This window comes from Aminobacter sp. DSM 101952, assembly GCF_001424795.1.
In the GTDB taxonomy this organism is placed as follows: domain Bacteria; phylum Pseudomonadota; class Alphaproteobacteria; order Rhizobiales; family Rhizobiaceae; genus Aminobacter; species Aminobacter aganoensis.
Genome location: NZ_LMCL01000023.1, coordinates 55632 through 169755, shown reverse-complemented (window position 1 = coordinate 169755; position 114124 = coordinate 55632). Strand labels below are relative to the sequence as shown.

The window sequence follows — 114124 nt, the reverse complement described above, 5'->3', positions numbered from 1 at the left end:
GCTTGGGCCAGGGCGGCGCGCTTGCCCGCAAGGTCAGGGGCGGGCGATCGGGGCATCGACGGCGGCTGGTCTCCTTCCCGCACGGCCCGCTTGCCAAATCGAGCCAAACGCTATAGAACAAAATAGGAACAAAAATGACTTGTGGACTGCACGAGGAATTCCGCCCACAGGGGGCGCGGGCGGACGGTGCAATGGGCTAGTGTGCGCCCTCACATTTTCCTGGAATTTGGTTTCGGACGAGCGCGGAGCGGTGTCATGGCAGGTAGCGTCAACAAGGTCATTCTGGTCGGCAATCTGGGTGCGGACCCTGAAATCCGTCGGCTCAATTCGGGCGAGCCGGTCGTCAACCTGCGCATCGCGACCTCGGAAAGCTGGCGCGACAAGAACTCGGGCGAGCGTAAGGAAAAGACCGAGTGGCACCAGGTCGTCATCTTCAACGACAACCTGGCCAAGGTCGCCGAGCAATATCTGAAGAAGGGCATGAAGGTTTACATCGAGGGCCAGCTCCAGACCCGCAAATGGGAAAAGGACGGCATCGAGCGCTACACCACCGAAATCGTGCTGCAGAAATTCCGTGGCGAGCTGCAGATGCTCGACGCACGCGGCCAGGGCGGTGATGCAGGCTATGGTGGCGGCCAGGTCGGCTATGGCGGCGGCCAGGGTGGCGGCGGCTACGGTGGCGGCGGACGCGGTTCCGACTTCGGCCAGTCGAGCCCGACCGACAGCTATGGCGGCGGTCGTGGCGGCTCGGGCGGTGGTGGCCGCGGTGGCCAGGGCGGCGGTGGAGCGGGCGGTGGCGGCTCGCGCGACCTCGACGACGAAATTCCGTTCTGATCCCTGTGTGAAGCGGGTGATGGACTTTGCGTTGCTTGAACGCGCCGACGTGCATGCCGCCTATGCAGACAACAAGGTCGGCGTGATCCTCGGAACGCAAAACTCACTTATGGTGGAGGGTGATGTCGCGCTTCTCGGAGCAGCGTCATAACCAGGAAGTCTTCGCACGCAGAAGCAGGACGATGAACAGTGGCGCGCCGATGACGCTCGTGACGATGCCGAGCGGCGGTTCCATCGAGCTGGCGGCCCTGGCGATATCGTCGACCATGAGCACGAACAGGGCTCCCGCGACCATCTTCACGGGGAGCATGCGATCAAAGCTGGGGCCAACGAGCATACGGGCCATGTCGGAAATGACGAGCCCGACCCAGCCGACAATGCCTGAGATGCTGACCGCCGCTCCGGTCATCAACGTCGCCGACAACACCAGCGGCATGCCGACGCTCACGACATTGATGCCGAGATCGCCAACGATGCCTCTTCAGCTTCGTTGCTTTCTCCCTTAGCGACCCCAACCGTGTTGATGCACCGGATCAAGTCGCGGTTTCGGGTTCGTACGTCCAGTCGACATCGGCGCCACGCGTCGAACGGTTGAGGCCGATTCGTCGGTAGTTGGCCCGCGATGCGAGCAGATGCGACGCCATCGCCGCCTTGGCCCATTCCGCGTCACGCACGCCGAAGGCGTCCAGTACCTCGCCGTGCTGGCGGTTGCTGCGGATCAGTTCTTCCCGCGTCCAGTTGTTGAAGGTCGGGCTGACCACGGGCTTTCGGGCTACCAGGTTTACCAGTTCGGCAAAGACCGCACTGTCGCCCTGCGCCCAGATGACCCGATGAAATCTCGCGTTCAGGTCGCGGTAGCGTCGCCGGTCGGGTTCCGAGGAGTGGACGACCTCGTCCATTTCCCCATGCAGTTGGGCGAGGTTGTCGAGGAAGGCCTGGGTCATCCGCTCCATCGCCATGCCGACGGCGATCGGCTCGAGTGCGGCGCGTGCCGTGAAGATGTGTATGACCTCGTTGGGGTCGAGATCGACCACCACCGCCCTGCGGTAGGCCTCGCGGCGTATCACGCCCTCCGCTTGCAGGCGGCGCATCGCTTCCCGGATCGGCGTGCGGCTGACGCCCAGGCGGACGGCCAACTCGCTTTCGGGCAGGACGTCGCCGCCCAGATAGGCGCCCTCTGCGATCAGCGCCCGGATCTTGCCGTAGATGTCTTCAGCCATGAACTGCACCACCTCGACAGGAACTTATCCCAGCCCTTTGGCCCGCACCCAGTCGGATACAATCCTGGTCGCCGAAGCAAGTTCTGCAGGCTGGTTTACGAAATAGTGGTTCGCACCTTCAACCATTTTTTGTTCGCGATCGCTGGAGCCGACGGCGGCGAAGATGCGTGTGGTATGCGGCTGCGGTACGGCGTCGTCGGCGCCGCATTCCAGCGCCAGGAAAGGCACTGTCACGCCGCGCGCCGTCACGAGGGAGTCGGCGCGGCTGTGATGCGGCGACCATTGCGACAGCCAACTCCGCAATGTCGACACCCGGCCCAAGCCTACCGGTCCCGAATTCACGGTTTCAGGATTGCCAAGATAGGTCCATCCAGGCTTGCGGCCGTTCGGATCGATCGTGGGGTCGAGAAAGCGGGGATCGGCCATGGTACGATGGGTGACGAAGACCCGCTCGACCTCCCCGCCGCCACGCCGGCGCAAGGTATCGAGCGTCTCCAGCACCCTGTCGGTGATGCGCGCCATGCGCGCCCGCTGGGCGGCGCGATACCGGGCGACGAACTCGCCGGGAAAAGGCTCGTCACGGCTCTTCATCGCCGGAGCATAGAGATCAAGTCCGGTGTCCCTGTCGTCGGGGTTGTCCTCATTGCGCACCGAGCCGTCCAGCCACTCGGTCAGCAGCAGGGCGCGCGATGAATGGGCGGCGAGACTGACGACGCCGTCGGCCGCAATCAGCCCGGCGCCCTTCACGTCCACCGGATCACCGGCCGGGGTCTCGGTGATCGTCGGTCTCTCGGCCTGCGACTGGTAGAGCATGGTCAGCGAGCCGCCACCGCTCCAACCGCAGAGCACGATCTTCTCGTATCCCCATTCCTCCTTCGCGGCCCGTATCCACGCGCCAAGGTCGAGCAGTACGTTCTCCATGATGAGGGCGGTATCGTTGCGCTGGTAGCGGCTGCCGGCGCACAGCACGTGGTGCCCCGCACCAGCCAAGGCCCGCGGCAGCGGAAGGAGTTGCAGGGTGGAAGCCGGATGCATGAAGATCAGCAACGTCCTGGATGGGGAGCCGGGGCGGATCAATATCCCTTCCAGATGCGTCAACCCCTGCGAACCGCTGAAGCCATAGGTCTCGGTGAAGGCCCGGTTCGCTGCGAAGGCGACATGTTTCCAGTCGAAAATCAGTTCGGTCATCGGGGTCTCAACTGCTTGCTTGTGCGAGGGTGCCGGCATCGGTCACCTCGGTGATGCGGCCCCATTCCGGGCGTTGAAGGTCGGGAAACCGTTTTGCACCTTCACTTCCGTAGATGTGGCAACGGACCCGCTGGCCAGCCGGATGTTGTCCCAGCTCGGGTTCGACCGCGCGGCAGAGATCGGCGACATACGGGCAACGCGACGAAAACCGGCAGCCTTGGGGTACGTTCATTGGTGAAGGGACGTCGCCCCGAATTTCAGCGCGCCCTGCCGTGTCGCCCGGGTCCATCCGCGGGATCGCCGCCATCAACCTTTGCGTATATGGATGCAGTGGCGCGGAGAGGATGTCTTCGGCCTTGCCCTCTTCCACGATGCGGCCGAGATACATCACCGCGACATGGTCGCAGATATAGCCCACCGTCGCGATGTCATGGGAAATGTACAGGATCGCCAATCCAAGCTTGCGCGAGAGCTCGTCCAGCAGTTCCAGCACGGATGCCTGGATGGACACGTCGAGCATGGACACCGGTTCGTCCGCGACGATGAAGGTCGGCTCGAGCACCAGGGCGCGCGCAATGGCAACGCGCTGTCGCTGTCCGCCGGACAGGTCGGAAGGGTATCTGTCGATGTTGTCCACCGCCGGGATGCGTACGAGATCGAGCGCGCGCACGACGCGTTCACGGCGTTCGGCTGCATTGCCGATGCCGTGGATCACCAGGGGCTCCTCGATGACCTGGCCAATGGTCAGGCGTGGGTTCAGCGAGGAGTAGGGGTCCTGGAAGATGATCTGCGCCTGACGGCGGTAGTCCTTCAGCCTGCGCCCTTCCGCCCTGGTGATGTCGTCGTCGAGATAGAGAATTCGGCCGTCGGTCGGCTGGTACATGCGTACCAATGACATGCCGAGCGTGGACTTGCCGCAGCCGGATTCGCCAACGAGCCCGACGATTTCGCCTTTCCGAATGCGAAGATCGACGCCGTCGAGCGCCTTCGCGGTGGGCGGCTTCACGCCGGCCAGCGCGCTGAAGATGCCGCTCCGGCCCTGAAAATGGGTCTTCAGGTCGCGTGCCTCGACGATGGGCCTGGCATCGGGGTCGATGGCCGGGCGACTGGTGTGAAGATCGCTCATGCGCCGGCTCCCAAGTTGCGCCAGGTTTCAGGTCGCGCCGCGGCCTCGCGGAATTCGGGCGCACGATCGATGTAGTGGCAGGCGGCCGACTGTGCGCCGACAGTGGTGACGGCGGGCGCTTCGATGTGGCAGCGCTCGGTCGCGAAAGGGCAACGCCCCGCAAAGCGGCACCCCGGCGGCGGCCGCAGCAGGTTGGGCACGATCCCCGGTATCGAGATCAGCGCCTGGCGCGGCTGCCCCTTGACGGGCAAGCGGGGAAAGGCGTTCTGCAGACCCATGGTGTAGGGGTGCAACGGGCGGGCCAGCACGTCCGTCGTCGGTCCCTTCTCGGCCACCTTGCCGGCATACATGACCACCGTGTTCTCGCAGGTTTCCGCCACCACGGCGATGTCGTGCGTGACGAGGATCATGGAGCGGCGCATATGCTCGTGAATGCCGCGGATACGCGACATGATCTGCGACTGCATGATCGGGTCGAGCGCCGTCGTCGGCTCGTCGGCCAACAGCATTCCGGCGTTCAGCGCCAGCGCCATGGCGATGACGGTGCGTTGCCGCATGCCGCCCGAGAACTGGTGCGGAAAATCGTGGAGCCGCGAGGCAGGCAGGCCGACGAGTGCGAACATTTCCTCGGCACGGGCCCAGGCCGTCGCCCTCGATACGCTCTCATGTGCCTGGATCGCCTCGCAAATCTGGTCGCCGATGCAATAGACGGGGTCGAGCGAGTTCATGGCGCTTTGCGTTATCAGCGAGATCTTTGTCCAGCGGACGTCCTGAAGCGCGCGTTCGGACAGCCCGAGAATTTCCTGTCCGTCGAGCAACGCCTGTCCCGAGACCTTCGTGCCATCCGGCTGCAGTCCGATCAAAGCCTTGATCACCGTGCTCTTGCCGCAACCGGACTCGCCGACAAGGCCGAGATTGGTCCCGGGCTTCACCTCGAAACTGACGTCGTCGACGGCGTGGAAGGGGCCGCGCGCAGTCGAGTAAGCGATGGACAGGTTCTCGACGCGAAGGTGCGCCGCCGGCTTGGCGGCGAGCCTGTCGTTCAGCGTCGCCAATGCCTGCATCGTTGCGGGCGAAGCGGTCCGGTTTTCCGGCGTTGCGAGGGATGTCGAAGTCATCAGCGCCTCCGGAGCCGGGGATTGGTCTGTTCCTCATAGGCGCGGCCGATGAGGTACAGCGAGGAAACCAGCAGCACCAATGCCAAGGACGGGGGAATGACCCACCACCATGCGGTCCGCAGATTGCCGGACGAAAAGGCGGTGTTGAGCATCTGGCCCCAACTGATGACGGTTGGATCGCCAAGGCCGAGGAAAGACAGGCTGGCTTCCGTCAGCACGGCGAAGGCAACCGACATCGTCACCCAGAGGAAGATGACGCGGACGATGTTCGGCAAGATGTGGCGCATTATGATGTGAAGGTGCGAGGCCCCGGCCGCCCGCGCCCATTTCACGTACACGCGCTCACGCTCTGTGAGCACCGCCGAGCGGATGATGCGCGCACCGTTGCGCCAGAAAAGTATGGTGATGACGAGGATGATGTTCTCGACGCTGGGGCCGAGCAACGCCACCGCGACGATCGAGAAGGGAAGGGTGGGGATCGACAGGGCGACATCGGTGATGCGCATCAGCACGTCATCGACATAGCCGCCGAAGTAGCCCGAAACGACGCCAAAGATCGTCGAGATCAGACCGACCGCCACTGCCGCAACCAGCCCCACCAGCAGCGCCACGCGAAAGCCGTGGAGGAACTGGCTGAGCACGTCGTTGCCGAACGACGTGGTTCCGAGCAGGTGCGCGGACGAGGGTGGCGCAAGCCGATTGAGGCGGCCGCTTTCGGTCATCATCGCCTTGAAGGGCTCGTATGGCGAGATCCATGGCGCGCTGATCGCGATGACGACGAAAAGCAGCAGCACCGCGAGTCCGACCACGGCGAAGCTGTCGGTGGTGAGAAGGCGCAGCGACTGGCCCATTGCGCCCAACAGGCTGCGCCCCCTGATTGCCGCGGCGTCGGGGGAAGAAGGCTGGTTCATTTGTAGACCACGCGCGGATCGAGTTTGCCATAGACGAGGTCGGCAGCGAGATTCGCCAGCACGATCATCACGGCCAGCAGGAAGAAGGCGGCCTGAGCCACCGGGTAATCCTGCCGGGTGACGGCCAGCACCAGTTCGCGCCCCACACCCGGCCATGAGAAGACGATCTCGATGACCACGATCCCGGCGATGGTTTCGGCGAGTGCGGGAAAAAGCCATGTGATGAGGGGCAGCATCGAATTGCGCGCCGCGTGCCACGCTACGCGGCCCTGCGACACGCCCTTGGCGCGGACCAGTTCGATGTAGTCTTCGGTACGGTTCTCCACCACGCCTGAGCGCATGAGAAGCAGGTTCTCGGGCATGAAATAGATGATGACGGCGATCAGCGGCAGGGCCAGGTGATGCAGGAAGTCGAGCGTGAAGTAGCGGGCAAAGCCCACGTTCTGTCCTGGGTCGCCCATGCCGAATCCGGGGAACCAGCCGAGCGTACTGGAGAAGACGGTCAGGAGCGCGATGCCGATGACGAAGTTGGGCACGCCGCGGATTACGGTGGCCAGAAAAATGCCGGTCCGCTCAAGCTTGCCGCCGCGCCTGGCCCAGCCGACCGCCGTGCCGATCGCCGCGCCGAGGGCTGCCCCGAGAAGGAGCCCGGGAACCGCGATCCAAAGCGTGTTGATGATCAGCGGGGTCAGCACTTCCCACACCGGCTTGCGGTAGAGGAACGACGAGCCGAAGTCGCCCACCAGAAGGTTGCCGAGATAGGCGACGTACTGGTCCCAAAGCGAGCCGGTCAGGCCCCACTGCTCCAGAAGTGCGTTGCGGGCCTCATCGGACAGTCCGCGTTCCAGCAGGATGGCCGTGGGATCGGCGGGCATCACGCGGAACATGAAGAACATGATGGTGGTGACGGCCCAGATGACCAACACGCTTTGGGCAAGTCGGCGGAGAATATAGGCGCGCATGGCAGGCTCCAGTCGCTTCGGGCTGGCAGGTCTCGGCTAAGCAAGGCAGTGGTGGTTGCCCCGCCCATCCTAACGTGAGGGCGGCGGGGCAGGCCGCCGACATCGTCGGCGACCTGTTTCCTCGGTTACTTCTTCGGGTAGTGCAGGCGGCCCTGCGCATCCCAGCCGTAACCGGCCTGTTCCAGTGCCGCCCTGGCAGCCTCGATGTCGAAGGTGATCTCGGGAAGGTCGGCGTTGTACCACATGCCCAATTGCTTCGGCACGGGACCTTCGCCTGCCGGGACCGCGAAGCCCAGCCAACCTTCGACGGCGGCGCGCTCTTTTGACGTTGCCACACGCATCGCCTTGCGGAACGCGGGATCGGTGAACGGTGCCTTCTGGTTGTTCAGCCAGACCAGCATCGATCCGTGCGAGGGAATCTCGAGGAAATCGAGATGGTTGTTCTGCGTCGCCAGGTCGCTCATCGCTGCGACAGGCAGCACCATCGTTGCGATATCGCCGGTGCCCGACAGCATCGCCGAGCGGATCGCATCCGCCTGGCCGAGGGCGAGACGACGGACCCCGTCATATCCCGGTGCCTGGAAATGCTCCTTGAACGTTTCCAGTTCGTGTATCTCGTTGATGCGCCACGTCTTGAACCTGAACGGACCACTGCCGATGGCGACGCCGTCGGCGACGACGTCACGCGCTACCATGTCGCCTTCGTAATTGGCCCAAAGGTGCTCGGGCAGGATGAAGGCGTAGGGCAGGACCGTGGTGACGAAGGACGCGTCAGGCGTCTTGAGCTTGATGTTGAAGGTCAGGTCGTCGACTTTCTCAGCCCCTGCCAGATTGGCTATGCGCGACGACATCGCCGGCGGCTGCAATTCGACCACCTTGTTGATGGTGAAGACCGCATCGTCGGCGGTGACAGCCTCGCCGTCGTGGAAGGTCATGCCTTGGCGCAGCGTGATCTTGACATTGGTCGGTTCGGTGAACTCCCAGGAAGCCGCGGCCCACGGAATGGTCTCGCCCTTGGAATTGTTCTTTGCGAACGTGTCGTAGACGAACCGCAGCCAGCCGACAGCACCTTCTTCCGCCAACGGATTGTAGGTGGTCACATCTTCGTAATGGGCCCAGTCGAACCAGCGGTCGTCGGTCTTCGGCTTCGCCGACAGCCACGGATCGATCAGACCTTCATGTGCCGCCACTGGCGCCGGCGACGTGACGTTTTCCCATTTGTCGCTGTTCCAGACCATGCCGTAGACCGTATTGGTGGCCGGCCACCACGGCATCGTGTCGTAGAAATGCTGCTGGGCCTGCTTCACCGCGGCGATGCGCTGGGTCTGATCGACCATCTCGCGCTGTTCGCGAACCTTGGCGGTGTAGGCTTCGTCGCACCACTTGGCACCGTTGCGCCGCGCGCCGCAGGCGCCCAGGTCGTGTAGCCAGTAGGTCGGATCCACGCGATCCGGGTCTGCCCCCACGGTGAACACGGCCATGTCCTCCAAGCCGCCGCCGACCATGATATTCGAGATGAAGGTGCTGAACTGCACCGGCTGCATGCGGAACGTCAGGCCAAGCTTGCTCCACTCTTCGCTGAGAACGCGAGCAGACTGCTCGTACATCGGCCCCATGTCGGCCGCATAATAGGCGATCTGCAGATCGGGCACGCGCTCGCCCAGTTCCTGGGCTGCGGCAACATTGCCGAACGCGGCAATTCCGACTGGCAGCCACGCAGGCAGTGCCAGCCTCCTGAAGGCATTTTTCATAACGTCTCTCTCCTCCCGAGCATCAGTCTTCCGCGCTCCACAGTCCTTCCCTCAAAAATACCTGACAGTGCAAAAGAGACGGAGCCGGTCATCTGTGCGACGTCAAAAGTGTATACGTTTAATCTGGCTGTCAATCAGTTTTCGCTTGATTTTGGAGATGTATTGGGAAAAGTGAATGCAATATGGGTGGGGCGTGCGGTGGAGAAGACAGCGGCGTGCACGTGTCGTCCTTCGGAATGCTGGGGAGGAATTTGGCTTGAGACGATCCTGGGTTGCTGGTGCGAACGAGCCGTCAGGGGATTTCCCCCTCGCCAATCTGCCTTACGGTGTGTTCAGCGAAGAGGGGCGCGGTCCCCGCTGCGGCATTGCAATCGGCACGATGATCCTGGATCTCGCCGAGGCGGAGGAGGCCGGCCTCCTCGGCAGCGGCGGACATGGCTTTGACCAGCCTGCGATCAACCGCTTCATGGCGAGCGGGCCGGAAGCCTGGGCGCGGGTGCGGGCGCGGCTCACGGAATTGCTCGCCGAGGACGGCGTCGCCGACCTTAGGGAGAATGCGTCCCTTCGGGAGCGACTGCTGATCCCGCAGGAACTGGCCCGAATGCATCTGCCGATCGAGGTCGCCGGCTATACCGATTTCTTTGCCGGGAGACAGCACGCGTTCAATTCCGGATCGATCCTGCGCGGCCCGCAGAATGCCTTGACGCCGAACTGGCCGCACATGCCCATCGGCTACAACGGGCGGAGCTCGACGGTCGTCGTCTCCGGAACACCGGTGCGCCGCCCGCTTGGGCAGACCCGGCCCGACGGAGTCGACATGCCCCTGTTCGGGCCATCGAAGCGCATGGACATCGAGGTCGAGTTTGGCGCGATCGTCGCCACCGGGACCGAATTGGGCGACACCCTGACCGTTGCGCAGGCATGGGAGCATATATTCGGCTTCGTGCTGCTCAACGACTGGTCGGCTCGCGACATCCAGCGCTGGGAAGGCCAACCACTCGGCCCGTTCCAGGCCAAGGCCTTCGCCACCTCGATCAGTCCGTGGGTCGTGACCCGTGCGGCGCTTGAGCCCTTCCGCTGCTCGGGTCCGGAGCGCGACCAGCCGCTGCTTCCCTATCTCCACGAGCCGGCCGAATATTTCTTTGACTTGACCCTGGAGGCGCATCTGACGCCGCCCGCAGGGCTTGCAAGCCGGATCGTGCGGACGAACACCAAGTATCTCTATTACTCCGCCCCGCAGCTCCTGGCGCACCACGCCATCGGCGGATGCCGGATGGAGACGGGCGATCTTCTCGGGTCGGGTACTATCTCCGGCCCCGAGCGTGGCAGTTTCGGCTGCCTGATGGAACAGACATGGGGCGGCCGCGACGAGGTCGCGCTCGACAATGGTGGCGTTCGCAAGTTCCTCGAGGACGGCGACAGCGTCACCCTGACAGGGTGGGGCGAGGTCGATGGCCTGCGGATCGGTTTCGGCCGGTGCGAGGGACAGATCCTGCCGGCTCCGACCACAATAGGAAAGGCATCCTGATGCGTATTTGCCGTTTCAACGACAACCGTCTTGGCCTCGTGCGGGGCGCGTCGGTGTACGACGTTTCCCCCGTGCTCGACAGCCTGGCACAGCACCGCTACCCGCTGCCCGACCACGATCCGCTGGTGGCCGCGCTGCCCGAGTTGCGGCCGAGGATGGAGGAACTGGCCGGCCAGGCCGCGCCCCTGGCGCTCGACAGCGTTCGTCTGTTGCCGCCGGTGGCGTCGCCGCGCAAGATCGTGGCCGCGCCGGTGAACTACCGCCTGCATCACGACGAGGCGCTCGCCGACGCGACCATCCATCACGGCACCAACATCCTGCCCATCGACAAGGCAGGGCTCTTCCTGAAAGCCACCAGTTCGCTCATCGGCGCTTCCGATGACGTGGTCATCCGCTTTCCCGAGGCCCGCAACGACCATGAGATCGAGCTGGTGGCGGTCATCGGCCGCCGCGCCGACCGCGTTGCTCGGAAGGACGCGCTGTCATACGTGGCAGGCTATTCCATCGGCCTCGACATGACGGTACGCGGCACCGAGGAGCGCAGCATGCGCAAGTCCTGCGACACCTATTCGGTGCTGGGGCCGTGGATGGTCACCTCCGACGAGATCCCCGATCCTTCCGCGCTGGAAATGGAACTGACGGTCAATGGCGAGATCCGGCAAAAGACCTCGACGTCCAATCTCCTTCGCGATGTCGCGGCGCTGATCGAACGCGCCTCGTCCTTCTACACGCTGATGCCCGGCGACCTGCTCTATACCGGTACGCCGGAAGGGGTTGGTCCGGTGAAGGCCGGTGACACGATGGTTGCCCAGATCGCCGGCATCGGGAGCATGGAGATCAGCGTTCGTTGAGCGTGCGGCGAGGCTGCCGCTCGATTCGGCTGAATTTCCGCAACTTGGTGCCGAAGAGCGTTCCTGAATGGAAGCCTCGCGAATCCTCCCCGTTGTCGCTATTAAGCGAGAATGGGATTCGGGGTCTTTATTCACAGGTCGGATTCGATCTACGATGACAGTCCTGCTGAGCGTTACCAATTCCCGGCCCAGTACTTGGGCAGGGTTCAGCGGTGTGTTGGCGACTGGATCGTTTACTACGAACCGCGCAAAGTTGTGGGTACCAGGGGCTATTTTGCCGTAGCCAAGGTGCAGCAGGCCATTCCAGATCCGGGTGCGCGCGGTATGTTCGTCGCCATCATAGAGCCTGGCACCTATCTTGATTTTGCGAATCCTGTCCCGTTCAGCGGCGCCGACGGTGTCGTTGAGCGCGGGCTTCTGAATGACGCAGGCGCAATTTCCGGCCGCGCGCAGTCGGCGGTGCGGCCGCTTGTTCCTGCTGATTTCAGCCGGATCGTGTCTTTGGGGATCGATCAAGCGGAATCTCTGCTTCCGCGTGTCGACCTCGCCGATACAGGGCTGTCTGAAGAGCAGACGCCGTTCATTTTCGAGGAGACCCGGGAGCGTGTTCAATTCTTGACGTCCCGGATCGTACGCGACCGCGTTTTCCGACAGATCGTCCTGCGGGCCTATGATGAACGCTGCGCGATCACCGGACTGAAGCTGATCAACGGTGGTGGGCGAGCGGAGGTAGCAGCGGCCCACATTCGCCCTGTCGAGGCAGGCGGGCCAGATGTCATCAATAACGGCATTGCATTGTCAGGGACGGCGCACTGGATGTTTGACCGGGGCCTGATCAGTCTGGCCGACGACCTCGAAATCTTGATCTCACGCCAGGCGAACGATCCAGAAGGCATCCAGGGTGTCGTCAATCGTACTGGCCGGGCGATCGGCCCGCAGCGTTTGTCCGACCGGCCGCACCCACACTTCCTGCAATGGCATCGCGAGCACTGCTTCAAGCACTAAGAAAAGCGGCGTCCGGCCGCTCACTGCGGATGCAAGATGCTCCCGAGCCACCGCATCGGTCGGATCTACAACATCCCGGCCCATTCATGCCCGGGATGGCTTGTGTCGAGGCACGTCTTCAGCCATTCACGCTCTGGCTTTTCCAGTTTCGGCAAAGCCTGCTCGAAGTCGAATTCATCCTTGGGGCGTCGGTATCTGGCCTTGAACAGCAGGATCGCTGCCGGCTTCAGATAGGGGATGGCGTCGGGTGTCATGCCGACGATCCCGGTCCGCTGCCTGACGATCGCCGGATCCCGCTTGTAGACCCACCGGCCCGGCGTTCCGTCCTCGATCATCATGTCCACCCGCCAGCAGCGTTCAGCGACGTCCTCGCACCAGATCTGCGAGATCGCCGGCGGCGCATCCTCGTTTGCAGGCAAGCGTTCGACGATGCCGTTGCCGGCCGAGTGGAACTCCATGCCTTTCAACGCCTGGCGGAAGATGTGCTGGTCGTGGCGCAGCACGGTGAATTCGAGGTCCTCGTGTTCGCGGGTCTGCCGCCCATGCCACAGGTCGAGCGCCCAGCCGCCGACGATGCACCAGGGCTGCGAGATGCCGGCGAGGCGCTGCGCCAGTTCGGCCGGATGCCAGGGACACCATGCATCGTGGTCAAGCATCGCTCGTTCGGTCATGCCGGGGTGATGTCAGGTTGCGCGCCCAAGCGCAATTCACATCGCGATCAATGCCTTGATGCCGTCGGCGACGAACTGGACGGCCAGCGCTGCGAGGATGACGCCGAGCAGGCGGGTGAGGATCGAGCGGCCGGTCTGGCCGAGGAACTGGTCGATGCGCTCGGCCAGGATGAACACCAGATAGGTCAGCGCCAGGCAGGCGAGGATGATCAGCACCAGCGCCAGCTGGCCAGCCCAGCCCTGGAACGAGCCGGACAGCAGCACCGTGGCCGAGATGGCGCCGGGGCCGGCGATCAGGGGGATGGCGAGCGGGAAGGCGGCGATGTTGTGGATGTGGTCGCGGGTGATGGCGACGTCCGATATCTTCTCCTTGCGGTCCTGCCGCTTCTCGAAAACCATCTCGAAGGCGATGAAGAACAGCAGGAAGCCGCCGGCGACGCGGAAGGCCGGCAGGGTGATGCCGAAGACGGTGAGGATGGCGGCGCCCGCGATGGCGAAGACGGCCAGCACGATGAAGGCGATGATGCTGGCGCGCATCGATACCTGGAGGCGCTGCTCGCGGTTCATGCCGCGGGTGACGGCCAGGAACAGCGGTGCCAGGCCCGGTGGGTCGATGGTCACGAGAATGGTGACGAAGGCATTGAAAACACTGTCGAAAAACGGCATCCGATGTCTCCCCCGGCGGATGCAGGCTAACCCGGGGCGGCCGGCAATGCCAGAGCCCTTGCGCAGGATTGGCGCGCGATGCGCGGACAAAGCCCTAGGATGCTGCCGGACAGACTGTCGCGGATCGGGTCGCGGTGCCTATCCTTTTGATTTCTAGTGCAAAATCAGCGTTGGAAAAGCGCGCCTGGAATTGGTCAATTGCGGGCCGTTCCTATATAAGGGGCAAATGATTCCCAACATGCGTGATCAGAGTTGACCGACCAGAAATCACCGCGCGGACCTGACGGTCCCTCCGGCATCGAGCCGATTTCCATCATCGAGGAGATGCAGCGCTCCTATCTCGACTACGCCATGAGCGTGATCGTAAGCCGCGCGCTGCCCGACGTGCGCGACGGCATGAAGCCTGTGCATCGCCGCATTCTCTACGCCTCGCATGAGAGCGGCTACCACTGGAACCGCAAATATGTGAAGTCGGCGCGTCCCGTCGCCGACGTGATGGGTAAGTACCACCCGCACGGCGACGCCTCGATCTATGACGCCCTGGTGCGCATGGCGCAGGACTGGTCGATGAGCGTCACGCTGATCGACGGGCAGGGCAATTTCGGCTCGATCGACGGCGATCCGCCCGCGGCGATGCGCTACACCGAAGCGCGCCTGACCAAGGTTGCCCACGAACTGCTCGAGGACATCGACAAGGATACCGTCGATTTCCAGGACACCTATGACGCCTCGGGCCGGGAGCCGCGCGTGCTGCCGGCACGCTTCCCGGCGCTGCTGGTCAATGGTGCCGGCGGCATCGCCGTCGGCATGGCGACCAACATCCCGCCGCACAATCTGGTCGAGGTCTGCAACGGCGCCATCGCCGTCATGGAGAACCCTGCGATTGATCTGCCCGATCTGATGGAGATCATTCCCGGTCCTGATTTCCCGACCAGTGGCCTTATCCTGGGCCGCTCGGGCATCTACAACGCCTATTCGACGGGGCGTGGCTCCGTCGTCATGCGCGGCAGGGTCAATATCGAGCAGATCCGCAACGATCGCGAAGCCATCATCATCACCGAGGTTCCCTATCAGGTGAACAAGGCGTCGATGATCGAGAAGATGGCCGAGCTGGTGCGCGACAAGCGCATCGAGGGCATCTCCGACATCCGCGACGAGTCCGATCGCCAAGGCTACCGCGTCGTCATCGAGCTGAAGCGCGATGCCAATGCCGAGGTGATCCTCAACCAGCTCTACCGCTTCACGCCGCTGCAGACGTCGTTCGGCGCCAACATGGTGGCGCTCAACGGCGGCAAGCCGGAAGTGCTGACGCTGCTCGACATGCTGCGGGCGTTCGTCGCCTTCCGCGAAGAGGTGATCAGCCGGCGCACCAAGTTCCTGCTCAAGAAGGTGCGCGACCGTGCGCATGTCTTGGTCGGCCTGGCGATCGCGGTTGCCAATATCGACGAAGTCATCAAGCTCATCCGCACCGCGCCCGATCCGCAGACGGCGCGCGACCAGCTGATGACGCGGCGCTGGCCGGCTTCCGACGTCGAGTCGCTGATCCGCCTGATCGACGATCCGCGCCATCGCATCAACGATGACGGCACCTACAATTTGTCGGAAGAACAGGCGCGCGCGATCCTCGAACTGCGCCTGCAGCGCCTGACCGCGCTCGGCCGCGACGAAATCGCCGACGAGCTGAACAAGATCGGCGCCGAGATCACCGATTATCTCGACATCCTGTCGTCGCGGGCCCGAATCCAGCAGATCGTCAAGGACGAGCTGCTTGCCGTGCGTGACGAGTTCGGCGTGCCGCGCCGCACCGAGATCACCGACGCCGGCTCGGACATGGAAGACGAGGACCTGATCCCGCGCGAGGACATGGTCGTGACCGTCAGCCATTCCGGCTACATCAAGCGCGTGCCGCTGTCGCTCTACCGGGCGCAGCGCCGCGGCGGCAAGGGCCGCTCGGGCATGTCGACCAAGGACGAGGATTTCGTTACCCGCCTGTTCGTGGTCAACACGCACACGCCGGTGCTGTTCTTCTCGTCGCGCGGCATCGTCTACAAGGAAAAGGTCTGGCGTCTGCCGATCGGCAATCCGCAGTCGCGCGGCAAGGCGCTGATCAACCTGCTGCCGCTGCAGCAGGGAGAGCGCATCACCACGATCATGCCGCTGCCCGAGGACGAGGCAAGCTGGGGCGAGCTCGACGTGATGTTCGCGACGACGCGCGGCACCGTGCGCCGCAACAAGCTCAGCGACTTCGTCCAGGTCAACCGCAACGGCAAGATCGCCATGAAGCTGGAGGAGGAAGGCGACGAGATCCTCGGCGTCGAAACCTGCACCGACAATGACGATGTGCTTTTGACCGCCGATTCCGGCCAGTGCATCCGCTTCCGCGTCGACGACGTGCGCGTGTTCCAGAGCCGCAACTCGGTCGGCGTGCGCGGCATCAGCATGGGCGATGGCGACCGCGTCATTTCGATGGCCGTCATTGAGCATGTCGAAGCGAGCCCGGCGGAGCGTGCCGCCTATCTCAAGCGTTCGGTCGCCGAACGCAGGCTGGCTGCCGGGATTGCGGCTGGCGAGGACGAGGACATCGCGCTGACCAACGAGGAGGTCGGCGAGGAGGCTGACATCTCTGAGGAGCGCTACCAGTTCCTGACCCAGCACGAACAGTTCGTGCTGACGGTCACCGAATATGGCTATGGCAAGCGCTCGTCGTCCTACGATTTCCGCCTGACCAACCGCGGCGGCAAGGGCATCCGCGCCACCGACGTGTCGAAGACGACGGAGATCGGCAAGCTGGTGGCGACCTTCCCGGTCGGCAACGAGGACCAGATCATGCTGGTGTCGGACGGCGGCCAGGTGATCCGCGTGCCGGTCGACGGCATCCGCTTCGCCAGCCGCGCGACCAAGGGCGTTACCATCTTCAATACGGCCGAGGGCGAGAAGGTGGTTTCGGTCGAACGCATCTCCGAGCCGTCGGGCGACGAAGATGGCGACGACGCGCCAAATGGCGACGATGCCGTGAGCGAGGAAGGCTGAGAGCTACGCTGAAAGTGCTTAAAAGCCTGTCAATTCAGGGTGTAGGCTCAATATTTGAAGAGAAGAAAGCGGCGCCGAAGCGCCGCTTTTTGCCTGGAGGGGCAGAAACTTTCTAGCGCGGGACGCGCGGATTGCGCCAGCCGGGAAGCTGGACGCGGGCCGTCTGCACCTTGGTGCGGACGCGATGCGCCTCATGATGGAGGCTGAAGGCGGTGGCGACAAGCATGGCCAGAGTCATGGCCGCGGCGAGCATGTAGATCATCATGGCGCTGTTCTCCTGCTTGAAACAACGGACGAACCTGCATTTGGTTTCATCTGATATACACAGGGTTTATTCACATCCGCTTGAACGGATCCTGAGATTGCCATTCATCGGGCATTCATCTCGTAAACCATTCGGCCTAAGGCGCCGCGCACCGCCGATGTGCGCTTCCACCTTTGGCGCCGATGTTCTAGAAGCAGCGCATGACTGATCGCATCGCCATCTATGCCGGGTCGTTCGACCCGCTGACCAACGGCCATCTCGACGTGCTCAAGGCGTCGCTGGCCGTGGCCGACGTCGTCTATGCCGCCATCGGCATCCATCCTGGCAAGAAGCCGCTGTTCTCGTTCGAGGAGCGGGTGGCGCTGATCGAGGAAGCGACGAAGGCCGAGTTCGGCAAGGACGGAGCTCGCATCAAGGTCGTCGCCTTCGACGGGCTGGTGATCGACGCGGCGCGCAAGGAAGGCGCCTCGATCATGATCCGCGGCCTGCGCGACGGCACCGATCTCGACTATGAGATGCAGATGGCGGGCATGAACGAGACCATGGCACCGGAGCTGCAGACGGTTTTCCTGCCGGCAAGCCCTTCGGTCCGCACGATTACCGCCACACTTGTCCGCCAGATAGCCTCGATGGGCGGCGACATCCGCCCGTTCGTGCCGGCGGCGGTCGCTGGCGCGCTCACGGCAAAATTCGCGAAATAATTCCGGAGTATCGAACCATGCAGCTCAAAAAGCTTGCCTCGTCCTTCGTCGTCCTCGCCGGCCTGCTTGCAGGCTCGGCCGCTGCACTGGCCGCCGAGCCCGAGAACACGATGATCATCACGCTGAAGGGCGGCGACGTGACGGTGGCGCTGCGCCCCGACCTCGCACCCAAGCATGTCGAGCAGATCAAGAAGCTGGTGCGCGAAGGCGCCTATGACAATGTCGCGTTCCACCGTGTCATCGACGGCTTCATGGCGCAGACCGGCGACGTCGAGTTCGGCGACACGAAGGACGGCTACAGCGGCGACCGCGCCGGCACCGGCGGCTCGAAGCTGCCCGACCTGCCGGCCGAATTCTCCAAGGAGAACTTCAAGCGCGGCGTCGTCGGCATGGCGCGTGCGCAGGATCCGAATTCGGCGAATTCGCAGTTCTTCATCATGTTCGACACCGCCTCCTCGCTGGACGGCCAGTACACCATCGTCGGCGATGTCGAGAGCGGCATGGAACTGGTCGACGGCATCAAGAAGGGCGATGCCGCCGCAAACGGCGTCGTCAGCGACCCCGACAGCATGATCAAGGTCCGCATCGCTGCGGACGCCAAGTAATCCAAAACGCAAAGAAGGAATTTCACCATGGCCGAGATCAAGGATCGCGAAAACGCGCTGATCATGGAAACCACCAAGGGCAACGTGGTCATCGAACTGTTCCCTGACCTTGCTCCCGGCCATGTCGGCCGGATCAAGGAACTGGCGCGCGAAGGCGCCTATGACGGCGTCGTGTTCCACCGCGTCATCGACGGCTTCATGGCCCAGACCGGCGACGTCAAGTTCGGCAAGTCGGGCGGCAAGGACTTCAATCCCGGCCGCGCCGGCATGGGCGGCTCGGACAAGCCGGACCTGAAGGCCGAGTTCTCCAACATGAACCACGGCCGCGGCACCTGCTCGATGGCGCGTTCGCAGAACCCGAACTCGGCCAATTCGCAGTTCTTCATCTGCTTCGAGGACGCCGGCTTCCTCAACCGCCAGTACACGGTGTGGGGCCAGGTCATCGAAGGCATGGACAATGTCGACAAGATCAAGCGCGGCGAGCCGGTGCAGGATCCCGACAAGATCGTGTCGCTGAAGGTTGCCGCGGACGTCGCGGAATAACAGGCAATGGCTGGCGTTCTCTGGTCGCTTCTCGGCGTTCTGGCGGGCGCCTTCGTTGCCATTCAGGCACCTGTGAATGCGCAGCTGGCGCGCGGGCTGGGAATGCCCGTGGCGGCGGCTGCCATTTCGTTCCTGGTCGGAGCGATCGTGCTGGGCGCGATCGCGCTCCTTGTGGCGCGTGCCGAGGGCGTGGCCGTGGACTGGCGCGCTCCGGCACCCTGGCTGTTCATCGCCGGTGGCTGCCTCGGGGCGTTCTACGTCACCAGTTCGGTGCTGCTGGTCCCCAGGATCGGCACGGCGGCGCTGATGGCTTTCCTTGTCGCCGGCCAGCTGCTTGCCGGCATGCTGGTCGACCGGGCCGGCTATCTCGGCGTCGCGGTCCGCGAAATCTCCATGGGCCGCATCGTCGGCGCCATGCTGCTGCTCGCCGGGGCAATGATGATCCGTATCTACTGATGTCGGAGGATTGGCGGACCGCAATCGAACAAGCGTTCGAATGCGAAGCGCTAATTCTTGATGAAATTCAAGTTCTTATCCTGAGGTTCAATCAACGCCGCGCTTACGCGCTTGCTGATCATTTGAACTCGGAATTTCGTGGCCTAGCCTTTGCTTCTGCAGCCTGCGTTTCATTGCATGAAACGATTCTGGCGCGGGTAGATAGAAGGCAACCGTCGGATCAAGAACGTCGACTTAGCTACCCGTTCTACACCGACGCACTGATGGCGGCCTACAACATCCGAAAATTCCTGGGCTGCTTGGAGATGAAAGCGGTGGTTGGGGCTAAAACCAGTGATCGGATGATCGAGGCTTTCGACCAGCATCTTCCGGCGACTGTTGCTGCGGCGGATGCCATCAGACACAACCATGACCGTGCGTTCGGACGCGTGAGAGATGTGGTTATGTCAGAACGGGGGCAGTTGGTTGCGGTGTGGGGGGCGGCAATCAAACTGACGGACCACCAGCTCAATGACTTTTAGTATGAATTTCAGCCAACGTCAGTTAGGGCAATGATCAACTCACTGACGACGACAATGGCTGACTAACTTGCGTGTAGATCTTTTCGATTTCGAGCTGCCCGAAGAGCGGATCGCGCTGCGCCCGGCCGAACCGCGCGATTCCGCGCGCATGCTGGTCGTTCGCCCAAGCGAGGAATTCGCCGGCCTCAGGGTTGGCGACCTGCCGTCGCTGCTCGAGCCGGGCGATGTGCTGGTGCTCAACGACACGCGCGTCATCCCGGCGCAGCTGAAGGGCCGCAGGGTGCGCGGCGAGGCGGTGGCGCATGTCGATGCGACGCTGCACATGCGCACCGCGCCCGACCGCTGGCTCGCCTTCATGCGCCCGGGCAAGCGGGTCGCCGTCGGCGACCGCATCCAGTTCGGCCACGATGCCGAGACCTGCATGCTGGGCCAGCTTGACGCGACGGTGATCGAGAAGGGCGAGGCGGGCGAGGCGCTGCTGGCGTTCGACGTGTCGGGCCCGGCGCTGGATGAGGCGCTGCATGCGGTCGGCCACATTCCGTTGCCGCCCTACATCGCCTCCAAGCGCGCCGACGACGAGCGCGACCGGCGCGACTACCAGACGGTCTATGCCCGGGAGGAGGGCGCGGTTGCAGCCCCTACCGCCGGGCTGCATTTCACGCCGGATCTGTTTGCGGCACTCGCGGCCAAGGGCATCGAACAGCAATTCGTGACGCTGCATGTCGGTGCCGGCACCTTCCTGCCGGTGAAGGCCGACGACACGGCCGAGCACAAGATGCACTCCGAGATCGGCCATGTATCGGGCGAGACCGCAGCCGCGCTGAATGCCGCAAGGGCGCGCGGTAGCCGCATCGTTGCAGTCGGCACCACTTCGCTTAGGCTGATGGAAAGTGCGGCGCGCGCGGACGGCACGATCGCCGCATGGTCCGGGCCGACCGACATCTTCATCACGCCCGGCTACCGCTTCAAGTTCGTCGACGCGCTGATGACCAATTTCCACCTGCCGCGCTCGACTTTGTTCATGCTGGTTTCGGCCTTTTGCGGGCTCGACAGGATGCAGGGCGTCTACGCGCATGCGATCGCGGACGGCTACCGCTTCTATTCCTATGGCGACGCCAGCCTGCTGTTCAGGGACGACCGATGAGTTCAGAGTTCACCTTCAAGCTGCTTGCGACCGACGGCAAGGCGCGCCGCGGCGAGATCACCATGCCGCGCGGCACGATCCGCACGCCGGCCTTCATGCCTGTCGGCACCGGCGGCACGGTCAAGGCGATGTACATGGACCAGGTGCGCGGCGTCGGCGCCGACATCATCCTGGGCAATACCTATCATCTGATGCTCAGGCCCGGTGCCGAGCGCGTGGCCAGGCTCGGCGGCCTGCACGATTTCGCCCGCTGGCCGCATCCGATCCTGACCGATTCCGGCGGTTTCCAGGTGATGTCGCTGTCGAAGCTGCGCAAGCTCAGCGAGAAGGGCGTGACCTTCCGCTCGCATATCGACGGTGCGCCCTACGAGATGTCGCCGGAGCGCTCGATCGAGATCCAGGGCCTGCTCGATTCCGACATCCAGATGCAGCTCGACGAATGCACGGCGCTGCCGTCGACGCCGAAGGAAATCCAGCGCGCCATGGAACTGTCGCTGCGCTGGGCCGAGCGCTGCAAGACGGCGTTCGGCGACCAGCCGGGCAAGGCGATGTTCGGCATCGTGCAGGGTGGCGACATTCCCGACATGCGGGTGCGCTCGGCGCAGGCGTTGAAGGCGCTCGACCTCAAGGGCTACGCTGTGGGCGGACTTGCCGTCGGCGAGCCGCAGGAAGTGATGCTCGACATGCTCGACATCACCTGTCCGGAGCTGCCGCAGGACAAGCCGCGCTACCTGATGGGCGTCGGAACGCCCGACGATATCGTCAAGTCGGTGGCGCGCGGCATAGACATGTTCGACTGCGTGATGCCGACCCGCGCCGGCCGCCATGGCCTCGCCTATACCCGCCGCGGCAAGGTCAATTTGCGCAACGCCCGGCACGCCGACGACCCGCGCCCGCTGGACGAGGAAAGCGATTGCCCGGCCGCGCGCGACTACAGCCGCGCCTATCTGCATCATCTCATCAAGTCGGGCGAGTCGCTCGGCGCGATGCTGCTGACCTGGAACAATTTGTCCTACTACCAGCAGCTGATGAGCGAGATCCGCGCCTCGATCGAAGCCGGTCGCTTAGCCGACCGCACCGCCGAGATCAGCGAGGGCTGGGCGCGGGGCGACCTGCCGGTGCACCCGGCACGGTGACGCCAGCCGCCACGCCGAGTCAGGCGGCGAACGGCTCCATCAGGATGAAGGTCGGCTCCTGGCGCTGATGCCGGTTGATCAGGGGCACCAGGCGGACAAAGTGCTCGGACCGGCAATGGGCGTCCAGCGCCGCACGATCGGGCCATTCCTCGACGAAGACGAAATGTCCGAAGTCCTTCTGGTCGATGAAGAGGTCGTAGGCGATGCACAGCTCCTCCTGCCGGGTTTTCTCCACCAGCTCGGCATAGAGCGGCATGACGGCGTCGATGAATTCCGCCTTGATGAAGTCCTGGGCGATGACCTTGAGCATGGCTGCAGCCTGATCCGATTCTGTTGGTGCAGCGCCTGGTTTCCATCGTTCGTCCGCAGCCGGCAAGGCGCGCCCGCAGGTCTGCTGACAATGGTACCCAGCCTGTGGCCGCTGAACCTTCGGCGGACGGAAATCGCCGCGCCGTTTTTTGCCGGCGCGAGCCGTCAGACGCCGTAGGTACGCGGCGTGACCTCGGTGCCACAGGCCCGGGGCAAAGCTCCCAACGGGAAGAATTGGAGACTGGACGCGTCGAGCCAGTCCGTCCTATGGCGCTCTGATGCCTGACCCTGGGAAGGTCGCGGTGACTCTCAAAGATCAGCCAGGTACCTGCATGAACAACAGATACGGTACGCTTGCCTCCTGGGTCTACAATCTCGACAAGCCGGTCGGTCGTTCTTTCGGTGACGTTGAGTATTATCTCGAACGTCTTGCCGGTTCGGGGCCGGTGCTGGAGCCAGCCGTCGGCAATGGCCGGTTCTTCGTGCCGATGCTCGAGGCTGGTTTCGATATCTGGGGCTTCGATCCCTCCGAGGAAATGCTCGACTATTGCCGCGCGGTTTGCGCGGAGCGCTCGCTCGACGTCGCGCGTGTGAGCCGCGGGACATTCGAGGATTTCTCGCATGAACGACGTTTTGCCGCGATCGTCGTGCCGCTGGGGTCGTTCCAGCTGATTACCGACATGGCAGCGGCAAGGTCTGCCCTGCGGCGGTTCTTCGAGCATCTCGAACCCGAGGGCAGGCTGATGATCGACCTCGACGTGATCGAAGGTTTCTTGGGCGAGGGCGGCCGGGTGCGCAGTTGGACAACCGGCGACGGCGACCTGCTGACGCTGACGGACACGCGTGGCTCCACCGACTACGTCGCGCAGACGACGGTGACGCATCTGCGCTACGAGCTGTGGAAGGGCACCAAGCTCGCCGACACGGAGATGGAGCTGTTCAGCCTGCGCTGGTGGGGCGTCGAGGAGTTCGCCATGGCGCTGCGCGAGGCGGGTTTCACCGATGTCGTTGCCTCGGCCGACTATCGCTACGGACAGGCGCCGACCAAGGGCTGCGGCTCGATCAGCTTCGAGGCGCGCCGGCCGAAATGATGCGGATGCGGCGCCGGCAAGCCGGTACTGCTGCTTCCGATGGCCGGTTCTCTCCGGTCCAGAGGCCGGCAAGGTGTAATTGCTTGAGTCAGGTGCTCAGCGAGTTCGCCGCGCGAAGGCTGACGCCGGTGATGCGCCAGACGCCGTCGGGCTGCAGTTCAAGCGTGTAGACGGCCTCGTAGTCCTTGCCGTCGGGCCCGACGATGAGCACTTGCTGGGCGATGGCGCTCGAACTCATTTCCCGGGATTTGCCGAAATCGAAGCTCTGCGGCCTGTGGACCGGCTTGTAGCCACCCGTCACCATGCCCATGAAGGCATCGAGGGTAGGGAAGATGCGCTTCACGTTCGGGGCGGCGTAGCCGTAGGCCGTGGCATTGTCGCCGGCGCGGAAGGCCTGGAGCTGGCCCGAAATGCTGCCCTGTGCCGCCTTGACCTCGGCATCGCCGGCAAGCGCGGGAATGGCGCAGAGCCAAGCGGCGAAGACGATGGCGGCATGGCGCATGGTGGCCTCTCCCGTTCGGTGGCGGCATTGGCCAGCGCCACGATGACATTGTATCATACGCAGGCGCGCCCTATGCGGTTTCAGACAGCCGGCCAGAGATTTTGCAGAGATAGGACGCCCAGGCACCGGCTTGAAAGCGCAGGCCCGTTCTGCGACAAGACCGGCAACGATGGCAGGCCGAAACGGACGGTGCGATGAAGACCTTTTTCGTGCAGATCAAATGCGAACTCGGCAAGGCCTACGAGGTGGCGAGCGCGCTCGCCGACGCCGAGATCGCCTCGGAGGTCTATTCGACGGCCGGCAACTACGACCTGCTGGTGAAGTTCTATGTCGATGACGAGGAAGACATCGGCCACTTCGTCAACGAGCGGGTCCATGCCATCGGCAACATCAAGGACACGTTCACGACGGTGACCTTCCGCGCGTTCTGAGCGCTCGCACAGCGGCCCGCAAATCGGAATCGATTTCCGCAAGCCACGATGCGCAAACTGAATTGCGAGAGCGTTCTTTGTGCGTCCGATTGGGCGCACGGCGCACAAGCGGGCAGGGATGCGCCCAAATTCCCTGCATCTTGCCAAAATGATGGGCAATCTCCCGAATATGAAGCCGGCTGCGCCTGAAACCGGCGATTGCGCTTGATTTTCTCCCCCGAGGTCATTTCACTGATCGCAGAGGGGAGTTTGCCATTGGTCGCCTTCGACGAAATGCTCCCGGCAGAAGCCGGTTTGCGAAGACCCTACGAAGCCTATGACGGCTGGCTGAAAAACCAGGATCCTGCACGACTGACCGAGAAGATGCGCGATGCCGAGCGGGTGTTCCGCAAGACCGGCATCACCTTCGCCGTCTATGGCGAGCAGGAAGCCTCCGAGCGGCTGATCCCGTTCGACATCGTGCCGCGCATCATTTCAGGCAATGAGTGGCGCAGGCTGACGCAGGGCATCGAGCAGCGCGTCCAGGCGCTCAACGCCTTCCTCGACGACATCTACCACCGCCAGGAGATCCTGCGCGCAGGCCGTGTGCCGCGCGAACTGATCGCCACCAACGAAGCCTTCCTGCCGGAGATGATCGGGGTCAGGCCGCCGGCCGGCGTCTACACCCACATCATCGGCGTCGACATCGTGCGCATCTCCGAGAACGAGTTCTACGTGCTCGAGGACAATGCGCGCACGCCGTCGGGGGTCTCCTACATGCTGGAGAACCGCGAGACGATGCTGCAGCTCTTTCCCGAGCTGTTCCAGCGCATCAAGGTGCACCCGGTCGAGAACTATCCGCAGTTGCTCAGGCAGTCGCTGGCCGCGGTGCGGCCCAACGGGGTGAGCGGCGCGCCGACGATCGCCGTGCTGACGCCGGGCAGCTTCAACTCGGCCTATTTCGAGCACGCTTTCCTGGCAGACCAGATGGGCGTGCAGCTTGTCGAGGGGCAGGATCTGCGCGTCGTCGACGGGCGCGTGGCGATGCGCACGACCGAGGGCTACAAGCAGATCGACGTGCTTTATCGCCGGGTCGACGACGCCTATCTCGATCCGCTGACCTTCAAGCCGGATTCGGCGCTCGGCGTGCCGGGCATCATGGACGTCTATCGTGCCGGCAACATCACCATTGCCAATGCGCCGGGCACCGGCATCGCCGACGACAAGGCGATCTATTCCTACATGCCCGAGATCATCGAGTTCTACACCGGCCGCAAGCCGATCCTCGGCAACATCCCCACCTGGCGCTGCTCGGAGCCAGACAGCCTGAAATACGTCCAGGAGCATCTTGCCGAACTGGTGGTCAAGGAAGTGCACGGCTCCGGCGGCTACGGCATGCTGGTCGGCCCGGCCGCGAGCAAGAAGGAACGCGAGGACTTTTCCAAGAAGCTCGCGGCCAGGCCGTCGAACTACATCGCCCAGCCGACGCTGTCGCTGTCGACCTGCCCGATCCTGACCGAAAAAGGGCTGGCGCCGCGCCATGTCGACCTCAGGCCGTTCGTGCTGGTGTCGGACCGGATCCGCATCGTGCCGGGCGGTTTGACGCGGGTTGCGCTGAAGGAGGGATCGCTGGTTGTGAACTCCTCTCAAGGCGGGGGAACGAAGGATACGTGGGTGCTGGATGATTGAGGAAGCGAATAGCGAATAGCGAATAGGGAGTAGCGAATAGGGGGAAATGCTGGCGACGATCAACTCGTACAAGGATCTGCTTGTTTGGAGAGCGTCGGTTGAGCTGGCGGTGGATTGCTATTCTGCCACCAAGGCGTTTCCGACCAGCGAAGCTTACGGGATGACCTCGCAAATCAGGCGATCCGCTACCTCGATTGCAGCGAATATTGCGGAAGGACATGGTCGAGAGAGCACAGGATCGTTCGTCCAGTTTCTTAGGGTGGCCCAAGGCTCGCTCAAAGAGTTGGAAACACATCTGATCTTGAGCGGCCGAGTTGGATTGATGCGCGAAGTCGAGGCTACGAAGTTGCTCGAACAAACTGACGAAATAGGCAGGATGGTGCGTTCCATGATCAGGAGCCTGCAGCAAAAATCATGATGAACGCTCACTATTCGCTATTCGCCATTCCCTATTCGCTCAGGTCACTCTGACATGCTCCTCGGACGCACCGCCAACGGCCTCTACTGGATGAACCGCTATATCGAGCGGACCGAGAACATGGCGCGGCTGATCGATGCCGGGTTGCGCATAGCGCTGACCCGCAGCCAGGACGCGTCGGAGGAGTGGAAGTCGGTGCTGCTGTCGGCGGGAGCAGCTACGTCGTTCGCCGCCAAGCACAGCGACTATACGGCGGAGAACGTCGCCGACTTCCTGTTACGCGACATGTCGAACCCGTCGAGTGCTGTGGCGGCGATCGAGACGGCGCGCAACAATGCCCGCATGGTGCGCACGGCGCTGACGCGCGAAACCTGGGAGAGCATCAACGAAGCCTGGATGTCGCTGAAGCGCATGCTGGCGCAGCCTATCGACCAGCGCGAATTGCCCGGCGTGCTCGACGCCATCAAGCGCGAAACCGCGCTGATCCGCGGATCGTTCTACGGCACGATGCTGCGCAACGAGATCTTCGATTTCGCCCAGCTCGGCACCTATGTCGAGCGCGCCGACAACACGGCGCGCATCCTCGACGTCAAATATTACGTTCTGCTGCCATCGGTTTCGTGGGTGGGCTCGTCGCTCGACAACTACCAGTGGGAATCGATCCTGCGTTCGGTGGCGGCGCACCGGTCGTACCGCTGGGTCTATGAAGCGGAATACAAGCCGACCAACATCGCCGAATACCTGATCCTCAACGTGCGCATGCCGCGCTCACTGACTTTCAGCTATCGTTTCCTGGCCGAGCATCTGAAATTTCTCGGCGAGGATTATGGCGCGCGCCACCCGGCGCAGGACATAGCAGAACGGATTTATGCCAGGCTGCGCGGCACCGAGATCAAGGACATCTTCGAAACCGGCCTGCACGAATTCCTGGCCGATTTCATCACCGACAACAACCGGCTGGGCGACCAGGTTGCCCAGGATTTCGGCTTCTACTGAGCGGACACGCCAATGCGGCTCAAGGTCACCCACCGCACGGAATACAACTACGACGAGCCGATCCGCTATGGCTTGCAGCGGTTGCGGCTGTGGCCGGTCAGCGGGCCGGCGCAGACCGTGCTGACCTGGTCGGTGCGCGTCGAGGGCGCGCGCGAGGAGGTGCGGTTCCTCGACCAGTTCGGCAACGACACGCGGCTGCTCAGCATCGACGGTGAACCGCATACGATCCGTGTCGTCGCCGAAGGCGAGGTCGACACCAACGATGTGGCAGGCGTGTCCGGGCCGCACCGCGGTTTTGCGCCGCTGTGGCTTTTCCAGCATGAGACGCCGCTGACGGCGCCGGGCGCGTCGATCCGCCAGCTTGCCGCCGGCATGGGCGAGGGCGGCGACCTGGAGCGGCTGCACCGGCTGATGGCCGAGATCCAGATGCGTATCGCCTACGTGCCGGGCACGACCGACACGCAGACCACCGGCGAGCAGGCGCTGAACAAGGGTACCGGAGTCTGCCAGGACCATGCGCATGTGTTTGCCGCCTGCGCCCGGCTGGCCGGTTTCCCGGCGCGCTATGTCAGCGGCTACCTGATGATGAACGACACCGTCGAACAGGTGGCGAGCCATGCCTGGGCGGAGGCCTTCGTCGACGGGCTCGGCTGGGTCGGCTTCGATGCCGCCAACGGTATTTCGCCCGACGAGCGTTATGTGCGCGTCGCGGTGGGGCGGGACTATCGCGAGGCGATGCCGATTTCGGGCATCCTGATCGGCCAGGCGCAGGAACGGCTTGCAGTCCACATCACTGTAGAGCAGTAATCCGGCGTGCAAGCGGACCGGAATCGATGACTTATTGCGTTGGCCTGAAGATTGATCGCGGACTGGTGTTCATGTCGGACACGCGCACCAATGCGGGCGTCGACAGCATATCGACCTTCCGCAAGATGCGCATCTGGGAGCAGCCGGGCGAGCGCGTGGTCGTGCTGATGTCTGCCGGCAACCTGGCCACCACACAAGCCGTGGTCAGCCTGCTTGACGAGCGGACCAAGGCGGTGGCCGATCGCGCCCCGACGCTGCTCGAAGCGCCGTCGATGTTCCAGATCGCGCGGCTGGTCGGCGACACGGTCAAGGAGGTGATCGCCCAGTCGGCACCTGCCGGGCAGACGGCGGATTCGGCGTTCAACGCCTCGTTCATCCTCGGCGGCCAGATCAAGGGCAGCGAACCCAGGCTGTTCATGATCTATCCGGAAGGCAACTTCATCGAATGCAGCGACGACACGCCGTTTTTCCAGATCGGCGAGACCAAATACGGCAAGCCGATCATCGTGCGCGCCTACGACCGCAAGATGAGCTTTGCCGAGACGGTGAAGCTCCTGATGGTGTCGTTCGATTCGACGCTCAAATCCAATCTCTCGGTCGGCTTGCCGCTCGATCTCGCCTTCTATGAGACGGACAGCCTCAAGATCGGCCTGAAAAGGCGGATCGGCGCCGACGATCCCTACTACAGGAGCGTTTCGGACGGCTGGTCCGACGCGCTGAAGGCGGCATTCCAGAGCCTGCCCGATTTCACCGAATAGCCGGCCAGCACTGCCATTGCCATCGGAGGACGACCATGGAGAGCAACGAGTTTCATCACTGGTCGGTGAAGGCGGCGGAGTGGGGCGTGGACTATCGCGCCGGCTTGCGCGATCGCCCGGTGCGGCCGGATGTCGAGCCGGGCAGCATCTTCGGCGCGGTGGCGGCCAGTCCGCCCGAGCAAGCCGAACCGATGGAGGCCATCTTCGCCGATTTCGAGGCGACCATCCTTCCCGGCATGACGCACTGGCAGCATCCGCGCTTCTTCGCCTATTTCCCGGCCAACGCCGCGCCCGTTTCGGTGGTGGCGGAATACCTGGTCAGCGCCATGGCGGCGCAATGCATGCTCTGGCAGACCTCGCCGGCGGCGACCGAGCTGGAGACCCGCGTGGTCGACTGGATGCGCCAGGCGCTTGGCCTGCCCGATGGTTTCGCCGGGGTGATCCAGGATTCCGCATCGCAGGCAACGCTTGGCGCCGTGCTGACGATGCGCGAACGGGCGCTCGCCTGGCAGGGCAACAAGGCAGGGCTTTCCGGCCAGCCGAGGTTGCGCATCTACAGCTCCGACCAGGTGCATACCTCGATCGATCGCGCCATCTGGGTTTCGGGCATTGGCGAGGACAACCTGGTGCGCATTCCGACCGCCGGCCGCAACCGCGGCATGGCGGCGGAAGCGCTCGAACGGGCGATTGCCGAGGACCGCGCCGCGGGCATGCTGCCGGCGGGGATCATCGCCTGCGTCGGCGGCACCAGTGTCGGCGCCACCGACGATATCGCAGCGGTCGCCAGGATTGCCGAGCGTGAGGGTCTCTACCTCCATGTCGATGCGGCCTGGGCCGGTTCGGCGATGATCTGTCCCGAGTTCCGCCATTTCTGGGCGGGCGTCGAAGGCGCCGATTCGATCGTCTTCAACCCGCACAAATGGCTCGGCGCGCAGTTCGACTGCTCGATCCAGTTCATCCGCGACCCCGAAAGCCTGGTCAGGACGCTGGCCATACGGCCGGACTATCTCAAGACGCACGGCCATGACGGCATCATCAACTATTCCGAATGGTCGGTGCCGCTCGGCCGCCGTTTCCGGGCGCTGAAACTGTGGTTCCTGCTGCGTGCGCATGGGCTGGAAGGCCTGCGGACGATGATCCGCAACCATGTCGCCTGGAGCGAAAAGCTGGCCGAACGGCTGCGGCGCGAGCCCGGTTTCGAGATCAGCAGCGAGCCGATGTTGTCGCTGTTCTCGTTCCGCCACATTCCAGCCGGTGCAGCCGATCTCGACCAGCACAATCTCGATCTTGTCGAGCGCATCAATCGCGACGGCCGTATCTACCTGACCCAGACGCGCCTCGACGGACGCGCGGTCATCCGCTTCCAGGCCGGGCAGTTCGAGGCACTTGAGGCCGATGTCGACTGCGCATTCGAGGTGATCACCGAGATTGCCCGCGCAAGCATCTGAATACGTCATCGACCGGCGCGGGCGCTTCGCTTCTGCTTTCAAAGCGCCTTTTCACTGCTTTCGTTTTCCCCTATCCTTCGTCAAAACGAACTGAGGGGAATGCCGAAATGTATCTTTCGCCGCGCCAGTCGGAAATCATCCAGCTTGCCAAGGACAATGGCCGCGTGCTGGTCGACGATCTCGCGGCCCATTTCCAGGTCACGCCGCAGACCATCCGAAAGGATCTGAACGACCTCTGCGACCAGCGCCTGTTGAGCCGTATCCATGGCGGGGCGCTGTTTCCCTCGGGTATCGAAAACCTGGAATACGAGGCGCGGCGCAAGATCGCGGCCGACGAAAAGGACGCGATCGGCCAGGCGGCGGCGCGCATCATTCCCGACAACGCCTCGCTGTTCGTCAACATCGGCACCACCACCGAAGCCGTGGGCAAGGCCCTGCTCGACCACAAGGGCCTGATGGTAATCACCAACAACATCAACGTTGCCAACAGGATGCGCGTATATCCCGACATGGAGGTGGTGATCGCGGGCGGGGTGGTACGCGGTTCGGACGGCGGTATCGTCGGCGAAGCCGCGGTCGATTTCATCCGCCAGTTCAAGGTCGACTACGCAGTCATCGGCGCTTCGGCGATCGACCATGACGGCGCGCTGCTGGACTTCGATTTCCGCGAGGTGAAGGTGGCGCAGGCCATCATCGCCAATGCCCGCCACGTCATCCTGGTGTCCGACCGGACGAAGTTCGAGCGCACGGCGCCGGTGCGCATTGCGCACCTGTCGCAGATGGACACGTTCATCACCGACCATTGCGACATTCCGAGCATTCGCAAGATCTGCGCGGAATCCGACGTCCAGCTCGTCGAAACGAAAAAACCCGCGCCCTTGTGAGCGCGGGTTCCATTCGCGTGAAACGCCTCGATCAGTAAGGCGAATAGCACTGCTGGCGCGGCCCATTGTAGGGCTGGAACGTGTTGTCCGAAGCGCGATAGGAGCGGTAGCGGTCGTAGCACCACTGGACGTGCGCGTTGCCGTAGCGGCTCGGCTGGACGTAGCGGGGGCGCGGCTGGTTGGCGATGGCGCCACCGATGATCGCTCCGGCGATGAAGGCACCGGCCGGGAACCAGAAGTCGTTGTGGCGACGATAGCCCGGCCTGTAGTCGCGGTAGCCGCGATGGCCGTTGAAATAGACGACATCGCCACGGTCCCTGTAGAAACCGCGACGCGGCGTACGGAAGTGGCTGCCGCTGTCGCTGCGTTCGACGCGCATGGCGCGACGCTTCTTCCAGTAGTTGTCGTACTGGACCTGCTGGATGGCGGTGTCGGCCAGCGGCGCCTTGGGATAGTAGGCGGGAGCGGCGGCAACCGGCATCGCCGAGGCGATCGCAAATGACGCGGCAATGGCCGTCGCCATCAAGCCTGACATAACTTTCTTCATGATGGTCTCCTCGTAGGTGGCGTCCGCTTGTAGGGGTAAACGGCGCCAACGGGCAAATGTTCCTCGGCAGACATCTGGCCGCCAGCAGCGCCCGGTGCCGCGCATCATCTGGAAATAGTGACCGTTTGCCGGTGATTTGCCGCTACAGCAGGCCAATATCGGCACGGAATCATGCTTGCCGGCTGCAATCGCACTGTAGTGGGGAGGCTGCCTATGCTACCTTGGCTTTGCGGCTTGAGGAGGCCCGGAGAGCGAGAGGGGGTCCGGCATGATGCTGGACAACCGCATCGAACGCGACATCGATGCCTGCTACGAAGCAGTGTTCGACCCCACGAGGTGGACCGACACGCTGCACGGCCTCGCGCGCTCGTTGAACGCTGCCTGCATGATGTTCTACCCCGGAAATCCGGACGCAAGCAGCAACGACCCGCGCAACCCTGCCCGTGAATTCGGGGCGATGCCGAGTTCCCGCGACTATGGCGACTTGCTTTGCGAATACGTCAAAAATCACTGGTATCTCGGGCATTACCGGGCCGAGCGCGGCATGCCGCTGCTGCGCGCCGGCCGCACCGTCGTCACCGAGCATGACCTGGCCACCGACGAGGAACGTCGCCGGCTTCGCCACTACAACGAACTCTACATGGCGTTCGGCTTCCCGGGCTTCGCCATGGTGGGCCTCAAGGTGCATGGCGGCCTGTGGGCGGTGCCGATGCTGCGTGCCAAGGGGCAGGGCCACTTCACGACCGAGGATTCGAAGGCCCTTGCCCGGATCGCCCCGCATTTTCGCCGGATGATATCGCTGTCGGAAACCATGGCGCTGGCGCAGGGGCGAACCGCGCTGGCGACCCTGGACGCACTGTCTTGCGCAGCCTTCCTGCTGGACAGCGTCGGCAATGTTCTCAGCCACAACAGCATCGCGGAGCGGATTCTCGGTGACGGCTTGCATCTTTCCGGGCGCCGGCTGAGGGCGGCCGACCATGCGAGCGAACTGGAACTGCGCAAGCTGGTGCACCAGGCGATCACCAATCGCCGTCCTTCGAGCCTTGATGCAAGCCATGCCGTGGCCGTCAGGCGCGATACGCGGCGGCCGTTGCTGGTGGAGGCATTGCCGACGGCGGGGATCATCGGCGATGTGTTCCAGTCGACCAGCGCCATCGTCATCGTCAAGAATTTCGAGGATCGCCCGCGCACGACTTCGGATCAGCTGCGCGGCGCATTCAGCCTGACGCCGGCAGAGACGCGGGTCGCGGTGCTGCTGGCAACCGGCGCCGGGCCGGGAGCGATCGCCGACAGTCTCCATCTTTCCAAGGAGACTGTGCGTGCGCACATGAAGATGATCTTCGCCAAGACCGGAACGCACCGGCAGGGCGAGCTGGTGGCATTGACAGCCAACATGGCCGGTACCTCGCCTATGACGTAACCCATTCGGGTGTTTCAGATGCCGCTGCGGTGGTCGATCCTTGGGGCCTTCACAGGAGGTTCCCATGAGCAGGACCATCATCGGACTGTCTGCCTTCGTGGTTGCGCTGATGCCTCTCGTCGGCTGGGCGGAGGAACTGCCCAAGGACGCGGTCCCGCTGACCGCTTCGGAGGTGCGCCAACTCTATTCGGGCAAGTCGGCCAATTGGAGCAGGGCCCGTGCCTATTTCGCTCCGGACAGCACCTTTCTCATACATGGCAAGGACACGAGCTGGTTTGGAGAGGGCAAATGGACCGTCAACGGCAACGAGGTATGCGGCAAGCTCAAGCGGACATCGGTCAAGGACGGAACCTCCAATACTGGTGGGGATTGCTGGGCCTGGTATCGGGTCGGCAAGAAATACATGACATTCTGGAGCGGCGAAAAAGACAAGAAATACGGATATTATGACACCGAGCTCAAGAAAATGAGTTCCGGGGACAAGGTATCGAGGACCGTTGCCGAACTGAAAAAGAAATCTGGAAGCTGACGCGCAACCGACACATCAACCAGGATCGCCTCTCGGGCCAGGCCGGTCCGAGGGGCCATTCCATGCGTAGGAGTGGAGCTTGTGGGCGCATTGCTTGCCAGACTGACTGCGGTTCTCGCCGCCTCGGCGTGTCCTGCCTATGCCACCAATGTCGATACGGCCATCGTCTTCGCCGTCGATGTGTCGGCATCGATCGATGCTGCGACGGCGGACATGCAACGCCAGGGCCATGCAGACGCCCTGGTCGCGCCGGAGGTGATCGCGGCCATTGCAAGAGGCGGTTCCCTGGGATGCATCGCCATCACCTATTTCGAATGGGCCGGGCCGGGCCACGTCCGCACCGTCCTGCCGTGGACGGCGATCTGCAGCCACGGTGACGCGCAGGCTGCGGCTGCGATCATCCGTCGCGACGGCGACAGCGGCCGCGGCTGCATCAGGAACTGCAGCACCTCGATTTCGTTCGCCATCGACCTGAGCGGCATTCTTTTCGAGCGCTATCCCGGGCATGCCGAGAGGAAAGTCATCGACATCTCCGCCAACGGCACCAACAACGATGGCCTACCGGTCGCTTTCAGCCGATTGCGGGCGCTCCGGAACGGCTACACCATCAATGCCATCGCCATGCCCGCTCATACGCGTGGCGTGGCCGAGGACCTCACCGACTATTTTGCGAAGAATGTCATCGGCGGGCCCGGCGCCTTCGTGGTCAGCCCCGATTCCGTCGGCGACTACGCCGACGCGCTTCGGCGCAAGCTGGTGGTGGAGATCAGCAGCCTTGCGGTGGCCGAATGATTGACGCGTTGAGGTGGGGAGGGATGGCCTCCGTCGATCGTAAGGGCGCGGCGACGGCCAGCGTGGCTACGTGCGAAACACCAATATGTCTGGGTCGGAAGTTGGTGAGCGCGCAGGGATTCGAACCCTGGACCTACTGATTAAAAGTCAGTTGCTCTACCGGCTGAGCTACGCGCTCCCGAAGGCCGCGTGGCGACCCGGAAATTGCGGCGGAACATAGGGAGAGTGCCGGGGCGGGTCAACCGGAAAAACAGCGCTGCAAACAGCCTGTCAAATGTGCCGCCCGGGACAGGCGCCGGCGGTCGGCCTGGCGGGGGAATATTACCCGGCGATGATGTTGCTGGCGGCATATGCCGCTGCTAGACCGTGGCGCCCAATACCGGGCACGCATCTATATGGAAATACATAATGCATACCGTTTTGAAACTCGTCTTTGCGTCAGTCCTGGCAGTGTCGGCCCTTCCTGCCGCGGCACAGGCGGAGGATCTTGTTTTCACGCTCAAGAATGGCACGTCGTCGGTCCTGACGAATTTCTATGCTTCGCCGGTGGGCGTCGACCAGTGGGAAGACGACATTTTCGGCCGTGACACGCTGGCGCCCGGCGAGTCGATGCAGATCACCATCGCCGACGGCCGCCGCACCTGCGAATACGACATGCGCTTCGAGTTCGAGGAAAGCTCGGATCTCGACACCACCGAAGACAAGCAGAATCTCTGCGAACTCGGCGAATACACCATCCACGAGTAATCGACGGTCGGCGCCGGGGCGGCTTCGGCACGCCCCGGCGCAGCCACGGAATGGTGATTGGTGCGGAGCACATGGGCCCGCTATATGCGGCGCCGGAAGATCCGCGGAGCAGCATGGCATGGTACTGGACATCGGTTATCTCAGCGCATTGGGGGCAGGCGCCCTGTCGTTCCTGTCGCCCTGTGTCCTGCCGCTGGTGCCGCCCTACCTCTGCTACATGGCCGGCGTTTCGGTCGACGATTTCAAGGCCGACGGCGGCGTCGCCACGGTTTCCAGGGCGCGCGGCGCCTTGATGGCGGCTTCCGGTTCCTTTGTGCTCGGCTTCACCACAGTGTTCGTGGCGCTCGGCGCGGGTGCCTCGACCATCGGCCAGCTGCTGCGCACCTGGCAGGAGCCGCTGGCCATGGCCGCCGGCGTGCTGATCATCCTGATGGGCCTCAACTTCCTCGGCTTGCTGCGCATTCCCATGCTGTCGCGCGAGGCGCGCTTCCAGTCGCAGGGCAAGCCGGCAAGCCATCTGGCCGCCTATCTCATGGGCCTCGCCTTCGCCTTTGGCTGGACGCCCTGCATCGGGCCGGTGCTGGGGCCGATCCTGACCCTGGCCGGCGGCCGCGAAACAGTGGGCGAGGGCGCATTGCTGCTCGCCGTCTATTCGCTCGGGCTCGGCATTCCGTTCCTGATCGCGGCGATGTTCTCCGGCGCCTTCATGCGCTTCCTCTCCAAGTTCCGTGTCCATCTCGGCAAGGTCGAGAAGGTGATCGGCGGTTTGCTGGTCGTGGCCGGCGTGCTGTTTTTGACCGGCGGCATCCAGACGGCATCCTACTGGCTACTGGAACGCTTTCCGGTGCTCGGCCAACTCGGCTGATCCTTCAAAACGTCGAAATCGGTGTGCATTGGAGGCGATTGCCAGCAATGCTAGAAAGGTGGCCGATTCCAGCCGCCTTCTTCCAATCCGGACGACGCCATGACCTCGAGAACCTGCCTGTCGATCATCCTTGCCGCCGGCGAGGGTACCCGGATGAAGAGCACCATGCCCAAGGTGCTGCACCAGATTGCCGGCCTGGCGATGGTGGCGCATGTGGCGCGCACCGCCGAGGCCGCCGGCGCTGACGGCGTGGCACTGGTCGTCGGCCATGGAGGCGATCAGGTGAAGGCGGCGGCGGAGCGGTTTGCGCCCGGCGCCGAGGTTTTCGTCCAGACCGAACGCCTGGGCACCGCGCATGCTGTGCTGGCGGCGCGGCAGGCGATCGCGAGCGGCCATGACGATGTGCTGGTGATGTTCGGCGACACGCCGCTGGTCGAGGCCGAATCGCTTGCGCTGGCGCGGCAGAAGCTTGCCGACGGGGCCGCGGTCGTGGTCATCGGCTTCCGGCCGCCGAACCCGGCCGGCTATGGCCGGCTGATCGAGAAGGACGGCAGGCTGGTGGCGATCCGCGAGGACAAGGACTGCACCGACGAGGAGCGCAAGATTGGCTTCTGCAATGCGGGCCTGATGGCGGTTGCCGGCAAGCACGCGCTCGACCTGCTCGACAAGGTGGGCAATGCCAACGCCAAGGGCGAGTACTACCTCACCGACATCGTCGAGATTGCCGATCGGGCAGGGCTGACCGTCATGGCCACCGAAGCGAGCTTCGAGAGCGTGCTCGGCATCAACAACCGCGCCGAGCTGGCCGAGGCGGAGGCGATCTGGCAGAAGCGGCGGCGCCGACGTGCAATGCTGGAGGGGGCGACGCTGATTGCACCCGAAACGGTCCATTTTTCGCATGATACCGAGATCGGCGCGGATGTGCTGGTCGAGCCGAACGTCTGGTTCGGACCGGGCGTGAAGATCGCCGACGGGGCCACCATCCACGCCTTCAGCCACCTTGAGGGCACCAATGTCGGCCCGCGCGCCGAGGTCGGGCCGTTCGCACGGCTGCGGCCGGGCGCCGACCTGCATGAAAAGGCCAAGGTCGGCAATTTCTGCGAGGTCAAGAAGGCGACGGTGGAGAAGGGCGCCAAGGTCAACCACCTGACCTATATCGGCGATGCGCGGGTCGGCGCGGGCGCCAATATCGGCGCGGGTACGATCACCTGCAACTATGACGGCTATTCCAAGTTCTTCACCGACATCGGCGCGGGCGCCTTCATCGGCTCGAATTCGTCGCTGGTCGCCCCGATCGTCATCGGTGACGGCGCCTATGTCGCCTCGGGCAGCGTGATTACCGAGGAAATCCCCGCAGATGCGCTGGCCTTCGGCCGCGCACGCCAGAAGACGCTACCGGGCAAGGGCAAGGAATTGCGCGAGCGGTTTGCTTCGGCGGCGGCGGCGAAGAAGGCGGGCGCGAAGTAACCGCATTTCAATTCTGCCGTGCGACGATGGCATGTCCTGAAGGGCCGAATGGCTGATACGTTGCGACACGGAATGTGACTTCCGCTTGGCTGTCGTGCTGCCTAAAAGGCCGACAGGGTTTTGAGGGATTGGACGGGGCAAGATCATGTGCGGAATCGTTGGTATCGTCGGCCAGGCGCCGGTTGCGCCGCTGATCGTCGATGCGCTGAAGCGCCTCGAATATCGCGGCTATGACTCGGCCGGTGTTGCCACCATCGAGAATGGCGAACTGGCGCGCCGCCGCGCCGAGGGCAAGCTGGTCAATCTCGAGCGCCGGCTGAAGGCCGAACCGCTGGACGGCAATATCGGCATCGGCCACACCCGCTGGGCCACTCATGGCGTGCCCAACGAGACCAATGCGCACCCGCATTTCTCGAACGGCGTGGCGATCGTGCACAACGGCATCATCGAGAATTTTGCCGAGCTGCGCCAGGAGCTTACGGCCGACGGCTACGCATTCACATCGCAGACCGACACCGAGGTGGTGGCGCATCTCATCGCGCGCGAGCTGGCGCGTGGCGTGGCACCCGTGGAGGCGGCCCACGCCTCGCTCAAGCGCCTGCACGGCGCCTTTGCGCTGGCCATCATGTTCCAGGGCGACGAAGACCTGATCGTCGGTGCCCGCAATGGCCCGCCGCTGGCCGTCGGCCATGGCGAGGGCGAGATGTTCCTGGGCTCGGACGCGATCGCGCTGGCGCCCTTCACCAATTCGGTGACCTATCTCGAGGACGGCGACTGGGCCGTGGTACGCCGCAGCGCGTTCCAGATCTACGACATGGACGGCACTCCGGTGGAGCGCCAGCGGCGGCAGTCGGTCGGCACCAGCTATCTCGTCGACAAGGGCAACCACAGGCACTTCATGGAGAAGGAAATCCATGAGCAGCCGGAGGTGATCTCGCATACGCTGGCGCATTATCTCGACTTCACCCAGGGCACCTCGAAGCCGCTCGACCTGCCGTTCAGCTTTGCCGACATCGACCGCATTGCCGTTTCGGCCTGCGGCACCGCTTATCTGGCGGGTCTGGTAGGCAAATACTGGTTCGAGCGCCATGCGCGGCTGCCGGTCGACATCGATGTCGCCTCGGAGTTCCGCTATCGCGAGATGCCGATCTCGAAGAAGAGTGCCGCGTTCTTCGTGTCGCAGTCGGGCGAGACCGCCGACACGCTGGCCTCGCTGCGCTACTGCCGCAAGGCCGGGGTGCCGATCGGCGCCATCGTCAATGTCCGCGAATCGACGATCGCGCGCGAATCCGACGTGACGATGCCGACACTGGCCGGGCCGGAGATCGGCGTCGCCTCGACCAAGGCCTTTACCTGCCAGCTGTCGGTGCTGGCGGCCCTGACCATACGCGCCGCCTCGCAGCGCGGCACGATCACCGCGGATGAAGAAAAGGCGCTGGTGCGCAGTCTTTCGGAGACGCCGCGCTATGCCGCCCAGGTTCTCAAGCTCGACAAGCAGATCGAGAAGGTGGCGCGCGAGCTGTCGTCGTACAAGCACGTGCTCTATCTCGGCCGCGACACCAACTTCCCGCTCGCCATGGAAGGCGCGCTGAAGCTCAAGGAAATCTCCTACATCCATGCCGAAGGGTATGCCGCAGGCGAGCTCAAGCACGGCCCGATCGCGCTGATCGACGAGAACATGCCGGTCATCGTGATCGCCCCGCATGACCGCATCTTCGAAAAGACTGTGTCGAACATGCAGGAAGTGGCGGCGCGCGGCGGCAAGATCATCCTGATCACCGACAAGAAGGGCGCGGCGCAGGCGACGGTGAACACGCTGGAAACCATCGTCCTGCCCGACGTGCCGGAATTCATCGCACCGATCATCTATGCGCTGCCGATCCAGATGCTGGCCTATTTCACCGCCGTGTTCATGGGCACAGACGTCGACCAGCCGCGCAACCTGGCCAAGTCGGTGACGGTGGAATAATCTCCCTTCGGTTGTGAGATTTGTGCAATACATCTCACGGTTGCATATCGGTTGGCTTGGAGTATAGTTCCCCCAGGATCGTTTTTGGGGGGTACGCATGGCTACGTCCTTCGAAAGGAAGCTTGCCTCGCTGGCAGAGGCGGAATTCGACCAGTTCCACGGCTTCCACGAGACAACGCCCAAGATGGCTGCGAGGATCAAGGGGTACTGGACGAGCCTGGGGCTGCATTTTCCTGGCGTCGGGACGCCCTGGTCGGCCGTGTTCGTCTCGTCCTTCGTCAAGCGGGCAGGTGCATCGGCGTCGGAATTCAAGTTCTCGCCGAGGCATTCCGAATTCGTCCATCGGGCCATCGCCAACATGAAGAGCGGCACCGGGGTGTTCCATGGGCATCCGGTATCGGCATATGCACCGCATATCGGCGACATCATCCAGAACAACCGCAACGGCAACACGTTCGACTTCAACTTCGCGGCGGGCAACATGGCCTACGAATCCCATTCGGCCATAGTGGTCGAGGAGGGGACGGACGGAAACGGCCGCTACGTCAGGACCGTTGGCGGCAATGAAGCCGACACGGTTGGCGAGCGGGTCGTTCGCCTGACGTCGAGCGGCCTGATCAAGCAACCTGCAGCCGATCCGAGCCGGTTCATCTGCGTCATCGAGACGTTGAAATAGAGGCCGTGCCGGCGGAACCAAAGAGCCCCGTTATATCGGTTGTCGAGAGACTGGCTTGATGCTCTAAGGTGAGTGCAGCGCACAATGCATCGAGCTGCCCATGTCGGATGCCCACAAGACCTCGGCCATGACCCGATTGAGGAACTACTTCCTCACCGGCTTCGTCGTTTGCGCGCCGCTGGTGCTGACGATCTACATCGTCTGGTCGTTTGTCGGCTGGGTCGATTCCTGGGTGAAGCCGTACATTCCCGGGCGGTACAATCCAGACAACTATCTTTCGATCCAGTTGCCGGGCTTCGGCCTGATCGTCGCCCTGGTGCTGATCACGCTGATCGGCTTCCTGACCGCCAATTTCATCGGCCGCGCCATCGTAACCTTCGGCGAGCGGCTGCTTAACCGCATGCCGCTGGTGCGCGGGCTCTACAAGGCGCTGAAGCAATTGTTCGAGACCGCACTTTCCGACAAGAACGAGATGTTCCGCACCGTCGGCATGGTCGAATATCCGCGCAAGGGCGTGTGGTCGATCGTCTTCATCGCCGCCGACAAGCGCAGCGAGATCAACGAGAAGCTGGACCAGGAAGGCGATCCGCTGATGGCGGTCTTCATGCCGTGTACGCCGAACCCGACGACGGGATTCCTCATGTACGTCCCCCGGTCGGAGGTCGTGCTGCTCGACATGAGCATCGAGGACGGTGCCAAGCTGATCGTTTCGGCGGGGCTGGTGACGCCGGAGACGAAGGGCAGGATCACGGCGAACGGCGTGCCGATCGAAGGACCGATGGGCAACCCGCCTGTCGGCACGTTGCCTCAGCCGGCCCTCAGCAGCCTGACCGCCTCGTCGCGCCCGAACAAATAGAGCAGCAGCCGGAGCGTCTCGCCGCGTGGCGACACCAGTTCGGGGTCGCGGGCGAGGATCAGCCGGGCGTCGTCGCGGGCGATTTCGAGAAGATCGGCATGCGCCTCGATGCGGGCGACCTGGAAGCCTGGCGTGCCCGACTGGCGGGTGCCCAAGAGCTCGCCTTCGCCACGCAGCTTGAGGTCTTCCTCGGCGATGAGGAAGCCGTCCTCGGTGTCGCGCATGACCGACAGGCGGCGCTTGGCGGTTTCGCCGAGCGGGTCCTTGTAGAGCAGCACGCAGGATGACGGCTTCGAGCCGCGGCCGACGCGACCGCGCAGCTGGTGCAACTGGGCGAGGCCGAAGCGCTCGGCATGCTCGATGACGATGATGGTGGCGTCGGGCACGTCGACGCCGACCTCGATGACGGTGGTGGCGATCAGCACGCGTGTCTCGCCTTTCTTGAAGGCGCGCATCGCCTCGTCCTTCTCGGCGCCTTTCATGCGGCCGTGGACGAGGCCGATGCGGTCGCCGAAGACCGGCTGCAGCGAGGCAAAGCGATCCTCCGCCGACATCAGCTTGATCTCCTCGGATTCCTCGACCAGCGGGCAGATCCAGTAGACCTTCTGGCCCTCGGCGACGGCGTCGCGCATGCGGCCGACGAGGTCGTCGAGGCGTTCGAGCGGCATGGTGACCGTCTTGATCGGCTGGCGCCCGGCAGGTTTTTCGATCAGGCGCGAGACATCCATGTCGCCGAAAGCGGTCAGCACCAACGTGCGCGGGATGGGGGTGGCGGTCATCACCAGCATGTCGGGCGCCTGGCCCTTGGCGTTCATTGCCAGGCGCTGGTGCACGCCGAAACGGTGCTGCTCGTCGATGACGGCGAGCGCCATGTCGCGGAACACCACGGTCTCCTGGAACAACGCGTGCGTGCCGATGACGATGTCGATGTCGCCGCTTTCGAGGCCGGCGAGGATGTGGCTGCGCTCGCGGCCCTTTTCGCGACCGGTGAGCACGGCAACTGTCATGCCGACGCGCTCCGCCAGCGGGGCGATGGTGGCGAGGTGCTGTCGCGCAAGGATTTCGGTCGGCGCCATCAACGCCGCTTGGCCGCCGGCCTCGACGGCGCGGGCCATGGCAAGCAGCGCGACCACCGTCTTGCCGGAACCGACATCGCCCTGGAGCAGGCGCAACATGCGTTCGGGCTTGGCCAGGTCCTCGTTGATCTCGACAAGCGCCTGTTCCTGCGAGCCGGTCAGCGCGTATGGCAGGGCCTTGCGCAGCGCCTCGACGAGGCGGCCGTCGCCGGTGAGCGGCCGGCCATGCAGCTTGCGCACCCTGGCGCGGACAAGCGCCAGCGACACCTGCCCAGCGAGGAATTCGTCATAGGCGAGCCGGCGCCAGGCGGCGTTTTCGGGCGAGGCGTCGATCGGATCGGCGGGGTTATGGACGCGATGGAGCGCTGCCGCGAAGGGCGGAAAGCTCTGCTTGCGCATCACGTCCGCATCCAGCCATTCCGGGAAAGCAGGCACCCGCTCCAGCGACTGGCCGATGGCGCGGCGCAGCACCTTGGCCGAAAGCCCGGCGGTCAGCGGATAGACCGGCTCGACCAGCGGCAGCTTGGCGGCCTCGCTGGCAAGCGCGATGTGGTCGGGATGGACCATCGAGGGTCGGCCGTTGAACCACTCCATGCGGCCCGAAACGATGACCATCTCGCCCTCGGGCATCGCCTTTTCGAGATAAGCGGCATGGGCGTGGAAGAAAGTGAGAGCGATCTCGCCGGTGTCGTCATGGGCAAAGACGCGGTAGGGCGCCGAGCGATTGCCGCGCGGCGCAGGGTGGTGGCGGTCGATGCGCACCTCCAGCGTGACGATGGCGCCTTCGGCGGCGAGCGCTATGCCGGGCCGGTTGCGCCGGTCGATGATGCTGTTGGGCAGCACGAACAGCAGGTCGCCGGTTCGCGCCGAGCGGTCGCCGAGATCGGCCGGCACGACCTTCTCGATCAGCACGGCGACCTTGGGCCCGATGCCGGCAAGCGAGGTGATGGGCGAGAACAGGGGGTCGAGCAGTGATGGGCGCATGATGTCAGCTTATGCGCTGGAGTTGTCCGGGCAAAGGCTGACAGGGACGGCTATCCACGCTATATGCGCCCGGCATAAGAGGATTTTGGACATGACCGGAACGACACGCTCGAGCGAAGGGCTTGATCCGCGCAGGCGCAAGCTTTTGTTTCGGTCCTGGCATCGCGGCATGCGCGAGATGGACCTGGTCCTCGGCAGCTTCGCCGATGCCAACATCGACAGATTAAGCGAGACGGAGCTCGACCTCTACGAGGCGCTGCTCGACATTGCCGACAGGGAGTTGCTGTCGTGGATCGTCGGCGAGGCGCCGGTGCCCGAGGCCGTCGACCACGACGTCTACCGCCAGATCGTGGCATCGCGCAGCGCCTTCACAATCTGAGTGAAATCATGAGCTTGCTGAAACCAATCGGCCTGCCCAAGGGCCGCGCCGGACAGTTCATCGTCGATGGCGTGGCCGACGGCTACGAGGCGTTCGCGATTGCCGTGGCGGCTGCCGAGATGGCGCACGACCGGCCGATGCTGTTTGTCGCGCGCGACGGCCAGAGGCTTCCGCAGATCGTCGAGGCGCTGGCATTCGTGGCGCCTGACCTGCCGGTGCTCGAACTGCCGGCCTGGGACTGCCTGCCATACGACCGCGTTTCGCCCGGCTCGGATGCGGCGGCGCGCCGGCTCGATGCGCTGGCAGCGATGATCGCGCTCCGGAAGGAGCCGCACCGCGCCATCGTGCTGACCACGGCCAACGCGCTGCTGCAGCGGGTGCCGCCTTCGGCTGCCATCGAAGCGCAGGAGTTCCGCGCCAGGCCGGGCAATCAGGTCGAGATGAACGGGCTGGTGGCGCGGCTGGAGCGCGCCGGCTTCGAGCGCGTGCCGACAGTGCGCGGCGTCGGCGAGTTTGCCGTGCGCGGCGGCATCCTCGACCTCTATGCGCCGGGCGCGGCGGATGCGCTGCGGCTCGATTTCTTCGGTGACACGCTGGAAACGATCCGTGCCTTCGACGTGGCCAGCCAGCGCACGACCGGCAGCCGCAATTCGGTCGTGCTGCAGGCGATGAGCGAAGTCGCGCTGACGCCGGAGACGATCAGCAAGTTCCGCCGCAGCTATATCGAGGCCTTCGGTGCGCCGTCGCGCGACGACGCGCTCTACACCGCGATCAGCGAGGGCCGGCGTTTTGCCGGCATGGAGCACTGGCTGCCGTTCTTCTATCCGCACATGGAGACGGTGTTCGAATACCTGCCCGAGGCGCCGGTGGTGTTCGACCACCTGGCGCGCGAGGCGCTGGGCGAACGCCATGCGCTGATCCTCGATCACTACGAGGCGCGTCGCAAGCAGGCCGAAGGCAAGGGACTCAAGGACGCGGTGCCCTACAAGCCGGTGGCGCCGGAGCAGATGTACCTGTCGCCGGACGAGGTCGCCTCGGCGCTCGCCGACCAGGCCAATGCCGAGCTTACGCCGTTCGACACGCCGGATGCCGGCGGGCGCAAGGTGCTGCACGCGGGCTCGCATGCCGGGCGGAGCTTTGCCGAGGAACGCGCCGATCCGAACGCCAACGTCTTCGACGTCGTGGCGCGTCACATTGCCGACCAGCGCGCGGCCAAGCGCCGTGTCGTCGTCGCCGGCTGGACCGAGGGCTCGCTCGACAGGCTTTCGCAAATTCTCGACGAGCATCAGCTCGGCAACCTCAAGCGGGTCGCGACGCTTTCGGAAGTCGAGGCGCTGAAGGCCGGCGAAGCAGGGCTCGCGGTGTTGCCGATCGAAGCCGGCTTCGAGGCCGGCGACCTGGTGGTCGTCGCCGAGCAGGACATCCTGGGCGACCGGCTGATCCGGCGCTCGAAAAAGCGCAAGCGCGCAGCGGACTTCATCGCCGAAGCATCATCGCTGTCGGCGGGCGACATCGTGGTGCATGCCGACCACGGCATCGGCCGATTCGTGGGGCTGAAGACCATCGAGGCAGCGGGTGCGCCGCATGATTGCCTGGAAATCCACTATGCCTCCGACGGCCGGCTGTTCCTGCCGGTCGAAAACATCGAGCTTTTGTCGCGCTACGGCTCGGATTCGGCCGAAGCCCAGCTCGACAAGCTCGGCGGCGGCGCATGGCAGTCGCGCAAGGCCAAGCTCAAGCGGCGCCTGCTGGAGATGGCCGGACAGCTGATCAAGCTCGCTGCCGAACGGCACATGCGCGAAGCACCGGCAATGAACCCGCCCGACGGTGTCTATGGCGAGTTCGCGGCGCGGTTCCCGTATGAAGAGACCGACGACCAGCAGAGCGCCATCGACGCGGTGATGGAAGACCTTGGCGCCGGCAAGCCGATGGACCGCCTGATCTGCGGGGACGTCGGCTTCGGAAAAACGGAGGTTGCCCTCCGCGCGGCCTTCATCGCCGCCATGGAAGGTTTCCAGGTCGCGGTGGTGGTGCCGACGACGCTGTTGTCGCGCCAGCACTTCAAGACATTCTCGCAGCGTTTCGCCGGCCTGCCGATCAAGGTGCGCCAGGCGTCGCGGCTGGTTGGCACCAAGGAACTGGCCGAGACCAAGCAAGGCATCAGCGAGGGGACGGTGGACATCGTCGTCGGTACGCATGCGCTGCTCGGTTCGTCGATCACGTTCAAGAACCTCGGCCTCTTGATCATCGACGAGGAGCAGCATTTCGGCGTCAAGCACAAGGAGCGGCTGAAGGAGCTGAAGAGCGACGTGCACGTGCTGACGCTGTCGGCGACGCCGATCCCGCGCACGCTGCAACTGGCGTTGACGGGCGTGCGCGAGCTGTCGCTGATCGCCACGCCGCCTGTCGACCGCATGGCGGTGCGCAGCTTCATTTCGCCCTTCGATCCGCTGGTCATTCGCGAGACGCTGCTGCGCGAGCGCTATCGCGGCGGCCACAGCTTCTATGTCGTGCCGCGCATCGCCGATCTCGGCGAGATCCACCAGTTCCTGCAGGAATCGGTGCCCGAACTCAAGGTGGCCGTGGCGCATGGCCAAATGCCGCCCGGCGAACTCGACGACATCATGAACGCCTTCTACGATGGCCAGTATGACGTGCTTTTGTCGACGACCATCGTCGAATCCGGCCTCGACATTCCGACGGCCAACACGCTGATCGTGCACCGCGCCGACATGTTCGGGCTGGCCCAGCTCTACCAGCTGCGCGGTCGCGTCGGTCGCTCCAAGGTGCGCGCCTATGCGCTGTTCACCCTGCCGGCCAACCGGACGCTGACCACCACCGCCGACCGCAGGCTCAAGGTGCTGCAGTCGCTCGACACGCTGGGCGCCGGCTTCCAGCTCGCCAGCCACGATCTCGACATCCGCGGCGCCGGCAACCTGCTTGGCGAAGAGCAGTCGGGCCACATCAAGGAGGTCGGCTTCGAGCTCTACCAGCAGATGCTGGAGGAGGCGGTGGCCGAGCTGCGCGGCAGCGGCGAAGAGATCGACACCGGCTGGTCGCCGCTGATTGCCGTCGGCACCGCGGTGATGATCCCGGAAAGCTACGTGCCCGACCTGCAGCTGAGGCTCGCGCTCTACCGCCGCCTCGGCGACCTGGAGAACACCGAGGAGATCGACGGCTTCGGCGCCGAGCTGATCGACCGCTTCGGGCCGCTGCCGGAAGAGGTCAAGCACCTGCTCAAGATCGTGTTCATCAAGGCGCTGTGCCGCAAGGCCAATGTCGAGAAGCTGGATGCCGGTCCGAAGGGCGTGGTGGTGCAGTTCCGCAAGAAGGAGTTCGCCAATCCGGCCGGGCTGGTGCGCTACATCGCCGAACAGGGGGCGCTGGCCAAGATCAGGCCCGACCACAGCATTGTGTTTGCGCGCGACTGGCCGAACCCGGACAAGCGGCTGGCAGGCTCGGCGGTGATCATGACGCAACTGGCGAAACTGGCCGAACAGGCTGCCTGAGGCGGTTGGGCGGTTGTGCGTCCTTCGACAGGCTCAGGATGAGGACTGTGGTGCTGTCTGGCGGGTTTGTGTCCGCCGGCGCAGGGGAGCGGTCGTGCGTCCTGCGACAAGCTCAGGATGAGGACTCGGGAAAGCGCAGACGTTGCTGCACGGACCCAGCGACGACGATGGCAGGGCAAGCTGAAGCAAGATAGCGCTGCTATCGCACGCTAAAAGTGGAGACGTCCCCGACGAGCAGCAGCACCGACGGTCCTCATCCTGAGCCTGTCGAAGGACGCACGACCGGCCAATCAGGCTCGTCCTGTCGCAGATGCTCCGGTGACGACTGCTCTTAGCTCGCCAGTTCTCCGCGAGCCTTTGCCGCTGCCACCTGCCTGATGGCATCAACCAAAGTGGCGGTGTCTTGCGCGCCCATGACGGCATATTTGCCGTCGAGCAGGAAGCAGGGCACGCCCGTGATGCCCATGCGCGAGGCGGTGACGATCTCGTTGGTGACCTCGTCGCGGTCGGAATCGGTGGCAAGCAGCGATTCGACCACGGCGGCGTCCATGCCGGCCTGGCGTGCGGCTTCGATCAGCACGGCGCGGTCGCCGACATTCTTGCCCTGCTCGAAATAGAGGCTGAACAGCGCACGGGCGAGCTTGTCCTGGACGCCTGAGCCGGAGGCTGCCGCCCAGCGGATGACGCGGTGGGCGTCGAGCGTGTTGGGAGCGACCGTTATGGCGTCGAAATCGAACGAGATGCCCTCGATCGCGCCGAGCGACACGAGGTTGGCGTGGGCCTGGGTGAGCCGGGCCTCGTCGTTGAACTTCGACAGCATGTAGGCCTTGCGTTCCTTGCCTTCGGCCGGGATCGTCGGGTCGAGCTGGAATGGGCGCCAGCGGACCTCGGCGTCGATGTCGGGCAGGGTGGCAAGCGCGTTCTCGAGGCGCTTCATGCCCAGGAAGCACCACGGGCAGACGACGTCGGAGACGACGTCGATGGTCAGCTTGTTCTGTTCTGTCATGGAAAAGTCCTTGATTGAGCTGATTAGCCGCCCTGGCTCCACCAGACCGGCAACTGATAGCCAAATATGGGTGTCTTTTCCGGATGTTTTAGTCTTTTGGCAAAGGCGATCCACTGTTCGGAGTTGTGCTGCATGGGCACCATGTAGCTGCCGGAGATCAGCAGGCGGTCGAGCGCGCGCACGGCAGCGACGAAATCTTCCTTCTCGCGGGCCTTGAGCATGGCATCGATCATGGCGTCGACGGCCGGGCTGGAAACGCCGGCGAGGTTGAACGAGCCTTCCTTTTGCGCCGAGGAAGAGCCCCAGCGGCCGATCTGCTCGATGCCCGGAGACAAGGTGCCTGAGAAGCCGGTGACGCCGATCAAGGAGTCGAATTCGAATGCCTGCTTGCGCGACTGGATCTGGTCGGCCTCGAGCGCGCGGATGGTGACCGCGATGCCGAGTTTTTCCAGCGTCCGCTGGTAGATGGCGGCCAGCCGCTGCTCGGCCTCCGACGAGGTCAGGATCTCGAAGGCGAAGGGCTTGCCTTCGCTGTCGAGCATCTTGCCGCCCTGGAGCGTGTAGCCGGCGCTCTTGAACAGGTCGAACGCCGCCTTCAGCACCTTGCGGTCCTGGCCGGAGCCGTCGGTGACCGGCGGACGCCAGGTGCCGTCCATGACTTCGGGGCGGACGGTATCGGGGAAGGGCGCCAGCAGTGCCTTCTCCTTGTCGGAGGCCGGCACGCCATAGGCCGAAAGCTCGGTGCCCTGCCAATAGCTGACCGTGCGCTCGTATTTGCCGCTGAACAGGTTCCTGTTGGCCCACTCGAAGTCGTAGAGCATGCCGAGCGCCTGGCGCACGACCGGATTGGCGAATTTCGGCAGCCGGGTGTTGAACATGAAGCCGGTGACGACCGGCGGCAGGCCGCTCTTGAAGGTCTCGGCGACGATGTCGCCGTTCTTGTAGGCGGGGAAGTCGAAGCCGCGCTCGCGCTTGACCGGGTCGGCTTCGACGAAGGTGTCGCAAAGACCCTTCTTGAAGGCTTCGAACTGGGCTGCGGCGTTGAGGAAATATTCGATGGTGATCTGGTCGTAATTGTCGAAGCCACGCTTCGAGGGGATGTCGCGGGCCCAGTATTCGGCATTGCGCTTGAACACGATGCGCTCGCCGGGCTTCACCTCGGCGACGGTATAAGGGCCGCTGCCGATGATCGGCTTCAGCGTGGTCTGGTCGAACGTATCCTTGGAGAAGGCGTGCTTGGGCACGATCGGGGTGAGCGCGACGATCAGCGGGAACTCACGGTCGGCCTTGTCGTTGAAGGTGAAGCGGACGCTGCGGTCGCCGGTCTTTTCGATCTTCTCGATCTTGGACATGCGGTCGCTGTAGGGCGGGCGGCCTTTTTCGGTGAAGACCTCATAGGTGAAGATGACGTCGTCGGGCGTGATTTCCTTGCCGTCCGACCATTTGGCGTCCGGGTCGAGGTTGAACTCGATCCATTTGCGCTCGGGGTCGATGTCGACCGACTTGGCGGTCAGGCCGTAGATGCTGAAGGCTTCGTCGGCGCTGCGCTGCATCAGCGATTCGAAGACGAGGTTGCCGTAGATGACGTCGACCATGCCGCGCGCGGTGGTGCGCAGGCTCTTGATGATGAACGGGTTGAGATTGTCGAAACTGCCGATGACGCAGTAGGTGATCTTGCCGCCCTTGGGCGCGTCGGGATTGGCGTAGGGAAAGCTCTTGAAGTCAGCCGGCAAAGCGGGCGTGCCGTGCATCGACAGGCCGTGAACCGGCTCGGCGAGGGCCGCCAGAGGGGCGACGAAGGCGATGGCGGCGGTGGCGGCCAGCAGCGAAAGAGTGCGTCTCACGACGATTCTCCACGAATTCGGGGAAGCTTTGATGATTCGAAGGGTAGCGCAGGCGAATGCGGCCCGTCCATCGCCGGGGCAAGGCACAAGAAATGCGCTGAAACAGGCTGGATTCGCGGCTCGCGGCAGTGTAACACGCGCGGCGAAGTCATGCTGTTGCCTCATTTGCCCAACAGGTAGCGTCGACACACGGCTTGGGCCGGTTCCGGGATTGTTTGAGAGGAATTCATGAAGATGACGAGCCAGAAATTCGACGGTCTCCGTCTGTCGGCCTTGGTGGCTGGCGTTGCCGGTGTGCTGGCGTCGGGCCTGTCGCCTGCTGCCGCGCAGCAGCAGCAGATCCCGCAGGGCTGGTTCAAGGCCTGCTCCAAGCAGGCTGACGTGGACATCTGCAACGTGCAGAACATCCTGACCGCCAGCAACGGCCAGCTGGTCACCGGCATCTCGATGATCGAGCTCAAGGGCAAGGTCAACCGCAAGGTGTTCCAGGTCACCGTTCCGAGCGGTCGTCTCGTGCCTCCCGGCATCGGCCTGCAGGTCGACGGCGGCAAGGCGCAGAAGCTCGAATACGTGATCTGCTTCCCGGATCGTTGCGTTGCCGAAACCGCGCTGTCCGACCAGCTCGTGGCGTCCTTCAAGAAGGGCACCGAACTGACGCTGACCTCGGTCAATTTCCAGAACCAGCCGAACCCGATCAAGGTTTCGCTTTCGGGCTTCACCGGCGCCTTTGACGGCGAGCCGATGAAGCAGTCGGACCTCGAGGACCGCCAGAAGAAGCTCCAGGAATTCGTGTCGAAGAACAACCAGGACTTCGCCAAGAAGCTCAAGGAAGAGCAGGACAAGGCCAAGACGGCCAACTGATCGATCTTCCGATCCGGAACTGAAAAAAGCGGGGCGATTGCCCCGCTTTTTTGTTTTGTGTCAACGCGTTCAGATCAGTGGCTGATGCGGGCCTTGGGGGCGTAGCGCCCGTCCGAGGTCTTGTCGAAATATTCGCCGACCTGGGGATGGCGGACCGGCTCGCCGGAGCTGTCTTCGAGCAGGTTCTGCTCGGAGACGTAGGCGACGTATTCGGTCTCGGCGTTTTCGGCCAGCAGATGGTAGAAGGGCTGGTCGCGCCGCGGGCGCACGGCGGCCGGGATGGCGTCGTACCATTCCTCGGTGTTGGCGAATTCGGGGTCGACATCGAAGATGACGCCCCGGAACGGGAACACGCGGTGGCGAACCACCTGTCCGATCGAGAACTTTGCCGTCTTCATGCCGATCACCGTACGCTACGCTATTCCAGTCGATTTACATTTGTATTCAAACGCTTAAGGCTCAGTTTCCGGCGTATTTCCCGCGCTGCCGCTGAAACTGTCCCATCCTTCATTCCTATTTGGCGCAGTCGACCAGCCATTTCAATGGCATAGCGGCTTGACGCCGGCCAAAGCGGCACGATACCCGCAGGGCGGAACTCCCTTCGTCATGCAGGTTTGGCGCGCCCGAACCCGCATGTTTGCAGAAGCGCCAATCGGGAATTGCCCATGTCTGAGGTGATCGGTCTGGTCCTGCCGTTCTTCGGCCTGATCTTCATGGGCTTCCTGGTTGCCCGGATCACCAGGCAGCCACTCGAAGCGCTCGGCTGGATGACGACCTTCATCGTCTATGTCGCGCTGCCGGCGCTGTTTTTCCAGTTGCTGGCCAAGACGCCGTTCGAGCGGCTGACCGAATGGGGCTACATATTCGGCGCCGTGGCCTCGACCTTCATCATCTTCGCGCTGATGTTCACGGCGTCCTACATCAAGGGGCGGGGCGAGATCGCGGAATCGACGATCAAGGGGCTGGCCTCGGCCTACGGCAATATCGGCTATATGGGGCCGGGGCTGGCATTGCTGGCCTTTGGCGAGGAAGCGGCAGTGCCGGTGGCGCTGATCTTCTGCTTCGAAAACATCATGCACTTCACCATCGCGCCGATGATGATGGCGCTGGCAGGCGACGAGCCGCGCGCGCCGATGAGCGTGGCGCTGGACGTGCTGAAGAAGATCGCCTTCCACCCGTTCATCATCGCCACGGCGGTCGGCGTGCTCGCTGCCTATGTCGAATTCCGCCCACCGCTGCCCGTCGAGCGGTTCCTCGAATACCTGTCGCGGGCGGCAGCCCCTTGCGCGCTGTTTGCCATGGGAGTGACGCTGGCGCTGCGCCCGCTCAAGCGCGTGCCGCACGAGATGGTGCCGATCGCGCTGCTGAAGCTGATCGTGCACCCGCTGGTCTGCTACGTCGTGTTGAGCTGGATCGGCAATTTCTCGCCGGTATGGCTGTTTTCAGCGATGCTGCTGGCGGCGTTGCCGACCGCCACCAATGTCTTCGTCATCGCACAGCAATACGGCGTGTGGGTCGAGCGGGCGTCGGCCAGCGTGCTGGTCACCACCTGCGTTTCGGTGCTGACGGTCACCGGCCTGCTCTACATGATCCAGCACGGCATATTGCCGCCGGATCTGTTTCCCTGAGACCTGTCGGTCCTACTCGGTCGAAGCGCCGCGAAGCCGGCGCGGCGAGCGAAGGGCCGCACCGAGAGCCGAAAAGCCGCTGCCGGGGCGCAAGCCCTCGCGCATGAAGAAGGCGCGCAGCGGCGAGAAGCCGCCGAGGAAATTGAGCCCGGCGCTGCGGGCGAGCTGTGCCGGCAACATGTCCGAGAGCAGCGACCTGTTGAGCAGGTTGACCGCGCTGGTGCGTGCGAGGATGTCGGGACGGCGCGCCGAATCGTAGACTGCAAGTGCCGTCGGGGCACCCGGATCGTCATCGTTTTTCAATGCTGTTTCAACGAGTTGGTCGACATCCCTGATGCCGAGATTGAGGCCCTGGGCGCCGATCGGCGGAAACACGTGCGCGGCTTCGCCGACCAAAGCGATGCGGTTCTGGGCAAAGCGCTGCGGCAGCGACGTCGAAAGCGGGTAGATCTGGCGGCCGCCCTCGACCGTGATGCGGCCGAGCATCGATTGCATCTGGCGCTCGACGCGCAGCGACAGTGCCGCGTCGTCGAGATCGGCGAATTGCCCGGCGGTTTCGGGCCTCAGCACCCAGACGAGGCTGGAGCGACGGCCGGGCAGCGGCACGATGGTGAACGGGCCGGTTTCGGTGTGGAACTCGGTCGAGGTGAAAGCATGGTCGCGGCTGTGGGCGAAGTTCAGCACCAGGGCCGCCTGGGGCAACGTGCGGGCGCTGGCCGAAATGCCCGCCGCCTCGCGCGCCGGCGAGTTCCTGCCGTCGGCGGCGACCGCAAGCGGCGCTGCCACCGTCGTGCCATCCGAAAGCGCTGCGTTGACCTGTTTGGCTTCGATGGTCCAGTTTTCGACCAGGGACTGGCGCCACTCGATGCCAGAATGTGCCTCGACCGCCTGCTGCAGCACGGCATTGAGAACGCGGTTCTGGAAGTTGAAGCCGAAATGCTCCTCGTCGATCTCGCCGGCGCGGAAGGTGACGATGGGGCTGCGGACCAGCCGCGACGTGCCGTCGACGATGCGCATGACCTTGAGCGGTGCGGCGTCCGCCTCAAGGGCATCGAGAACCCCAAGGCGTGCAAGGAACCTGAGCGCGGGAACCATCAGGGCGGTGGTGCGGCCGTCGTCGGCGCGCGCCGGCGGGCCGGCAAGGACGACGCCGAAACCGGCATTGGCGAAGGCAAGCGCCGATATCAGCCCAACCGGGCCGGTGCCGGCCACCAGAATACGGGTTTTCGTGTCGACGCTCATCTGCCGCCGTCCATGCTTGCCAGGTGCCGAAGGCGCACCTTCATGAACCCGATATAGGGCAGTCGGGTCCGGTTGATCAACGCGGCGTTTGCGCCCATTGAAGCCGCATGCCGGCCCGTGCACGTCTTTCCGCTGCGTCACTTCGGGCCTATTATTGTTTATCTTTTCATGAAGTTGTGCCGAACGTTCCAGTGAGCACAACCATCTCTGCTTTCGGCTTGTCTGGGAAGCGGCGCTGCTATTAAGTGCCGGATGAAAGGGAGTTTGCCGATGCCAAGCAGGATTGCGCCATGAAGGAAGAATTCATGCCCTCCCGCCGCAGCAGTTCTCCCGCGCATGCTTGTCTTGTGGCCCGGTTCATCCGGCCCATTTCTGAAAACTCGATTGGCGGCAACCGTGAAGCCTAAGAAAGTCACCTGGCCGCAAGCGCGCGCCTTTTCGGTCCATCTGCTCACCGCGTCGGGTTCGTTCCTGGCCTTCCTGTCGCTGGTCGCGGCCAGCGAGGAGCGCTGGACGGCGATGTTCTGGTGGCTGGGGCTGGCGCTGTTCGTCGACGGCATAGACGGCCCGATCGCACGCAAGCTCGAGGTCAAGGAAATCCTGCCGACATGGTCGGGCGAACTGCTCGACAACATCATCGACTACGTCACCTACGTGCTGATCCCGGCCTTTGCGCTGTACCAGAGCGGCTTCATGGGCGAGGGGCTGTCGTTCCTGTCGGGCGCGATCATCGTCGTGTCGAGCGCGATCTACTATGCCGACACCGGGATGAAGACGAAGGAGAACTTTTTCAAGGGCTTCCCCGTCGTCTGGAACATGGTGGTGTTCACGCTGTTCGTCATCGAACCGGGACAGTGGGTGTCGTTCGCGGTGGTCGTCGTTGCCGGCATCCTGACCTTCGTGCCGATGAGCTTCCTGCATCCGGTACGCGTCGTGCGGTTGAGGAACATCAACCTGCCGATCACGCTGATCTGGTGCGCCTTCGGGGCCATTGCGCTCGCACAGGCGATGCATGCCAGCGAATGGGTCAAGATCGGCATTGCCGTCAGCGGCATCTACCTGTTCTTCATCGGGGGGGTGATGCAGCTCTTCCCCAACCTCGGTGCAAGGCAAACTGCCGGGAAGGACTGACGCCATGCCCAAAGCCATACGAGTCCATGCCCATGGCGGCCCCGAGGCGCTGGTCTACGAAGAGGCCGAGGCCGGCCGTCCCGGTGCAGGCCAGGTGCTGATCCGCCACACGGCGATCGGGCTCAACTTCATCGACGTCTATTTCCGCACCGGCCTCTACCCGGCGCCCAACGGCATGCCGGTGATCCCCGGCGGCGAGGCGGCCGGCGTGGTGCTGGAACTGGGCAAGGGCGTCGATTGGCTGAAGCCCGGCGATCGCGTCGCCTATGCCGTTCCGACCGGCGCTTATAGCGAGGAGCGGGTGATTGCCGCCGACAGGCTGGTCAAGGTGCCCGACGGCATCAGCGACGAGCAGGCTGCGGCGATGATGCTGAAAGGCATGACAGCCGAGTATCTGTTGCTGCGCACCTTCAAGGTCAAGCCCGGCGACACGGTTCTCTACCATGCCGCGGCCGGCGGCGTCGGCCTGATCCTCGGGCAATGGGCCAGGCATCTGGGCGCCACTGTCATCGGCACGGTGGGCTCGGACGAAAAGGGCGAGCTCGCCAGGGCGCATGGCTTCGACCATGTCATCAACTATCGCGACCAGGATTTCGTCGCCGAAGTCGCCAGGATCACCGGCGGGCAGAAGTGCGATGTCGTCTATGACTCGGTCGGCAACGACACGTTTCCCGGCTCGCTGGATTGCCTGCGGCCGCTGGGAACCTTCGTCAGCTTTGGTCAGTCGTCGGGGCCGATCCCGCCGTTCAGCATTTCGCTGCTGGCGCAGAAGGGCTCGCTCTATGCAACGCGTCCGACGATTTTCGCCTATAATGCGAAGCGCGAGGATCTGGTGCGCTCAGCCAAGGCGCTGTTCGATGTGGTGCTCAAGGGAGCGGTCGAAATCAGGACCAACCAGCGTTATGCGCTACGCGACGCCGCCCAGGCACATGCCGATCTCGAAGGCCGCAAGACCACCGGAACGACGGTACTTATCCCTTGAATTGTTGCTGGAATCCTTGAAGCTCTTTCAACTTGTGACATGCTTTGCGCCGGGAGCAGGACGCGCCTACCATGCTCCCGGGAACATAATAAAGAACTGACAATGGGAGGCGTTGTGGACACAACCCCTTTAGCCAATGGTCGGAACCTGCTCGAGGTTCGTGGCCTGACGAAGATATTCGGCACATTGAAGGCGTGCGACCAGGTCGACCTGACCATCGCCAAGGGCGAAATCCATGCCCTTCTCGGTGAAAACGGCGCCGGCAAGTCGACCCTGGTCAAGATGCTGTTCGGCTCGCTGGAGCCCAATGCGGGCGAAATCCAGTGGAACGGCCAGCCCGTCAGGATCACCAGCCCGGGCGTTGCCAAGAAGCTCGGCATCGGCATGGTTTTCCAGCATTTTTCGCTGTTCGAGGCGCTGACTGCCGCCGAAAACATCGCGCTCTCGCTGGCCGACGACACGCCGATCAGCACGATTGCCGCCAAGGCGAGGGCGTTGTCCTACAGCTACGGCCTGCCGCTCGATCCGGAATCGCTGGTCGGCGACCTGTCGGTCGGCGAGCGCCAGCGCATCGAGATCATCCGCTGCCTGCTGCAGACGCCGGATCTGATCATCCTCGACGAGCCAACCTCGGTGCTGACGCCGCAGGAGGCCGACAAGCTGTTCGAGACCCTGGAAAGACTGCGCGCTGAAGGCAAGTCCATCCTCTACATCTCGCACCGGCTGGACGAGGTGAGGCGGCTTTGCGACAGCGCGACGATCATGCGCCACGGCAAGGTGGTGGGTCATTGCAACCCGCGGCTGGAGACGCCGTCCTCGCTGGCGCGGATGATGGTCGGCACCGAGGTCAAGAACGCCGAGCGCACGACGGCCGCGGTTCGCGGCGAAGAACTGCTCAGCATCTGCGGCATGAGCCGCAAGCCGGCAGGGCCGTTCTCGATGCCGCTCAAGAACATCTGGCTGAGCGTCGCCGGCGGCGAGGTCATCGGCATTGCGGGCGTTGCCGGCAACGGCCAGGGCGAACTGTTCGAAGCGATCTCGGGCGAGGCGCTGCAGGACAGCGCCGACGCGATCCGCATCCGCGGTAAGTCGGCCGGGCGCATGGGCATTTCGGCGCGGCGCCTGCTGGGTGCCGCCTTCGTGCCGGAAGAGCGCCTGGGGCACGGTGCGGCACCGCGCATGCGGTTGTCGGACAATCTCCTGCTGTCGCGCCACACCACGGACGGCAAGGCCTTCGTCGGCATGGCCGGCATGGTCAAATCCGGCGCCATCCAGAAGGCGGCGCAGCGCATCATCGAGGTGATGGACGTGCGCAAAAGCGCGCCTGACCCCGAAGCCGCCGCACTTTCCGGCGGCAATTTGCAGAAATTCATCATCGGCCGCGAGCTGGACCGCAACCCGTCGGTCATGGTGGTGAACCAGCCGACCTGGGGCGTCGATGCGGGTGCGGCCGCGCGCATTCGCCAGGCACTGATCGAACTCGCGCGCAACGGCTCGGCCGTTCTGGTGATCAGCCAGGACCTCGACGAACTGTTCGAAATCTCCGACTCGATCGCCGTCATGCACAATGGCGAGTTGTCCAAGCCCATTCCGATCGCCGAAGCCACGCTCGAACGCATCGGCCTTTTGATGGGCGGCGCCGAACCCGGCCATCTCGACCATGCGAAGGAGGTGGCGTGATGCGTATCGAACTGGTCAAACGCCCCGAACGCTCCCAGCTGTTTGCCGCCTTTTCACCCTTCATCGCGCTTGGGCTGACGCTGATCGCCGGCGCGATCATGTTCACGGTGCTCGGCAAGAACCCCGTCGAGGCGCTGTACTACTACTTCATCGACCCGCTGCGCGAGGTCTGGTCGCTGCACGAGCTGGCGGTCAAGGCCGCGCCGCTGATCCTGATCGCCGTCGGGCTGTCGATCTGCTTCCTGTCCAACAACTGGAACATCGGCGCTGAGGGCCAGTTCATCATGGGCGCCATCGCCGGCTCGATCCTGCCGGTGATGTTCCCGGAGTTCCAGTCGTGGATCGTGCTGCCGCTGATGCTGCTCATGGGGATTGCGGGAGGGGCGCTCTATGGCGCCATCCCGGCCTATCTCAAGGTGCGCTTCAACACCAACGAGATCCTGACCAGCCTGATGCTGGTCTATGTCGCGCAGCTTTTTCTCGACTGGATGGTGCGTGGTCCCTGGCGCAATCCCGAGGGCATGAACTTTCCCGAGACGCGGACCTTCAGCCCGAGCGCGGTCCTGCCCGAGATCTGGTCGGCGTCCGGCCGCGCGAACTGGGGTTTCGTCTTCGCCATCGTCGCCGCTGTCGCGCTGTGGTTCATGCTGTCGCGGACGCTGAGGGGCTTTGAAGTGCAGGTGCTCGGCCAGAGCCCGCGCGCCGGCAAGTTCGCCGGGTTCTCGCAGTCGCGCATGGTGTTCTTCGCTTTCCTGGTTGCCGGCGGCCTTGCCGGTCTTGCCGGCATCTCCGAAGTGTCCGGCGCCATCGGCCAGCTCCGGCCGACGATTTCGCCCGGCTACGGCTTTGCCGCCATCATCGTGGCCTTCCTGGGCCGCCTGAACCCGCTCGGCATCATCGCCGCGGGGCTGGTGCTGGCCCTGTCTTATCTCGGCGGCGAGGCGGCACAGATCTCGATCGGCGTGTCGGACAAGGTGGTGCGTGCCTTCCAGGGCATGCTGCTGTTCTTCGTGCTCGCCTGCGACACGCTCATTCTCTATCGCATCCGCTTTGTCGGCTCCTCCGCTGCAAAGACCGTGGAGGCCACCCAAAATGTTTGAAGGCATCCTGATTACGATCGCGACGGCGGCAACCCCGCTGCTGATCGCTTCCGTCGGCGAACTGGTGGTCGAACGCTCCGGCGTTCTCAACCTCGGCGTCGAAGGCATGATGGTGATGGGCGCGGTGACCGGTTTCGGCGTGGCGCTGGCCACCGGGTCGCCCTGGCTCGGCGTGCTCGCCGCGATCATCGTCGGCGCGCTGTTTTCGCTGTTGTTCGGCTTCCTGACGCTGACGCTGGTGACCAACCAGGTGGCGACCGGCCTTGCGCTGACGCTGCTCGGCCTCGGCCTGTCGGGCATGCTGGGCGAAAGCTTCGTCGGCATGCCGGGCGTGAAGATGGACTACATCTACATTCCCGTGCTGACCGACCTGCCATTCGTGGGCAAGCTGGTTTTCGGCCAGGACCCGCTGTTCTACGTGTCGCTGCTGCTGACCGCCGGCGTGGCGTACTTCCTGTTCCGCACGCGGGCAGGGCTCACGCTGCGCTCGATCGGCGACAACCACGCCTCGGCGCATGCGCTTGGCATCAAGGTGATCGCCATCCGCTACCTCGCGGTGATGTTCGGCGGCGCCTGCGCGGGCCTTGCGGGCGCTTATCTGTCGCTGGTCTATACGCCGCAATGGATCGAGAACATGACCGCCGGCCGCGGCTGGATCGCGCTTGCACTGGTCGTGTTCGCCTCCTGGCGGCCGTGGCGGGTGCTGGCCGGCGCCTATCTGTTCGGCGCAGTATCGATCGGCCAGTTGCATGCCCAGGCCCTGGGTATCGGCGTGCCGTCGCAGCTGCTTTCTTCGCTACCCTATCTGGCAACTGTCGTTGTACTTGTTCTAATCTCGCGCAACAGGCGACTGACGATGGTGAACACTCCGGCTTCATTGGGGCGGCCGTTTGTGCCAGATCGCTAAGGACATGATGTCGACTCGCGGCCGCGCAGCGGTGCGCAAGGGAAGATCGTGTCTCTGGGACTATAAAAAGGATGGGATAGTGCCCCGGGCAACCAGTAAGAGGAACAACAGTATGAAGAAGACAATTCTGTCATTGGCCGCGGCAGCTGCCGTGATGTCGTTTGGCACAGTGGCGGCGGAAGCCAAGGTCAAGGCCTGCTGGGTCTATGTCGGCCCGATCGGCGATTTCGGCTATTCGTACCAGCACCACCAGGGCCTGCTGCAGGCCAAGGAGAAGTTCGGCGACGAACTCGAGACCGCCTATCTCGAAAGCGTGCCGGAAGGTGCGGACGCCGAGCGTGCCATCGAACGCTTCGCGCGCTCCGGCTGCAACATCATCTTCGCAACCTCCTTCGGCTTCATGGATCCGACCAACAAGGTCGCCGGCAAGTTCCCGGACGTGAAGTTCGAGCATGCCACCGGCTACAAGCGCGAGCATCCGAACGTTGCGACCTACAACTCGAAGTTCCACGAAGGCCGCTACATTCAGGGCGTGATCGCCGCCAAGGAATCGAAGGCCGGTGTCGCCGGCTACATCGCTTCCTTCCCGATCCCCGAAGTGGTGATGGGCATCAACGCCTTCATGCTCGGCGCGCAGTCGGTCAACCCCGACTTCAAGGTCAAGGTGGTGTGGGCCAACACCTGGTTCGACGCCGGCAAGGAAGCCGACGCCGCCAAGGCGCTGATCGACCAGGGCGTCGACATCATCACCCAGCACACCGATTCGACCGCGCCGATGCAGGTTGCCACCGAGCGCGGCATCAAGGCGTTCGGCCAGGCTTCGGACATGATCAAGTTCGGCCCGACCACCCAGCTGACCTCGATCGTCGATGATTGGGGCCCGTACTACATCGAGCGCATCCAGGAGGTCATCGACGGCACCTGGAAGCAGAGCGACATCTGGGGCGGCATGAAGGAAGGCCACGTCGTGATGGCGGCCTACGCCAACATGTCCGACGATGCGAAGAAGCTGGCCGAAGAAACCGAAGCCAAGATCAAGTCCGGCTCATTCAACCCGTTCACCGGCCCTGTGGCCAAGCAGGACGGAACCGAATGGCTGAAGGCCGGCGAAGTGGCGGAGGATGGCGTGCTGCTCGGCATGAACTTCTACGTCAAGGGCGTCGACGACAAGCTGCCGCAGTAAGCGGAGCACTCTGGGGCGCCCGTGGCGCCTCCAAAAAAGACCCCCGGTCTTGCCGGGGGTTTTTTGTTGGGCTGGCGAAGGGGACGTGGCCGCTCTCGTGACAGATGTCTGGATCAGACGGCCGAGCCGTAGAGATCGTAGGCGTCGGCACGGTCGATCTTGACCGTGACGATGTCGCCGACGCGCAGCGGGCGGCGCGACTGAATGTGGACGGAACCGTCGATCTCGGGTGCGTCATACTTGGTGCGGCCCTTGGCGCTGGTGCCGTTGGCCTCGTCGATGATGACCGGCAGGCGCTTGCCGACCTTCTTGGCCTGCGCGGCGGCCGAAATCTTCTGCTGGCGTTGCATGAAGCGATGCCAGCGGGCTTCCTTGACCTCTTCCGGCACCTGTTCGAGCCCGAGATCGTTGGAGCGCGCGCCGCTGACCGGCTCGTATTTGAAGCAGCCAGCACGATCGATCTTGGCCTCGTCGATCCAGTCGAGCAGCATCTCGAAATCTTCCTCGGTCTCGCCGGGGAAACCGACGATGAAGGTCGAGCGGATGGCGAGATCGGGGCAGACGTCGCGCCAGCCGCGAATGCGCTCCAGCGCCTTCTCGCCATGGGCCGGACGGCGCATGTTCTTCAAAACCTGCGGCGAGGCGTGCTGGAAGGGAATGTCGAGATAGGGCAGGATCTTGCCCTCGGCCATCAGCGGAATGACGTCGGCGACATGCGGGTAGGGATAGACGTAGTGCATGCGCACCCAGATGCCGAGTTCGCCGAGTTCCTGCGACAGGTCGAGGAACTTGGCGCGGACCTCGCGGTCCTTCCACGGGCTGGAGGCGTATTTGATGTCGATGCCGTAGGCGCTGGTGTCCTGCGAGATCACCAGCAGTTCCTTGACGCCGGCATTGGCGAGTTTTTCTGCTTCGCGCAGCACGTCGCCGGCCGGGCGCGAGACGAGGTCGCCACGCAGGTCGGGAATGATGCAGAAGGTGCAGCGGTTGTTGCAACCTTCTGAAATCTTGAGATAGGCGTAGTGGCGCGGGGTGAGCTTGACGCCTTGCGGCGGCACCAGGTCGGTGAAGGGGTCGTGCGCCGGCGGCGCTGCCTCGTGCACTGCGGCCATGACGCTTTCATAGGCCTGAGGCCCGGTGATGGCGAACACGTTGGGGTGCTTTTCGCGGATCAGCTCCGGCGTTGCCCCCATGCAGCCGGTGACGACGACCTTGCCGTTTTCCTTCAGCGCGGTGCCGATGGCGTTCAGCGATTCATCGCGGGCGGAATCGAGGAAGCCGCAGGTGTTGACCACGACGAGGTCGGCGCCGTCATGCTTGCGGGCGATCTCGTAGCCTTCGGCGCGCAACCGCGTGATGATGCGTTCAGAATCGACAAGCGCCTTTGGGCAACCGAGGCTGACGAAGCTGACGCGGGGTGCTGCTGACATAAACGGGTTCCAATGGGTGCGGGCCGTAACACCCTTGAGGGCCGGCCTGGAAGTCTTGAATTTTTTCGATCTGTCGGCTCTGAAAAGAGCTCAATTCGGGCGGCGCAATAGCACAAATCGGCGTCCAAGCAAACCGACTGATCGCTACATGCAAAAAGGGCCGGATTGTTCCGGCCCCTTTTCGTCAATCGTATCGGCCTCAGTGGGCCGGAGCGCGATGCCCTCCGAACCAATCGCTCAGGAAGCCAAACTGGTCCGGGAACTGGTCGACGGCACCGTCGAGCAGCATCTTCAGCGCGACATAGAGGATGATGAGCAGGCCGATATAGGCGATCCAGCGATACTTGTGCAGCAGGCGCGCGACGAAGGAGGCGGCAAAGCCCATCAGCGCGATCGACAGGGCCAGGCCGATGATCAGGACGGTCGGGTGGTCCATCGCCGCACCGGCGACAGCGAGCACGTTGTCGAGGGACATTGACACGTCGGCGATGACGATCTGCCAGGCGGCCTGGGCGAAGGTCTTGCGCGGGCCCTTGCCGGCAATCTTGCCGTCCTTGTCGTAGTCGGCGTCGGAGAGCGCTTCGGTGGCCTCATGCTCCTGTTCGTGGCTGACGCTGAGTTCGCGCCACATCTTCCAGCACACCCACAGCAGCAGCAGGCCGCCGGCGATGAGCAGCATCGGGCCGATGGCCAGGAGCCACTGGGTGATGAGCGCGAAACCGATGCGAAGGACGGTCGCGGCCGCGATGCCGACGAGGATGGCCTTCTTGCGCTGCTCGGCGGGCAGGCCCGCTGCGGCAAGGCCGATGACGATGGCATTGTCGCCAGCGAGCACGAGATCGATAGCTATGACCTGCAGAAGGGCGGTGAAGCCTGCGGCAGTGAATATCTCCATCGGGCGGGACCTTCTCCATTCCGTTCCAGCGACTGGAGGTGGGCTATAACGGTCGATGCTTGCTCGTCAACCGGCTACCGCCGTGTTTGCGCGAAATACGCAAAAACCGGGGCTTTGCTGACGCGAGCCTGACAAAAATGGGTGGAAATCATGGTTTCGGCGAGCCAGCCGCGGGATGGCCCGGGCCGAGAAGCGGTCATTCGCAGGCGTATCTGACACGTCCGGTCGAACTGGTGATGGCGCGGCAGGACATGGGCTTGGCGCCGCCCGCGGCTCTCTCGGAAGCACGGCCTGGCGCACGCGTCACCGGGCGCGGGCCGGGCTGCTGGGTGACGAAGCGGATCTCCGGGCCGGCCGGGAAAGAGGAGGCCTGCGAACGTTCGCTGGCCGCGCGGCGCGCGTCGTCGTCCTGCCAGAAGCGCCTGGAGTCCATCGGCTTGGGAATGACGACGGTCCCGTCGGACGAGCGGCTGCAGCCGCCGACCGTGGTGGCCGAAAGACATAGGACAAGCGCGGGCGCCAATTTCCAACCTGAACTCATGCGATTTCTATATCGCGGTCGGCGGCGGCGATAAAGTACTTGCCGTCAAGCTGTTGTGCTAATTCGCAAAATTCTTCCGCGACAGCAAAGTGGGGATGTGAAAGCAGGCGAGGGGCTGTTCTTCATTGGTAACCACCAGCAACTCGCCCGTGGCGTCGATGTCGAGCCCCTTCGGGCCGCCTTCTTCGGGATTGTGCCGCCCCTTCTGAAAGGTCTGATCGTCAAGAACCCGGAACGAGACTACGGGCGCATGCTCGCCTGACCAGCCGTTACCGGCAGTTCGGTAGACATGTACATAGGGCGAGCCTGCGTCGGCGACGTAGATCATGCTGCCATCCGGCGAAAATCTTACGCCGTGCGGGTAACCCACGCCGCAAAGGGTGCCTGCATGAGCCGACCGGCGATCGAGACCCGTCCGGTTGTCGAACAGAAGCACGGAATGCGTCATGTGGTTGCTGATGGCAATCCAGGCCTTGTCGGGGCTGAGCGCAATGCCGTCGGGCACGTCCAGCCCTTGCTCCAGGAGGATCGAGTTGCGCGGCAGCGACCACCCACCCGGCCTGATCACATGCCTCGTGACCCGGTGCTTGTAGTTGTTGCAGACCAGAAGTTCGTAGCGGCCCTTGCCGATGGCCGAGACGCACACGGAGCCGGGCGTGGAAATACGCCGGCTGAGGCCGGCACGACGGATGACGCGCGACGGCGACAGATCATACACACGCTGCTGTCCCGACATGGAAGGCAAGGCGAAAAGGGTGACGACGCCGCCGCGGTTGGCAACGACCAGCGTCCCATTGTCGATAAAATCGAAGCCATGCGGATCCCTGAGATCAGGCGAATGCAGCTCGATGTAGTCCTTGATGTGCAGGACCGGCTTGCCCGTGGAGCGGACGATCTCGACGTCGAACAGCAGGCACATGCTCCTGCCGAAGCCGGCGATCGCCAGGCGACGGAAATCCGGTGAAAAGCGCAGGTCTTCGGTCCGGCCGAGCTGTGCAATGACATCGGCGACATGCTGGTCGACAATGAACGGGAGGTCGGCGGGCCTGTCGTCGACGACGATCGTGCGGGTGGGGAGGGCGATGTTCATGGGCAGCGGTCCGGGGCCGGAGCGACCGGCAATCGCTCGGCGCTACATGACTGCAGAAGTGGTGACAAGGTGGGATGCAGTAGCAATCGCTGAAATGCACCATCGCGGTCACAGCGTGGTTTCCACCGACGTCAGGGTCTTGGCGATTGCCTGCTTGTATTTCTCGAATTCGGGGGAGGTCTGTCGCACCTCTTGCGTCACCGCGGGCGCGGACGGCTGCGTGGCAATCGCCGGTGCACGGCCGGTCATCTTCTTTTCGGCCCAGGCAATGACGTAGTTGGCGTTCTTGCCGGTCAGGAAGGGATTGGCCTTGATCACGAGGACGCCCAGCACGTCGACCAGCATCGCATCGCCGGAGGCAGCGAGCACCTGATTGGCGCCTTCCATGCCGAGGAAATGGCACAGATAGAGACGACCGGCGGTGATCTGGTGGCCCCGCGCCTTGAGGTAGGCTTCACCCTCGCGCGCCAGGTTGCGCACCATTTCGCGCGAGATGGTCGGGTCGTAACGAAGTTCCAGCAGTTCGGCGGTGGACAAGGTGCTGGCCAGGTCTGGGCGGTAGGTGTTCATCATCCTGATCCAGGTCTTGGAGATGAATTGCCCGAGGCCGGTCGCCGACGACAGCGGGTTCTTGGCGCGGGCGCTGCCGCCGCTCTCGACATGGACGATGCGATTGGTCAGCACCTCGATGGCTAACTCGTCCGACGAGACCGTGCTCGCGGTGGCCGCGGCCACGGTGACGGTGACCGTGCCGAGCGGATCGATGGCCTGACCGTCCTGATAGAGTTCGAAATGCAGATGCGGGCCGGTCGACAGGCCGGTGGTGCCGATGTAGCCGATGACATCGCCTGCCTTGACGGTGGTTCCGACGCTGATGCCGTCCGCGAAGCGCTGCATGTGGGCATATCGGGTTTCGCGATTGTTGGCGTGCGAGATGCGGATGAGATTGCCGTAACCCTTGCCGTCGCCCTCGAACACGACCTGGCCGTCGAAGGCTGCGGCGATCGGCGTGCCGATGGGCGCTGCCCAGTCGACGCCCTTGTGGATGCGGACGGTCTTCAGGATCGGATGCTTGCGCGGCCCGAAGGTCGACGTCAGGACTCCATTGACCGGCGTGGCCATGCCGTTCGTCGTTGCCAGCGAGCGGACCTGGTCGTCACCTCCGACGCAGGAGAATTGTCCGTCGCTCTGCAGGAATACAAAGCACTCAAGCTTCTTGTCCGTGCCGTGAACGCCGACATACAGCACGCGACCGGCGACTCCGTCCTTGCCGCGTGCCGTTTCGGAATACAGGAGCACGAGGCGCTGATCTTCCGTTGCGAAGGCGTTCAGGTCCTGCCCGCGCGACAGGTACATGATGGCTTCGCCGAGCACGCCTGTGGGCACGTTGTTGCGCGCCGCCGTTGAATAGATGGCGTCGAGAAGGCGGTACTGTCGCTTCTGGGCTCCTGCCTGCGGGGCACCGGAATAGTTGAACAGGTCGTCGCGCACCCACGGGTCGACACCGGAAGCGAACTGGCCGGCAGAACTACGGGCGAGGGTGCCGATGAACCGGTTCATGGCATAGACCGAGACCTGCATCAGCGCCATTGCCGGCGCGCCGCGTCGCGGCCTGAAGCCACGCAAGGCGACGACATATCCGGGTTCGAGGTTTTCCAGCTTGAAAACCGCCTTGAGCGCGTCGTTGACCAGCTTCGCTTCGTCAGCGGCGAAATGCGCCTCGAGTGCCACGCTTTCGAGCGTGCGGTTGGTGAGTATCTTGACGAAGACGTCTTCGGTCGCCTCGAACCGCTCGGGTTCCGGTGTGACGGTTGCCACGCTGGTGTTGTTTTCGACGGCGGTCTTTTCGAACTCTGGCAGCGCTGCTTCGCCCTGGTCGATGGTTTCGCCCCAGCCCGCGGCGAGGTCTGAAGCGTCATCGCCTTCGGGCTCGATCTCATCGAGATCGGTCGTGGCCGGCGGTGCGGGCTGGACATCCACTTGCTGCCCTGCCGCCGGCTCGGCTACCGCCCGTTGCGCCTGGAAGAAGGCAAAATCCTCCTGTGTCGAGGGTATCGCCGTCATGAAGCGTTCGCTGGAGCTCAGCATGGTGTCGGAGAGATATTCGATCTTCGGCGAGATGCCGTCCTCGGTGAGATCGACCGGGCGGGCCATGGAGCGGCGCTTGGTCTCGCCCCCGGCCTCATGCGCCAGGTTGATCCACATCGGGTCGCCGGCGAGGTCGACGATGGCAGGCACATAGACGGCGGCGTCGGGCGGGACGATGTCGACGTCCTCTGTCGGCGCCAGATCGCCTTCATATTCGCCGGGCAGCCAATAGTCGGACGTGAAGTAGGCGGCCGAGGCGACGGCGAGCAGCAGCAAGATGCCTGCCGCGACCATCACCTTGAACTGGCGTTCACGCTTGCGGCGCGCCAGCCGCTCCTGCTTCTGCAGCTTGAAGCTGGCATCGATGCTGTGCGTCATGGCGAACGCCCGGTGAGAAAGAAGGTCCAGCGCGCCTGGTCGAGCGTGTCGACTTCAAAGAACCGTGCGGCGATGTGGCCGCGCTGCCAGCACTCCTCGATGCCGCGCACGGTGAAGCGCTTGCGCTCGACGCACATGTCGGTGGAGCCGCTGAGGATCGCGTTGCCGAAGACATCGGTGGCGTAGATGTAGACGTAGCGGTTGGAGAGCTCGTCCCGGATGACGTTGACGCACTGGTTGGCGCCGATGGTCCACCAGCCATCGGTCTGGAAGGCGCTCTCCACCTGCTGGCCGACGGCCAGATTGACGACGTCGAGGGTCTGGTTGCAGACGGTGAACTCCGCGCGGGCGTCGGTCGGAGCAAACAGCAGCGACCATGCCGCCAGACATGCCGCAACCAGCAACGCACGCCCTGTTGCGGCGCTGCGCTCGAATATGGTCGCGTCGTGTCGCTGGCCTCTATCGGCCTCCCGCCAAAGGTTCAGATGATGCACCGTCGGTCGCGCCCCGAATCCGCACTAGCACAATGGTGACGTTGTCCGTTCCGCCGCGCGCGAGCACTTTCGCGAGCAGGTCTTCGCAAGCTGCCTGGGGCATGGCCGACGCCACCGACGCTTCGATCTCGGCATCGGTCACATGTGCCGTGAGGCCATCGGTGCCGAGCACGAAGACGTCGTCGGGCCGGATTTCGCCCTGGCGAAAATCGACCGCGATGTCGTCGCTGACGCCGATGGCGCGGGTGATGACGTTGCGGCGCGGCCAGGTGCGCGCCTCGGCTTCGGTGATCGCGCCGCGGTCGAGCAGTTCCTGCACCTCGGTATGGTCGCGCGAAACCTGGGAGAGCTTGCCGTCGCGGACCAGATAGACGCGGCTGTCGCCCAGCCACAGGCAGGCGAATTTGCCGTCCATGACCAGCAGGGCGGCGACGGTGGAGCCGATGGTCGCGCCACGCTGGTCCGAGATGTCGCGGATGTCGGAATGCGCCTTGCGCAGGCGGTCCTCGAAACGGGCGCGCAGGTCGGGCGCCGAACTGGCGATGCCGATCGTCGCAAGATGTTCGATGATGGTGGCCGAGGCGACTTCGCCGGCATCGTGGCCGCCCATGCCGTCTGCGACGACCCACAGGCCGCTGCGCGGCTCCATCAGGTAGCTGTCTTCATTGATCTGGCGAACGCAGCCCTTGTGGCTTACGCCATAGCTTTCGAAGGGGAGGGCGACATTGTTCAACGGCCTCAAGCGCTTCTCGAGCGCCCCTCTGCGTTGCGTGGAAACGCTCGCACCGGCCAGTCTGCCACAGGGCCGGGCATTAGAGTATCGAAATCAACAGGCGGGTGTCGGTGCGCCGGGTCAAAGGCCTTTCGGACAGGTGAAGCCGGAGAAAGCAGGGAGCGAGAAGGGATTTCCCGGCGGGTTGACCTGGACCGTGTAGGCGACGTCGCGGCCGCCAATGACGAAGCGCAACTCCAGCTTGTCGCCGTTGAGGGTGGAGGTGCCGGCATCAAGCAGCCGCTTGAGGGCCCATGGCCCCTCGAATCTGAGGGCGGAGTCGCGGCCGGGCAACTCCGGCGTCAGGCTGAGATTGGCGGCGCCGGCGGCCTGGCTGCCGGGCCAGGTGACGGTGCCAGGGCTGCTGCCATTCTGGTAGCTCTGGACGACCTGGCCATTGACGTCGAGCAGCGCCATGTCGGCGTCGCCATGCAGCGAAAAGGGCGTAAAGGTGAGGTTCACGGCAGGCGTCGATCCGCCGAGCGGGAAGAACGTGTCGCGGATTTCCGAAGCCAGCTGGAACTGCTTCAACGTCGATTTCGACAGGCCACGGCCGAGGCGCGACTCCTGTTTCCATTGCCACTCCTGGCCCGACATGTCGGCAAACGAGGCCAGGTTCTGGGCGAAGAAGCGGTCGAGGATGCCGCCCGGCGCGAAGAGGCGGGAAAAATCGGCGATGGGCACATCCTGCGTGCTGCCGCCGCCGAAAGGATAGCGGTTCGCAATGGCTTCCTCGCACGGACCACTGACCGCTTGCTCGAGCATCTGGCCGAGTTGCGCCAGCGACGTCTCGGCAACGTCGCCCTCGAAATCGTCGGCCGCGGCGTGAACCATGCGCGCCAGCGTCCTGGGTAGGCGGGAGGCGTTTGCGCGAAGATTGGAGATCTGCAGCTGGAGGTTGGCATTGACGCGGTCGGCACGGGCAGGGGCTGCAGCCGACACCGTGAGGTTCTGGTATATGGCATGGAAGTTCTGGATCAGCGCATCGATGGGGCGCTGGCCGGGACGGCCGTCGACGAGGAGCTGGAACGGCCGGAACTGGGCCTCGATGTTGGCGCCCGGCACCAGCGTCGGCGCATTGGCAAAGGCGGCTCCGGCACGGCTGCTCGATTTGCGGCCGGCGAGCTCGATACCGATACGCGAGAGCCCTTCGGCGCGGGCATCGACGTCAGCGGTACCGGTGGCACGGGTCAGCGCCGTTTCCCTGGCGATTGCCTCGAACAGTTGCGCAAGCGGGGAACTGGCCGAGCCGGCTGCGGAAAGGGCGAGATATTCGGGCTTGTCTTCCGACATGGGCCTGAATTTCAGCCTGTCGAGCGTGTCGTTCCATGTTCGCGCGAATTCGTTGCTGTAGCGCTCGAGCAGTTCGGGGCCGAGCCTGAGCAGTTCTTGCTCGACATCGCCTTGCTCGGCGCCGGCCCCAAGCACCCACTGCTCATCGGCCAGTTTCTGGGCGATGCCCGCCATCTGGTCGAGGTAAAAATCATTGAACCCGGCGAAGCCGTAGAGGCCGGGGATGCGAAGCGTGGACAGATCGCTGCCGTCGATCGTCTCGAAGACCAGCTTCGCTTCCGCTCCGCCCCTGGCTGCCACGGAGAAGTCGCTGAGTGCGGCCGTGGATGTGGCCGATGAAATGAGCGCGGAGGCGCGGTCGGCGACCGTCATGCGTCCAAGCGCGCGCTGGGCGGCCTCGACGACGGAGCGGTCGAGCTCGATCGACGGGTTGGTCCCGTCGTCGAGCGCCAGCATGGCGCGCAGGTGCTTTTCGAGGATGAGGCGGCCTTCGCGATTTTGCGGTCCGGGATAGCGGTTGCGCTCCCAATCGGCCTTCATCCACGAAACGATCTGTTCGTCGTCTGTCCTGGGGGCCTTGCCGCCGAGCATCAGGTAGATCTTGAGCGCTTCGTAAAGCGCCGTCGGATCGTTCATCCTCGCCTCCAGGGTCTGTTCGACACGCAGCAGCAACCGCGGGCGCAGAATCGTTTCCAAGGCCGCGCCATAGGCCGTTGCAGTTGCCGAATGCAGGCGCGGGCGCTGGCTCATGCCCAGCATTTCCGCCGGCGGCGTCGGCTCGTCGCGGCTTTCGTAGCCGGCAGGCAGGTTGCGGACTTCCTCCAGGGCGTCGATGACGTTTTCGAGATCGGTGTCGGCGACCTCGTCGGCAGTCAAAAGCGCGCTGGCGGATGAACTATAGTTTTCCGCAGCCTGGCCGGTGGCTGCGATCAGCGACCTGTTGGCAGTGTAGCTCGCCCCCATGGCAGCGAGCCCGGCCGTTGCCAGCAAGGCAACGGCGCCGATTCCGGCGTAGCGGGAGAGCCTGGCGCGCCGGTCGGCGGCATCGTCGTGGGAAACCCAGCCGGCCTCTGCAAAGATGACCCTGGCAAGCAGATCGTGCAGGAAGAAGCTCTTGCCGGTGCCCGACATCTGGCCGGTGGAGGCTGAGCCGAAGCTGCGGCCCATGGCGCCGAGCACACGATCGATGGGCGTGCCTTCCTGGGTGCCGGAGGAGAAATAGAAACCGCGCAGGACGGCACTGGACTGCCGCGCTGCCGGATCGAAAACGCGGACCAGGAAGTCAGTGACGCGCTGGCGCAGCGAACCGAACTGCGCGACAAAACCTGACACAGCAATACGTGCGAGCGGGTCCGGTTCCTGTTGCAGAAGGTCCGGCACCTCCTCCGACAGACGCTTCACCAGCGCGTCGAATTCGGCAGGCGCTTCGCCGACCATAGGTTTGCGATCATCCGCTGCCTGGAAGGTGGCACCCCAGACCATCCGCCGCCGGTCTTCATCGAAGGCGCCGAAACACTCCATGAAGCCGGCAACCAGGTCGGCCTTGGTGAACAGGACATAGATCGGATACCTGATCTTCAGGACCTCGCTGATTTCCTGCAGACGGTTGCCGATCTCGATGGCATGCGCGCCGGCATCCTGATCGCCGGGCGCCAGCAGATCGGACAGGCTGATGGCCACGATGATGCCGTTGATCGGTTGCCGGCCACGATGCTTCTTGAGCAGGGACAGGAACGCCAGCCAGTCCTTCCGGTCGGCTTCGGCATCCGAGTCCTGCGTGGTGTAGCGGCCGGCAGTGTCGATCAGGACGGCATCGTCGGTGAACCACCAGTCGCAGTTTCGGGTGCCGCCGACACCGGGAACCGGCTGCGCCGTGCCGGAGACGGCGAGCGGAAATTTGAGGCCGGAGTTGACCAGCGCGGTGGTCTTGCCGGCACCGGGCGGGCCGATGATGACGTACCAGGGCACTTCGTAGAGGAAGTTGCGCCTGCCGCTGGCGCGCTTGAGCGTGGCGATTGCCTTGAGCATTCCGGTTTCGAGCAACCCTGCGTCGCCACCATAGGCGCGATCGCCCACGGCTGCCGCTTCGAGTGCCTTTTGGGCACTGCGTGCATGCAGCCCCCGCAACAGATAGACGCCGCCAATCGCGATCACGATGACGCCGATGATGGCCAGCCGCAGCCAGTCGGAAGACAATGGACGGCTGCCGTCGAACACGATCAGCGGCCCGCCAAACCACACGGCCGCGCAAAGGCCGGCCAGTGCCAGCAAGCTCACGGTCCGCCATAGCCAGGCCGTCATGGGCGCCACCTGACATGACCGCCGGCGATCATGGCGTTTCCTCGCGCCGGAGCATGATGTCGACGCGACGGTTCAATGCCCGCCCTTCCGGGGTCGCATTGTCGGCGACCGGCTGGTCCTCGCCCTTGCCCTCGGGGGTGAGGCGCGTTGCGTCGCCAAGTCCCGGCGCCAGCGCCTTGGCGACAGCCTCGGCACGAGCGACCGAGAGGTCGTAGTTGGACTTGAACGTGCCCGACTGGCGCGGTTTGACGTTGTCGGTATGGCCGACGACCCTGATGGCCCCTGGTTCCGCCGCCAAGGCGGCGGCAATACGGCTCGCCACAGGGGCGAACTCCGGCTTCGTGTCGGCCTTGCCGGTTTCGAAGAGCAGGGAATTGTTGATCTCGACGGTGATGTAGACGCCCTTGATCTCGACGGTCAGGCCACCGCTCTGGATGTCCTGCGCAAGAACCGCACGGACGCGGTCGATCTGGCCGCCCGTTGCCGCCGGGGCCACGGGCTCAACCGGCGCGACCGGCTGCGGTTCTTCGGCCACCGGGCCCAAACCCGCGCGCCGGATGGCGACTTGCGTCGTTGGGGTAAGAGCCAGGAGCTTGGCAGCGAGCGCATCGCCCTGGCTGGTGATGTCGCTGCGCATCCAGAAGAACGCGCCCGTCACCAAGGCCACGCCGGCAGCCGCAATCACCCAAAGCGGCAGCCGGGTCGGGCGCTTTCCCGCCATGGCAGCCATGCCCTGCCAGTGCGGAGAAATCTCGTCATCGGGGCGCGGCCTGAAATAGCGCAAGGCGTCATAAACGTCCTGGCGGACGGTTTCCAGACAATCGGCTTCGCCTGCGGCTCTGCGGAAAGGCCCTTGAAAGCCGAGCGACAGACAGGCGTGCATGAGTTCGAGCAGGTCGCAGCGCTCCGCCGGGTCGGCGAGGATGGAATTGAGGGCCTCGAAGAAGCCGTCCCCTGGAGCTTCGATGCGATAGAACTGCTTCAGCAGGCTGTGCTGCGCCCATTGCTCCGGGCCGATCCCCGGCAGGTTGGCGATGACGTCGTCGGCTGTTTCGCAAAGTGCGTATCTGGCGATGTGGGCGTCCTCTTCGGCGACGCCTGCATCGGCCACTTTCCATTCGAATTCGTCGATGGACGTCGCGACATGCTGGGCCAACGAGGACGCATCGAGCTCGACGCTCGTCGACCTGAGATGGCCGAGCAACATCAGCAGCGGTGCCGCGGACGCCATGATGGGGTTCGAGGCGACAAACTGGAGACCATCCACGGCATCGATCAGTGCATCCTGGGAAATGCCCGATTGCGCCGGCGGTTGGTCGTGCCTTGCGGGATGTCTCGCCGTCTCCGGTTTCACACTACCGAACGGCACGCCCTGAAAGATGACCGTACCGGCAGGAGGAGCGGCGTCGCCCGTGTAGATGATCGTCGGATCGGGAACGGAGCTCGGCTGATCCGGCCTTGGCGCGCGACGCGGCGATCCGCGAATAACGGTTCTGCCGTCGGAGCCGGAAGGATCGTCCTTCGAACTCATCGCCGATCACCCGTGGTTCGCACGACGCCCGGCCGCATGCCGTTGCACGTCGATGCCGCCGGCGCCGCCGGTCAATCAGCGCTGCTCGACCGGCCAACACCCGGAAGCATGGTAGTGCAAGGGCATGCCGATTGAAACCGGGGCACCGCAGGTACGGTGAACGGCGGCGCGCTACTTCTTGCCGGCGGACTTGGCGTAGGCCTCGCTGAAATAGGCGAGGAACACATCGAGCATGCCGTTCTCGTGTGCCTGTTCCCTGGCTTCCCATGTGGCGACGAACAGGTCCCAGGCCCGGCTCTTCTTCGAGACGAATGACGAGCCGGGGACCTTGCGCTCGATCGCATCGGGCGACAATTCGGAAAGCAGGCGGGCGAGGGCTGCCTGCATTGCCGCATAGGTGGCGAGTTCATGGGTCTTGAGGTCGCGAAACGCCTCGTCGACGCTGTGCTTGGCGTCGAGGTAGCCCGAGCGCCGCTGGGCGAACATGATCTCGAGGATTTCTTCCGAGCGCGGTATGAATTTCAGCGGATTGTTGTCGACGCCGCCGATCATGGTGCGCTGGCTGCTCTTTGCCAGAGCCTTGGCAGCCGCACGCGCCTTGAGCAGCAGGGCGAGTTCATCGACGACGGCCCGCAGCACCGCGCCGACCTCGGCGGCGACATCCCCGGGATCCCGCTGCAGGAAGACTTCGGGCGAGACACCGGCGCCGGCTGCGATCAGCCGGAGCAGTTCATTGGCGTCGAGTTGGGGAGTATGGAGCGGTGGCTGGGAGACCTGCTGGGCCGGTGCGCGTGGCTGGGAGCGTGGTTGGCGTGCGGGCTGGACGGCGATGCCAGCCGCCCCTTGGCCGTTGGCTGTGTCGGCGAAGAACGGGTCGGCGGCGTGCGACGGCTGGCGTGCGGGATGGCCGGAGGCTTCCCGCTGGGGCGGCGGAGCCCCCCAGTCGCCCCATTCGTTGCCGGCAACGGGCGCGCCGCCTTCGTCGATCGAGACGGCGACGATGTAGCGCCCGATCCAGATGCGGTCGCCATGGCTGAGCGGATACGGATCGGAAAGGCGCTGATCGGAACCGTTGACGAAGGTTCCGTTGCGCGACACGTCGTAGAGCCAGAACGTGCCCCTGTCGTAGCGGATTTCGCAGTGCAGGCCGGAAATGAAGAGATTGGGATCGGGCAGGTTCCAGTCGCGGTTTTCACGGCCGATCGCGAAGCCGCGGCCATCGGAGCTGTAGCTCAGCGGCCCGCCATTGGGCAGCCTGTCGACATTCTCGATGGTCAGACTGATGAACATCCGAAATTGCCCGCCAACTCGACTGTTTCTGCCAGCCTCGCGCCAATTCACCCTTTTATTCTAGCAGTTTGCGGCGACAACGGCACAGGGGCATTTCGCAGCCACCAGTTGAGCCCTTTCCGCGTGCCCGCTTTGGCCGGCCGAAAAACTTGTGCTAAGCTTCGAAGCTGAAGTCCGGCCGTCCCCGGAGAGGCACGACGCCATGGCTAAAGATCGCGCGACAGTGGTCCGGACTCCCCTTGGCGGCGATACGCTGACTTTCACCCACCTCATCGGACGAGACGAGGTCAGCCGCTGTTTTTCGTACACGGTGGGCTTCGTCAGCAGCGACGCGGAGATCGATCCGCTGAAGATTCTGGGTGGCGCCGTGTCGGTCGAAGGCGAGTCCGAGCCGACGCGCTGGTTCAGCGGGCTCGTTTCGGATTTCCGCCAGACGCGGATCGAAGACCGGCTCGCCTATTACGAGGCGACCGTACGGCCATGGCTGTGGTTCCTCGGCAATACCACCGACTGCCGCATCTTCCAGAACATGAGTATCATCGAAATCGTCGAGAAGATCTTCTCGAAGTACGGGGCGGCCAAGTTCGACAAGCGGCTGCAGGGATCGTATCCGCCGCGCGACTACTGCGTGCAATATGACGAGTCCGACCTCGATTTCGTGCAGCGGCTGCTCGAGCACGAAGGCGTCATGTATTTCTTCGAGCACGACGACGGCGAACACAAGCTGATCCTGGCCGACGCCATGACCAAGCTCAAGCCGCCCAAAGGCTACGAGAAGGTGCCGTATCATTTCGAAGGGCAGGGCACGCGGCGCGACGTCGAATACATCACCGAGTGGATTCCCGGCAGTTCGGTGCGTCCGGGCGCCTATGCCCATACCGACTACGATTTCAAGAAGCCGGGCGCCGACCTGATGGCGAAGTCCGAGCAGGCCTTCGGGCACAAGCTCGCCGACGGCGAGAATTATCGCCAGCCGGGAACGCATCTCGATGTCGGCCGCGGCGACAGCATTGCCGCGGTGCGCCGCGAGGAATTGCAGGCGGTGCACCAGCGCATCGCCGCAGCCGGCACGGTGCGGGGGCTCTTTTCCGGCTGTACTTTCAAGCTCGACGGCTTTCCGCGGGAGGACCAGAACCAGGAATATCTGGTGCTGAGCGTCGAGTATCGGATCTTCGACCCGAGCTACCACACCGGGATCAAGACGGAAGGCGACAACTTCACCGTGGTTCTCGGCGTGGCGCCGGCAAGCCTGCCCTATCGGCCGCCGCGCATCACGCCGCGGCCGATCATGCGCGGGCCGCAGACGGCGACCGTGGTGGGGCCATCGGGCGAGGAGATCTTCACCGACGAATATGCCCGGGTGAAGGTGCAATTCCACTGGGACCGCCTGGGCAAAAAGGACCAGAACAGCTCCTGCTTCGTGCGGGTGTCGCAGACCTGGGCCGGCAGCGGCTGGGGCTTCATCCAGATCCCGCGCATCGGCCAGGAGGTGATCATCGACTTCATCGAAGGCGATCCCGACCTGCCGATCATCACCGGCCGTGTCTACAACGCCTCCCAGATGCCGCCTTACGGGCTGCCGGGCAATGCCACGCAATCAGGCTGGAAATCCGACTCATCGAAGGGCGGAGGCGGCTACAACGAGCTGATGTTCGAGGACAAGGCCGGCTCGGAACTGGTCAATTTCCAGGCGCAGAAGGACCACAAGCTGCTGGTCAAGAACGACCGCACCAAGCTGGTGCAGCACGACCAGTCCGACCGGATCGATCACGACGCCAAGCATTCGGTCGGCCACAATCTGGATGAGGACGTCGGCAACAACAAGACGGTCAAGGTCGGCGTCGACCAGACCACGAACATCGGTTCGAACGACACCGAGACAGTGGGCTCCAACCGCTCGCTGACTGTCGGTTCGAACGAAACCATCGGCATTGGCGCCAACTCGACGGAAACGATCGGCGCCAACCATGCGCAGACGGTTGCCATTGCACAGGCCATCACCGTGGGGGCTGCGCGGGTCGACACCGTCGGGGCGAGCGAGACGCGCACGGTAGGGGCGGCACAGTCGAACACGATCGGCGCCAGCCGCTCGGTGAGCGTTGGCGCCGCGCAGAGCCATAGTATCGGTGCCGACGACAGTTGGCAGGTCGCGGCCAATCAGAGCGTACAGATCAGTGCCGATCAGACCTTCGAGATCGGTGGCGCGAAGTCGACGAGCATCGGCAAGGCCCGCAGCACCAAGATCGCCGACGGCGACACCACCGAGGTTGGTGGCGACCGTGCCCTGAAGATTGCCAAGGGCAGCCTGGTTCAGGTCGGCGAGTCTGGAGCCATCAAGATCGGCAAGGACCTTCTGATCGAGGCGGGCGACTCGATCGTCATCAAATGCGGCTCGGCGGCGATCTCGATGAAAAAGGACGGCACCATCAACATCGAGGGCAAGGACATCACCGTCCAGGGGTCGGGCAAGATCAACGTCAAGGCATCAAGCGACATCACGATGAAGGGTTCGGAGATCAAGCAGAACTAGGGCAGTTGCGATGACAAAGACCGCAAAGCGTATCGATGGGGTTGTGATCGGACTTTTCCTCGGCTTTGACGGGGAGGCACCGCTCGTCGTGTTTCCCGGCAACGCGAAAGAGACAGCGGTTCGCGCGCGCAGCCTGGCGGAGATGAGTTCAGACATGATCGGCGCGGAGGTGGCACTGCTTTTCGAGGGCGGTGACGTCGGCCGGCCGCTCATCGTCGGGCGCATCGTCGCGCCGGCCCGCAAGGCATCTGCGCCACAGGTCATTCGCGACGGCGACCTGGTCAGGATCGTCGCCGAGGAGCGCATGGAACTGCGTTGCGGCAAGGCTACGATCATCATGGAAAAGGATGGCCACATAACGATCCGCGGTACCTACGTCACGAGCCACGCCAGTGCGACCAACCGCATTCGCGGCGGCTCGGTCAATCTGAACTGATGCCAGCGCCGGTGCTGCGAGAGATCGTACGTCAGCACGCCGAGATGGCGGCGTTCCTGTGGACGGTCTACGATCATCACCTGCTTCATCCGGATGAAAACCCCGACATGGACGAGGAACGCCTGGCGAGGCTCGTCGAACGTCTGGAAGCGCATCTCGATGGCTTGCGGGTCGCAGGAGAGGCGGGGCGTAAAATCGCCCTGGAGCGCTACACGGAGTACCCGGAGGCGGGGGAGCTTTTCGTCGTCAGGATGCTGGACACCAAGCGACCGATCCGGGTGGGAGAACTGGAACTGGAGAAGGTGAGGGCATTCCTCGCGGCGAACGGCGCAGCACGTCAGATATAGCGCCTGGTCATGTCGATAGCCTGGATATAGAGGTGCCCATCATAGCCGAATTCGAATCCCGACCAGCCGCTGCCGTCGAACACGAAGACCTCTTTCCAGCCAGTAATGACGAGCAGTTCGTCCGACGGCTCCATGGCGTAGGCAAATCCGAGGGCGCGGAACTTCTTCAGCTTTCGATCTTGCTGAACGAAAAGCCCGAAATCATTGTCGCCCCAGTAGCGTGCCCCCTTGAAGTCGCGGATCGACATGAAGTCGCTGTCGGGTGCGTCGACCTGCTTCAGTTCGCTGTCGCGGTACTCGAAACAAAAGCCGTCTTCGCAGCCGATGCTGACGGTGCCATCGCCGGCGACATGGATAGCCTGAATGGAACGGTTGAAATCGAGCGGGACCTGTCGCCAGCTGTCGCCCACCAAATGCAGGAGCGTGCCGTGGTCGCCTGCGACGTGAAGCTGAGAGGCGGATGGTCCGTGCATGTTCCTCAGGAATGCTGACACCAGGGGCCTGATCGGCTTCCAGGTGCCGCCCTCGAACCGGCAGACGCTGCCGTCCTCGCCATAGGTGAACAGCGGCCCGCCGGCCGGCAGGAACAGCTTGTGAAAAAAGGGCTCCGGCGCCCGCGCAGTGGTGCGCGCCGTTCCGCGCAGGAAATGGGTGAGGCCGCCCACCTCCAGAAGCACATGATCCTGTGGCGAGGTGCTGATGTGTGACAGCATCTGGTTTTCGAGTTGCAACAGAATGTCGAACCGTGCCTGGCGGCCATTGAAATCGACCAGCAACAGATAGGAGCGGCCACGCTCCCTGTACTCGTCGCTCAACTCGACGGACACGCCAAAGAGCGTGCCGCCGACGTGGAACGCCCGCATCGCCTCCAGGTAGATTTCAGCGGGCGGGACCTGGTCGATGTCCTTTTGACCCGTCATTTGACCGTCCTGTGGCGCATGGTCCGCATTTCATTCAACTCCTCCATGGTCTTCTCGGGAGGCGGCGGGCCGACGACACTCTGCATATAGGCCATGAAGACCATCGACAGGCACTTGGCGACCTTCTTTTGCGTAGCCGGGCCCGCGTCCCTGCACTCCTTGTGCTGCTCGGCGATCGATTTGGTGCCCTTGGCGACAGCGCCGCGCAGCTTGGGCGACCTGCCCGTCTGTGCCATGCGCTTCTCGTTGTAGTCGTTGACGGCCTTGGTCTTGGTATCGTGCGGCGTGTCCTTTCGGCTGCCCTTGCCGGTTTCCTGGAAACCGCCGCCCTTCTTGTGCTTCATCGAGCGGATGCAGACGCAGGGTGCCCTGCGGACGCTGTATTCCTTCCACTGATCGTAGGACGTGTTGCTCGCCCGATCCTCCTGGAAATACTCGTTTCCGACGTAGTGCTCCGACTGGTAGCCCTTGGGGCATTTCTTCTTGTTGTGGGGGTGAAGCCGCAGGTTCATCTTTTTCAGAAGCTTGCCGCAGGTAATGCCGCCGACATTCATCTTGAGAACATGCACCCAGGGCGGGGTGCCCGCTTGTGGCGAGGCATGATCGTTGGTCGCCATGTCGGTGAAGCGGATGACCGGTTCACCGTCGAACTTCACATCGTTCGACCATGAGTGGAAATATTCCTTACCGGTGTTTTTCGAGGTGATGATGTTCTTTTTGGGCGCGCAACCGGCCTCGGTTCCGGACGTCTTCGACAGATACGACTTGTTCTTGATGTTGACGGTCTTGCCGGCGATCTTGACCGTACCTGTCCCCTTGTCGGTATCGCCTGACATGCCGAAGCTGGGGTAGGGAATGGGCACGCCCGGCGGTGTCGCCGGCGTCTGGGGTGGGGTGAAGCAGGTGTCGGGGAAGGCAGCTATGGTTTTTCCGTCGCTGCCCTTGCCCGAAATCTCCAGCCCGTTGGCGTAGACATTCGCCATCACTGCACACGCGCGGAAAAGATGGCCGCGCCGCAGGCGCCGCTGTCGCCGGAGGCCTCGACCAACACGGGCGTACCGGCTGCATATCCCTTGGCGGCCGCGGCCATCGCCATGCCGATCATCACCGGCACGACCGCCGCCCCGACATTGCCAAGCGACTCAGCCGGGGACCAGATGTCCTGGAAGCCATGGGCGCCGCGAACCAGCCGGATCGAGGCGAGGGCCGATTGCTTGAACCAATATTGCTCGCCGACCAGATCGGCGATCCTGTAGCCGAGCTGCGCCATCTCTATCCCGCATTCGCCGAGCGCATCTCGATATGCCGCCGTCATGCCGTCGCCGCGCAGGGGAAGATGCGCGCCGTTTTCGTCGAGGCCATTGTAGATGAATGCCGGTTCGCGACTGAGGCCGAGCCCGGCAAGCCGAAAGGCGCCACGGCTCGCCTTGCCGCAAAGGATGGCCGCAGCAGCCTCCCCGGGAATGAAGCCATTGGCGTTGTCCGGTGTCAGCAGCCGGTTCTCGCCCAGGAAATGTGTGATCGTCCCAGAGGTCAGGTAGCTGTCGACGCCTGCAATGACGACATATTCGGCCTCTGCATGCGCCAGAAGCCGGGCGGCGGTGCGCAGGGCCGCGTGCCCTGAGGGCCTGCCCTCACTGATCACGCGTGCGGGTCCGTTGGCCGGCCCTGCCAGCAGGTCGCCAATGCGCTGCACGAGCCGCTTGCTGTCGGTCACTGGAGCCCCGGGACGCGCGGGTTCGGCAACGCACAGGATCAGGTGCGTCGCCGCAGCCCTTGCCTCGGGCAGGGCATCGAAGCACTCGCGTATCGCCGCCGCCGCCATGTAGGCCATGCGACGCTCGCCAAGCATTTCGTGAACCAGCGGCACCGGAGCGCCGACCAAGGCCTCATCCGGGCCCGACTGGAAGCCCGTTTCCCGAAATCCGTCCAGGCGCGCCCGCATCGCGGCGCAGGCCGAAGGCGCGTCGAGGCCGACGGCCGTGACCATCCCGCTGGCAAGAATGGCGAGATGGGCGGTCATGCGGCATCCTGTTCGTCGTCCACGAATTCCTGCCGCTTCGCCACGTCGCGGGCGTATTCCTTGCCCTCTCGCCGAGCCCTGAGCATCGTTTCGGTTGGCGGGCCTATCCAGGCCTCCTCGAACTCGGTGATGATCTTCAGTATCCGCACGTCTGCCCGCCACACCATCGACAGACGGCGGTTGTCGGGGTCGAACAGCAAGGTGTCGGGCAGGATCGAGCGTTCCAACACTTTGTCGCCGTCGCGGAAGATCGTCATCGGCAATGTGGCCTGCGGCAGGGTGAACCAAGTCTTGCCCTGGGGCGTGAGGTTGACGAGCACCACTTCCTCGCCGCCGTTCGGCGGGTCGATCTGCTGGTCGGGCGGGGCCATCTGGAAATAGCGTTCGTCGAAGTCCGGCGGCAGGAAGGGGAAGATGTTCTTGGCCCAGTTGTCGTCGTAGGTGCCGCCATGTTCGATGCGGCCCGGCCAGCCGCGTCCCATCGGGCCGAAGCTCATCGGCCTGTAGTCGCCAAAGGGCGAGGCGATGTCTTCGCCGATGGCCTGGGTGTTCGGCAGCCTGAGCCCCGGGATCAGGTTCTGGTTGCGGGTGCGCGCCCAGCCGGTGCCGACGGGATTAAGCTTGTAGCTCGCCGGCAGCTTGTCCTCCGGGTCGAGGCGATCGGTGCCTCCCCAGGCGGTGTCGTAGGAAAAGTGCTGGCGAAGAAAGGGCTGCGGCGCCGTTGCCATGAACAGCGGCCCGCGCGCGCGCCATTCGCGGGTGCCGACCACCTCGAAGAGCTTTTGCCAGGCGCCGATCTTGATGCCCACCGGCACGCGCTCGACCGGCCGTCCGCCGGGCGCATAGGCACAACCATTGGCGATCACGTCGCAGCGCGGCTTGCGGAAGGCGAAGTCGGTTTCCCAAAGCGTGGCGGAATAGCCGGGTGCGCCGGTGGGGATGTCGGCCATCACAAGCGGCACCTGCTCGGCCGACTTGCGCACTGGCCCGCCTGGAGTGGCGGGGAAATCAAACGTGCCCTTGACCACCACGACCAGGTACTCGCGGGCTTCCTTGTCCATGCCCATGGTGAACTCGTGGACGAAGCCGGTCTGGTTCCAGATCTGCATCAGCCGGTCTCCGCGTTCGCCGCGAGCAGCCGGTCCAGCGCCGAGCGCGGCTCGGTGGGATCGACGTCCATCGGCACGCAGGTCTTGGTCCAGAACAGCATGCCGAGAACGGCCTCGCCGTGGGCTTCGCTCGTGGGGAAAGGCAGTCCGGCCAGTTCTTCGGCGAACGCGTCGGGACCGACATCGCCATGCCGCGCGGCGTCGGCCACGGCCTCCACATCGTCGAACCACTCCACTGCCGAGACAGCCAGGCTATCCAGCGCGACAGAAACCGGAGCGGCAACGGTCAGCGGAAAACGGCGGCCGGCGCGGTCGCTGCTCGGCACGACGATGCCGGCCATCGGCCCATTGGCCCGGCTGCCGAGCAGGAAGCGCAGGGCGACATCGTCGGCCCAGAGGTCAAACGATTGCAGCGGCGCCAGATGGCTTGCGACCCAGCGATCCCAGGATCGCACGAAGTCGCCCGGCAGACCGCGGCCGACAAAATCGCCGGTCGCCGGGATCTTGCCGTAGAAGCCGGTACCTAGATGTTCGAGGGACACGTGAACCTCTTGAACATCTGGAGGTTGTAGGGATTTTCCACGCTTGCCGCCTTGAGCTCGAAGTCGGCATAGAAGTTCTTGGCGCCCAGGCGCAGATTGTAGACGTCGGAAAGGGCCGTGCCGGTGAAGCGGCCCTTGGTCAGCAGCCGCAGCCAGGCCCAGCTGCCGGTCTCGTTGACGATCACTTCGGGCGAACCGTCGATCGGCTGGAAGGCGAGCGAAATGGTGCCGGTGCCATCCTTGCCCGGCCAGGTCATCGGCTGCGGGCGGGTGGCGTTGTTGAAGTAGACGAGGCTCTGGCCATCGAGGTTGAGCGTCACGCGGGTTACTGTGGGCGACAAATCCTTGGGCTCGAGCGTGAAGCTCATCAGCGGCCCGGTGCCACCGGGGAACAGGTCGTCGCGGATGCGCCGCGCCTGCTCGAAGGCGGCGAGGGCGGAGGCGTCGAGGCCGAAATCGGCCCGCCAGGTCCAAGGCTGCTTGGCGGTGTCGACATAGCTGATCAGATGATCGTTGGTGAAGGCGTCGATGAGCCCTCCGGGACCGAACAGGCGGGCGAAATCGCGGACGTTGACGTCGACGGCGCTTTGCGGGCTGAAGGGGTAGCGATCGGTCAAGGCCGCCTGGCAGAACGGCAGGATGTCGGCGCGCCAGATGGCGTTGAGCTCGGAGGTGACGGCCTTTTCGGTCAGCCCGCTGGTGTCGCCGGCAATGCCGCCGAGCCAGTCGTCGATCGGGTCGGGCAGAATCTGCGCCTGGCGCGCGACGGCACCGGTCAGTTCGGCGAGGCCACCCTGCTTCTTGATGGCATCCTGCGGGTCGGGATTGGCGGTGACGGTTTGCAGTACGTTTGACAGCGCAGTGAGTGCGACGACTGCGGCATCGAGCATGGGCGGCTGACCGTCGACCTCGGCGACAGCCCCCTTGAGCGGCTTGAAATGCTCGGCGACGAGCGTGCCGGTCATGTCGACTTCGGCGGCCGAGCCTGCACGCGGCAGCAGCTTGGCACCCGCCTTGGCGAGCTTGCCGACCTTGCCGAGCTTGCCGAGCAGCTTGTTGGCGCCCTTGGAGGCCGCCTTGTTGTCGCCTGCCGGCTCTTCGTCCGAACGCACGAGATCGGTTTCGTGGACCACCGCCGTGACCAGGCGCTTGAGGGCGGAATCGGCGCTGGAGAGGTCCTTGAGGTTTTCGCTGGCGACGTTGAGATCGGTCAGAGGGGCCAGCCGGATGTCGCGCAGCAGGCTGTCCCACTGGGCGATGAAGTCCTCGTAATAGAGCTTGAGGATGTCCTCCGACAGCGCTGACACCGAGGTTTCCGCGTTTTCGGCGCAACCGCCGGCAAAGACGGCGCGGTCCAGGGCCGCCTGGGCGGCTACCTCCTCGAGGCGGTCGAGAATGACGTCGTGGAAACCGGCATAGGTGAAGGCGCCCGAAATGCCGACACGCATCGTCTTGTCCGAACGCCGGGCAAACACCTTGGAGCCGTTCGGGCCGGCAAAGTTTGCCGGGATCCACTCCTTCAGCTCGGCGACGGCGGGATCGGCCAAGAGCTGCTTGTAGGCGCGCGCAGGCAGGGAAATGGTGCAGACGCTCTTCAGCGCCTCGGCGACCAGCGCGGGGTCGGGCGCGACGTAGCTGGCATCGACCGTCATGCGGCGGATGGCGGCAAGCTGGTGCTCTTCGGCGTCGGCGGTCGGGAAGGGCGCCACCGGCGCGAATTCGGGCAGATCGTTGACCCACCAGGCCTGCGCGAAATCGGGGTCCATCTGCGACAGGCCGGTCATCATGCGGTAGGTCTTGAGCGCACCCAGCATGAACTCGGGATCGCGAACCTGTCGCCACATCGTCGTTTCGAGCAAGGCCACCATGCGCGGCTCGAGGATGTTACGCAGGGCATGGTCGTAGCTGTCGGCCTGGGCTCGCAGCAGCTCCGGCGAGGCCGTCGGGCCAAGCAGGTCGCGGACACCGCTGGGCGGTGCGGTACGGGCACCGGCCACCTCCGACATGGCGGCAAGGGCGACGTCGATGTCGGGCGCGTCAACCGGCGCCGGGCGGGCGGACAGGGGCGCCAGCGGTGCCTGCAAAGCCTCGAGCTGACCCGCTTGTGCCGCGATGGCGTTGCGGTTGTCGTAGTAGGATAGGCCGAAGAGAATGCCCGTCAACAGCACGGCTGCGCCTGACGCGGCGGCCGCGGCACGCCATATCCAGCTGCGGCGGCGCTGGGCGACCGGATCGAACATGCCGAGGCCGGCTTCCTTGAAGACGACTTCCGTGAGCAGGTTCTTGAGGAAGAAGCTGCGCTTCTCGACGCGAGGCGAGGCCATCGCCCGCCGTGGCGGCAAGCCGAACGACGAAGAAAGTGCCGCGGTCAGCCGGTCGATCGGCGCGCCTTCCTGCGTTGCCGACGTGAGATAAACGCCGCGCAGCCACGCGCTGTCTTCGTAGCGGCTCTCACCGAAGATCTGCTCGACCAGCAGCCGGACCGGCTCGGACAGGCTTTCGACCTGGGCCGGGAAACGGAAGATCTCGGCCCGATTGGCGAGGGCGTCTTCATCTTCGAGGCGCGGAACCAGCCGCTTCTCGAGCTCGGTCGCCAGAAGCGAGATCTCGCTCGCTACCATCTTGCCGTCGACGCGCGCGTCGGGTGCGAATGTCGCGCCCCAGACCTGTTCGCGGGCTGAAGTGGAGAGGCCGCCGAAGAAGGGTTCGAAGCCCTTGATCAGGTCGGCCTTGGTCAGCATCAGATAGACCGGCAGGCGGATTTCCAGGCGCTCGTTCAGTTCCGACAGGCGCCGGCGGATCTTGCGCCCGTGCGCCTTGATCGCTTCGTCGCCCTCGGAAAGCGCATCGATCGACAGCGCGACGATGACGCCGTTGAGCGCCCGCCTGCCGCGATGCTTCTTCAACAGGTCGAGGAAGCCCAGCCACTCCGCGGCATCGACATCCGGCTGGCTTTCCTGCTGGACGTAGCGGCCGGCGGTGTCGATGAGCACCGCGTGTTCGGAGAAGAACCAGTCGCAGTTGCGGGTGCCGCCGACGCCCTGGATGTCGTCGGTCAGGTCGATCGGGAAGTTGAGGCCGGACTGGCGCAGCGCCGTGGTCTTGCCGGTGGCGGGCGGGCCGACGATGACGTACCAGGGCATCTCGCGCAGGAACTTGCGCCCGCCGAGCTTGCGTCGCTTCATCTCGTCCATCAGGCCCTGGAACTTGGCGCCGACCGCCGCCACGCTCTGCTCGCCCGGGGTGAGCGGCTTTTCGACAGCCGGGGCGGCGATCTCGGCGACGAAGACCCGGTTGGCGCGGATGGCCCGGCGCTGGGCCAGGATCAACCAGATCAGCCAGAGGATGACCAAGCCCGCGATCATCGCCATGCGCACGGTTTCGGAGGCGAAGGGCGTGCTTTGGCCGACGGCGACGATCGGGCCGAAGATCCAGATGATCAGCGACAGCAGCGCCAGGCCGATCAGGGTCCAGAGCCACCGCGATGTCAGTACTGCCCAGAGGAAGCGCAGGATGAACATCTGTCACAGCCTCTTTTCGACCAGCACTTCGACACGGCGATTGAGCGCGCGCCCTTCGCGGGTGCCGTCGTCGGCGACCGGGTCGGTGGCGGCGCGGCCTTCCGAACGCACGCGCTCGCGCGGCACGCCGTTCTGGACGAGGATGTCGGCAATCGTCGCAGCGCGTGCCTCCGACAGGCGCTGGTTGGTCGACAACGGGTTGGTACGCTGCAGCGGGATGCCGTCGGTGTGGCCGACCACGGTGATGTTGCCGATCAGCTCCTGGTTCTCGAGGATGACCTTGGCGATCGACGTGATGAGGGGCTGGAAGCCGTCGGTCAGTTCCGCACGCGACGACTGGAACAGCTCGGGATTGCTGGCCTGGATGACGAGGCGGGCGAGGGACACGCTTTCGGCGCCCTTCAAGGCCGGGCGCAGCCCTTCCGGCGCGGCGGCGGCGAACTCCGGCAGCAGGGCGAAATCGACGGTCTCGACCGGCGGTGCCTCGGCCTGTGGCGCGGTCCGCAGCAATTCGGCGCGGTCGGCAGGCGGCAAGGCACGAACCAGCGTTGTCAGTTGAGTCGCCTGGTTGCTCAGGCCCATCGACAGGCCGACATAGATGGCTGTCGCCAGCACGGCCGCGATGACCGCCATCACCCACAGCGGGACGGTAAAGCGCGGCGGTTCGTCGGACGCGACGACGCCGCGCCAGTTGGGCGACAGCGATGCATCCTCGGCATCGGCATTGCGCAGGAAACGGGCGGCGGCGACGCGTACGGCGTTCAGCGAGCGATCGCCGGCGCGTCCGGGGACGCGATATTTGCCGCGGAAGCCGAGCGCCATGCAGTAGTACTGCAGCTCCAGCATTTCCTGGTCGCGGTTGGGATGCCGTTCGAGCTCTTCCAGGCGCGAGAAGAACTGTGCGCCGGCGTCGACATCGCCGCGCAACATGACGACGAGCGGCTGGCGCGGCCAGATGCTGGCGCCGCCCCAGGGCGTGTTGAGGGCGAGGTCGTCGAGCAGGGCAGCGACGGACCAGGCAGCCTGGTCGGCCCGTTCGAGCGACGATCCGGCCGCGACGGCCGTGTCGCGGGCGCGGACCAGCTCTTCCAGCAGCCGCGTGCGCAGAACTTCGGGGTTTTCCGGCGGCAGGGCGTTTTCGAGCTCGGGAGCGAATTCCAGCAGGGCCGAAAATGCATTGACCAGCTTGTTGGGATGGGCGCGGGCCCGTTTCAGCGGCGCGGCCGTAAACGGCATCGGCGCGCGTGGCATCGGCGTGCCGACCATGCGTATCCGGGTACGCTCACGATCCTCCGACAAGCCGAAAGGATCGTCCTGGCTCATCGCGTCACCTGTTCACCGAATAGCAGTCGACCTGCGGCTCGCTCGGCAGCACGCCGGATACGCCGATGACGAATCCGGGTGCATTGAGGAGGGAGGCCCAATGCTCGCTTCTCTGGTCAAGCTCAAGGCAAAGACGGTCGCCGTCATAGGGGATTTCGCGCGGCTGCGAGTGCAGCGGCTTGAGCGGAATGCCTGGCAGGCGCGACTTCCACAGGCCTTCGAATTCGCCTGCGGCGCCAACGGTCGCCTGGTTGACGAAGATCTTGCGCAGGGCGTCTTCGGACAACTCGGAGCCGACGCGGATGACGATGCGGCTCGCCACCAACAGCTTCGGATTGTCGATGCGTACCTTCCAGACATTGGTCGAATGCCGCATGACGGGCAGTGCGCGGGACTTGGGCTCGACATAACGCAGGCTGAGGATCAGCGAACGCAGCGTGTCGGCAAGCGCCGAATAGGCCGGCCCCGGCGCCATGTGGTCATAGATCGGCAGTTCGGCCAGCCGGCGCGAATTCGATCCATATGTCGCCATCGAACCGGCGAGGCCGGCAAGTTCGAGATAGAGATCGGCAGGATGGAAGATGTCCTGCGCCAGCATGTGCGCCAGGCGCGGGCGCGCCGCGTTGGCGAGATTGAGCATCAGCAGGTCTTCGACGCTGCGCCCGGGCCCGCCGAGCACCATCTTGGCGTGAGCCTCGGCGATCTGGTCGAGGCCGGTGATCACCTCCTGCAGCAGTTGCGCATACCAGGGCACGGCGCCCGTGGCCAATGTCGGCGGCAGGAAGCTGGCGTCGACGGCAACGCCGCCGTCGGCGCGAAGGCCGGTGATCTCGGTGATCGGCAGCGCCGTGTAGCCGCCGATCGACTTGCCCGGGGCAAGCAGCAGCGCTTGCGGCCGTGCGATCTCGATTTCCTCGGGGTCCGATCCGCCATGCACCGCGTCGCGCACGGTGACGATGCGGCCGCGATAACGCGCGCCGCTGGTCTCGGCATGAGCGGGGTCGAAGCCGACGCCGCCGGGCGGCTCCAGAGGAACGGCGATGAGCACCGGGCCGCCACCCATGTCGGCGGAGATTGCCAGCGGCTTCGGCGGGTCCATGGTTTCGGGGATGGCGAAGGGCGTTCCGTCGGGAAAGATGCCACGGGCCGACAGGACTGCCACCTGTCCGGCCTCCAGCAAGGCGGGGTCGAGCGTCAGTGCGCGAAAGCCGAACGTATGCAATTGCCCGGCCTGCAGGGAACCGCGCACCGTCGCTTCGAAGAACCGGTCCTGTTGCTGGAAGTGCTGGGTCCGGAGGAACAGCCCTTCGGACCAGAGCACCCTGTTTGAGTCTGTCATGCGGCAACTCTCTGCATCGGGAACTCCTGATATGGCCGGTCAGGCCGAAATGCCTCCGCTGCCGAGGGTCACGGCGATCGTCAGGGTCGATCCCGGCGAGACCGATTTCGTCGTTCGCCAGGTGCGGCCCGTCGGTTCGCGGACGAGGGCGACAAAGCCGAGCGCGGTTGCCTCCGGTTCGACGGTGATCGTTTTCGACGCGCCCTGACCGGGGCCGACCGAAAGCGTGTCGGAGCCGAGCAGGTCGCCGGCAAGAGCGGCGCCAGCGTCGCCCTGCAGGGCAAAATAGTCCGCCGAGTTGAACTTGCCGGTGCTCTTCAAACGCATGACGAGTACGGTCACCGGCCTGTCGCCGCCGTCAGGCCCGGGGTTCATGCCGGCTTGACCGCTCACGTTGACGGTGACTGTGGACGGTTTGGGCGGCCCGCTTTGGCAGGCGGTCACCAGTCCTGTAGCGCCGAGAGCAAGTATGAAGTCGCGCCGGTCGATCATGCGTCGTCACTCCTCTTCATAGGCGTTGCGGAAATCGGCCCCGATCTCGCCCATGAAACGCGTCTCGGCGCTCACGGCGATCTCGCGATGACGTTTCTTGTAGAGATCCCAAAGCTTGGCGCCGCGGCCGCCGGCCAGCAGAGTCTCGATCGACGAACTCGATTTCAGCTCCTCTTCGAGCGCGACGGGATCGAAGCGGTCGATCATATGGCGCAGGGCACCCTGCAGGCCGCGCCAGGCACGAACATGGTGGTGGGCGAGATCGCGGATCGCGTCGGCAATCGCCGGCTCGCCGGCGAGGAAGCCCGGGCTGCGCTCGGCGAGGATGGTTGCCAGGACGTCGTCGACGGTGGGCAGGAATTTGAGCGGATTGACCTCAGAAGAGCCCACGACAGTCTGCTCGATGCGGGCATTGCCCTTTTCCTCGGCCCGCTTGCGCAGCAACTGCATCAGGCCCTCGAGCATCAGGCGGTACTCGCGGCCGAATTTTTCCATCTCGGCAATCGGATCCCGGCCGGATGCGTCGCCCTGGTCGAGACCGATGCCGCGCAGAAACGCGGCACGAAGGGCGCTGTCGGACGGAAGGGGCGCCTGTGGCTGAGCGGCGTTCAATTTCTCGCGGGCACGAAGGGACGGAGGCGGCGGAGGTGGCGCGTCGGCCCGGCGGGGCGGCACATCCCACGGCGCCGGTTCCGGATCCTTGTTTGCCGGCCTGTCCGGCGGGGCGCTGACCGGCGGATCGAGCGGTTGCGGCTTTCCTGGCGACAGCGGCGGCATAGCGAAACCGGCGTCGAATGTCTGTTCCGGCTGATGCGGCGGCTGCGGCTTGGCGGGGTGAGGGTCGACCACGGCAAAACCGAATGGGTCGGCGTAGGCGGAGGTGCCGTTCCTGGCATCGTCCGGATGTCCGTTCGCGGCGGGAGTGGACACCGGATCGAGGCTGAAGGGGTCGTCGAAGGCCGGCGAACTGCGTTCGGATTTGTCACCACGCTCGTAGGCGCGGAACGCGCCAGCCTCGGGCTGTTCGAAGGGATTGGGCAGTTCGGCGGGGCGTGGCCGTTGCGGCTCCTCATCGGTCTTGAGCGAAAAGAAGTCGTCAGTGCCCATGCCGACCGGGACACGCGATGCCGCCGGTTGCGATGGCTGGGGCGTCGATGTCTTCGGCGGCAGCGGTTTGTGCGCCGATGGCTGGGCTGAAGGCTGCAGTTCGACGGCGACGACATAATCACCCAGCCGCAGACGCATGCCGTGCCTGAGGCGCGCCGCATTGCCCGATCCGAGCGGGCTGCCGGCATCATCGATGAACAGGCCGCTGCTCGACGTGTCGGTGACGAAATAGCCGTCATCTTCGGCCGTGATCCTGCAGTGGGCGCGCGAGACGAACATGTCGGGGTCTTCGATCTGCCAGTCCGCGTCGGAACTGCGACCGATCACAAGTTCACCCTTGTCCAGCCGGGACTGGCGCACCGCCTGTGCGCGCGGTCCCTGCTCAAGCGTGAGGAGCAAGCTCATGCCCCGACTCCCGCCATTTCGGGCCGCCAGCCGACAAGTGTCCGCAGGCGCATGTCTTCAGCATCGTCTCTTTCCGCAGGGGGCGCAAGCCACGCCGTTCGGCCGAGCTGCGCGGTGCCCAGGCGCGCCGGCGGCACCTGCTGGCGTGCCAGCACGATCCGCAGATCGACGTCGAGCAACTCGCCGAGAAGGTCGCGGATGGCGCGCTTCAGCACCGCCAGTCTTTTGCTGCCCGGCAGGAATGCCCGATAGGTTTCGAAGTCGAGAGGTCCGATGCGCAGCTCGACCCGGTTCTGGCGGCTGAAGCTGCGCGGCCCGATGGTGGCGCTCCGCCCGAGTGCCGCGCTGGCCTGACCGATCCTGGTCTGCAACGCGGCAGGGATCTCCAGCCAGGAAGCGACGAACTCCTTCAGCCGGACAGGCACATTGAACGCTTCGGCGACGAACAAAGTGAGCCGCTCGGGTCCGTCGACCTGGCTTGCCAGGGCCGCGGCCTGCCGCAGCTTGACCGAATCCAGGTCCGGATCGTTGGCATTGTGGGTGTCTGGAAGGCCGATTCCGGCCATGGCTTCCAGCATCGAGCGGACGCGACCGCCGATGGCGCGCTCGACCTGCACGCCGGGATGTGCGTCAGCCCAGGCGCGATAATACAGGGCAATCATTCGATGCTGCAGGATGTTGACGAAATCGACGAATGTCGTGTCGCTGGTCTGGTGCGCGTCAGCGCCGACAAACCAGCGCTGCGACAGCCGGTCGAGCACCCAGCGCGTGACATGCAGCGGCAACGGACCTTCCGGCCCGAGCAGGCCGAGATTGGCGACGGTGACGCGTGCCGGGGCCTTGTCGGTCGCCGGCTGAAACTTGACCACGTCCTGGGTGGAAAAGCCGAGGCGCACATGCTGGCCAAGCCGCGCAGGCTCGCGGTCGAGACGACCGGAATGACCGAAAAGCCGGTTGCCACGTTCGAGTTGCCGCAGCAGCTCGAAGAAATCATAGGCGTCGGTCGGCACACCGCTCGCCTCTAGATCAGGAAGCGGTTGCCGGGCGTCATCGGCCATGGCACGTCCTCCTGTCGCTGGAGCAGTCGGGTTCGGGTGCGAATGAAACCGTTGATGCCGGCATGGCGGGCAAACAGCCGCGCCAGCAAGGCCGACAGCAAAAGCGAGCTTTGCCCCGACAGGACGGACTGATCGACGTGGAGCATAACCTCGGTGCCGCGGCCGAAGCACATCGGCCCCGGTATCGCCAGCCGCTCGATCACCGGCTGCGAGTCGATGCGGACGATGGAGCGCACATGGCGGCCGAGCACCGGATCGCCGCGGTCGGCATAGAGGTCGAGCAAGGCATGCAACGGATCGACGCCCCGTCCGTCCTTGGCCAGGCTCAGGAAGTTGAGCGACAGCTGTGCCACCAGCCGCCAGGCCAGTTCGTCGGCTCGGGATTCGGCGTCGGCACCGGCGGGCAGGGCAGCGGGGATGGAATGCTGCGGGGGGCGCAGAGCGCCGAGCAACCTGATGGTCTCGACCGGGTCACCGCTTTCGAGCGACAATGAGGGATTGTCGTCGAGGATCGGCAGATCCCGGTTGGTGCAGAGCGCGGTGATCTCGATCCGCTTGAGCGTCCGGCCCGTGGACATGCCGACCGGCCGCGAGATGGCGAGAAAGACGTCATCGCCGGTGTAGGTCGTGCGCGTCATGCCCTCGCGCCGCTCGTCCTCGGTCGGGCGGCGGGGCCGGCGCTCGGTCGAATAGACCCAGCCATTGCCACGGTTCTGGCCGAGGCTGAACAGCGCCGGGATTTCAGCATCAGCGCCTTCGGATTCGGCATCCTCGACATGCGTTATGCGGTAGATCTCGAAATCGCGCGGCCGGGTGCGATCGGCGTAGAGCACCTGCCGGGTGCGGCGCGCGTCGAGTTCGATGACGTTGCACTCGCGTTCGAACAAATTGATCAGCGGAGTGGCAAAGAGCTCGAAATCGGCAGGCGCGAGATCGGCGAGCTCCGGTGCCGCCCGCCGCAACAGGAAGACGATGTCGAGGCCGGCGTCACAATTTCGGATGACAGGCTGCAGTTCGCCGATGCGGACGTAATGGAACCGCTCCGGCATCATGAAATATTCGCGCAGGAGGCGATAACCCTCGAACGTCGGGCGTGTCCGGGGCATCAGCGCCTCGGCATCGCCTATGCCGACCATTTGCGGTTCGGGCAGGGGTGCCAGCCTGCCCTGCTTGCCTGCCTGGCGCCCGCCGATGGCGGTGCAGACGCCGAAGATGGTATCGAACAGCAGTGCCGCCTTGGTGCGACCGGCAAAATGCAGGTCGAGCCGGTCGAGCGCCAGTTCGCTGAGCTTGCCCTTGCCGGTGCGGGCGACTGTGATGCGCAGCGCGGCCTCGCTGGCGACGCCTGTGGGCGCCGCGATGCCGGCTGCGGCTAGGGCGCTGCGGTCCTGGTAGTAGCCGACCGAGGCGATTTCCAGCGGCCAAAGGGTGACGTCCTGCGCCGTGGTGAAGGTCATTCGGGTGGAAAGGCCCGGCTGCAAGCTCGACACCAGACGAGTGCCGCGCTTGACGACGTGACCGGCATTCATCGTCTGCACCTGCTGTCCCGGCTTCAGCACCGCCATTGCCGTAGCCGGCGTCGGCGACAGCAGGTCGGGATAGAGGACCTCGAGCACGCTGCGTGCAAACCTGGAGCGCTCGGCATCGACTTTCAGCCTGGTGCGTGCCGCCAGAAAGGCCACGCCGTCGAGCAGGCGCTCGACATAGGGGTCGGGGCAGGGCGCGGTGTCGAGCGAGAGATTGCGCGCGACCGCCGGATGCATGTCGGCGAATTCCGCTGCGAGCGTGCGGATGTGGGTCAGCTCCTCCTCGTAATACTCCAGGAAGATCCGATCCATTCTATGCCTCGCCGTATTCGGTCCGCGCCAAGCCGTTGTCGAGGTTGATGGTGGTCCGAAGCCGCAGTCGTTCCGGCGTCGGCGTCATGATCAGGACCCCGTCGATTTCGATCTTCAGCCCCATGCTCTTGTCGTTGAGGGTGACGGTCACCTTGGTCGCGCTTTCCTTCAGGCGCGGCTCGAAATTGCCGAGAACGGTCTTGATTTCGCGGGCCAGTGAATCGCGGTCGAAATCGCGCGACGAACGGCCGGAAAAGGACGGCACGCCGTAATTGACCACGCTGCGGCGCACCTCCGGAAAATCCGCGAGGTTGAGGCGGTTGTCGGCGACCTGCTCATCCTCGACGTCGGAAAGCAGCGGAAGGGCCTCGAAGCGCTCGGTGTTGAAGAGGGCCTCGATGTCGCGGCGCACCGCCTCGCGCAGCACGCGTGCGGAAACGACGATCCCCCGGCTTTCCAGTTCTGCCCGGTTGCGGTTCTGGAAGACGAGCCGGTGCAGGCGTTGCTTGTGGTCCGGGGTCAGGTCTAGGTCGGAATCGATGAGCCGCGCGCTGCCGGTGATCAATGCATCGACACGCTCGCTGCCAAGTTCGTTGTCCAACGACTGGCGCAGGCCCTCGATTTCCGAGCTCAGGCCCGGCAGGTCGTTCACCAGCCGGTCCCATAGCGACGGCTGCGACGCCTCTCGCCTTGCTTGCTGAACTCCACTGGCCTTCATCATGCAGCACCAGGGCGTCTATGCGGGGCCTCACAAGCCGGTTGCAACGCTCATCTCTTGGGTATGGTCGGTGTCGTAGACCAGCTCGATCGTCTTGTAGGCGAACTGCACGAAATCCTCGAGCGTGTCGCTGTTGGTCGTGGAGGCACCGAAGCCGTAGGACACGACGGACGCCTCCTTCATGGTGACGACGAAATAGTCGCTGGTCTCGCCGTCGATCGTCCGGCGGCAGGAGATCACGACCTCGTCGAACTGCTTGTTTTCGTGGCATGCCTTGGCAAGGTAGGGCGACGACATGTCGACGTCCTTGGAACAGCTCACGGTGCCCAAGGCGACGCGGCCCTTGCGCGACAGCGAATTGGGATCGAATGGCGCAACCATGTTGAAGGCGACGTTGAATATCTCGATTTCTTCGTCGTGGCCGTCGCGGGTGCTCGGGCCCTTGATGTCTGGAACCTTCAGGAAGCCGTCGATCTTGGTCGATTTTCTGAGATCGTCATCCGATGCCATTGTCTCTCTCCGTTACTGGACAGTTCATGACTTGACCGAAGGCAGCTCCGACACGAGCCGGAGCGACGCGTTGATTCCTTCCAACTGGTAGTGCGGGCGCAGGTAGAAACGGGCGTTGTAGTAGCCCGGCCGGCCCTCGACGCTGTCGACCTGGACCTCGGCGGCGGCCAGCGGGCGCTTGGCGCGGGCCTTGTCGTCGGCGAAGGCGGGATTTGCCAGCACGTAGCGGTTGATCCACTCCGTCAGCCATATCTGCATGTCGGAGCGTTCCTTGAACGAGCCGACCTTGTCGCGCGCGATCGCCTTGAGATAGTGGGCAAAACGCGACACCGGGAACAGGTAGGGCAGATTGGCGCTGAGGCGTTCGTTGGACTGCGCGTCCGGATCGACCAATCGTCCTGCCCGGGTCTCGTCGTCCTGCAGCGAATGGGCACCGATGAAGGCGGCGAGATCGGTGTTCTTGCGGTGCAGGATCGGCATCAGGCCGAGCTTGGCGAGTTCGGCCTCGCGGCGGTCGTCGATGGCGACTTCGGTCGGGCATTTCATCGCCACCGAACCGTCGTCGGTCGGGAAGCTGTGCACCGGCAGGTTGATCACCGTGCCGCCATTCTCGACGCCGCGGATCTGGGTGCCCCAGCCGAACAGCTTGTGGCTGCGGTTGATGTTGACGCCCATCGGGAAGGCGGCATTCATCCAGACATATTTGTGGTGGTCGCCCTGGACCTCCTCCTCGAAGGCGAAGCCCTTCACCGGCACCGTATCGGCGCCGTAGGGGAGGCGTGCCAGGACGCGCGGCATGGCAAGACCGATATAGCGGGCGTCCTCGCTCTCGCGCAGCGACTGCCACGAGGCGTAGGCCGGGTTGGAGACGATCTGCTGCAAGTCCTGCGGGTTGGGCAGTTCCTGCCAGCTGTCCATGCGGAACAGGCGCGGCGAGGCCGCGGCGATGAACGGCGTGTGCGCGGAGGCGCAGACGCCCGAGAGGTTGCGCAGCAGGCCGACGTCGCGCGGGTGGTTGGAGAACTCGTAGGCGCCGATCAGGCAGCCGAAGGGCTCGCCGCCGAACATCGAATATTCGTCGGTGTAGACCTTCTTGAAGACCGGGCTCTGGTCCCACATCTGGCCTTCATAGTCTTCCAGCGTGTCGGCCAGCTGCTCCTTGGAGATGTTCATCACCCGGATCTTCAGCTTCTGGTCGGTCTCGGTGTTGTTGACGAGATACCAGAGGCCGCGCCATGTGCCTTCCATCTCGCGCACTTCGGGCGCATGCAGGATCTCGTTGAGCTGCACGGTCAGCATCTTGTCGATGCCCGATATCAGTGACTTGATCGATTTGATGGCGTTCGACGAGATGGTGGTCGTCTCCGAGCGCGCCTGCGCGGCAAGCGCGAGGTTGCGGACGAGTTGCTGCAGCTTCTCGCTGTCGTCCTTCTTGACCTTGAAGTCCTTTTCCAGGAGGTCGCTGAATTCACCGAGGTCGATGGCCTCCGCCTCGGCGACCGTTGGGCTCTTTTGCTGCTCGGCCATGGCTCTATTCCTCGACCTTGTCGCCGTCGGAGAGCGCCTGACTGGCGATCTGGCCGAGCAGCGGCTCGTTGTTCAGCAATTGGGCGATGCGCTTTTCAGCGTCGGCGCGGCCGTCCATGAAGCCGAGCAGTTCTTCGAGCTGACGGCGCATCTTGAGGATTTCGGCCAGTTGGGGGACCTGCTCGGCGATCTTGTCGGGGGCGAAGTCGCCCATCTTGGAGAAGGTGAGGTCGATCGCCAGCTCTTCGTCCTGCTCCGCGCCCTCGGCCTGGGGCAGGGTGTTCTTGACCCGCGCCTTCACGCGGGGGCCCAGCGCTTCCATGAAGCGCGGGAACCTGTTGGCGTCGGTCTCGACGAAGGTGCGGTCGAGCACCGTCTTCTGCGCCTCCTTGGTCTGCGACGAGCCGGCGAGATCGGCCATCACGCCCATCACGAAAGGCAGTTCGATGGTCGTCGGGCTGCCGTAGGTCTCGACGTCATAGGCGATCTGCACGCGCGGAGCGCGATTTCGCTCGATGACCTTAGCTTTGCTTTCGGCTGGCATGCTTGGCTACCTTTCATCCTTCTGAGGCGTCTTCTTGTCGGTTACGCCGGCGAGGAGCCGGAACTCCTTGAGCCCGGAGGGGGCGAGATCTTCCATCAGCTCGACGAAATCCATGTGCACCATGCGGCGCACGCGCCGAGCGAGGTGCGGGATCGGGCTCGACGGCTCGGTGCGGTCGTAGAAGGCCACGACGAGGTCGAGGCATTTGACGACATCGTCGCGCGAGGTGAGGCGTTCGGGGAGGGCCATGGTCGGTCCCGCATGGTTGGCCACGGGTTCCGGCGCGTGGCCGTTGGGCTGCGCTGCAGCAGGTGTTGCCTGGGTGAGCTCCGGCTTCGCCGAGCCATTGGCTGCCGGGCGCGCGGCCGACCCACGCTCGAGCGTGGTCAGCATCCTGTCGAGAAACTTCTTGAGGTCCGGGACGGCGGGCCCCGTGCTCTCCAGGCGCTTGTTGAGCGCCGCATCGAGGGCGGCAAGCGCTGCGCCCGCCGCGCGGGCGTCGGCTACCAGCTGCTCCATGGCCGCATTCGCCTGATCGGCCTGCGCGGCACAGGCGCTGCGCAGCCTGGTCAACAGCTGCTCATGCACTGCGGAGAGCGCTGCCCGCTCGGTGTTGTTCAGTCCCTGCGCTGCCTCCTGCAGCATGACGCGGTCGTCAAGCGCCCCCTGTTCAAGCTCCCGGCCCGAGATCGGGCCGAAACCGCGGGGGGCGAAGAAGACGGTCTTCCTGAGATCGGCAAGCAGGCCTTCCTGGCCGTTTTGAAGGTCGAGCACGGCATTGACGCGGCGCAATGCTGCGTCGCGCGGCGGCGCGTTCGGCCGCAAGGCGGGGTGCATGGTTTCCCAATGGGCATCGAAGGTCCGCGCGATCAGCATCAGCCCTTCGGCCAGCCCGGCGAGTCCGCGGGCATTGGCCAAGGCGCGGGTGACCAGCGTCAGCAGGCGCAGGTCGCGTCCCTGGTTGCGCAGCTCGTCGGCCTTTTCGAGAACGACATCCCAATCGACGGGAATGCTGACTTCTGCCGAGGGCCTGTTGCGCTCGTCGTGGACGACATCGGATTGCGGGACGGCGAGGCGCTCGAGCTCATGAAAGCGCGGATCGTTGCGCAAATCTTCCCCCGACGGGTTTTCACCGTTTAAAGGGTTGAGCCAGAGAGCAAGATCAACCACGCACCCCCCCACGCCAAACTGAAGGACGGAAGTCGCCGGTATTTCACTCCGCTCTGGTTTAGCACAATTCAGGCAGCGCTCAAAGTTGGACGAAGCTAGCCCTTAAGCGTTAGTGACCAAGGCCGTGCGAATTGTTACGGTCGTTCGGGCAGCACGCGTCGAGGCCCGCCAGACCGGGCCGAGCACGGCTTTGTCAAGTTGCGGTTTGTGTGGCAAGTTATCGGGAACGCAGTCCGGGCATTGGAGACACTCCATGGAACCCAAGGGCATGCAGCAGCGCAGGTCGTCCCAGGGCTTCAAGCGCAAGGAACTGGTCGGCAAGCTCAATCCCACCTGCCTGCGGGCCTTCAAGGCGGCAGCAGATGCGGCAAAGCTGCGTGGCAACCCTTACGTCGAACTTGTTCATTTCATTGAACAACTGGTGCTTTCGGATCGGTCTGACGTACAGATGATCCTGGCCGATGCCGGCGTCGATGCGGCACGCGTGGCGGGCGACATGACACGCGCCGTCGACAAGCTGCCTTATGGCGCAACCTCCATCGAGGAGTTTTCCGATCATATCTTCCACGCCATCCAGGAGGCCTGGAACCTGGCAACGCTGGAATTCGGCAGCGACGAGGTGCGCAGCGCCCACGTCGTGCTCGCCTGCCTGAAGGTGCCGGTGCTGGAAGGACTGGTGTCGAAGATCAGCACGGAATTCGACAAGATCGACGCGGACGGGGTGATCGCGCGTTTCGCCGACGTGGTCGACGGCTCGCTGGAGGGGTCTGGCACGGCGGCAACGGCACCGTCGGACGCGGCGCCGCGCCGCATGGCGCCGGGCGGGGAGTCGGCGCTGGCGAAATACGCCACCGACCTGACCCAGCGGGCGCGCGACGGCAAGATCGACGCGGTGGTCGGCCGTGACCCGGAGATCCGCCAGATCGTCGACATCCTGATGCGGCGGCGGCAGAACAACCCGATCCTGACCGGTGAGGCCGGCGTCGGCAAGACGGCGGTGGTGGAGGGCTTTGCCTTGCGCATCGCCGAAGGCGACGTGCCGCCGATGCTGGAGGGCGTCAGCGTGCGCATGCTCGATGTCGGGCTGATGCAGGCGGGCGCCAGCGTCAAGGGCGAGTTCGAGAAACGGCTGAAGGCCGTCATCGACGAGGTGCAATCCTCGGAAACGCCGGTGATCCTGTTCATCGACGAGGCACACACGCTGATCGGCGCGGGCGGTGCCGCCGGCACGGGCGACGCGGCCAACCTGCTGAAGCCGGCGCTGGCGCGCGGCGAATTGCGCACCATCGCCGCCACCACCTGGGCCGAATACAAGCAGCACATCGAAAAGGACCCGGCGCTGACCCGGCGCTTCCAGGTGGTCAAGATCGACGAACCCGACGAGGCCGCCGCGATCCTGATGCTGCGCGGCGTGGCCGGGGTTCTCGAAAAGCACCACCAGGTGCAGATCCTCGACGAGGCGATCGAGACGGCGGTGAAGCTGTCGCATCGCTACATCCCGGCGCGCCAGTTGCCCGACAAGGCGGTCAGCCTGCTGGACACGGCTTGCGCGCGCGTCGCCATCTCGCAGCATTCGCGGCCGGGCGAGGTCGAGGACCTGATGCGCCGCAGGCAGGCGCTGGAGGTCGAGCAAGGCATCATCGGCCGGGAAGCGGCCATCGGCATCGATGTCGAGGAGCGCAAGGCACGCGTCGAGACGGGCCTTGGAGAGACCGATACGGCGCTGGCTGCCGCGCAAGCTCGGTGGGACCGGGAAAAGGAAGTCGTCGCCGAGATCCTCGAGCTGCGCGCCAGGCTGCGCGGCCAGGGCGTGGCGCTCGATCCTGTTGCGCCTCAGGGTGCGGAGGAGCAGCCCGCGGCGGATGCCGAGCCGGTGGCGGCCAATGACGATGCGGTGCAGGCCGAACCCGTGGAGCCCGAGGCCGCGACGGAAGAACCGGCCGACCCTGCCGCCGACCTGGCGCGGCTCAAGGAATTGATGGCGGTGCTGGCCGAAGCGCAGGGCGAGACGCCGCTGATCCTGCTGTCTGTCGACCGCAATGCGGTTGCCGCGGTGGTGCAGGACTGGACCGGCATCCCCACCGGACGCATGCTGTCCAGCCAGACGGAAAAGGCCCTGCGGCTGGCGCAGACGCTGTCCGAGCGGGTGGTCGGCCAGGACCACGCCATGGAGATGATCGCCAAGCGGGTGCAGACCAGCCGGGCAGGGCTCGGCGCACCGGAGAAGCCGGTCGGCGTGTTCCTGCTCTGCGGCCCCTCGGGCGTCGGCAAGACTGAGACCGCGCTGGCGCTGGCCGAAACGCTCTATGGCGGCGAACAGAACCTGATCTCGATCAACATGTCGGAGTTCCAGGAAGCGCACACGGTGTCGACGCTGAAGGGCGCGCCTCCGGGATATGTCGGCTACGGCAAGGGCGGTATCCTGACCGAGGCGGTGCGGCGTCGGCCCTATTCGGTGATCCTGCTCGACGAGGTCGAGAAGGCCCATCCCGACGTGCACGAGATCTTCTTCCAGGTGTTCGACAAGGGCATGATGGACGACAGCGAGGGCAGGCGGATCGACTTCAAGAACACGCTGATCCTGCTGACCTCCAATGTCGGCTCGGAGGTCATCATGACCAAGACCAAGGGCGGCGAACTGCGCGAGAAGGTCGAAAACCTCGATGCTGCCCTGCGCGCGCCGCTGCTCAAGGTATTCCCCGCTGCCTTCATCGGCCGGGTGGTGACAATTCCCTATTATCCGCTGTCGGGCGACATGATCGAGGCGATCACCCGCCACCAGTTCGGCAAGATCGCGCGCCGCCTGCAGACGAGCCACGGCGCGGAACTGGTGATCGGCGAAGGCGTGATGGAACTGATCAAGGCGCGCTGCACCGAGATCGAATCCGGCGGCCGCATGATCGATGCGATCCTGACCAACACGTTGCTGCCGGAACTGAGCCGAGGCGTGCTTAACCGCTCGCTCGACGGCGAGAAGCTGACGCGCGTCACCGTCGGCGCGTCAGGCGAGGGGTTCAGCTACGAGTTTGGGTAGGGGCAGGAAACGCGAACTGCGCTACCACGGGCTTCCGCTATCGCCACCACCACTGTCGCTTTTCTCGCTGCGTTCACTGCTTGGAGTCGCTGGAACAATCGGCTTCTTGACGACTCTTGGCTGAGCCGGCGCCGCGACCGCGACCTTCTTCACTGGAGCCGCCTTCTTGACCTGCACTGGCTGCACTGGCTGCACGGGTTGAACAGCTGCCTGTTCCTCGACCTTCATCAAGGAGCCACAACCGCTCAGCGGCAGAAGCACGGTCGCCATAAGAAGACTGATGGTATGCGATCGCATGTAACGTCTCCCCTTTATGAGCCCAGCATGTCCAGACGTGGTCGTGTTTCGATCCATTCCTTGTGCAGAAGATCTCCCAGCAATTCCCCCGAGTTGCGGGGGGCGGCCGTTCCAAGGACGGTGCTAGCGGCTTCGCGGGTTCGCGGTCCGAGCCGGCCATCAATTTCACCGACATCCTGGCCGGCGCGCTTGAGCGCAAGTTGCACTTCCTTGCCGACCGTCAGGGCTTCGACGCCGCCCAATGCCTTCTTTGCCTGATCGGAGGCGTCCTTGAAGTTGAATGAAACGGACAGGGCGTAGAGACGGGCGATCTCGCCGCTATCCTTCTGCAGTGTCGGATTGTCCTTCAGCAACTCTGCAGCGTAGAAGGCGCCCCATGCGTCGCCCCTCTCAGCACTCTCACGGTACCAATTCGAAATTGTTGCCGCATCGGAGGTGTTGTCCCGCTGGGCAAGGCGCGCAAGCAACCGACCAGCGTAGGGATGTCCCATCGCGCGTGCCTTTTCGAACAGTTCCGCAGCGTGCTTGGTGTCCTTCTGTACGCCTGATCCATCGCGATAAAGAATGCCGAGCAAGACCATGCCGTAGACGTCGTTGCGATCTGAGGATTCCGTGATGAACTTCAGGGCGCGAGCTTCGTCCTTGGCGACATGCTCACCCGACAGGTACTCGGTACCCAGCATGTTCATCGCATAGGTGTGGCCAGATTCCGCCGCGCTCGCGACCATTGCCATACCACTATCGATGTCGGACTTGATGCCGAGACCCGTAACCAGAGCACGTCCCAGGGCATATTGCGAATAGGGATCACCGCGCTTGGCACCGGCTTCAAAAAGCGGGATGGCTCGTTTGGGATCGCGCTCCACCGCTGCGCCAAACTGGTAAAGCCTGCCAAGCAGGTAGCTGGCGCGGACGTGGCCGGCGTCGCTGGCGGCGTTGAGTTCGGTCAGGGCTTCCTTGAAGTTGCCTTCGGCATAGAGCGCGCGGGCGTATTGATACTTGAACCGCGCCACCTCGGGATGCTGGTCGACGGCGGCCTTGCAGGCAACCAGCGCCTTCGGCACGTCGATGTCGTTGGGCAGCTTGCCGTCGGCTACCGCCTGCACGTCGAGCGGTTCGGCGGCGAGCGTGTCGCATTCGTTGACCGAGACGGCGACGTTGATGGTGATCGGCGCAGGCGCGACCGTCTTGACCGCGGGCATCAGCACGACCGTGCGCACCGGCGGCTGGGCGGCTGTCTTGTCGGCGGGCAGGGGGATCGGCTTGACCTCCATGCTGTCGGTGCTGGTGTCGGCCTTGCCGGACTGGGGCGCCATGGCGACGGTCTCGGCCACCGGCACGTCCGTGTCCGAGGCACTGACCAGCTTGAGCGAGGGGCGAATGCGCAGCTTGGCGATGTCCTCGGCCTTGATCAGGTCGCCTTCGGAAACGATCTGGCCGTCGACCGCCACCTGGGTCTCGGGATCGCGCTTCTCCAGGCGGAGCCAGCCGGTCGGGGCGCTGGAGCGCACGATTTCTTCGGGCATGGCGGCGAAGCCGGTGCCGATGTCGGAAGCCATGGCGACGAGGATCGGCTTGGCCTGCTCGGGTGCTGCCGGCTTGGGCTCGTCGCCCTGCTGGATGGTGAGGGCCGGCTTGACCGGCGCCTGGGCGACTGCCTGGGCATCGACGACGACGCGGACGATGCCGCTGGCGCTGCGGCCGCTGTCGGTGGTGACGCTGTAACGCACTTCGTCACCGGTCATGTCGGCGGATGCCGGCTTGAACATGACCTCCTCGATGCGGTCGGCTGAAACCTTGCTGTCGAGGCTGAGCTGCTGGTCGCCCAGCCAGAGCGTGCCCTGGTCGGGCAGCTTGGTGAAGCTGATCGTCAGTTCCGCATTGCCGCTGGTGATGGGCGGCGAGATGCGCAGGGCCACCTCCTTGGGTGACGGTGGAACGCGTACCTCACGCATGTCCTCTATGATCAAGAGGTTCTGCCGCGTAACGAAGAAGAAGGATGAGGTCAGGCTCGAGGCGTCCCACGGCGTCTGGCGCCCGTCGGTGCGCTTGATGACCTCGGCGCGGATGTCGCTGAGCAGCTTCCTGACCTCGACATTCGGCTTGAGCGCATATTCGGCGAAGGTGCCGGTGAAGGGGCTGAGGCCCTGGGTGCCGTCGAGCGCCACACGGTCGGGAGCGGTCGAGTAGACGATCAACGTGCCGTCTTGCGGGGCGACCGAGGCGAGGCCCTTCTTGCCTTCGACCGCGACCTTGGCCTGGCCGACATAATAGGAATTGTTGGCGAAGGGATTGTCGCGACAGGCATCGAGGATCGCGATCTGCAGCGACGACGTCTCGCGCATGTATTCGAGCAGGCTCGACATGTTGTAGGCCTGGACCTCGAGATCGTAGGAGGTCGCCAGGGTGGCATCGACCGGCAGCATGAAGTTGTGGCCGCCGACCTGCACGGCATGGCCGCTGTAGTAGAACAGCGCGACGTCGCCGTCGTTGAGTGTCCTGAGGAAACCGAGAATGGTTTCCTCGAGGCCCTTCTTGTCGAGATCCTTGCCGAGCGTGACCTCGAAATTCGCCCGCTCCAGCACGTCGCGGATGCGGTCGGCATCGTTCGTCGCGTTCGGAAGCCTTGCCAGATGCTCATAGGCCGAATTGCCGATGACGAGTGCCGCGCGGCGACCCGAGACGCCGTCGGCAGCCAGCACGGAACCGACAGCCAGGAGCATGATGAGCCCGCAGGCCAGCATCGCGCCAGCCAATCGCGCGGCAATGCCAGCATTGCGAGCAGGCAAGCAGCCCTCGCATACCATTGACTGCCTCCTCTTAGGATCGCAGCGTTTACAGGCTTGGCACGGCTTGCAGTCTTAGAAAGGCAAGCATCCTCCTCGCAGGCATCGGTGTCAACGCTGATCAAAAAGGCTATTGGCCGGTCTTCGGCGGCGTGGCGCTGAGCGAGAGCCCATCGCGAAAATCCGTGTTATTGTCGCGGCATGATCCAGCACCGCAGGTGTGAAGCAATGGCCGGCAGGCGCTCACGCAGGGATGGAACCAGGTCATGACTCCGGACGACGCGACGCCGGAAGACAAGACACGCATCGCGCCCGATACCGGCGTGCACAAGGGCGTCCAGCTCAACGGCATCTACGAGATCGACGAACACATCGCCACCGGCGGCATGGGCGAGGTCTATCGCGGCCACAACATCCAGACCGGCGATCCGGTGGCGATCAAGGTGGTGCTGCGCGAGTTTGCCCGCGACCAGGGCATCCTGGCACTGTTTCGCAAGGAAGCCTCGATCCTCAACCACCTCTCCAACGACGCCATCGTGCGTTACCACGTCTTCACCATCGACCCGACGATCGGCAGGCCGTATCTCGCCATGGAATTCGTCGACGGCCAGTCGCTGGGCGAGCGCATCCGCAGCGGCCCGCTCGACGCGCAGCAGGCGCGCAAGATGCTGGCGCGCGTGGCGTCGGGCCTGTCGGTGGCGCATGAGGCCGGCGTCATCCACCGCGACCTGTCGCCCGACAACATCGTGCTGCCGGGCGGGCGGGTCGAAAAGACCAAGATCATCGATTTCGGCATCGCGCGTTCGGCCAATGTCGGCGGCGGCACGCTGCTCGGCGGCAGCTTCGCCGGCAAATACAGCTTCGTCTCGCCCGAACAGCTCGGCCTGTTCGGCGGCGAGGTGACCGAGCAGTCCGATCTCTACAGCCTCGGGCTGGTGCTGGCTGCGGCCTTGCGCGGCAAGCAGCTCGACATGGGCGGATCGCCGGTCGAGGTGATCGAAAAGCGGCGAACGGTGCCGGACCTTTCGGGCATAGACCCGGAATTGCTGCCGCTGCTCGAGGCCATGCTCCAGCCGGACCCGAGGGACCGCCCGGAAAGTGCCGCGGCCATCGTCGAATGGCTGCGCGAGACCAGCGGCGTGACCGCAAGCTCGGGCACCCACCCCGGCATCGCCGGCCAGCTCGATCCGGAGCGAAAACCCGCCGAACGCACCTGGCGTCCACCGGGGTCGCCGGCCAGCGGCCAGAAACCACCGCAGCCCGAGGCGCTGTTGCCGCGCGATGCCCCCTGGCGCAACGCCGGGGCCATGGGAAGGCCTGCCCCGGAGCGGAACCAGAAACCGGCGGCGAAGGCCCAGCCTGTGCCGGAGAAGCCGAAATCGGGGCGGGGCGCGCTGATCGGCGCGTTGCTGCTGGTTGCGGCGGCGGCAGTTGGAGGCGGGGTCTATTATTCCGGGCTGGCGGATGGCCTGCTGTTTGGCGAAAGGACACCCGTCTCCAGCGACCAGACGGCCGGCGGCAAGCTGACACCGGCGCTGCCCGAACCGCCGCCGGAGCCCGCGGCAAAGGCGCCGCCCGCAACCGAGACCGTGGCGAAGGCGCCCGTGCCGACCGAAATCGCCAAGCCGAAGCCGGCGGAACCGGTCAAGCCGATCGCCATCGAGCCGCCCAAGGAGGTCAGCGCAGCGGAATGGTTCAAGGCGTTCGACGGCGGCGCCTGTTTCTATGCGGCAGTGGCCAACGCATCGGCGCCGAGCCCCGTGGTCGACGGGTTGGCGACGTCGAAGGCGCCATTCGACAAGCTGGCCCGCGACTTCTCGGCGGCCTTCGGCAACAAGCCTGCGATCAACCCCCGCATGATCGAGCGTGACCAGTGCCCCGTTGCCGACTTCCTGAAGGCGCTGCCGCCGGGCGAGGCGAGCGGGCCGAATCTGGTGCTGAACAAGGACAAGCTCAAGGTGGGCGACTCGCTCCAGGGCACACTGAGCGGGACCGGCAGCCGAAACGTCAACCTGCTGCTCATCGGCAAGGACGGCGTGGTCTACAATTTCGCCAGCCTGCTCAAGAAATCGGGGGCGGGCGAGGCGACGTTCAGCATGAAGCTCTTTCCGCTCAACGACCAGGAGGCATCGGCGCCGGAACCGCATTTGATCGTGGCGCTCGCCAGCGACAGCGGCATCAAAGCCGCCGACATCGCCGACCCTGAACTGGCGTCCGACCTGTTCCCGAAGATACGTTCGGAGATCGAAACCCAGCCCAACGGTGCCGGTGTGGCCTTCGGCTATTTCCTGTTCGACCGCTGAGGGCAGGGGTCAAGCGTCGGAACGCTGCAAGGCTTCGCTGCCGGCGAGCTGCAGCCCCATTTCGACGAAGGCCGTCAGCACGTCGTGCCGGTCTTCCAGTGCGACCCGGGCCAGCCCGGCGAGGATGCCCGCATTGACGGCACGTGGCGCCGGCAGCTCGACTGATCGGGCCGTCGCCAGCGCGATCCACACGGCCGGCGTGCGCTGGTCCGGCTTGGCCATCGCCTCCAGCAGCGGCGGACCATTGCCGCCGGCGCCGACCCAGTCGCCGACCGACGCCAGCAGCCGGCGGTCCGGCTCGTCGAAGAGCTCATCGAGATTGGAGAGGCATTCGTGCGCCCACCAGACCGTGGCCGGCATCGGCAGCAGCCAGGCGCAGAAGGTGATCGCGTCCTCGGGCGTTCTGCCGCCAAGCAGCGCCCGGCAGAAATCGGCTGGCGGCTCGTCGGTGGGCGACGCGAGCATATCCAGCGCGGCCTCGGGGTGCGCGACGAACAGGTCCTGCGCCGTCCTGAACCGGAACTCCTCGACCATCGCCGAGACCTTTCCCGCCATCCATCGTGGCTGAAACAATATCAGGCTTTTGATCCGCGCTCGACTGCCCCGTGCGAAACGGCCAGGTTTGTGCCTCAGTCGCCGGACACAGGCGGCTGGGGCCAGCGTTGCAGCGCCTCGCGGCCAGCGTCGGTAAGGTCGTAGACGCCGCGCTCGACCCTGACGAACCAGCCATAGACATTGTCGAGCAGGATGTTGGCCGCCCGCGATACCGTCGGCGCGAGATCACGCGGCCGCCTGGCGCCTTCGGCAAGGGCTAAGGCACATTTCAGCGCGTCCTGGCGGTAGGCGGTCATGATCGGCGCGCGCGAGCCGCCACCGGCGACCGGATCGCCCTGCCGGCGGCGGTGTTCGGAGACGAGTCGGGAGCGGCGCTTGGGATCCCTGCGAGGGGCGGGCGCATCCGGGCTGAGCAGCACCTCGACGCGCTCGTCGTCGAAGATGCCAAGCAATCCAAAGCCCAGCCGCCGGCACAGGTTGCGAAACCGCTTGTCGCCCTCGCGGCCCTTGCCGCGCGGTGACATGCGCGCCGCAAGCCAGACTTCGTCCGCTGCCGCAGCGCGATCGACGCCTTGCAGGATGAGCTCGAGGTTGAACTGCAGCTTGAGCTCGCACACCACCACGATCGGCGGCGCGTCGGCGCTCAAGGCAAGCAGGTCGCAGCCGCCGATCTCGCCCTTGACTTCGAAGTCCAGGTTTTCGAGGAAACGTTTAACCGGGATGTAAAGTGCGGTCTCGAGCATTCAGCCCCGTCCCATGCAGCCGGGAACGAGCGAGCGAACCGGCTGCCTGCCAGCGCCGCTTGATCGGAGTTGCAGCGTCATCTCCGGCCTGCGCTCAGCTGGCATGCCAGTCGAATTTCAGTTCCTCGCGGAAGGCGAAGCGCACGATGTGGTCGGCGACGACCTGCTCGAGTTGGGGCAGGTTTTCGGCTTCCACCACGACCGTCAGCGACGTGTCGCCGGCGGAAAGATCGACCACCCGTCCCTCTCCGAGATCTATTCGCCCCGTGGTGGGCGAGAACTCGACGATGAACTTGTGGCTCCAGTGCTTGCACAGCTGCTGCAGGTAGCGGCTTGCATGTTCCGTTGCGACGACTGCGGTTGATTTCGGCATGGTTGTCCTCGGCGTGATCGCGACCTTGTGCGCCAACATGCGCAAATAGTCACCCGATTCGGTCGGAAAGGGCAGTCCGGGATGATGATCAGCATCGCCGCGTGCAGGCTGCTGCTGCCTGTTCCCGGAGCAGACACCCGGCGAAGTGACGTCGGCAGCAGAACTTGCATCGAACAGCGTTGACGCGACAATGGCCCGGGCGCTACAAGCGCGCCACAAAGGCGCACGGGGCAATCCGGTGCGTCCTGGAGGGATGGCCGAGCGGTTTAAGGCACCGGTCTTGAAAACCGGCGTGGGGCAACTCACCGTGGGTTCGAATCCCACTCCCTCCGCCAATTCAACTTCAACATCCAGGCTCATTGGTTCGACAGCCAGTCCCGGCAAACGGGAAGGCTCCACACGCCCTGTCCTGCATACCCGCAGGCAATCCCGCTCGCCGCAATGACGCCACAATCTCGCCCGGTTCGAACCACAGTCGATTAATACGCTGGCAAGAATTTCCAGCGCACAAGTGGACGGGGATAACGTGCGCGAACTGTTTCTACATTTTTGGTGCAACAGTGTTGCGATTCGACGAGCGGCGCTCGCTTAGTACTGGCAGGGGACCTGAGTAAAATGCAGAACTCGACGCGCACGCGTCTCGGTCGCGCGACCGCGATCAGCATTCTCGCGGCCACCGCTGTCTTCATCGCCGGCTGCGCATCGCAGCAGCCGAAGTCGGTGGCCAGCAAGAAGCGCTCGAAGGAATATTTCGCCGAATCCGAATATGGCGTCAAAGCGAGCCCCCGGGTCACGACCAAGATGTCGGGCCTGCAGCGCGGCGGCGGACGCGACCAGACGGGCAAGCCCTACAAGGTTCGGGGCAAGTGGTATTATCCCAAGGAAGACAAGGACTACGCCGCTGTCGGTGCCGCTTCCTGGTATGGCGACGCCTTCCACGGCCGGCTGACCGCCAATGGCGAAGTCTATGACATGACGAATCTGACGGCGGCGCATCCGACGATGCCGCTGCCGAGCTATGCCCGCGTTACCAATTCCAAGAACGGCAGCTCGGTGATCGTGCGCGTCAACGACCGGGGGCCGTATTCCAACGGCCGCGTCATCGACCTTTCCAAGCGCGCCGCGGAGATGCTCGACTACGCCCACAGCGGCACCGCGAATGTGAAGGTCGAGTATGTCGGACGGGCGCCGCTCGACGGCCAGGACGACCAGTATTTGCTCGCCTCCTACCGGCCCGGAAAGGGCATGGCCGACCCGATCAACGATGGCCTGCCGACCGGGGTGATGATCGCCATGAACGGGCCGACGCCAAGCGCCGCCGTTGGCCAGGCCGCTGCCTTCCCGGGCGCCATGACGGATGTCGCTCCCTCGGTGGCCCTTGTCGCCAGCGCGCAGGACAACACGCTCGCCGCGCAGGCAGCACAGTTCGACCAGCCGGTCATGACGGCACAGGGGCAAGGCATCATCGACGTTGTGCTGCCAGATTTCGGGCCGATCGCTCCTGAACGTCCCGATGCCATGATGCCGGTTCCGCAGACCCGTGTGGCAATCGCCACCATGGGCTATGCCAGCGAGCGCGTCGGCGGCGCGGCAAGAGCCTTTGACGCGCTTGAAGGCAAGACGATGTCCTCCAGCGACATCATCGATTCCTGGAAGCGGCTCAATCCCGGCCCGCGCGCCGAACAGGACCTGGAATCCTACGTTGCCGCCGGCACGTTCGAGAACGGCGATGAAGCCAGACGCGTCGCCAAGGCGCTGTCGGCCTATGGCCGCACCTCGGTCGAACAGTCCGATTTCGAAGGAAAGACCTGGTATTCGGTCGACCTCTATCCGAATGGCAAGACATCGCTCGACGCCGCGCTGAAGGCGGCCTGGTCGCATGGCGCGCCCGACGCGTTCGCCGTCCACGATTGACCGGATTTTCGCTGCGAGGACCTGTGGCTATCTGCCCTGCCACGGTTGATCCCATCGATTGAAGACTGATAGGTTCAAGGCGCTCGACCGGAATACGGGCCGAACGGGGCAGTATCCTTCATGATCTCCAGATTATCCGTGCCGTTCACCTTGATGATCGGCCTCATTGCAGCGCTTGCCTTCATCGGGCAGGCCAGGGCGCAGCTGTTCGAGACCAAGGCCGCGCAGGCTTTCATGATCGATGCCGAAACCGGCACGGTGCTGTTTTCGAAAGAGCCGGACAAGCCCATGGCGCCGGCCTCGCTGGCCAAGCTGATGACGATGGAGGTCGTGTTCAACGCCCTCAAGACCGGCCGCTACAAGCTCGACGACACGTTTGCCGTCAGCGAGAATGCCTGGCGGACCGGCGGCGCGGCGTCGCGGGCTTCGACCATGTTTGCCGCCGTCCGGTCGCAGATCCGCATCGAGGACCTGATCCAGGGCGTGACGGTGCAACTGGCCAATGACGGCTGCATCATCCTGGCCGAAGGCATGGCGGGCTCCGAGGCCAATTTCGCCCTGCAGATGACGGAGCGTGCCCGCGAGATCGGCCTGGCGAAATCGACTTTCGTCAATTCGACCGGCCTGCCGATGCCGGGCCAGACGACGTCGGTGCGCGAACTCGCGCAACTGGGACTGCACATCTGGCGCACCTATCCGGAATACTACCGCTACTACAGCCTGCCGGAATTCACCTGGAACAAGATCCTGCAGCGCAACCGCAATCCACTGATCGCAATGGACATCGGCGCCGACGGCCTGGCTGCCGGCTTCACCGAAGGCGAGGGGTTCGCCATCGTCGGTTCGGTCAACCGCGAGGGGCGGCGGCTGTTTGCGGCGCTGGGCGGGCTCGCCAGCGACCGCGAGCGCTCGGAGGAAGCACGCAAGCTGCTCGACTGGGGGATGCGCGCCTTCGAGAAGAGCGAGATCTTCGCGGCCAACGAAACCGTCGGCGAAGCTCAGGTGTTCGGCGGTGTGAAGTCGCATGTGAAGCTGGTGGCACAGAAGCCGATCTCGCTGTTCCTGCCGATCACCAATCGCGAACGGCTTGTCGCCCGCATCGTCTACAACGGCCCCGTGGCGGCACCGGTGGCGCAGGGAACGCCCATCGGCGCACTCAAGGTCTGGATCGGCGACACGCTGAGCCAGGAGACGCCGCTCTATGCCGCCGAGTCCATCGAAGTCGGCTCGCTGCAGAGCCGCGCCTTCGACGCGGTCAAGGAGCTTGCCATCGGCTGGCTGCGGTAGGCGGGTGGACCTTTGCACCTCTCGACGCTAGAGCTTCGACACCTACATATGCCGTGAGGCCGTTCGTTCGGTTGAACTTGCGATACGGCGAACAGAAAGGCTTTGGAGTGGCGCGCGGCTTCTTCATCACATTCGAAGGCGGCGAGGGCGCGGGCAAGTCGACACAGATCGAACGCCTGGCCAGCAAGCTGCGCGACAAACGCTACGATATCATCGTCACTCGCGAGCCCGGGGGCTCGCCGGGCGCTGAGGCGGTGCGTCACGTGCTGCTGTCGGGCGCAGCCGAGCCCTTCGGCGCGGAGATGGAGGCGCTGTTGTTTGCCGCCGCACGTTCCGATCATGTCGAGCAGGTGATCCGTCCCGCGGTCGAGCGCGGCGCCATCGTGCTGTGCGACCGCTTTCTCGATTCCTCGCGTGTCTACCAGGGCGTCACCGGCAACCTCGATCCCGATTTCATGACGGCGGTCGAGCGCGTGGCCATCAACGGCATGATGCCGGACATGACGCTGATCCTCGACCTCGATCCGGTGGAAGGGCTGCGGCGTGCCACCGCACGGCGCGGGCAGGATGTCGCCGACCGGTTCGAAAAGGAGACTGTCGACATCCACCAGCGCCGCCGCAACGCCTATCTGGCGATTGCCGAGAACGAGCCGGACCGCTGCGTGCTGATCGATGCCTCGAAGGACCAGGAAGAGGTCGAGCACGCGATCACCGATGCGGTGTTTGCGGCGCTCGAGGCGCGCGCCTCGGCCGGCAGCCGGGCGAGGGCGGACGCCTGATGTTCGAGCGCATCGCTCCCGAGCAGCACGACACGCTGGACGGCATTCCCGAGCCGGCGGAGAATCCGCTGCTGTTCGGCCACGAGCAGGCGGTCTCGATGCTGACCGCTGCCTATCGCTCCGGCAAGCTGCCGCATGCGCTGATCCTCGCCGGTCCCGTCGGCATCGGCAAGGCGACACTTGCGTTTCATCTCGCCCATCATCTGTTGCGGCACCCCGACTACCGCAGCGCGCCGGAAACGCTAGCGCTTCCAGATCCGAAATCGGCATTGTTTCGGCAGGTCGCGACCGGAGCGCATCCGTCCGTGCTGCATCTGACGCGGCCACAGAACGACAAGACCAAGGGGTTCAAGTCGGTCGTTACCGTCGACGAGATCCGCAAGGTGTCGAAGTTCCTGTCGATGACCTCGCATGACGGCGCCTACCGTGTCGTCATCGTCGACCCGGCCGACGACATGAACACCAATGCTGCCAATGCCTTGCTGAAGAACCTTGAAGAACCGCCTGCGCGCACGCTGTTCATCCTGATCGTGCATGCCCCCGGCAGCCTGCTGCCAACCATCCGTTCGCGCTGCCAGACCATTCGCCTGACGCCGCTGGACGATCAGAGCCTGCTGTCAGTGCTTGCCGGCACCGATCAACCGGCACCGGATGAACCGGATGCGCGCGAAGCGCTGATCTTGCGGGCAGGGGGCAGTGCCCGCGCTGCGATCCTGCTCACCCAATATGGCGGGCTGGAGATTGCCGAGGCATTGGACAAGATCGTGCAGTCGGGACGCAACGACATCGGCGCTGCGCACCGGCTGGCCGATGCCGTGGCCGGGCGCGACAGCGCCATCCAGTTCGAGATGTTCAATCGCCGCGCCCTGGACCTTTTGTCCGACACGGCGTCGCTGGCGGCGCGCGCCTCCGATCTTTCCCGCGCCAACCTGTTGTCCGCTGCTTGGCACGATGCACAAAACGCGATATCCGAGACGGAAACCTACAACCTCGACAAGAAGCAGCACGTCCTGGCCATGATCGACCGCCTGAATGCCGCGATGCGAATGTGACGCTCGTCCAACCGGGATGGCAATCGCCATGCCGATGCGTTATTTCACCGCGACCCATTCATTCCGACATTCATGACGGCCATCCATGTCCCGCGAAAAATTCTACATCACCACCGCAATCTCCTATCCCAACGGCAAGCCGCATATCGGCCATGCCTATGAGCTGATTGCCACCGACGCGCTTGCCCGCTTCCAGCGCCACGACGGCAAGGATGTGTTCTTCCTCACCGGTACCGACGAGCACGGCATCAAGATGCTGCAGACGGCCAACCGGGAGGGCATTTCCGCGCGTGAGCTTGCCGACCGTAATTCGTATGAATTCAAGAAGATGGCAACGCTTCTGAATGCATCGAACGATGACTTCATCCGCACCACCGAAGAGCGCCACTACGCGGCATCGCAGGCGATCTGGAAGGCGATGGCCGATCGCGGCGACATCTACAAGAGCAGCTACGCCGGCTGGTATTCGGTGCGCGACGAGGCCTATTACGGCGAAGAAGAGACCGAGGTCCGGC

Annotated in this window: 101 protein-coding genes, 2 tRNA genes and 1 pseudogene (1 of these 104 running past the window's edge); 52 read left to right on the top strand and 52 right to left on the bottom strand. The window is 64.4% G+C overall.

From position 1 onward, the window contains the following. The first annotated feature begins 255 nt into the window (after positions 1-255). Both ssb and ASC75_RS26885 read left to right on the top strand, forming a co-directional pair. Positions 256-834 (top strand): single-stranded DNA-binding protein, encoded by a 579-nt coding sequence (gene ssb / locus ASC75_RS14885; RefSeq protein ID WP_055976820.1) that lies wholly within the window; start codon positions 256-258, stop codon positions 832-834. 19 nt (positions 835-853) lie between these two features. Beyond that, entirely contained in the window at positions 854-985 is a 132-nt protein-coding gene (locus ASC75_RS26885; protein WP_280137963.1) for a hypothetical protein, read from the top strand. Here the strand turns inward: ASC75_RS26885 and ASC75_RS14880 are convergent. The 8 genes from ASC75_RS14880 to ASC75_RS14845 form a co-directional block, all read right to left on the bottom strand. Next, complete coding sequence (locus ASC75_RS14880; RefSeq protein WP_280137968.1) at positions 980-1291, bottom strand: iron chelate uptake ABC transporter family permease subunit; 312 nt, start codon at positions 1289-1291, stop codon at positions 980-982. The two genes, ASC75_RS26885 and ASC75_RS14880, sit on opposite strands and share 6 nt — an antisense overlap. A gap of 76 nt (positions 1292-1367) precedes the next feature. Then, positions 1368-2054 carry a GntR family transcriptional regulator gene (locus tag ASC75_RS14875; protein ID WP_156381270.1) on the bottom strand — a complete coding sequence of 229 codons (687 nt, stop codon included), beginning with the start codon at positions 2052-2054 and terminating at the stop codon, positions 1368-1370. 24 nt (positions 2055-2078) lie between these two features. Further along, positions 2079-3242, bottom strand: a complete 1164-nt coding sequence (locus ASC75_RS14870) for an alpha/beta hydrolase (RefSeq protein ID WP_055976811.1) — start codon at positions 3240-3242, stop codon at positions 2079-2081. Positions 3243-3249: 7 nt separating this feature from the next. Next, complete coding sequence (locus ASC75_RS14865; protein WP_082496609.1) at positions 3250-4368, bottom strand: oligopeptide/dipeptide ABC transporter ATP-binding protein; 1119 nt, start codon at positions 4366-4368, stop codon at positions 3250-3252. Then, on the bottom strand, positions 4365-5486 hold the full coding sequence (locus ASC75_RS14860; protein WP_200943463.1) for an ABC transporter ATP-binding protein: 1122 nt from the start codon (positions 5484-5486) through the stop codon (positions 4365-4367). The genes ASC75_RS14865 and ASC75_RS14860 overlap by 4 nt, the downstream gene beginning before the upstream one ends. Beyond that, entirely contained in the window at positions 5486-6397 is a 912-nt protein-coding gene (locus tag ASC75_RS14855) for an ABC transporter permease (RefSeq protein WP_082496608.1), read from the bottom strand. Before ASC75_RS14855 ends, ASC75_RS14860 begins: the two co-directional genes overlap by 1 nt. Beyond that, the gene (locus ASC75_RS14850; RefSeq protein ID WP_082496607.1) at positions 6394-7359 is read right to left on the bottom strand and encodes an ABC transporter permease; all 966 of its coding nucleotides are present in this window, start codon (positions 7357-7359) and stop codon (positions 6394-6396) included. Before ASC75_RS14850 ends, ASC75_RS14855 begins: the two co-directional genes overlap by 4 nt. Positions 7360-7484: 125 nt before the next feature. Then, positions 7485-9110, bottom strand: coding sequence for an ABC transporter substrate-binding protein (locus ASC75_RS14845; RefSeq protein ID WP_055976804.1), 1626 nt, complete (start codon positions 9108-9110; stop codon positions 7485-7487). Positions 9111-9366: 256 nt separating this feature from the next. Between ASC75_RS14845 and fahA the strand changes: the two genes are divergently transcribed. From fahA to ASC75_RS14830, 3 genes are all read left to right on the top strand, one after another. Next, positions 9367-10638, top strand: coding sequence for a fumarylacetoacetase (gene fahA, locus ASC75_RS14840; RefSeq protein WP_055976802.1), 1272 nt, complete (start codon positions 9367-9369; stop codon positions 10636-10638). Further along, positions 10638-11489: a fumarylacetoacetate hydrolase family protein gene (locus ASC75_RS14835; protein WP_055976799.1), complete on the top strand. Its 852-nt coding sequence runs from the start codon at positions 10638-10640 to the stop codon at positions 11487-11489. Before fahA ends, ASC75_RS14835 begins: the two co-directional genes overlap by 1 nt. 111 nt (positions 11490-11600) lie before the next feature. Next, entirely contained in the window at positions 11601-12494 is an 894-nt protein-coding gene (locus ASC75_RS14830; protein WP_055976796.1) for an HNH endonuclease, read from the top strand. Between the two features lie 65 nt (positions 12495-12559). Here ASC75_RS14830 and ASC75_RS14825 read toward each other — a convergent pair whose 3' ends face one another. Continuing rightward, on the bottom strand, positions 12560-13150 hold the full coding sequence (locus ASC75_RS14825; protein WP_244487846.1) for an amino acid transporter: 591 nt from the start codon (positions 13148-13150) through the stop codon (positions 12560-12562). A gap of 51 nt (positions 13151-13201) precedes the next feature. Further along, a complete protein-coding gene (locus tag ASC75_RS14820; RefSeq protein ID WP_055976792.1) occupies positions 13202-13831 on the bottom strand; it encodes a MarC family protein in 630 nt (209 codons plus the stop codon). Positions 13832-14083: 252 nt separating this feature from the next. Between ASC75_RS14820 and gyrA the strand changes: the two genes are divergently transcribed. Further along, positions 14084-16861, top strand: a complete 2778-nt coding sequence (gene gyrA / locus ASC75_RS14815) for a DNA gyrase subunit A (protein ID WP_055976790.1) — start codon at positions 14084-14086, stop codon at positions 16859-16861. A gap of 112 nt (positions 16862-16973) precedes the next feature. Here gyrA and ASC75_RS26480 read toward each other — a convergent pair whose 3' ends face one another. Next, positions 16974-17126 (bottom strand): hypothetical protein, encoded by a 153-nt coding sequence (locus ASC75_RS26480; RefSeq protein ID WP_183260992.1) that lies wholly within the window; start codon positions 17124-17126, stop codon positions 16974-16976. A 200-nt stretch (positions 17127-17326) separates the two neighbouring features. Here ASC75_RS26480 and coaD point away from each other — a divergent pair, with 200 nt between their 5' ends. From coaD to tgt, 7 genes are all read left to right on the top strand, one after another. Further along, positions 17327-17827: a pantetheine-phosphate adenylyltransferase gene (gene coaD / locus ASC75_RS14810; RefSeq protein WP_055976787.1), complete on the top strand. Its 501-nt coding sequence runs from the start codon at positions 17327-17329 to the stop codon at positions 17825-17827. A 17-nt stretch (positions 17828-17844) separates the two neighbouring features. Beyond that, positions 17845-18432: a peptidylprolyl isomerase gene (locus tag ASC75_RS14805; protein WP_055976784.1), complete on the top strand. Its 588-nt coding sequence runs from the start codon at positions 17845-17847 to the stop codon at positions 18430-18432. A gap of 27 nt (positions 18433-18459) precedes the next feature. Next, entirely contained in the window at positions 18460-18975 is a 516-nt protein-coding gene (locus tag ASC75_RS14800) for a peptidylprolyl isomerase (RefSeq protein ID WP_055976783.1), read from the top strand. Positions 18976-18981: 6 nt separating this feature from the next. Then, positions 18982-19431: a DMT family transporter gene (locus tag ASC75_RS14795; protein WP_055976780.1), complete on the top strand. Its 450-nt coding sequence runs from the start codon at positions 18982-18984 to the stop codon at positions 19429-19431. Then, the gene (locus tag ASC75_RS14790) at positions 19431-19952 is read left to right on the top strand and encodes a hypothetical protein (protein WP_055976777.1); all 522 of its coding nucleotides are present in this window, start codon (positions 19431-19433) and stop codon (positions 19950-19952) included. Before ASC75_RS14795 ends, ASC75_RS14790 begins: the two co-directional genes overlap by 1 nt. Positions 19953-20019: 67 nt before the next feature. After that, complete coding sequence (gene queA / locus ASC75_RS14785; protein ID WP_055976773.1) at positions 20020-21096, top strand: tRNA preQ1(34) S-adenosylmethionine ribosyltransferase-isomerase QueA; 1077 nt, start codon at positions 20020-20022, stop codon at positions 21094-21096. After that, positions 21093-22232 (top strand): tRNA guanosine(34) transglycosylase Tgt, encoded by a 1140-nt coding sequence (gene tgt / locus ASC75_RS14780; protein ID WP_055976770.1) that lies wholly within the window; start codon positions 21093-21095, stop codon positions 22230-22232. The genes queA and tgt overlap by 4 nt, the downstream gene beginning before the upstream one ends. Positions 22233-22251: 19 nt before the next feature. Here tgt and ASC75_RS14775 read toward each other — a convergent pair whose 3' ends face one another. Beyond that, positions 22252-22542, bottom strand: a complete 291-nt coding sequence (locus ASC75_RS14775; protein WP_055976767.1) for a putative quinol monooxygenase — start codon at positions 22540-22542, stop codon at positions 22252-22254. Between the two features lie 331 nt (positions 22543-22873). Here ASC75_RS14775 and ASC75_RS14770 point away from each other — a divergent pair, with 331 nt between their 5' ends. Further along, positions 22874-23632 (top strand): class I SAM-dependent methyltransferase, encoded by a 759-nt coding sequence (locus ASC75_RS14770; protein WP_055976765.1) that lies wholly within the window; start codon positions 22874-22876, stop codon positions 23630-23632. Between the two features lie 88 nt (positions 23633-23720). Here ASC75_RS14770 and ASC75_RS14765 read toward each other — a convergent pair whose 3' ends face one another. Next, positions 23721-24134 carry a DUF4864 domain-containing protein gene (locus tag ASC75_RS14765; protein ID WP_055976762.1) on the bottom strand — a complete coding sequence of 138 codons (414 nt, stop codon included), beginning with the start codon at positions 24132-24134 and terminating at the stop codon, positions 23721-23723. Positions 24135-24328: 194 nt separating this feature from the next. Between ASC75_RS14765 and ASC75_RS14760 the strand changes: the two genes are divergently transcribed. The 8 genes from ASC75_RS14760 to ASC75_RS14725 all read left to right on the top strand — a co-directional run bounded on the left by ASC75_RS14760 (position 24329) and on the right by ASC75_RS14725 (position 31544). Continuing rightward, positions 24329-24565, top strand: a complete 237-nt coding sequence (locus ASC75_RS14760; RefSeq protein WP_055976758.1) for an Lrp/AsnC family transcriptional regulator — start codon at positions 24329-24331, stop codon at positions 24563-24565. A 255-nt stretch (positions 24566-24820) separates the two neighbouring features. Beyond that, positions 24821-26233: a circularly permuted type 2 ATP-grasp protein gene (locus tag ASC75_RS14755; protein WP_055976755.1), complete on the top strand. Its 1413-nt coding sequence runs from the start codon at positions 24821-24823 to the stop codon at positions 26231-26233. 46 nt (positions 26234-26279) lie between these two features. Continuing rightward, entirely contained in the window at positions 26280-26651 is a 372-nt protein-coding gene (locus ASC75_RS14750; protein ID WP_055976752.1) for a four helix bundle protein, read from the top strand. Positions 26652-26705: 54 nt separating this feature from the next. Continuing rightward, positions 26706-27647 carry an alpha-E domain-containing protein gene (locus tag ASC75_RS14745; RefSeq protein WP_055976751.1) on the top strand — a complete coding sequence of 314 codons (942 nt, stop codon included), beginning with the start codon at positions 26706-26708 and terminating at the stop codon, positions 27645-27647. Positions 27648-27659: 12 nt separating this feature from the next. Further along, positions 27660-28454 carry a transglutaminase family protein gene (locus ASC75_RS14740; RefSeq protein ID WP_055976746.1) on the top strand — a complete coding sequence of 265 codons (795 nt, stop codon included), beginning with the start codon at positions 27660-27662 and terminating at the stop codon, positions 28452-28454. 26 nt (positions 28455-28480) lie between these two features. Continuing rightward, a complete protein-coding gene (locus ASC75_RS14735; protein WP_055976743.1) occupies positions 28481-29212 on the top strand; it encodes a proteasome-type protease in 732 nt (243 codons plus the stop codon). Positions 29213-29247: 35 nt separating this feature from the next. Further along, on the top strand, positions 29248-30660 hold the full coding sequence (locus tag ASC75_RS14730; RefSeq protein WP_055976740.1) for a pyridoxal-dependent decarboxylase: 1413 nt from the start codon (positions 29248-29250) through the stop codon (positions 30658-30660). Positions 30661-30767: 107 nt separating this feature from the next. Beyond that, on the top strand, positions 30768-31544 hold the full coding sequence (locus ASC75_RS14725; protein ID WP_055976737.1) for a DeoR/GlpR family DNA-binding transcription regulator: 777 nt from the start codon (positions 30768-30770) through the stop codon (positions 31542-31544). Positions 31545-31575: 31 nt separating this feature from the next. Here ASC75_RS14725 and ASC75_RS14720 read toward each other — a convergent pair whose 3' ends face one another. After that, positions 31576-32091, bottom strand: coding sequence for a BA14K family protein (locus ASC75_RS14720; RefSeq protein ID WP_055976734.1), 516 nt, complete (start codon positions 32089-32091; stop codon positions 31576-31578). Positions 32092-32359: 268 nt separating this feature from the next. On the opposite strand from ASC75_RS14720, the gene ASC75_RS14715 reads away from it, so the two are divergent. The 3 genes from ASC75_RS14715 (at position 32360) to ASC75_RS14705 (ending at position 34832) form a co-directional block, all read left to right on the top strand. Further along, positions 32360-33511, top strand: coding sequence for a helix-turn-helix transcriptional regulator (locus ASC75_RS14715; RefSeq protein WP_055976732.1), 1152 nt, complete (start codon positions 32360-32362; stop codon positions 33509-33511). A gap of 64 nt (positions 33512-33575) precedes the next feature. Beyond that, positions 33576-34040 (top strand): DUF995 domain-containing protein, encoded by a 465-nt coding sequence (locus tag ASC75_RS14710; protein WP_055976729.1) that lies wholly within the window; start codon positions 33576-33578, stop codon positions 34038-34040. A gap of 81 nt (positions 34041-34121) precedes the next feature. Continuing rightward, positions 34122-34832: a DUF1194 domain-containing protein gene (locus ASC75_RS14705; RefSeq protein WP_244487845.1), complete on the top strand. Its 711-nt coding sequence runs from the start codon at positions 34122-34124 to the stop codon at positions 34830-34832. 102 nt (positions 34833-34934) lie between these two features. Here ASC75_RS14705 and ASC75_RS14700 read toward each other — a convergent pair. After that, positions 34935-35010: transfer RNA gene (locus ASC75_RS14700), tRNA-Lys, on the bottom strand. Positions 35011-35240: 230 nt separating this feature from the next. Here ASC75_RS14700 and ASC75_RS14695 point away from each other — a divergent pair. From ASC75_RS14695 to ASC75_RS14670, 6 genes are all read left to right on the top strand, one after another. Further along, positions 35241-35579 (top strand): hypothetical protein, encoded by a 339-nt coding sequence (locus ASC75_RS14695; protein WP_055976726.1) that lies wholly within the window; start codon positions 35241-35243, stop codon positions 35577-35579. Between the two features lie 118 nt (positions 35580-35697). Continuing rightward, positions 35698-36444: a cytochrome c biogenesis CcdA family protein gene (locus tag ASC75_RS14690; RefSeq protein WP_055976721.1), complete on the top strand. Its 747-nt coding sequence runs from the start codon at positions 35698-35700 to the stop codon at positions 36442-36444. A 99-nt stretch (positions 36445-36543) separates the two neighbouring features. Further along, entirely contained in the window at positions 36544-37911 is a 1368-nt protein-coding gene (gene glmU, locus ASC75_RS14685; RefSeq protein ID WP_055976718.1) for a bifunctional UDP-N-acetylglucosamine diphosphorylase/glucosamine-1-phosphate N-acetyltransferase GlmU, read from the top strand. 145 nt (positions 37912-38056) lie between these two features. After that, positions 38057-39880: a glutamine--fructose-6-phosphate transaminase (isomerizing) gene (gene glmS, locus ASC75_RS14680; protein ID WP_055976715.1), complete on the top strand. Its 1824-nt coding sequence runs from the start codon at positions 38057-38059 to the stop codon at positions 39878-39880. A 97-nt stretch (positions 39881-39977) separates the two neighbouring features. After that, positions 39978-40556, top strand: a complete 579-nt coding sequence (locus ASC75_RS14675; RefSeq protein ID WP_055976712.1) for a DUF2272 domain-containing protein — start codon at positions 39978-39980, stop codon at positions 40554-40556. A gap of 100 nt (positions 40557-40656) precedes the next feature. Further along, positions 40657-41412 (top strand): DUF502 domain-containing protein, encoded by a 756-nt coding sequence (locus ASC75_RS14670; RefSeq protein ID WP_055976709.1) that lies wholly within the window; start codon positions 40657-40659, stop codon positions 41410-41412. Here ASC75_RS14670 and recG read toward each other — a convergent pair. Continuing rightward, the gene (gene recG, locus ASC75_RS14665; protein WP_055976704.1) at positions 41364-43472 is read right to left on the bottom strand and encodes an ATP-dependent DNA helicase RecG; all 2109 of its coding nucleotides are present in this window, start codon (positions 43470-43472) and stop codon (positions 41364-41366) included. The genes ASC75_RS14670 and recG overlap by 49 nt on opposite strands. Before the next feature lie 91 nt (positions 43473-43563). Here recG and ASC75_RS14660 point away from each other — a divergent pair, with 91 nt between their 5' ends. Together ASC75_RS14660 and mfd are read left to right on the top strand one after the other, a co-directional pair. After that, on the top strand, positions 43564-43851 hold the full coding sequence (locus ASC75_RS14660) for a succinate dehydrogenase assembly factor 2 (protein WP_055976701.1): 288 nt from the start codon (positions 43564-43566) through the stop codon (positions 43849-43851). 8 nt (positions 43852-43859) lie between these two features. Further along, entirely contained in the window at positions 43860-47360 is a 3501-nt protein-coding gene (gene mfd, locus ASC75_RS14655) for a transcription-repair coupling factor (protein WP_055976697.1), read from the top strand. Between the two features lie 331 nt (positions 47361-47691). On the opposite strand, the gene ASC75_RS14650 is transcribed toward mfd, so the two are convergent. Beyond that, positions 47692-48366, bottom strand: a complete 675-nt coding sequence (locus ASC75_RS14650; RefSeq protein ID WP_055976694.1) for a DsbA family oxidoreductase — start codon at positions 48364-48366, stop codon at positions 47692-47694. A gap of 23 nt (positions 48367-48389) precedes the next feature. Beyond that, positions 48390-50117, bottom strand: coding sequence for an extracellular solute-binding protein (locus tag ASC75_RS14645; protein WP_082496626.1), 1728 nt, complete (start codon positions 50115-50117; stop codon positions 48390-48392). A gap of 327 nt (positions 50118-50444) precedes the next feature. Here ASC75_RS14645 and ASC75_RS14640 point away from each other — a divergent pair, with 327 nt between their 5' ends. Then, positions 50445-51071 (top strand): invasion associated locus B family protein, encoded by a 627-nt coding sequence (locus ASC75_RS14640; protein ID WP_055977663.1) that lies wholly within the window; start codon positions 50445-50447, stop codon positions 51069-51071. A gap of 74 nt (positions 51072-51145) precedes the next feature. Here ASC75_RS14640 and hspQ read toward each other — a convergent pair whose 3' ends face one another. After that, positions 51146-51469 carry a heat shock protein HspQ gene (hspQ, locus tag ASC75_RS14635; protein ID WP_055977660.1) on the bottom strand — a complete coding sequence of 108 codons (324 nt, stop codon included), beginning with the start codon at positions 51467-51469 and terminating at the stop codon, positions 51146-51148. A 267-nt stretch (positions 51470-51736) separates the two neighbouring features. Here hspQ and ASC75_RS14630 point away from each other — a divergent pair, with 267 nt between their 5' ends. Beyond that, entirely contained in the window at positions 51737-52699 is a 963-nt protein-coding gene (locus ASC75_RS14630; protein WP_055976688.1) for an AEC family transporter, read from the top strand. 12 nt (positions 52700-52711) lie between these two features. On the opposite strand, the gene ASC75_RS14625 is transcribed toward ASC75_RS14630, so the two are convergent. Next, positions 52712-53941, bottom strand: coding sequence for a UbiH/UbiF family hydroxylase (locus ASC75_RS14625; RefSeq protein WP_055976685.1), 1230 nt, complete (start codon positions 53939-53941; stop codon positions 52712-52714). Between the two features lie 396 nt (positions 53942-54337). On the opposite strand from ASC75_RS14625, the gene pcsA reads away from it, so the two are divergent. The 6 genes from pcsA to ASC75_RS14595 all read left to right on the top strand — a co-directional run bounded on the left by pcsA (position 54338) and on the right by ASC75_RS14595 (position 60924). Further along, entirely contained in the window at positions 54338-55072 is a 735-nt protein-coding gene (gene pcsA, locus ASC75_RS14620; protein WP_055977657.1) for a phosphatidylcholine synthase, read from the top strand. Positions 55073-55076: 4 nt separating this feature from the next. After that, a complete protein-coding gene (locus ASC75_RS14615) occupies positions 55077-56054 on the top strand; it encodes a quinone oxidoreductase (RefSeq protein WP_055976682.1) in 978 nt (325 codons plus the stop codon). 102 nt (positions 56055-56156) lie between these two features. Then, the gene (locus ASC75_RS14610) at positions 56157-57734 is read left to right on the top strand and encodes an ABC transporter ATP-binding protein (protein ID WP_055976679.1); all 1578 of its coding nucleotides are present in this window, start codon (positions 56157-56159) and stop codon (positions 57732-57734) included. Beyond that, on the top strand, positions 57734-58834 hold the full coding sequence (locus ASC75_RS14605; RefSeq protein ID WP_055976676.1) for an ABC transporter permease: 1101 nt from the start codon (positions 57734-57736) through the stop codon (positions 58832-58834). The genes ASC75_RS14610 and ASC75_RS14605 overlap by 1 nt, the downstream gene beginning before the upstream one ends. Next, the gene (locus tag ASC75_RS14600; RefSeq protein WP_055976673.1) at positions 58827-59741 is read left to right on the top strand and encodes an ABC transporter permease; all 915 of its coding nucleotides are present in this window, start codon (positions 58827-58829) and stop codon (positions 59739-59741) included. Before ASC75_RS14605 ends, ASC75_RS14600 begins: the two co-directional genes overlap by 8 nt. Positions 59742-59853: 112 nt before the next feature. Beyond that, positions 59854-60924, top strand: coding sequence for a BMP family ABC transporter substrate-binding protein (locus ASC75_RS14595; RefSeq protein WP_055976670.1), 1071 nt, complete (start codon positions 59854-59856; stop codon positions 60922-60924). Positions 60925-61037: 113 nt separating this feature from the next. Here ASC75_RS14595 and rimO read toward each other — a convergent pair whose 3' ends face one another. The 10 genes from rimO to tagH (ASC75_RS14545) form a co-directional block, all read right to left on the bottom strand. Further along, on the bottom strand, positions 61038-62354 hold the full coding sequence (gene rimO, locus ASC75_RS14590) for a 30S ribosomal protein S12 methylthiotransferase RimO (RefSeq protein ID WP_055976667.1): 1317 nt from the start codon (positions 62352-62354) through the stop codon (positions 61038-61040). Positions 62355-62553: 199 nt separating this feature from the next. Continuing rightward, the gene (locus tag ASC75_RS14585; RefSeq protein WP_055976664.1) at positions 62554-63249 is read right to left on the bottom strand and encodes a TerC family protein; all 696 of its coding nucleotides are present in this window, start codon (positions 63247-63249) and stop codon (positions 62554-62556) included. A 196-nt stretch (positions 63250-63445) separates the two neighbouring features. Beyond that, positions 63446-63790, bottom strand: coding sequence for a hypothetical protein (locus ASC75_RS14580; protein WP_156381268.1), 345 nt, complete (start codon positions 63788-63790; stop codon positions 63446-63448). Between the two features lie 58 nt (positions 63791-63848). After that, complete coding sequence (locus ASC75_RS14575) at positions 63849-64880, bottom strand: hypothetical protein (RefSeq protein WP_055976658.1); 1032 nt, start codon at positions 64878-64880, stop codon at positions 63849-63851. Positions 64881-64988: 108 nt separating this feature from the next. Next, the gene (locus tag ASC75_RS14570) at positions 64989-67346 is read right to left on the bottom strand and encodes a M23 family metallopeptidase (RefSeq protein ID WP_055976655.1); all 2358 of its coding nucleotides are present in this window, start codon (positions 67344-67346) and stop codon (positions 64989-64991) included. Continuing rightward, the gene (locus ASC75_RS14565) at positions 67343-67750 is read right to left on the bottom strand and encodes a DUF1036 domain-containing protein (protein ID WP_055976653.1); all 408 of its coding nucleotides are present in this window, start codon (positions 67748-67750) and stop codon (positions 67343-67345) included. Before ASC75_RS14565 ends, ASC75_RS14570 begins: the two co-directional genes overlap by 4 nt. 55 nt (positions 67751-67805) lie before the next feature. Beyond that, positions 67806-68582 (bottom strand): protein phosphatase 2C domain-containing protein, encoded by a 777-nt coding sequence (locus tag ASC75_RS14560; RefSeq protein ID WP_348271291.1) that lies wholly within the window; start codon positions 68580-68582, stop codon positions 67806-67808. Positions 68583-68693: 111 nt separating this feature from the next. After that, entirely contained in the window at positions 68694-72206 is a 3513-nt protein-coding gene (gene tssM / locus ASC75_RS14555; RefSeq protein ID WP_055976649.1) for a type VI secretion system membrane subunit TssM, read from the bottom strand. Positions 72207-72234: 28 nt separating this feature from the next. Further along, positions 72235-73737, bottom strand: a complete 1503-nt coding sequence (tssL, locus tag ASC75_RS14550; RefSeq protein WP_055976647.1) for a type VI secretion system protein TssL, long form — start codon at positions 73735-73737, stop codon at positions 72235-72237. Positions 73738-73908: 171 nt separating this feature from the next. Further along, positions 73909-75027, bottom strand: coding sequence for a type VI secretion system-associated FHA domain protein TagH (gene tagH, locus ASC75_RS14545; protein WP_055976643.1), 1119 nt, complete (start codon positions 75025-75027; stop codon positions 73909-73911). Between the two features lie 202 nt (positions 75028-75229). Between tagH (ASC75_RS14545) and tssI the strand changes: the two genes are divergently transcribed. The 3 genes from tssI to ASC75_RS14530 are packed head-to-tail and all read left to right on the top strand — an operon-like array spanning position 75230 to position 78340. Further along, positions 75230-77557, top strand: a complete 2328-nt coding sequence (gene tssI / locus ASC75_RS14540) for a type VI secretion system tip protein TssI/VgrG (RefSeq protein WP_055976640.1) — start codon at positions 75230-75232, stop codon at positions 77555-77557. Positions 77558-77567: 10 nt separating this feature from the next. Beyond that, positions 77568-77993 (top strand): DUF6484 domain-containing protein, encoded by a 426-nt coding sequence (locus tag ASC75_RS14535; protein ID WP_055976637.1) that lies wholly within the window; start codon positions 77568-77570, stop codon positions 77991-77993. After that, positions 77993-78340 (top strand): hypothetical protein, encoded by a 348-nt coding sequence (locus ASC75_RS14530; RefSeq protein WP_055976634.1) that lies wholly within the window; start codon positions 77993-77995, stop codon positions 78338-78340. Before ASC75_RS14535 ends, ASC75_RS14530 begins: the two co-directional genes overlap by 1 nt. Here the strand turns inward: ASC75_RS14530 and ASC75_RS14525 are convergent. The 17 genes and pseudogenes from ASC75_RS14525 to tssA form a co-directional block, all read right to left on the bottom strand. Further along, complete coding sequence (locus tag ASC75_RS14525; RefSeq protein WP_055976630.1) at positions 78331-79260, bottom strand: hypothetical protein; 930 nt, start codon at positions 79258-79260, stop codon at positions 78331-78333. The genes ASC75_RS14530 and ASC75_RS14525 overlap by 10 nt on opposite strands. Beyond that, a complete protein-coding gene (locus ASC75_RS14520) occupies positions 79257-80243 on the bottom strand; it encodes a DUF4150 domain-containing protein (protein ID WP_055976627.1) in 987 nt (328 codons plus the stop codon). Before ASC75_RS14520 ends, ASC75_RS14525 begins: the two co-directional genes overlap by 4 nt. Then, a complete protein-coding gene (locus ASC75_RS14515; protein WP_055976624.1) occupies positions 80243-81283 on the bottom strand; it encodes a beta-ketoacyl synthase N-terminal-like domain-containing protein in 1041 nt (346 codons plus the stop codon). The genes ASC75_RS14520 and ASC75_RS14515 overlap by 1 nt, the downstream gene beginning before the upstream one ends. Further along, positions 81280-82392, bottom strand: a complete 1113-nt coding sequence (locus tag ASC75_RS14510; protein WP_055976620.1) for a DUF2169 domain-containing protein — start codon at positions 82390-82392, stop codon at positions 81280-81282. The genes ASC75_RS14515 and ASC75_RS14510 overlap by 4 nt, the downstream gene beginning before the upstream one ends. Then, the gene (tagF, locus tag ASC75_RS14505; protein ID WP_055976617.1) at positions 82392-82934 is read right to left on the bottom strand and encodes a type VI secretion system-associated protein TagF; all 543 of its coding nucleotides are present in this window, start codon (positions 82932-82934) and stop codon (positions 82392-82394) included. The genes ASC75_RS14510 and tagF overlap by 1 nt, the downstream gene beginning before the upstream one ends. Next, the gene (tssM, locus tag ASC75_RS14500) at positions 82916-86455 is read right to left on the bottom strand and encodes a type VI secretion system membrane subunit TssM (RefSeq protein WP_055976614.1); all 3540 of its coding nucleotides are present in this window, start codon (positions 86453-86455) and stop codon (positions 82916-82918) included. Before tssM (ASC75_RS14500) ends, tagF begins: the two co-directional genes overlap by 19 nt. A 3-nt stretch (positions 86456-86458) precedes the next feature. Beyond that, positions 86459-87778 (bottom strand): type IVB secretion system protein IcmH/DotU, encoded by a 1320-nt coding sequence (gene icmH, locus ASC75_RS14495; protein ID WP_055976611.1) that lies wholly within the window; start codon positions 87776-87778, stop codon positions 86459-86461. Positions 87779-87782: 4 nt separating this feature from the next. Beyond that, positions 87783-89117 (bottom strand): type VI secretion system baseplate subunit TssK, encoded by a 1335-nt coding sequence (gene tssK, locus ASC75_RS14490; RefSeq protein WP_055976608.1) that lies wholly within the window; start codon positions 89115-89117, stop codon positions 87783-87785. Positions 89118-89156: 39 nt separating this feature from the next. After that, positions 89157-89609, bottom strand: a complete 453-nt coding sequence (gene tssJ, locus ASC75_RS14485; RefSeq protein WP_055976604.1) for a type VI secretion system lipoprotein TssJ — start codon at positions 89607-89609, stop codon at positions 89157-89159. Between the two features lie 6 nt (positions 89610-89615). After that, positions 89616-91121, bottom strand: a complete 1506-nt coding sequence (tagH, locus tag ASC75_RS14480) for a type VI secretion system-associated FHA domain protein TagH (RefSeq protein ID WP_055976601.1) — start codon at positions 91119-91121, stop codon at positions 89616-89618. After that, positions 91118-92179 carry a type VI secretion system baseplate subunit TssG gene (tssG, locus tag ASC75_RS14475; protein ID WP_055977651.1) on the bottom strand — a complete coding sequence of 354 codons (1062 nt, stop codon included), beginning with the start codon at positions 92177-92179 and terminating at the stop codon, positions 91118-91120. Before tssG ends, tagH (ASC75_RS14480) begins: the two co-directional genes overlap by 4 nt. After that, the gene (tssF, locus tag ASC75_RS14470) at positions 92143-94017 is read right to left on the bottom strand and encodes a type VI secretion system baseplate subunit TssF (protein WP_055976599.1); all 1875 of its coding nucleotides are present in this window, start codon (positions 94015-94017) and stop codon (positions 92143-92145) included. Before tssF ends, tssG begins: the two co-directional genes overlap by 37 nt. A 1-nt stretch (position 94018) precedes the next feature. After that, a pseudogene (gene tssE / locus ASC75_RS14465) lies at positions 94019-94782 on the bottom strand (type VI secretion system baseplate subunit TssE). After that, complete coding sequence (locus ASC75_RS14460) at positions 94766-95245, bottom strand: type VI secretion system tube protein Hcp (protein WP_055976595.1); 480 nt, start codon at positions 95243-95245, stop codon at positions 94766-94768. Before ASC75_RS14460 ends, tssE begins: the two are co-directional and overlap by 17 nt. A 24-nt stretch (positions 95246-95269) precedes the next feature. Next, positions 95270-96772, bottom strand: coding sequence for a type VI secretion system contractile sheath large subunit (gene tssC / locus ASC75_RS14455; RefSeq protein ID WP_055976591.1), 1503 nt, complete (start codon positions 96770-96772; stop codon positions 95270-95272). 4 nt (positions 96773-96776) lie between these two features. Beyond that, positions 96777-97316 carry a type VI secretion system contractile sheath small subunit gene (tssB, locus tag ASC75_RS14450; RefSeq protein WP_055976588.1) on the bottom strand — a complete coding sequence of 180 codons (540 nt, stop codon included), beginning with the start codon at positions 97314-97316 and terminating at the stop codon, positions 96777-96779. Positions 97317-97322: 6 nt separating this feature from the next. Continuing rightward, positions 97323-98486, bottom strand: coding sequence for a type VI secretion system protein TssA (tssA, locus tag ASC75_RS14445; RefSeq protein WP_055976585.1), 1164 nt, complete (start codon positions 98484-98486; stop codon positions 97323-97325). Positions 98487-98754: 268 nt separating this feature from the next. Between tssA and tssH the strand changes: the two genes are divergently transcribed. Further along, positions 98755-101520 carry a type VI secretion system ATPase TssH gene (tssH, locus tag ASC75_RS14440; protein ID WP_055977648.1) on the top strand — a complete coding sequence of 922 codons (2766 nt, stop codon included), beginning with the start codon at positions 98755-98757 and terminating at the stop codon, positions 101518-101520. A gap of 21 nt (positions 101521-101541) precedes the next feature. On the opposite strand, the gene ASC75_RS26085 is transcribed toward tssH, so the two are convergent. Further along, complete coding sequence (locus ASC75_RS26085) at positions 101542-101817, bottom strand: hypothetical protein (RefSeq protein ID WP_156381267.1); 276 nt, start codon at positions 101815-101817, stop codon at positions 101542-101544. 14 nt (positions 101818-101831) lie between these two features. Continuing rightward, positions 101832-104606: a caspase family protein gene (locus ASC75_RS14435; protein WP_162244931.1), complete on the bottom strand. Its 2775-nt coding sequence runs from the start codon at positions 104604-104606 to the stop codon at positions 101832-101834. A 263-nt stretch (positions 104607-104869) separates the two neighbouring features. Between ASC75_RS14435 and ASC75_RS14430 the strand changes: the two genes are divergently transcribed. Next, the gene (locus tag ASC75_RS14430; RefSeq protein WP_055976580.1) at positions 104870-106906 is read left to right on the top strand and encodes a serine/threonine-protein kinase; all 2037 of its coding nucleotides are present in this window, start codon (positions 104870-104872) and stop codon (positions 106904-106906) included. 9 nt (positions 106907-106915) lie between these two features. Here ASC75_RS14430 and ASC75_RS14425 read toward each other — a convergent pair whose 3' ends face one another. The 3 genes from ASC75_RS14425 to ASC75_RS14415 all read right to left on the bottom strand — a co-directional run bounded on the left by ASC75_RS14425 (position 106916) and on the right by ASC75_RS14415 (position 108577). After that, positions 106916-107440, bottom strand: a complete 525-nt coding sequence (locus tag ASC75_RS14425) for a hypothetical protein (protein ID WP_055977645.1) — start codon at positions 107438-107440, stop codon at positions 106916-106918. Between the two features lie 95 nt (positions 107441-107535). Further along, on the bottom strand, positions 107536-108204 hold the full coding sequence (locus ASC75_RS14420) for a DUF2161 family putative PD-(D/E)XK-type phosphodiesterase (RefSeq protein ID WP_055976577.1): 669 nt from the start codon (positions 108202-108204) through the stop codon (positions 107536-107538). 94 nt (positions 108205-108298) lie between these two features. Continuing rightward, on the bottom strand, positions 108299-108577 hold the full coding sequence (locus ASC75_RS14415) for a DUF2218 domain-containing protein (RefSeq protein ID WP_055977642.1): 279 nt from the start codon (positions 108575-108577) through the stop codon (positions 108299-108301). Between the two features lie 247 nt (positions 108578-108824). Here ASC75_RS14415 and ASC75_RS14410 point away from each other — a divergent pair. The 6 genes from ASC75_RS14410 to metG all read left to right on the top strand — a co-directional run. Continuing rightward, positions 108825-108912: transfer RNA gene (locus ASC75_RS14410), tRNA-Ser, on the top strand. A 280-nt stretch (positions 108913-109192) separates the two neighbouring features. Beyond that, the gene (locus ASC75_RS14405; protein WP_055976574.1) at positions 109193-110491 is read left to right on the top strand and encodes a septal ring lytic transglycosylase RlpA family protein; all 1299 of its coding nucleotides are present in this window, start codon (positions 109193-109195) and stop codon (positions 110489-110491) included. A 153-nt stretch (positions 110492-110644) separates the two neighbouring features. Further along, positions 110645-111778, top strand: coding sequence for a D-alanyl-D-alanine carboxypeptidase family protein (locus tag ASC75_RS14400; protein WP_162244934.1), 1134 nt, complete (start codon positions 110645-110647; stop codon positions 111776-111778). 107 nt (positions 111779-111885) lie between these two features. Further along, positions 111886-112557: a dTMP kinase gene (tmk, locus tag ASC75_RS14395; RefSeq protein WP_055976569.1), complete on the top strand. Its 672-nt coding sequence runs from the start codon at positions 111886-111888 to the stop codon at positions 112555-112557. After that, positions 112554-113609, top strand: a complete 1056-nt coding sequence (locus ASC75_RS14390) for a DNA polymerase III subunit delta' (protein WP_055977640.1) — start codon at positions 112554-112556, stop codon at positions 113607-113609. The genes tmk and ASC75_RS14390 overlap by 4 nt, the downstream gene beginning before the upstream one ends. An 85-nt stretch (positions 113610-113694) precedes the next feature. Beyond that, positions 113695-114124, top strand: the 5' portion of a protein-coding gene (gene metG, locus ASC75_RS14385) for a methionine--tRNA ligase (protein WP_055976566.1). 1112 nt of this gene lie beyond the right edge of the window; only the first 430 of its 1542 coding nucleotides appear in the window; it begins with the start codon at positions 113695-113697; its stop codon lies beyond the right edge, outside the window.

What these genes read in the sequence shown, in the direction of transcription:
- ASC75_RS14580 (WP_156381268.1), bottom strand. Translation starts at nt 63,790, where the DNA reads ATGAGTTCAGGTTGGAAATTGGCGCCCGCGCTTGTCCTATGTCTTTCG.
- tssM (WP_055976649.1), bottom strand. Translation starts at nt 72,206, where the DNA reads ATGACGGCCTGGCTATGGCGGACCGTGAGCTTGCTGGCACTGGCCGGC.
- ASC75_RS14400 (WP_162244934.1), top strand. Translation starts at nt 110,645, where the DNA reads ATGATCGGCCTCATTGCAGCGCTTGCCTTCATCGGGCAGGCCAGGGCG.
- recG (WP_055976704.1), bottom strand. Translation starts at nt 43,472, where the DNA reads ATGCGCCCATCACTGCTCGACCCCCTGTTCTCGCCCATCACCTCGCTT.
- ASC75_RS26480 (WP_183260992.1), bottom strand. Translation starts at nt 17,126, where the DNA reads ATGATGATCTACATGCTCGCCGCGGCCATGACTCTGGCCATGCTTGTC.
- ASC75_RS14515 (WP_055976624.1), bottom strand. Translation starts at nt 81,283, where the DNA reads ATGACCGCCCATCTCGCCATTCTTGCCAGCGGGATGGTCACGGCCGTC.
- ASC75_RS14650 (WP_055976694.1), bottom strand. Translation starts at nt 48,366, where the DNA reads ATGACAGAACAGAACAAGCTGACCATCGACGTCGTCTCCGACGTCGTC.
- ASC75_RS14855 (WP_082496608.1), bottom strand. Translation starts at nt 6,397, where the DNA reads ATGAACCAGCCTTCTTCCCCCGACGCCGCGGCAATCAGGGGGCGCAGC.
- ASC75_RS14735 (WP_055976743.1), top strand. Translation starts at nt 28,481, where the DNA reads ATGACTTATTGCGTTGGCCTGAAGATTGATCGCGGACTGGTGTTCATG.
- tssH (WP_055977648.1), top strand. Translation starts at nt 98,755, where the DNA reads ATGCAGCAGCGCAGGTCGTCCCAGGGCTTCAAGCGCAAGGAACTGGTC.
- ASC75_RS14790 (WP_055976777.1), top strand. Translation starts at nt 19,431, where the DNA reads ATGTCGGAGGATTGGCGGACCGCAATCGAACAAGCGTTCGAATGCGAA.
- ASC75_RS14640 (WP_055977663.1), top strand. Translation starts at nt 50,445, where the DNA reads ATGACGAGCCAGAAATTCGACGGTCTCCGTCTGTCGGCCTTGGTGGCT.
- ASC75_RS14865 (WP_082496609.1), bottom strand. Translation starts at nt 4,368, where the DNA reads ATGAGCGATCTTCACACCAGTCGCCCGGCCATCGACCCCGATGCCAGG.
- rimO (WP_055976667.1), bottom strand. Translation starts at nt 62,354, where the DNA reads ATGTCAGCAGCACCCCGCGTCAGCTTCGTCAGCCTCGGTTGCCCAAAG.
- ASC75_RS14645 (WP_082496626.1), bottom strand. Translation starts at nt 50,117, where the DNA reads ATGCACGGCACGCCCGCTTTGCCGGCTGACTTCAAGAGCTTTCCCTAC.
- tssI (WP_055976640.1), top strand. Translation starts at nt 75,230, where the DNA reads ATGGCTAAAGATCGCGCGACAGTGGTCCGGACTCCCCTTGGCGGCGAT.
- ASC75_RS14510 (WP_055976620.1), bottom strand. Translation starts at nt 82,392, where the DNA reads ATGCAGATCTGGAACCAGACCGGCTTCGTCCACGAGTTCACCATGGGC.
- ASC75_RS14830 (WP_055976796.1), top strand. Translation starts at nt 11,601, where the DNA reads ATGGGATTCGGGGTCTTTATTCACAGGTCGGATTCGATCTACGATGAC.
- ASC75_RS14765 (WP_055976762.1), bottom strand. Translation starts at nt 24,134, where the DNA reads ATGCGCCATGCCGCCATCGTCTTCGCCGCTTGGCTCTGCGCCATTCCC.
- ASC75_RS14850 (WP_082496607.1), bottom strand. Translation starts at nt 7,359, where the DNA reads ATGCGCGCCTATATTCTCCGCCGACTTGCCCAAAGCGTGTTGGTCATC.
- ASC75_RS14760 (WP_055976758.1), top strand. Translation starts at nt 24,329, where the DNA reads ATGAAGACCTTTTTCGTGCAGATCAAATGCGAACTCGGCAAGGCCTAC.
- ASC75_RS14570 (WP_055976655.1), bottom strand. Translation starts at nt 67,346, where the DNA reads ATGACGCACAGCATCGATGCCAGCTTCAAGCTGCAGAAGCAGGAGCGG.
- mfd (WP_055976697.1), top strand. Translation starts at nt 43,860, where the DNA reads ATGAGCTTGCTGAAACCAATCGGCCTGCCCAAGGGCCGCGCCGGACAG.
- ASC75_RS14520 (WP_055976627.1), bottom strand. Translation starts at nt 80,243, where the DNA reads ATGGCGAATGTCTACGCCAACGGGCTGGAGATTTCGGGCAAGGGCAGC.
- tssF (WP_055976599.1), bottom strand. Translation starts at nt 94,017, where the DNA reads ATGGATCGGATCTTCCTGGAGTATTACGAGGAGGAGCTGACCCACATC.
- coaD (WP_055976787.1), top strand. Translation starts at nt 17,327, where the DNA reads ATGACTGATCGCATCGCCATCTATGCCGGGTCGTTCGACCCGCTGACC.
- tssM (WP_055976614.1), bottom strand. Translation starts at nt 86,455, where the DNA reads ATGTTCATCCTGCGCTTCCTCTGGGCAGTACTGACATCGCGGTGGCTC.
- ASC75_RS14875 (WP_156381270.1), bottom strand. Translation starts at nt 2,054, where the DNA reads ATGGCTGAAGACATCTACGGCAAGATCCGGGCGCTGATCGCAGAGGGC.
- ASC75_RS14660 (WP_055976701.1), top strand. Translation starts at nt 43,564, where the DNA reads ATGACCGGAACGACACGCTCGAGCGAAGGGCTTGATCCGCGCAGGCGC.
- ASC75_RS14820 (WP_055976792.1), bottom strand. Translation starts at nt 13,831, where the DNA reads ATGCCGTTTTTCGACAGTGTTTTCAATGCCTTCGTCACCATTCTCGTG.
- tssK (WP_055976608.1), bottom strand. Translation starts at nt 89,117, where the DNA reads ATGACAGACTCAAACAGGGTGCTCTGGTCCGAAGGGCTGTTCCTCCGG.
- ASC75_RS14800 (WP_055976783.1), top strand. Translation starts at nt 18,460, where the DNA reads ATGGCCGAGATCAAGGATCGCGAAAACGCGCTGATCATGGAAACCACC.
- tssL (WP_055976647.1), bottom strand. Translation starts at nt 73,737, where the DNA reads ATGAGTTCGAAGGACGATCCTTCCGGCTCCGACGGCAGAACCGTTATT.
- ASC75_RS14845 (WP_055976804.1), bottom strand. Translation starts at nt 9,110, where the DNA reads ATGAAAAATGCCTTCAGGAGGCTGGCACTGCCTGCGTGGCTGCCAGTC.
- ASC75_RS14430 (WP_055976580.1), top strand. Translation starts at nt 104,870, where the DNA reads ATGACTCCGGACGACGCGACGCCGGAAGACAAGACACGCATCGCGCCC.
- ASC75_RS14770 (WP_055976765.1), top strand. Translation starts at nt 22,874, where the DNA reads ATGAACAACAGATACGGTACGCTTGCCTCCTGGGTCTACAATCTCGAC.
- tssJ (WP_055976604.1), bottom strand. Translation starts at nt 89,609, where the DNA reads ATGATCGACCGGCGCGACTTCATACTTGCTCTCGGCGCTACAGGACTG.
- ASC75_RS14740 (WP_055976746.1), top strand. Translation starts at nt 27,660, where the DNA reads ATGCGGCTCAAGGTCACCCACCGCACGGAATACAACTACGACGAGCCG.
- ASC75_RS14825 (WP_244487846.1), bottom strand. Translation starts at nt 13,150, where the DNA reads ATGCTTGACCACGATGCATGGTGTCCCTGGCATCCGGCCGAACTGGCG.
- tgt (WP_055976770.1), top strand. Translation starts at nt 21,093, where the DNA reads ATGAGTTCAGAGTTCACCTTCAAGCTGCTTGCGACCGACGGCAAGGCG.
- tagH (WP_055976643.1), bottom strand. Translation starts at nt 75,027, where the DNA reads ATGTTCATCAGTCTGACCATCGAGAATGTCGACAGGCTGCCCAATGGC.
- icmH (WP_055976611.1), bottom strand. Translation starts at nt 87,778, where the DNA reads ATGAGCCAGGACGATCCTTTCGGCTTGTCGGAGGATCGTGAGCGTACC.
- ASC75_RS14695 (WP_055976726.1), top strand. Translation starts at nt 35,241, where the DNA reads ATGCATACCGTTTTGAAACTCGTCTTTGCGTCAGTCCTGGCAGTGTCG.
- ASC75_RS14610 (WP_055976679.1), top strand. Translation starts at nt 56,157, where the DNA reads ATGGGAGGCGTTGTGGACACAACCCCTTTAGCCAATGGTCGGAACCTG.
- ASC75_RS14690 (WP_055976721.1), top strand. Translation starts at nt 35,698, where the DNA reads ATGGTACTGGACATCGGTTATCTCAGCGCATTGGGGGCAGGCGCCCTG.
- hspQ (WP_055977660.1), bottom strand. Translation starts at nt 51,469, where the DNA reads ATGAAGACGGCAAAGTTCTCGATCGGACAGGTGGTTCGCCACCGCGTG.
- ASC75_RS14425 (WP_055977645.1), bottom strand. Translation starts at nt 107,440, where the DNA reads ATGGTCGAGGAGTTCCGGTTCAGGACGGCGCAGGACCTGTTCGTCGCG.
- ASC75_RS14535 (WP_055976637.1), top strand. Translation starts at nt 77,568, where the DNA reads ATGACAAAGACCGCAAAGCGTATCGATGGGGTTGTGATCGGACTTTTC.
- ASC75_RS14860 (WP_200943463.1), bottom strand. Translation starts at nt 5,486, where the DNA reads ATGACTTCGACATCCCTCGCAACGCCGGAAAACCGGACCGCTTCGCCC.
- ASC75_RS14585 (WP_055976664.1), bottom strand. Translation starts at nt 63,249, where the DNA reads ATGGAGATATTCACTGCCGCAGGCTTCACCGCCCTTCTGCAGGTCATA.
- ASC75_RS14870 (WP_055976811.1), bottom strand. Translation starts at nt 3,242, where the DNA reads ATGACCGAACTGATTTTCGACTGGAAACATGTCGCCTTCGCAGCGAAC.
- ASC75_RS14525 (WP_055976630.1), bottom strand. Translation starts at nt 79,260, where the DNA reads ATGACGGGTCAAAAGGACATCGACCAGGTCCCGCCCGCTGAAATCTAC.
- ASC75_RS14745 (WP_055976751.1), top strand. Translation starts at nt 26,706, where the DNA reads ATGCTCCTCGGACGCACCGCCAACGGCCTCTACTGGATGAACCGCTAT.
- ASC75_RS14630 (WP_055976688.1), top strand. Translation starts at nt 51,737, where the DNA reads ATGTCTGAGGTGATCGGTCTGGTCCTGCCGTTCTTCGGCCTGATCTTC.
- ASC75_RS14605 (WP_055976676.1), top strand. Translation starts at nt 57,734, where the DNA reads ATGCGTATCGAACTGGTCAAACGCCCCGAACGCTCCCAGCTGTTTGCC.
- tssG (WP_055977651.1), bottom strand. Translation starts at nt 92,179, where the DNA reads ATGGCCGATGACGCCCGGCAACCGCTTCCTGATCTAGAGGCGAGCGGT.
- ASC75_RS14420 (WP_055976577.1), bottom strand. Translation starts at nt 108,204, where the DNA reads ATGCTCGAGACCGCACTTTACATCCCGGTTAAACGTTTCCTCGAAAAC.
- ASC75_RS14720 (WP_055976734.1), bottom strand. Translation starts at nt 32,091, where the DNA reads ATGAAGAAAGTTATGTCAGGCTTGATGGCGACGGCCATTGCCGCGTCA.
- ASC75_RS14775 (WP_055976767.1), bottom strand. Translation starts at nt 22,542, where the DNA reads ATGCTCAAGGTCATCGCCCAGGACTTCATCAAGGCGGAATTCATCGAC.
- glmS (WP_055976715.1), top strand. Translation starts at nt 38,057, where the DNA reads ATGTGCGGAATCGTTGGTATCGTCGGCCAGGCGCCGGTTGCGCCGCTG.
- tagH (WP_055976601.1), bottom strand. Translation starts at nt 91,121, where the DNA reads ATGAGCTTGCTCCTCACGCTTGAGCAGGGACCGCGCGCACAGGCGGTG.
- ASC75_RS14710 (WP_055976729.1), top strand. Translation starts at nt 33,576, where the DNA reads ATGAGCAGGACCATCATCGGACTGTCTGCCTTCGTGGTTGCGCTGATG.
- ASC75_RS26885 (WP_280137963.1), top strand. Translation starts at nt 854, where the DNA reads ATGGACTTTGCGTTGCTTGAACGCGCCGACGTGCATGCCGCCTATGCA.
- ASC75_RS14795 (WP_055976780.1), top strand. Translation starts at nt 18,982, where the DNA reads ATGGCTGGCGTTCTCTGGTCGCTTCTCGGCGTTCTGGCGGGCGCCTTC.
- ASC75_RS26085 (WP_156381267.1), bottom strand. Translation starts at nt 101,817, where the DNA reads ATGCGATCGCATACCATCAGTCTTCTTATGGCGACCGTGCTTCTGCCG.
- ASC75_RS14725 (WP_055976737.1), top strand. Translation starts at nt 30,768, where the DNA reads ATGTATCTTTCGCCGCGCCAGTCGGAAATCATCCAGCTTGCCAAGGAC.
- ASC75_RS14595 (WP_055976670.1), top strand. Translation starts at nt 59,854, where the DNA reads ATGAAGAAGACAATTCTGTCATTGGCCGCGGCAGCTGCCGTGATGTCG.
- ASC75_RS14835 (WP_055976799.1), top strand. Translation starts at nt 10,638, where the DNA reads ATGCGTATTTGCCGTTTCAACGACAACCGTCTTGGCCTCGTGCGGGGC.
- ASC75_RS14715 (WP_055976732.1), top strand. Translation starts at nt 32,360, where the DNA reads ATGATGCTGGACAACCGCATCGAACGCGACATCGATGCCTGCTACGAA.
- ASC75_RS14405 (WP_055976574.1), top strand. Translation starts at nt 109,193, where the DNA reads ATGCAGAACTCGACGCGCACGCGTCTCGGTCGCGCGACCGCGATCAGC.
- ASC75_RS14625 (WP_055976685.1), bottom strand. Translation starts at nt 53,941, where the DNA reads ATGAGCGTCGACACGAAAACCCGTATTCTGGTGGCCGGCACCGGCCCG.
- ssb (WP_055976820.1), top strand. Translation starts at nt 256, where the DNA reads ATGGCAGGTAGCGTCAACAAGGTCATTCTGGTCGGCAATCTGGGTGCG.
- tssB (WP_055976588.1), bottom strand. Translation starts at nt 97,316, where the DNA reads ATGCCAGCCGAAAGCAAAGCTAAGGTCATCGAGCGAAATCGCGCTCCG.
- ASC75_RS14460 (WP_055976595.1), bottom strand. Translation starts at nt 95,245, where the DNA reads ATGGCATCGGATGACGATCTCAGAAAATCGACCAAGATCGACGGCTTC.
- ASC75_RS14415 (WP_055977642.1), bottom strand. Translation starts at nt 108,577, where the DNA reads ATGCCGAAATCAACCGCAGTCGTCGCAACGGAACATGCAAGCCGCTAC.
- ASC75_RS14615 (WP_055976682.1), top strand. Translation starts at nt 55,077, where the DNA reads ATGCCCAAAGCCATACGAGTCCATGCCCATGGCGGCCCCGAGGCGCTG.
- ASC75_RS14675 (WP_055976712.1), top strand. Translation starts at nt 39,978, where the DNA reads ATGGCTACGTCCTTCGAAAGGAAGCTTGCCTCGCTGGCAGAGGCGGAA.
- glmU (WP_055976718.1), top strand. Translation starts at nt 36,544, where the DNA reads ATGACCTCGAGAACCTGCCTGTCGATCATCCTTGCCGCCGGCGAGGGT.
- ASC75_RS14530 (WP_055976634.1), top strand. Translation starts at nt 77,993, where the DNA reads ATGCCAGCGCCGGTGCTGCGAGAGATCGTACGTCAGCACGCCGAGATG.
- tssC (WP_055976591.1), bottom strand. Translation starts at nt 96,772, where the DNA reads ATGGCCGAGCAGCAAAAGAGCCCAACGGTCGCCGAGGCGGAGGCCATC.
- ASC75_RS14670 (WP_055976709.1), top strand. Translation starts at nt 40,657, where the DNA reads ATGTCGGATGCCCACAAGACCTCGGCCATGACCCGATTGAGGAACTAC.
- ASC75_RS14575 (WP_055976658.1), bottom strand. Translation starts at nt 64,880, where the DNA reads ATGAACATCGCCCTCCCCACCCGCACGATCGTCGTCGACGACAGGCCC.
- ASC75_RS14730 (WP_055976740.1), top strand. Translation starts at nt 29,248, where the DNA reads ATGGAGAGCAACGAGTTTCATCACTGGTCGGTGAAGGCGGCGGAGTGG.
- ASC75_RS14600 (WP_055976673.1), top strand. Translation starts at nt 58,827, where the DNA reads ATGTTTGAAGGCATCCTGATTACGATCGCGACGGCGGCAACCCCGCTG.
- ASC75_RS14750 (WP_055976752.1), top strand. Translation starts at nt 26,280, where the DNA reads ATGCTGGCGACGATCAACTCGTACAAGGATCTGCTTGTTTGGAGAGCG.
- ASC75_RS14805 (WP_055976784.1), top strand. Translation starts at nt 17,845, where the DNA reads ATGCAGCTCAAAAAGCTTGCCTCGTCCTTCGTCGTCCTCGCCGGCCTG.